The following is a 115343-nucleotide window of genomic DNA, read 5'->3' as shown; positions in this document are numbered from 1 at the left end:
TATGCCGATATGCAGACCGGGATCTTCAAAATTTATAGCTATACTTTGCCGCTCAATAATATGGTTAATGTTATTCAATTACACATTTTTAAATGGTCCTTTATTCAGGTTGAGCTTAAATATTTCCTGTGTTATCCTGAAATTTTTTGTCTTCCCGCAATTTTGGGGCGATGCGCTTGCTACAGCATGTGTGATATCAACAAAATCGCCTAAAACGAACGGACTGATCAAAACATCCTTTTCTTGCTTAGTAATTACATTATTGCCCTGTATGAGCTGCCATTCTGATTTGCTTATGGTAGCATCGAGCGATACCAGCTTCAACGAAATGATCAGTGCGTTTGTACCTACACTGCTTGTAAGCTCCATAGTAAAATCAGCATTGGCAAAAATTACAGTGATGGCAACACCTTTTTGTTTATTGTTAATGGTATAAGAAACATTGAATGTGGTGGTTTGTGTAATATTCATAGCAGATGGATGGATGATCAGCTTGCCATCCATTATACCTCCATCATTTTTTATTATGGTAATGGATGCGCCATCGGGTATATTGCTTTCGAGCGATTGTTCTTTTACATCACTGCAAACGCTTAATTTCCTTGTTTCTGTTTCAAGGCTGATCACTTCTTCAAATTCAGACGGGCAGCCACTGTTGGATACCCTGAGCCGCAAAGTATGTGGTAAAGTTTGCAGTTTAAATGTGAGCGGGTCAGGATCTTTTTTGTCAGAGAATGGTTCATCATCTAAAAACCAGTTGTAGGAAGACTGATCTGTTGTACCTGAGGATTCGTTTTTAATTTCCACACGTATAATACCATCACCGATTTTTTTGGTTGTTGTAAATGTAGCAGCAGGCGTTGCCGTTACCTGCACCGTAACTGATGCCGTTTTTTGGCCAACAGTATATTTTATTACGTATGATCCGGCGGCTAATCCTGCAGGAACAAATACAAAAGTGCCATCTGCTGCTCTCTTAACGCCTTCACCCTCAATTGTGCCTCCGGCAGGTGTTGCAGTTATAGCAAATGCTGTTTGGTCTGAATTGCAAAAACTATCTTTTGCAATGCGCAGCACCGGTGTCTGATCTTCCTGAACGGGCGGAGGTGTAATGATATAGGCTATCGGCGGACAATCGCTGCAACAGATATATGGTATATAAAAATCCGCGATAACCATTCCATCAGTAAGCGTAAATGCTGTTCTTTGCGGCGGTAGTTTAATAATGGCTTCCAAAGCGTTTCTGCTGGCTTCCGGCAGGTCTTTACATTCCTCGAGATATTTGCCCAATACATCATTCATGCGGATATACAGCTCCGGTTCTTTGAATTGTATAGCAGTATGCAATTCTTCCGTTTTTGTTTCCAGCTCATCCACGTTCTGCGTTGATTGCAGCAAGCCCGGAAATTGCCGCAGCAGGATGGATCGCAGCTCTTTGTTGATCAATATTGAACGTACATCAAATAACTGCCTTTTTCTTTCTTCGTGATAAACCAGTATAAAAGTACCTCCTTTAGGAACTCCCGCTTTATGCTCTACGCCGCCATGCCTGCTGAAATAATAACTGAAATTTTTTGCAAGCCTGTATTGCGCTGTTCTCCGCAGGTATTCATTTTTTAATGCTTCAAGCTGCTCAGTAATGCAGGTGTTTAAAAATATTTGAGGATTTATATTTATGCGTAAAAGCCGTACGGAAACATTTTCGATAGCTGTCTCGTATCTTTCATAAGCAGTTTTGAAAGCAGTAATATTGAGATCGGCCAATTCATTGTTCATTAACAGAATGAACATACTTTCAATACTATCTATCAATTCAAAAAAGCCGTTGCGCAGGTAGGTTCCCAAAATTGTTGTACTCACTGCAACAGGGTTTTTGAACTGCCCGTTATTTTTTTGTATGATGTTGATATATGCTGCTCCGATAGTATCTTTTGCAGGCTTGCATAACCTTGATATTGTATCTCCCTTAACGTATGCTTTTGAAGCATGAAACTCGTTTACCAATATGGAAACAAAAGGATGTGATACTATTTCAGGATTAAGTACAAGACTGGTTTTTAAGATTTTTGTTTCTTCTTCCTCTTCTTCCGGCGTGATGGCTGAAACACGATTTGTATCAAGCGCTGCAGGCAGTGTAGCTGTACGTGCAGATACTGCATTTGCAGCTAATGTTACCGTTCCCGTAAATATGCTCAGTGGTTTATACTCGGTGCGGCCAACTTTGCAATATGCGTCATGCAGCTTACATACAAACTCAGCGATTAAAACCCTGTAATCTGATTCAAGATCCTGGATGATGCATTTCGGTTCTTCCCCACGCACCAGTGCACCAATATAATCCGCGCTCAGCGCAACCACCTCAAAAGGAAGATTTTTATCCTGCTGCTCCTGCTTTACAACAGCAATCGCTTCATTTATATTTTTACCGATATGCCCTTCTATTCTGAAAAAATTATATGGCTCAATATCGTAAAGCAAAGGATTGAGCACCGGGAAAGCGCTGCTGTATTCCGAAGCATTATAACTGAGGTTGCGCGATTCTTCGCCACTGCCTGTTTTTTTATAGCTCCAGCAACGATATAGCTCTTGTTCAGTTGTAGCTACATCATAGTAATATGGAATACATCTGTCAGATAACGGCGCTTTTCCATAACGGCTCGGCGTAATCCTGACCTGGCGTTTTTCAAACGGAAACATGTTATCTATGGAAAATTGTGTGAGCAGCAGTTTTAATCTTGTAAAAAGTAACTGAACTTCGCCCAGTTTATTTTTCTGATCATTGAACAATGGAGAATAAATGAAATATTGCCGGTAAGCAGAACGATTTCCCGATGTTGCTCCATTAGCTTCTCCCAACATAATATGCAAAGGGAATTTCATTTCATTCATACAACATTCGGTATGTACAAACTGAGCCTTCCTTACAAATTCATAATACGCTTTTATTATATCGTCGAGATAGTCATAGAAATATTGTATCAATAACGGGTAGTTTTTCAATATATCATCCCGCAGCGCCAGCAATGCTTCATATGCGGTATCGAAAACAGCAGTATTCTCATTGCCAGTAAGATATTGATACCGGCTTACACTTTTCTTCAGCGCATTTGCTATATCTGCCAGCGTTTGCTGATCTGCAAGATCCCTGAATGCAATCAGCACATCGGAAGCTGTAGTAATTTTTTGAACAGGTACATTATATCTCTTTAATAAGGGTTGCTCATTAACAGCGTTATTTATAATTACATCCCCATTAATTTTAATGATCTTATCAAGGATATTTTTATCTACCAGCAATGCCTTAATATCAAAATCTATCCGGCTACCCTTGTCGTTGCAATCATTGGTATCACAATTTTTCAGGCTAAGTTCCTCTGCTTCCAGGAATAACACAACGGCATACCGGTTTAAAAAATCAGCCGGCATCTGTGATAATGCTATAACATCCCCGCCGTCTTCATTTTCCACTGCTTCCTTTTCTACCAGCCGTAATAAGCCCTGGTTATACTGCTGATCATAAAAAGGTAAAGGATTAGCTTCTTTTTCATCACACTGCTGTATAAATTGCAGATCATTAGGACGAACAGGAGGTGTATATGAAGTATAGTGTGTATAATTTTTTTGGCAAAGCAATAACATAAATCCCTGGGAAGTAAGGGCGCAACCTTTACTGATTATTATTTCAGATGATGAAGAACCGGGAAGAATCTCCAGCCCGCACACAATTCCACTGCCAATAAGCTTCATCCTTGTTAACCTGTCCTCCTGGTCTAAGTAATTGAACACATTATTCAGGTGATCATTAGTAAGCACCTGGTCTGCTTCAAATATCGGATAGGTGTTTATAATTGACATAATTACTGATTTTTAAATGTTCCTAAAACAGTTTTTCCAAGCACTACGGTGTTACTGCCTTCTTTGCTTTCATCGCAATCGTGCAGCGTAGCAACGGGATATTCACTATGTAACCGGCTTAATATTTCAACCATGGCATCATTGGCAGCCCTGAATATATTTACGGTATTTCTGTCTTTGGTATAGTCTGCCAGTGTTTCAATCCATTTTTTATACCTGATTTCAAATTCCCGCATAAGGTCATTATTCAGCCAGCATACTTTCAGCATAATATGCGCAGGCGCTTCTTCCTGTATTTTATTTTCAAAATATTCCCTGAAAGTCATGTTATCAAAATGCTCCGGCCAGTAAGGCAAAACCACGGAAGCGCAGAAGCTGTATGGATCAATTTCGCAAATGCATTCACCTTTATGAAGACATACCTGCATTAAAGCAAATTGATTGTCTCTCGGCCTCAGTAAAATATGCTCAATAAGATGTAAGCCTGCAGGATCGTTGCATGGCGCTGTAAATGCAGCCACAAAAGAATTTATTATATCGTCAGACTGGTTTGCTTCAATGGTATTTTCTTTCGTTTCCATTAGTGCTTCATCGCCGTTAAGCAGGCTTATTTTTTTTGCAGCCTCATCATACCTGTAATTATCTTTTTCTTTTCCTGCTTCTACAACCAGCAACACAGCTTCTGTTGCTTTGGCTTTTGTATCGTAAGGGTTGCTGTTATACATGCTTATTCCTTCCGGGTTAGTTATCTTAAATACGTGAAAGCATTTAAGTTTTTCTTCTCCGTTTTCGGTTACAGATACTTCTTCGCAAATGATTTCTATATTTTTTATGCAATACAAAAACCGCCTGGTTTCATCAGATATACCGGCAACTGCGCATGTCTTTTTTTCTAATCCTGATATATTATGCGCATCCCACAAGGCTGTGGTATCGATGGTGAATGTATCATCATCTTTTAAAGGAAAATAATTAAATGCTTTTCCTCTCTGGCTGCTGATCTCCGGGTAATTTTTCAGTAGCCAGATCTTAGCCTGGGAAAGTTCCTGGAATGAAATTTTTTCCTCTGACAGGTTTTCATAGTTTATCCTGTACATCATCAATGCATATTCATTAAATGATTCGGAAAACCTTGCTAACAGGTGATCTAAAAACCGGCTCCGCCTGTCCTGGAAAAGCAATTTATGCTCATATAAATCCTGCCATTTATTCTTTATTGCAATAGTTGAATCAGCATTATCAATAGCATCTTTTAACTGTATGGTTGATCCGCTTTTTACATATACGGGATCAATATCTTTAATGTCAGCTAAAAACTGCGCATAATAAGTATGTGTTATATCGTTGAGAGAAAATAAATACGGCGCATGGGTGAGCTGTGCAAAAAAATCAGCTAATAATTGTTCATAAAACATCAGGTAAGCCTTAAGTTGCTTTTGTGCGGCTTTTCTTTCCTCTGTGGCAGTAGAAGGTAATCCGGCTTCGCTTATACCATAAGTTTGTGGAAAATCATATTGTGCCGGCCAATAGGAAAGCGTATCTCTTTTATTGCCCTGCGGAACAGGTATATCCTGTTGAAGCCCGTTTAATTTATTTTTTGCATGTTGGGCATGCAGGAGCAGAACAGTGTCGCGCACTTCATCGTATCGTGCCAGGAATGGAAACTGGTTTTTGAATAGCAGGATTTTGGATTTTTCCTTTGCCAGCACAGGCTTATGCAAAGGAGCTATGTGCATGCACCACGTAAGCCCTGTTTCACCAGGTACGGCTTTGCCGTTTGCATCGTACTTTGTCATTACAAAATTCCTGATGGCGAGTACGCCTTCTATATCCATCAGCAGGTTAACAATATCTGATGTGTGAATAACAGAACGCAATTGAGTTTGATCTAATTGAATTGTATCAATAAAACCATGTTGTAATACGGGACCGTTAAATATACTGTCAACAGCTATTTTTTTATCCAGCAGTTCTTTCAGGGAATAAAAATCAACAGAAGGGTTGAGATATTGCTCAATAAGAAAAAATATTTCGGACTGCACTTTTTCAATATCAATTCCTGGCTTTACATCCACATCAAAGCAAAAGCTTACTTCTTCCGATGCAACAGTATCAATGCTTATATAATCCTCGCAAAGATTCCTTGTTTCATACAGCCGTTTAGCAGCTGTATGTATAATATGTATGGTTTTAGTTATTTTGGCAATGTAACTACTGAATACATCATGCAAAAAACCGGCGCTGTTTATTACTAAATTAATGTCTGCGGTGGTGAGCGTTCTGCCTGCAGGTTTTTTTGCAACTGTAATAATGAAATCTGTTGCAGAGCTATCATCCAGCATAAGCTCGCATTTCCATTGTCCTCCTGTTTCCGTTACGGTTGCCGAACTGATATGATCCGTGATCTTATCTGCAGCCTTTTCCGCAAAGGCCAGATCAGCATCAAACCAGGGTGGAAGTTCAGCGGTTAACATAAATGCACCGGGTTCATAATTGTTGATGGCCGGATTAGGCAACATAATATCACCCGTATTCAAATCCCCATAGTTATCATCCTGTTCCAGGTCTAATAATACTTTGTATAAACCGGAAATAAAAAGCGGTGTATCTGCAGGAGTATATGTGAGTTTATCATTAATAAAGTCGGCATAAACAGGCACTTCGTTTACCGGCAGCAGGTTACCCGCAGCATTTGTTTGCGTATCATCTGCAATCATCCATGCATTGTGAATGCCATCTATATCAATCAATAGTTTCCTGTAATCATTAATGGTGAGCGGGTTATTGGTTAGTATTTCTTTTGCAGTATATATTGCCTGCAGGTTATATGGTAATCCTGTTGTTTCGGGGGAGAGCAGATCTTTCATATCGAAACCACAGCGGTAGCCTAATTCTGTAATGGCGTAGCAAAGCACTTCAAGAATGGTTATACCGGGATCATGTGTGTTGTAATCTGTCCACAGATCGTGCGCAAGGTCTTCTATATGTTTCAAGCCTTCCTGCCGCAGCAACTCATAATCCTGCGATGCAGGACGACTTGTATTTTTTGATATGGTAATTTCTTCTGCCATCAGCAATCGCAGGTAGCGGGTGATTGAATAATATGTTTTACGCCGGTTTGTTCATCGTAATATGATACAAGGAGTGATCGTGAAGTAGTGCCTTCTGCTACTTCAATATCTTTCTTTTCTTCTGTATGCACTGATCCGTTACGACTGATCACCTGGTTCATTTTAAAACAGGTAACATAGTCCACATAAGTACGTTCCTCTATAAAATTCAGGATGGCGGATTTTCTTATTTTTCCGCCAAATGAAATTTCTGCCTGGGAATCGTATGCCCAGGGACAAAGAAACTTTTCAATTTCATCGTTCAGTAATTGTATATAAAATGACTCGTCAAGATTGTCGTAGAATTTAACTTTGAAGTCTACCTGTATTTCTTCAAACGCCGGATTTTTTACATGCAGTTTTACAAAAGGAGTAATAATAGTGATAAGATAATCATTGATATTCTGCAATAATCCTATGGGAGTATAAGGGCGTAAAGGATTAATATTTGTTTTATTTTTTTGATCGGGTATGGTAATTATTGTTACGTGACCGGGATAATTTTCACAAAAAACTTCCGCTGTTCCTTTAAAATAGAAACCGGAATGATTTAAACACCTTGTTTTGAATATTTGAGGAAAGGCTTCAAGAATAATATGTTCATAATCCCATATGGTAATAGCTCTTTGCTTATGCCTTAGTCTTTCGCTGACCCTGGTATAAAAATGATCATCCGTTTCTTTTATTCTGCCATCAAAAGAATCAAAAGGCTGGTTGATTGTTTTAATGGCAGCATCACTGTTTACCAGCTTTGCAATAGAAGAGGTCGGTCTTGTTTCTCTGAATTCAATTTGTTTTGTCTCATCCTGCAATAATGTTACACGGGCAGCCTGCGCCTGTATCATGATCATTTTGCATACTGCATCGCAATTGGCACCTGCTGTAGTCTTAATATAAAAGAATCCTTTTTTAAATAAGGTGATATCGGCGTTGATGTCACTGGGCAATGTAATGATTACAATACCGGATTGTGTAAAATGCTTTGTGTAATCTATAATGAACTTTTTGTCGAAAGATTTCCAGTTATTTTGTCCCGATAAATAGAACCATTTAAGCTGCTCCGGTTTTTTTAAAGGATTAGAGCTGCCATCTGCAACCTGGAATAGTACATTTATCACCAGGTTAGGCGCAGCATTATCCAGGCCTATAAACAATTCACCGGAGTGTATCGTGTTTTTTAGCAATGTTATCTTTTCGCCCGGCTCTGTATTGTTATCTGTACTGATCAATCGCGGGTGAACTTCTGCAAATCCAAATGGCGTTATGTGGTAAAAAAGATGGTTGTTAACACTGTCACTATCTGTAAATGATATAGTGGCGGTTGCAGCATAATCTATAGAAAAATTGTTCAGGAAAATTTCTGCAGGAACAGGGGGTTTGCTGGTAGAAAATGTTACTTTATTAGCGTTCTCCGTAAGTGTAATACTGTTTAATTGGTTCTGTATTTTTGTCATGTGTGAAGACAAAGAATATGCGCTGCTCTGCAATTGCAATCGTAAAAATCCCTCTTTAGTATTCGCATTTAATATTTCATTGGCTGTAAAATCCTGCTTTGCTTTAATAAAAGAGCCCGGAACTGCAAAGGATAACCTGTTAAGCGTGGAAACAGGATAAGCGGTATTCCAGTTAGATTGTCTTAAGTATCTCGCATTTGATAAGGAGGGCTGTGTTTCCCCGGGCCCGTTTTTAATTTCCCATTCCGTATTAAAATCAATCCAGTTCAGCTCTTTCTGAAATATTTCTTTGCTGCCTATATAAAAGGATGCAGCATTATCCGGAAAATCTCCGAACGGTTTAAAAGGTTTTGCAGCGTCAAGCGTGCCTGTATCGTTCGACAATGCCAGGTCTTTTACTCCATTAACAGTAACACTTATAGTAACGGATTGAATTTTTTTACCGGCTATGAACTGGTAGGGCAGGTTATTGTCTGCATCCTGCTGCAATATACATTGCACTACAGGCAGACCGGCGGCAAAATTTTCTTTGTGAACCGTTTCTGTATATGGAATAACAGGCGGATCATCAGGAGATAATCTCAGCGTGAATAAAAATGTATTGACCGATCCGGAAGTGCCTGCTAAAAACAAATCGATCCCGGGTATTTCATGCCAGCCTTTTTCAGCAGTAAGCCTGCCTTTAAACCAATGAAAAGGAGTTTTGAGATTGGGGGTTAAGCCATCAAGCTTTTCACTCAAACGGACAGCTATAATAATAGTCCGTGCGCCTTCTTTCAGGAATAAAAGATTGGAGGCAATAGCAAAACCAGGTTGCGCAATTTTTGATTTATTGATATCTCCGAAAGTAAACCAGCTCTTATCAATTGCTTTTATATCGCTTCCCTGTCCGTCTTCAGATGCGGCCACAGGCGACGCTATAAGATTACCGGATACCGGGTGAATTTGCTGGGATTGTATGCTATTTACAGTTGCTGTATTAACTACTATATCATCAGTGAGCACATATGTTATTTCTTTTCCTGTACTGTCTTTCCCTCCTTTGAATAGCGTATTTTTTTGAACAAGGTGCTTAATTATATTTTTTTGCAACCCGAATACAATATGCGCGGCATCCGGAACAGCAGATTTATTTGCCAAAAGCAATGTATCCTTATAATAAAAATCAAGATGTCTTTTGGTATAGATGTTGAGTTGATCCTGCGCGTGCCTGAACAATTTTATAAAACTGATGAACAGCGCATAATGAGGTGTGTGAGCGGGAAAATTATCTAAGGTTTGTTCAAACAGTTGCGCTGCTGCGGTTATGATTTCACTAATACCCTTCCATAGTATATCAATTTGTGCATTGAAAATATTGTGATTGATAATATGAACAATATTATCTTTCACAATGGGAAATGAAGGCAATGTTATAATGGGATCAACTGACGGCGTTCCCCAATCAGCACTTAACGCAGTGATATCAAAATCATTGGCGTTGAAAACTACAAAAGGCGCATCGCTGTCTAATACCGGAGAACTGTTGTCAATCCATCCATTGCTTTTAAAATCATTAAATAGTGTATATAAATTTAAAAAAGCAGATTGCATTTTTAGCGTGATTGCGTTTTTAAACGTGGTGCTGAAATCCAGGCTGCCGGGAATAAGCTTATACTGGTTATCAATAATTTTAACCAGCGAAAAAATACAGTCAAAAAGAAACCGGAAATCTATTTTTACATTTGCCTCAGTTTCAGCCAAACTGATTTTTTTGTATAACAATTTTTTGTAGTCAGCAATCGCCCTGATATCTGTTTTGATCAATACCGCGAGGGTTACGCTGATGTCCATTTTCATCAATGCCTCCCAGTTGCCATCAGGTGTATTATCAGGCTTATAATAATTAAGATATGCGGCATACCGTTGCGCAAACAACAGCAGGTCTGCGGTATCCCGTTCGTCTGGCTGCGCATAGCTTGCAGATAAGGCTTGCAGAACCCGATTAAGGTTACTTGTGCCTTCCCTTTGCAATATATTTTTTTCAGTACATGGCATTGCTATAAATTATTATCCATTCTGCGTTATTTAATTTCCGTTCCTTCATTTTTATAAAAAGGATATACGAAATTGTATCTTGAGTTTGTAGAGCGTACTGTATATTCTATTGATAAAATAATTCTTCCCTCAAGCGTGCCACTATCATCCAGTTCAATTTTGTTTACTTCTATACGCGGCTCATGATACAGGATTGCCGTTGATACAAGATCTTTGATATACGTTTTCAGAGTAGTAGTAAGGGGCTCAAATAATAATTCATCAAGATTGCAGCCATAGTCCGGGCGCATTATTCTTTCTCCGGGGCGCGTTGATAATAAAATCTCCAGGCTGCTTTGTACGTCAGCTTCATTGCTTAACATGCCAACCTGTTTTTCAACCTTATTGAAAACAGGAGGAAAGCCCCAGCCACTGCCTAAAAATGATTGTATTGTGCTCATAATTTAATCGCCTATTAAAACTGTAAAACATCCTGCTATAATTGTTCCCCCATGGGCGGTACTGTCGCCTGCTCTTGCAGCAGGAACGCCGCCGATCAATACTGTTGCAGAGCCTTTAATAATAACATCCGGAGGCCCGGTACATATACACAAATCACCCATTCTTGCCGCAGGCAACCCGCCGATTAAGACAGTGGGGCAACCCGCCGGCATAACAGGGCCGCCAACATGTGGGGTTGTTCCATTCACCATCGGGCATATATGCATATCCGTTACTCTTGCTGCAAAACCCATGTGCTTATTTTTTAATTTATTTTTACCAATGAGCCCTTAACTTCTGTTATTCCTCCACCTTTTACCGCCATTGTTCCTCCTGATTCTACAGTCATTGATGCATCTGCTTTCATGGAAACCTGCGGCGCGGACAGTGCAATTGATTTAGCTGCTTTTAACGTGAGATCTTTAGCTGATTCTATTGTGATACCGCCTGCATCCATAATAATTTTATTACCGTTATTGTCTTTAACGGTAATGGATCCGCTATCATCATCTAATGTTACTGTTCTGTTGCCTGGCGTTGCTATCGTTATGCTTTTTTTCTCATCATTAAATATCATTTTCATCGCGGAGCGGGAAACATAACCTTTTTCGTGATTGACATCTTTAGGTTCAATAGGAGCTGGTTTATTACTGCTGTGCAGCATACCGATTATAACAGGGTTATGCGGGTCGTCATTCAGAAACCCTACCAATACTTCATCATCAATCTCAGGCCTGAAAAATGTACCCCTGTTATTACCTGCATCTAACGTGGCAATCCTTGCATACAATCCTTCACCTGAAGCATCAATTAATGGCAGCCTTACTTTAACGCGGTACTGGTTATCGGGATCTTCAATTTTTGTGACTACGCCTGCATGCAACCCCTGTATGGCAGATAACTGCCCTGTGGATGAAGCAGGATGATCAGGGCGGATATTTTCAGTAAAGAAATTTTCATCCCAGCCAAGGGCTGCCTCTGTTGTCCAGCAGCCATCAGCATATTCATGTTGAATGGTGGACACAAAATGCTTACCGTTGAATTTATTACCAATACCAGTAATGTTCACGAAACTGCCGGGCAATGCCTGTGCGGAACCCAGGTATTTTACGCGCCCTTTAACAGGTGTAAGTGCAGTCTTAAGCATTTTGGAATCTGAAATTGCCTGCAGGTTTTCCTGTTTCAGGTATGGAGCTGTCAGAATGATCTTTTTGTTGAATACTGAAGCGATATCCGTAAGACTCTGGCGAATGGTTTCTCCATTATCTGAAGATTGCTCTTCGTCCGGAGACGGGTTTTTTTCTGCTTCAACGCCGGTTGGATATTCACCTTCTGCTTTTATTACTTGTTGATTGCTGTAATCCCAGACATTGATCTCAACGCCTGAAGAAGATGAGCGTGCATCCATATCAACCTGCAGTTCCAGTATATCTTTTCCATGGGTAAGAAAAAGAACAGGAGGCTCTGACAGATCAATTTGTTTGATGGTCATATTGTCATTGTGGAGTAAGCACATCGATTTGTTTATATCAATGCGGCTAATCAGGAAATCCCAGTCTGTTACATTAGCCTGAACCAGCGATAAATAATCCTCCGGTATACCGGCAGAGCCTGCTGCATTGCTTCCTGCCATTTGCCTTTCTGCCACAGGAAAACTATTGTCCTGCATTAGTGTATCTATGATGTCATCGTCAGAAGTATTTTCGTGTATCCGGTTACTGTTGGTTATCGTCATTTTCACTCTCTTATCCCTGCATTCAATATTCATCTCGCAGCAGTGATTGTTTACTTTGTGTGAATTGGCGATGATTATGCCTTTAAAAACCATTTCATTTTTACTATGATAGCCAAGATGTATCTCGATTTCTTTCTTAGGCGCAAATGTGCCGGAATCACCTGCCCGGAATGTTTCTTCATCTGCCGAACCATCCCTTATGACAAGAGATGCGGAAGGAAGTTTGTTCACTGCTTCCTGTATATTGATGCTGATTATTTCATATACGCCGGAAACCGGGGCGCCATCAATTTTAACTTCGTAGGTCACCAGGTCTGTTTCCGTAACAGGTAATAAAACTTTTGATATTATTTCATCCGGCATATTGATCTATTTTATAGGAGGAAATAAAAGAGCAGTGCCCGTTTTTATTTTCCTGAAAGCATCTAATTTGTTAAAGGAAGCTACATCTATATAATACTGTTGATCCTTGTACATATCCCTGGTCAACAATGAAATTTTATCACTCTGTTTAACTATACGGCTATGTGTAATATCAGGGCTCATCCTGTTTTCCATTGCCAGCCGGAGGTTCTCTTCAATAGATCCTTTAAAGCTGCATTTGGCAACTGCCCTTAATGGTGTTCCGTCGGGAGAAAACAATTTGAATTCGATATCCATTGATGTGAGGATACCTTTAAATAATAATGTGCCCCAATGTATTTTTAAATAATAAGGACGATGAATATCTCCTTTGTAGTATAGTACCTGGTTTCTGAAAAGATCCAATTGATCTGCCACCGGCACAATAGAAGGAATTGCGCCCTGTATAATACCTGTGCCATCAAATAAAAAATCAAAATTGAATTCCTGCGGCGGCATTTTGTTGAACTTGAGTGAAACGCCGGATGTGCCGGGCGCCTGTGTATCACAGAATTCAATTTTATACCTGTAGGTATATGTTTCAGGATTAATAAGTGCAAAAAAAGGAGGCGCGGCAATGCTGGTGATTGCATAGTCTGCCGTTTTATATGGCACTATATATAATTTTTCTAATTGTCCTGCAGGCATATACTATCGTTCATTTTTTTGCTGAAGTGTACGCAGTACTTTATCTGTTACTTCTTTCGTGATCTCCTTTTTCAGCCGGTTTATTTCTTCCTGGCTTAACGTTGTATCAGCAGATGGAGCAGTGTCAGTGCTTATTGTAGCTTTAATCAGTAGTTCTTTTATTTCTATTGGCATACTATTCAATTTATGTAGTTAGCATCGTAAAATACTGGTATGTTAGTGTAATGGATTCAATGGCAATTGAATTTTCTTCCGCATTAAAATCTGAAATTGACCATTTCCTCGGAACAGCATTTATTACATGCCATGATTGAACGGGTTCATGCTGTTCATTGAGCAGGGATATTGTGATATTAACAGGTAAGAAAGTAAAATTTTCCATAGCATCTTTACACCATTTTACAATTGCTGAGCCGGATATTTTTCCCCGTTTCAATGTAATGTCGGTATACCTTGCGCGTTTAGGAAGCTGCCATGTAAACCTGTTTTGACCACCTTCGGTAAATGATTCCATTTCCATTTCTACCTCCAGCCCGCTCACTTCGCGAAAGCTGAATTGGCCGGGCAGCTTATCAAATGAAACTGAAAAGTGAAATCCTGTTAATGGATATTGCGCCATTATTATTCATTTTGAATAGTTAGTCCTTCGTGTGCCAGTTCAAGTGTTTCAATAGCCACTTCATTTCCATCTGCTTTAAGATCGGTAGATTGTACTTTAACCGGCCATGCATTTTTTACTTTCCATACAACAACAGGTTCGTGGCTTTCATTCAGCAAGGAAATGGTAACATTCCTTCTTTCAATAGTGTTGAGTGCTACTGTATTCCACCAGTTGTAAAAATCATTATCGCCCTGGAAGGTGCCGCGCTTTAATGTTATGTTGGAGAATTTTTGCATCCCGGGCATTTTGATCTTATGATATTCCGGGCTTGAACCTTCACGGTACTCAATTACATCTGTTGAAACTTCTAAACCTGTTACTTCAGTAAAGCCTATCCTGGAGCCACCCCAGTCTACCTGGAAATGAAATTTTGAAATCGGGTATTGCGCCATAACAATATTTTTTTAAGTGATAAAATATATAGTGCCGTTTATGATTCCTGCATTTTATGAGAAAAACGGAGTATGATAAACTCTGCAGGGCGTACTGCGGCCATTCCTATTTCCACGATCATTTTTCCGTTTAAAATATCTTCCGCCGTCATTGTTTTACCGAGCCCTACATTAACAAAGAATGCGTGTTCCGGTTTGGCGCCTGCTAATGCACCCTGCCGCCATAAAACGGTAAGATAATTTTCTATCATTGCCCTCACCTTGGTCCAGGTATTGGCATCATTGGGCTCAAATACAAAAACAGCGGTTGCTTTTTTAACTGATTCTTCTACCATAATAAAAAGCCTGCGTACAGAAATATATCGCCACTCGCTGCTGTTGCCTTCTAATGTACGTGCTCCCCACACAAGTATGCCTTTGCCGGTAAATGAACGGATAACATTTATTGATTTGCCGGTAGCAGGATTATCATTCATGTCATCTTGTTTGGCATTGTCTATTTTAACGGTAGGTTCAATTACTGAAGTAAGACTTACGTTGGCAGGAGCTTTCCACACACCACGTTGCCCGTCAACCGAAGCATACACGCCTGCAATTGTTGCTGAAGGCGGAAGTGTGAAGTATTGCTCACCAATTGCCTGCTTTATGGCATTATACATACCATTGTATTTTTCTTTAATGGTTTTCGCGGGAGATCCAACTGAATCGGAAAGCAGCTGGGTATTGAGCTCGCCGCCGGATTGGGTGAGCCTTATTTTTGTGTCATCAAACCCGGGAGTAAGCGAAGTTTTTAAAAAAGGAAAATAGCTGGCGCCGTAATTAAGAAAATTATTGCCTACCTGGTCGCGGTGGTCAGATACAATATCATCAGAATATTCATCGCCGCTTAAAACATCAAGTATGGAAAACCTGTCCTGCAGATCATTACATTGTTTTAACATTGCCTGCACTACTGTTGTATATCCTGTTTCATTCAGCAGCATAGCCTCAGGAATTACGAGCAGTGTAGGCTCATCTTCTGCTTCTACTGCTTTTAAACCGCCTAATAATCCCAATGGTGTTGTATCGTCTCCTTCATCTACAGTTTCAGCATAATCGCCGACAGAAACAATATAACATTTGCTGCCGCCATTGGCAAAGAACATTTTAATGTGATGGTATAATGTATGTTCAAGAGGGGGAACAAAAACAGCGGTGATCTCAGGTAAACTGGCATTGGTAACAGTTACAGCAATTTCAGCTTCTTCACCTTTTCCGAATTGTGTGATATAATCAAGCAGTGAAAATATTTTTACAGGCTTAAAGCGCTGGGTAGTTGCATCAGAAAATTCAGTATAGCCGATAAAAGCGGGAATAGCAGTTTCTACCTGGGCCACAATTGGCGGCAGTAATGAAATTTCATTAACATATACACCCGGCGTTTTTAATGCAGTTTCATTTATTTGTGCCATGTTGTTGTGTTTTATTTTAAAGTCAATTATTTTTTTATAAAGCGCAGGGCGAATGAAGGGCTCTTCAATCCTGCCGTATCAAAAAGTTTATAATCATTAGCAGGCGCATTGCCTGTTATATCTATTACGCCAAAGCATTTTTCATCTGAAGCGATCATGCCTACAGCCTGCAGGTCAGCATCCTGTGCGCCGGCAGCATTTTTAGTGATATGTTTAATGCCCGCATCTACTGTATTATTCATGTTTGTAAATAAATATACCTGCCCGCTGCCCGCAGCAATAACCTGCGTTCTGTGTAAAAAATCTGTGTTTTTTTGTATGATGAGCCGTATATGTATATCAGCGGGAATAGTTTTGTATGGCTTGTTTCCCTGAACCCTTATAAAGCAATTAATCATATTGCCACTATAATTATAAGTGATATCATACCTGAGAAATAATTTTTTTGTTTTCTTATCGGCATATATATTCAGTGCATTATCTATAGTACTTCCTGCCGCACCTGTATTTTCATAAGCCTCGTGCATCAGCCTTACTGAAAAGAGTTTTATATACGTGGTTTGTATGGTTTCAATTACCGTTGCCATAGTCAGGATTTTAAATAATAATCACTTCTTATATCTGTGATCATTGGTCCGCCTTCGCGTGATGCGTTGTCAATAGTCACCATCCGCATACGATACGCGGCAGACGGATGATACCTGCCACCTAACATCGACCAAAGCTGGTATAGTTGTTCAAGGTTAAAGCTCAGCATTTCGAAAATGAGCTTTTCAATACCTGCATCACTCAGTTCTGTTTCGGTTGTACTGTCAAAAACATTTTGTTTCTGAAAAAAACTGATCACCTGCTCTATTTCTTCAAGCGAACGTTCATACCCGGTTTCGTGCCTTACCGATGTGAAGAGTATGGTAATGTTCAGATGGATAGCGGGATTTTTTTTATTGATACCTGTTTCTGTCCTTATATAATTATGCGGATCCCTGGATATCCTGTTCTCTTCAATATTTATTAAAGAAATAATTACGTGATCGTTGGCATGACCAGCTCCGCCATCCGCAACAATTTCTCCTATGTTGCCGGTTTCTGAGGTAACACCGGCTGAATTAAGCCTCGACTTAATAAAATTTATAGCCTGCAAGATCATAATCAGCATTTACTTCCCCGGTAATTAAACCAGGGTGTTTCAGATCATGTTTTCTGTTTTGTAAAATCAAAAAGATATTGAAACGGTATGTAAAACCGTTACCACAAGGGAATATGGGATTAGACTAATCAAACACAGTATAGGTAGAGTAGGTACGAACCGGAAGGTCTAAATAATACATTGAGATTAATGTGGTACAGCAGGCAGATAATAATATATTGGAATAATAATCTGGCTACAATGTAGTTATTATATTTATAAAATGGAAGCATTCATGAAGCTTTTTTATTAAATTCGGAAAACTTAACCCTTACAGTTATGAAGACATTATCCAAAACCTGGTTTGCAGAAGGATACATTGATTTCGAACTGAAAAAGTATACACTGCTGGCTTATCTGCAGCAGATACATACAGAGTTTACGCAAAACAAATTGTATCCCCAGCTTTCTGACATAATTTTTCATTACAATAATATGCTCCATTTTAAGTATAGCAAGCAATTAATGCAGGAGCAGTTCCCCAAAAAATTCACACATATTGATGTAGACAAGCTACAGATACTATATGAAAAAATTGTGGATGATGATGAAATGATGAAAGAACTGGAAGATATTATTCAATATGCCATACAAAACATGAGCGCTACCATAAAAGATGGAGCAGAAATTTACGAGTTTGTAGAAGAGAAGCTGAATATTTTACCGGTTGGTATAGTGCCGTTGGAAAACAGGGAAGGCTATTTTTTTCTTTGTGATGGAAAATACAGTGATACCAGGGTATACTATTACCGCCTGAGCATTTTTGAAAAGCATGATGAGAAATACCGCAGCATTAAAACTTCTTTTGTTGCAGAATGGCAACGCAATTTTGTGAACACCTATGAAAATATAAAAACCGAACTTATCCGTAATAAAACTGAATTACCCAATCCGGCAGTATATAGTATAGAAACGGATTTGAGTTACCCGCTGGAAGAAACACTTTTGCCGATTGCAAAAAGGAGTTTGGTGAAATATATTACGGAAAATGCAGCAGCGTAAAACAATAGGCAAAGCCCGGACTGCAGGGATTTCGCTTTTAAGTTGAATAGTTATACACTTTGTATTAGTGCTGGCAGTAAAATACAAACACTCTCCCTCGTCCTTTCGAATACCCAACCTGTGTCAGGAAAAATATAAGGATGACATTTGCTTTCTTTCTACAAACAGTTGTCCACTATGCGGCAGGATGCCGGTTACAGCTTACAAGTTCCCGGCTTACCGGTTGCAATATTCACTGGTTATTTCACAGAGGTACACGAAGGCTACACAAAGAGCCACAAAGCATAATAAAACACTCTGTGTAACTTTGTGTATCCTTCGTGGCTCTTTGTGTAACAAACCCATTCCCGCCGGGCAGACACCGGAATTCGTGGCAGGAAATATATCAGGGGTTATTTAAAAATAACTTCGGGCATGCCCAATACGCAGAATGGAACACAGATAAAACGGATATGGCGGATATTTACGGAATGTATCGGTGTTTATCAGTATCATCAGTGTATTCCGTGTGCTATTCTATAAAAAGTATTTGTTGTAATGCTAAATCATTATACACACGGCGCAACGCAGGAAACCTGATTTTCAATTCATACGTAATGATGTCATTATAAACGAGCAACACGTATTTTATTTTATCTTCCCGAGGGCGGGATCGAAATGACGATGCCCGCAACCTTTTTTCTAAAAGCGAAATCCCTGGCCCGGACTGTACTTTTCCGGGGAATAATATTATATTAGTTAAATAGTAAAACGTGTATTTCTGACTGCTGATAGCCGACAGCTGGAAGCTGAAAGCCCATTCCTCCCTACCGTTCTGAAAAAGCCGGTAATTTCCAGTGATATTTCAGTGCCAGTAAACGCACTGTAAGGCAAACAATAAACCCTGCAGGCATTATCCAATCATCGGGCAGGTTTAAATAGTGACCGGCAATTACGGTAATTGCTCCCAACAGCGCCGCCGCGGCGTAAATTTCTCTTTCAAAAATTACAGGAATTCGGTTTAGAAATATATCACGAATTACGCCGCCGCCTACTGCGGTGATAATGCCCAGCAAAACCGCTATCTCATTGTTATGACCGTAATCCAATGTTTTATCAACGCCCGAAACCGCGAAGAGCGATAATCCAAATGCATCAAACAATATTACCGGACGGTGAAGCAATTTCATTAATGGAGTTAAGCCAATGGCTATAATAGTAGCAATGGTTGATACCAGTAAATAACGCCAATCTGATAAACCGGCAGGAGGGATTGCGCCAATACACAAATCCCTGATGATGCCACCACCACAAGCCACTGTAAATGCAACTACCAAAATACCAAATACGTCAAGTCCTTTTTGTTTGGCCGCTACAGCTCCGCTGATTGCAAAAGCAAATGTACCGGCAAGGTCAATAAACGTATAAAGAGAATATAATTTATCCATAATGCAACTTATGGAAACAACTGAACAATCTGCAAACTTTTGTTGCACCTTTGCCGTGGTTCGTGTCACGAATCACTTTCTTTTGCTTAAACCAAATGCAATTGCCGACTTTTAAAATGATTACAAACAGGAAATTAAAAACCCTGACTATAATTAGTCATGGGTTTATCATAGTTGGGGCCGGGCATGGAATAGTATGTCTTTTCATCTTTGAAATATTTTCGCTCATCAACATAACAAAAGAAAATTTGAACTTTTCATTTAATACTGGCGAGAACCATTTTTCTGTAATTGGATTAACAATTTTATGGGGACAGGCATCTTTAATATTTTCTATTCTAAACCGTAATAAAAAACTGAAGAATGGATTTCAGATAGTCGGGCTTTGTCTGCTTTGGCTAAGTATTGTTTATTTCATTTACGATATAACTAAAGATCATTATACCCATATTGCATTAATCACTGTTGTTCCATTTGCAACTTGTACGATCATAACTTTTGCAGGAAAATTATTAATGAAAATATACAGGAAAATACTCGATACCTGATAATAAATAGAATTTGAATTAGGGAGAAACTTTGTGTTCCTGTCCCTTTGTGGTTCAATAACAGCTATTTTCTTAAAATCCTTAATGAATCTTCCTTGTCCAAAGCCAACTGGTCTTTTAAGGCATCAAGTCCATCAAATTTTAATTCAGGCCGGAGATAGGCTTTTATATATACTTTTATAGGTTCGCCATAAATATCATCAGTAAAGTCAAAAATATTTACCTCAATCGTTCTTGTTTTGCTATCATCTATTGTCGGGCGTGTACCAATGCTCATCATTCCGCCGTATCTTTTGCCTTTAACTTCCACTTCAACAGTATATATGCCAAAGCCCGGAATTAATTTCTCCGGATCTGATGGCTGTATATTCGCCGTAGGATAGCCCAGTGTTCTCCCCAGCTTGTTACCATCAACCACAGTGCCTTCAAAAAAATAATCATAACCCAGTAAAGCATTGGCGGTGGCAATATCACCTCCGGCAATTGCTTTTCTTATACGTGTTGAGCTTACCGCGGTTTCAAGCAATACTTTTTCAGGTATTTCCTTTACTTCAAAGCCGCAACGTGCCGAAAATGCCTCCAGCATAAGATAATTACCTTCCCGGTTTTTACCAAAACGGTGGTCATAACCGATGATAACCGTCCGGGGATGTAATCTTCCCTGTAAAAAAACAGTAATATATTCGGAAGCAGGCTGCTCTGCAAACGTTTTTGTAAATGGCACTATTACCAGGTGATCAATTCCCTCAGCTGCGAGTAAAGCAGCTTTTTCTTCCGGGGTGTTCAACAGTTCTATAGTAGCACCCGGATTAACTATCTTGCGTGGATGCGGGGAAAAAGTAACGATAACTGTTTCACCGTTAATGTGTTTGGCTTCTTCTTTTAGTTGTTTGATGATTTGCTTATGACCTGTATGAACGCCGTCAAAAGTGCCGATAGTAACAACAGCATTGCGAAAAAGAGGTAGAGCCGATATGTCTGGATGTATCTGCAGAGCTTTATTCACATTTCTTGGGGCTGCAAAACTAATGGAAATTGATATTTGAACCGCGAATAATTACTTTTGCAGCGGTTTAAAAAAATACCATGAGCTTATACAACGAAAGAGGGGTTTCCGCGCAGAAAGAAGACGTACATACCGCCATCAAAAAATTAGATGCAGGCTTGTATCCTAAAGCATTCTGTAAAATGTACCCGGATTTTCTGGGGGCAGATGAAAATTTTGTAAACATTATGCATGCCGATGGTGCAGGCACCAAAAGTATTCTTGCCTACCTGTACTGGAAAGAAACCGGGGATATATCTGTTTGGAAAGGTATAGCGCATGATGCCATCATCATGAATCTCGATGATTTGCTTTGTGTAGGGGTATATGATAACCTTGTTTTCAATTCTACCATAGACAGGAATAAAAAGCTGATACCCGGTGAAGTGCTGGAGCAGGTGATCAATGGTTCGCAGGAATTATTTGACCAGCTTAAAACCCTTGGTGTAAATATTCATTACCTCGGCGGCGAAACTGCTGATGTAGGCGATGTGGTTAGAACCATTGCCGTAAATGGAACCATGACATCCCGCTGGCCTAAAGAAAAGATCATTACCAATGAAAAAATACAGGCTGGTGATGTGATTGTTGGTTTTGCGAGTTTTGGTAAATGCGTTTATGAAAATGAATACAACAGCGGGCTTGGCAGCAATGGACTGACCAGCGCCAGGCACGATGTGCTGAATAAGTATTATGCGGGAAAATATCCTGAAACATTTGAGCCGACACTAAGCGACCGGATTGTATATATAGGTGAACACAAATTAACCGATGAAATAACCGCAGATGGCAGCAAGACCACCATCGGAAAATTGCTGTTATCACCTACACGCACTTATGCGCCTGTGTTAAAAGTATTGCTCGAAAATAATTTTGATGATCTGCACGGGCTTATTCATTGCAGCGGTGGCGGTCAAACAAAATGTTTGAAGTATATACCTGACAATGTAAAGGTTATTAAAGATAACCTGTTTGAACCTCCTGTTATCTTTAATATTATACAAAAAGCCAGCAAGGCGGATAACAGGGAAATGTACCAGGTATTTAATATGGGTTGCAGGATTGAAGTATATACCACAGAAAAAGCAGCAGCTGATATTATTAAAGCTGCTCAACAATTTGGAGTGGAGGCGCAGGTAATAGGAAGGGTAGAAACTGCTCAAAACAAATCTTTGGAGATCCGGCTGGAAAAAGAAACACTGGCATTCTAAAATTCGTGTATTAGTGGTATCTCTTGCTTATTTTTGTTCCGGTGCCATTTATTTTATTAATATTACTTTTGTCAACTGCCATAAATAAAGCGTATGCCTCAGTTTAAGCAAAGACAATTCCTGGATTTTGAAAAACCTGTTAAAGAATTATTTGAGCAACTGGCTCAGATAAAGGAAATAGCGGAGAAAAATCCTACAGTAGATTATACAAGCTCTATCCAGCAACTGGAGCAATCACTGCTGGAAAGAAGAAAAGAAATAACAAAACATCTTACCCCCTGGCAACAGGTACAGTTAAGCCGCCATCCCGACAGGCCATATACTAATGCCTATATTAAAAGAATGCTTACCGATTATATTGAATTTTTTGGTGATAGAAATGTAAGAGATGATAAGGCTATTGTAGGTGGATTTGGTTTGCTGGACGGGGAAACCGTAATGATCATTGGTCACCAGAAAGGAATCAATACAAAAATGCGCCAGTTGCGTAATTTTGGTATGGCTAATCCTGAAGGTTACAGAAAAGCGCTACGGTTAATGAGGCTGGCAGAAAAATTTAACAAGCCGGTCATTACATTTATAGATACCCCGGGTGCATTTCCTGGTGCTGAGGCCGAAGAAAGAGGACAGGGAGAGGCCATTGCGAGAAATATATATGAAATGATGCGGTTGAAAGTGCCTGTTATATGTGTGATAATAGGCGAAGGCGCAAGCGGCGGTGCATTGGGTATTGGTGTGGGTGATAAAGTGCTGATGCTGCAGAATACCTGGTATACGGTAATTTCACCGGAAAACTGCAGTTCTATTTTATGGAGAAGCTGGGAGAAGAAAGAAGTAGCTGCCGAGCAGCTAAAGCTTACCTCAACTGACATGAAAAGTTTTGGACTGGTAGATGAAGTAGTGGAAGAGCCTTATGGCGGCGCACACTGGAATTACGAAGAAGCCGCAGAGTCTTTAAAGCAGGTATTAGTGAGATTGCTAAAAGAGCTGAAGAAAATTCCCGCGGAAGAAAGGATAAATAACAGGATTAATAAGTATAGCAAAATGGGCTTTTGGGAAGAGGTAGAGGAATAAGCTGTCAGGTATCAGGTATCAGTTGTCAGGTATCAGCAGTACTCACAACCTGTAACTTGCAACCCACAACCTAAAGTCAACAGCCGATAGTTGAAAGCTATGCCCTGAAAGCTGATAGCTGACAACTGAAAGCTAATAGCTGACTGCTGAAAGCTAATAGCCAAATATCATTTGATCACAACATACAAAAATGTCATTAAGAGCACAACTAAGCGGAACAGGTGTAGCGATTGTTACTCCATTTAAAGCAGATTACAGTGTTGATTACCCGGCGCTGGAAAGGGTAATTGATTTTATCATCAGCAATGGTGTTGAATATATTGTAACGCTGGGCACAACAGGCGAAGCTCCAACCATCAGTAAGGAAGAGAAGCTTAAGATCATAGAATTTACATATGAAAAAGTAAACAATCGTGTGCCAGTGGTAGTTGGTATTGGTGGTAATAATACTGTTGAAACCATACACGATCTTGAAACATACCCGCTTAAGTATGCAACCGCTGTGCTGAGCGTAAGCCCGTATTACAGCAAGCCTTCGCAGGAGGGTTTATATATGCACTATAAAGCTTTGGCAGAAACATCGCCCAAACCAATATTATTATATAATGTTCCCGGAAGAACCGGCAGAAACCTCACTGCCGAAACAACTTTGCGTTTAGCTGAACTACCCAATATAGCCGGCATAAAAGAAGCCGCAGGAGATATGATGCAATGTATGCAGGTATTGAAATACCGCCCTGAGCATTTTTTAGTATCCAGCGGTGATGATGCGCTTGGCTTTTCACAAATTGCCTGTGGTATGGATGGTGTGATAAGCGTGATTGCCAACTGCATGCCCAGGCAATACTCGGATATGGTTCGTTTTGCGCTGGCCGGTAAACTAAAAGAGGCAATTGCTATAAATGATAGTTTGCTGGATGTATACGAGATGCTTTTTGTGGAAAATAATCCTGCCGGTGTAAAGTCATTTTTAGCACATCTGGGGTTAATTGAAAATGTACTGCGCCTGCCTGTGGTACCTGTAAGCAATAAACTGCACGAAAAAATAGGTAACTACCTGCATGAAAATGTAATGGCTTAAGAGAAGTGTGAGGTTTAAGGTATAGGTATTCGGATATTTGAATGTGCCCGGATTTTCCGGCTTATAACTATTGACTGTTGACAGGCTATGCGGAATAATCACCTTAGACTGTTTGAAAATAATAATTATGTGGGCGTAGCAGGCAACCCTTTTCAGCGCCGGATTTCTTCCCAAATACCATTTAATTATAACACTGCACAAGGGTTGTTATATATAGTCAATCTCCACTATACTTCGGAGATTTTTTAAAAGTGCAAAATCATATATTCTCTTTAAGCTCTTTTTAAGGTTGTTTGTCTCAAATTACAGCGGTATACTCAAATTATTATGGGATGACTATCGCTGAATTCAAACGCCAGTCAAACGAGGAGCAGGCTGATACATTAAGAAGATATGGTGTATTCCTGGCGGAACGCATTTGCTGGCACAGCCGGATTTATTTATATGCACTGTCTTCAGTGTATATAGAGCTTTTTCACGACCTGGATGAACTGGAATATTCTCCGATAAGAATACTGCGTGTTTTTGAAGATCCTTCAGAGCTGGATGCCTACCTGGATGAAATAGATATTTCAGGATTGATCCTGGCATCATGATAAGCAATGCCTGTAATCATCATTATTCCGGGGCAACTATCTCATCATTAAACAGCTTTTCTCTTTTCTCTCAGGTGAAGCGCTTTAAAATAGATTATAGGAAAAACAAGCAAAGTAAAAATAGTTGCGGTTACCAGCCCCCCGATAATTACTATAGCAAGCGGTTTCTGGCTTTCAGAGCCTATTCCCGTGCTCATTGCAGCGGGAAGTAATCCTATAGCAGCCATTAATGCTGTCATTACCACAGGCCTGGTTCTTATTTTTACGGCATTTATTATGGCAATAGTTAAATCTTTTTCTGCTTTAACCTGTTTATGAAATTCTGATATCAGTATAACACCGTTCTGCACACAAATCCCGAACAACGCTATGAAACCTACACCCGCGGAGATGCCAAAATTCATCCCGGTGATGTGCAATGCCAGTATGCCGCCGATCAATGCAAAAGGTACATTAATCAGAACATAGCCGGCATCTTTTACGTTATTGAACATGATAAAGAGCAGGATGAAAATAATAACCAGGCTGATCGGCACAACCTGCGATAACCGTTCACTGGCACGTACCTGGTTTTCAAATTCACCTGTCCAGCCAATGCGGTATCCTGTTCCTAATTTTACATGCTCGTTTACATTTTGTTGTGCCTCAGCAATAGTACTGCCGAGGTCGCGTTCCCTAACTGAAAATTTTACACCAATAAACCGTTTGGTATTATCTCGGTATATAAAGGCCGGCCCGGTAACCTGTTTAATGCTTGCGATTTCTTTTAGCGGAATCCTGTTACCATTAATAGCAGGTATCATCAACCTTAAAATATCTTCTTCATTTTTCCTGTAGTTTTTATCATACCTTATGCTGATATCAAATTTCTTGTCTCCTTCATATTTCTGTGTTGCGGTTTTTCCGCCAATAGCCATTTCAATTACGGCCTGCGCTTCAGCTTTTGTAATGCCATTGATCGCCATTTTTTCTTCATCAAGCAGTATGCTTATTTCCGGCTGGCCTATATTCCTGAGTATGCCTACATCTTTTATGCCGGGCACATGTTGTATCTGTTCTATTACCTGGTTGGCATACTGATCCAGCTTATCAAGATCATCACCATATATTTTTACCGCGTTGGAAGCATTCATTCCTGCTACTGCTTCAGCCACATTATCAATGATAGGTTGAGAGTAATTATAGTTAATACCCTGGTAATTTTTTAATTGCCTGTCCATTTCTTCCACCAGGTCATCCAGTGAAATTTTTCGCTCCCATTTTTCTTTAGGCCTGAGATTTACCTGCATCTGTACATAGTAAAATCCACTGGGGTCAGTTCCGTCATTGCTGCGTCCTGTTTGAGAAAGCACCCCGTTTACTTCCGGAAATTTCATCAATTCTTTTCTCAACACACTTACCATATCCACCGTTTGCGGCAATGAATAGCTCATCGGCATTTTTGCTTCAACCCATAATGCGCCTTCGTTTAGCTGGGGCAGAAATTCTGTTCCCAGCCAGCGGGTAGATATTATGGTAACAATGAACGCGGCTACTGCTATTAATATGGTGAGTTTTTTTCTCGCAAACGTCCATCCAAAGGCTTTATGAACAAGCCTGTTTACAAAGTGCGTAAAAAAGTTTTCTTTTTCCCGTACATTTTTTTTGAGCAGTATTGAGCACAATACAGGCACAAGCGTTAGTGTAAATATCAGTGCACCCAGGAGGGCAAATCCTAATGTCCAGGCCAGGGGAGAAAACATTTTCCCTTCTACTTTTTCAAACGAAAAAATCGGCAACAGGGCAGAGATGATGATGAGTTTGGAAAAGAATATGGCTTTCCCCATTTGTACACCTGTGGTTCTGATCAATCCCAGCTTTGCCAACCGGTTAAATCTTTCCATACCAACCTTGTGTGCTTTATGATCAAGCGCTACAAATATGCCTTCAACCATTACAACCGCTCCGTCTATTATGATCCCAAAGTCAATTGCGCCGAGGGAAAGCAGGTTCGCGCTCATCCCTTTTAGTTTGAGCATAAGAAATGAGAACAATAATGCGAGAGGAATAACAATGGCTACAATAAGCGTGGTGCGCCAGTCGGCCATGAACAGGAATACGATCACGGTAACAAGGATGATACCTTCTGCCAGGTTATGCATTACCGTTTTGGTACAATATTCCATCAGGTTATCGCGGTCATAAAATGTTTCCATTTTTACATCAGACGGTAAAATATGGGTATTCAGCTCATTGATCTTTTCCTTTACAAGCTTGAGTACTTCGCCGGGATTTTCTCCCTTGCGCATAACAATAATGCCTTCCACAACATCATCGTTATCATTTAAACCAACCTGTCCCACTCTTGGTTTGCTTGCTTCATTTACAATAGCCACATCTTTTACCAGCAGCGGATTTCCATTAAAAATATCCACGATGGTATTTTCTATGTCTTTTATATTATCCAGCAAACCTATACCGCGCACAACATATGCCTGGCCGTTCTTTTCAATAACGTCCCCGCCAACATTCAGGTTCGATTTACCTATAGCTTCGTACAGCTCCAGTGGCGTTAAATCATATTGTTGGAGCTTTACAGGGTTTACGGATATTTCATAGATCTTTTCCTGGCCGCCAAATGCAACTACGTCAGCAACGCCCGGCACCCGCCTGAGCTCCCTGTCAATGGTCCAGTTTTGAATGGTCAGTAAATCTCTTGTATCTCTTACTTCACTTTTCAGTACATAACGGAATATTTCTCCGGTAGGGCCATAAGGCGGCTGCACATCCGGATCAATTCCTTCCGGCAGCGATACATTGCGCAACTGGTTGTTCACCTGCTGCCTCGCAAAAAAATCTTCAACATCATCTTCAAAAATTATTTTAATAACAGATAACCCAAACATTGTTATGCTGCGCACATTAGTTTTGCGTTGCACACTGTTCATAGCAATTTCGATGGGGGTAGTTACAAATCTTTCTACTTCCTCGGCGCTTCTGCCATTCCATTCTGTTACAATAATAATCTGGGTATTGGTTACATCAGGAAAAGCCTCAATCGGAATTTTGAGGAAGCTGAACAATCCTGCAATCACAATAATCCCTACCCAGAAAAAGGTGAAGAATTTATTTTTCAGGGAAAAAGAAATAGTGCCTTTTATAAACTTATTCATAGGTATTTAATCATTTAAAGCATCATAAATCAGCATCCCGTTCCTCGAAATAACGGTTTCCCCTTCTGTTAATCCACTCTGGATATAAGTGGTATCACCCAGTTGCCGGTAAGGTTCAACACGTCTTGTTTCCAGGTTATGCCTGTCTTTAAATATCATTACCCAGTACTTACTTTTGTCAAAGATTACTGCTGAAGATGGTACAGCGATCATACTGTCTTTTTCAGCATAGCGAACGCTGACTGTGCAGTTCATATCCGGCTTTAGTTGAAAATCATTATTGGGAATACGAACCCTGAATTTCATTGACCTTGTGTTGGCATCAATAACATTGTAAATTTTTTCAATTCTTCCTTTGTAGGTTATTTCCGGGAAAGCGAGCGTATTTACATCGGCTTCGTAGTTTTCTTTTATCTGGGAGATATTGCTTTCATTAACATATGCTACCGCCCATATTTCATTGGTGTTTGCAATAGAGAATAATGGTTCGTGCTCTTCAGAAAGCAGTAGTTCATTGATATTTATTTTTTTGGTGATCACAAATCCGTTGATAGGTGCAACTACGGGAAAGACAGACCCTTTTTTAAATTTATATATGCTGTAAATTTCTTTCAGTCTGGCAAGATTCGCCTTTGCCTTATTAAGTTCCGCCTCCGCAACTTTTACATCTTTTTCGGTATTCAGCTTTCCTGCGAAAAGATCGTTTTCTACCTGTAATTTTTTTTCAGATACAGCTACTTCGTTTATAGCATCCTGCCGCTGTTGCTCATAATTGGCAACCTCACTGCTTTGAATGGTTGCCAGCACCTCTCCCTGTTTCACATAATCGCCCAGTCCCACGTTGATGGAGGTTACAAGGCCACCTACCACAGAAAATACCTGCGCTGTTTTATTGTTGTCTGCTTCAAGTTTTCCAAAGAGCCGGATCTCGTTTTTCAGTTCTTTTGAGGCCGCGTGGGAAAACGCACATTTTGCCAGCATGGTATCACTCAATGAAAAAGCTGTACCAGTTTCATTTACCTGTTTGTTTTTGCAACTGCTTATTAAAAAAGCAGCGCAGACTAATATATACCTGGCACAGTTTGTTATAGTTTTCATTGTTAAAAGATGTCTTTTCCGGTTAAAAGATTAAGCTGCTCACCTGAAATAACCAATTGTGTTTTTATCCTGGATAATTCTGTGAGTACATCATTATATGCTTCAAAAAAATCAATAAACTCTATGATAGATACATTCCCCTTTTGGAAATTATCCGTCATGCCTCTTACAGTAATTTCAAAATCTTCATTATAAAGTGTATATGCTTTGCGGTATTCGGCAATGGTTTCTGTATAAACCAGGAAAGCGTTCTGAACATCGGCCGCAATTTCATGCTGCAGCGCCATTACATTATATTCTGCTTCCTTTATTTTAAATTGAGATGATCTGATATTTCCCTGGTTTTTATTCCATAAAGGCAGGGGAACGGAAACACCGGCATTTACCTGGTTGTTAAAAGCGCCGCTTCGCTGATCATAGGAGCTGAAAAGATTGATATCAGGAATACCGAGCCGTTTCTGGTAATGGAAGTTTTGTTCAGCCAGCAGTTTGTTATGCTTCATGATCAATACCTCCGGCTGATGCTGTAATGCCGCTTCTTGTATTTCCTGTAATGACTTTAGTTTAATGTAATTTTCTATTTCTTCTTCTGAGAAAATAAAGTGCACTATGGAAGAGGTTTGCAGCAATGCCTGCAGGCTGCCTTGTGCTTCAAAAAAATCTTTCAGTAATTCTGCCCGGTCATTATTTAATTTCATGTAGGCGCCCTTCAAACGTACTACATCTTTTAATGGTACATTTCCTTTGTCAGCCTGCACCTGGTAAGCAGTGAGCAATGTATTCAGTAATGCTAACTGGCTGTTGTATCTTTCGAGGAGCAATTGTTTTTGCCCGATGGTAAATAAGTCTTTGTGCAGGCGGAATTTGAGCTGACGTGCTAATTGCTCAAACTCAAGCTCAGCAATTTTTGCATTGGTTTTTGCCATTTCGATTTCCGACTTTTTTTTGCCGCCAAGCAATATGAGCTGCTCTACCTGCAATAGCTTTTGACCGGAACCTCCTATATGAAGTACCTTGTTGTTCTCCGGGTCATAGGCGTTTACCTCTGCTGTGAACACAGGGTTTGGATATAATCTTGCCTGGATTACTCCTGCCCTCGAGGCTTCAATATTCATTGATGCAGCTACGAGATAAAAATTATTAATAAGGTAGATGCTGTCGGCCTGCTGAAGATTTATGTTGAGTGTATCCTGTTGTGCTCTTGCTGCAAGGGAAACCAGCAACAAAAGCAGGGTGGTGATTTTTAAAAAATGCATTATTTACCTGCTTGCAATTGCCGGCAAAGGTTGTAACAGCAGGCTTAAAAACTTCTTAAACTCAATAAAAATCAGCTTAAAGGAAGTGTGATGGTAAAAATATTGGAAGTGTTATTGCGTGATTTATAAGTTACCGTTCCATTATGCAGGGCAATAATTTTATGAACCAAAACCAGTCCTAAACCAAATCCTCTTTTTCTCTTGCTGTTTTCTCCCCTCACAAAATGCTGAAAGAGGTATTGGTGTTCTTTTTCGGTAATAATATCTCCCCTGTTTTCAATACTTATCTGTATGGCGTTTTCAGCATTGGTGAATTTTATGCCGGCCTTATTATCATTGCTGTATGCAACAGCATTCTGCATCAGGTTAACAAATGCAGACCTGAGCAATCCCGCATTTGCGGGAAGTGTTAATTCATGTTCTTTCTCGGCTTCATATTCAATGGAAAAAAGAAAATCATGGTGTATATGCTGCAGTTCATCTGCCACATCAAAAATCATTTCGTCTATACGTATATGATCCTGTTTTGATACAGTGCCTGATTCTGCTTTTGCAATTTCCAGTAATGCATTGATGATCCCACCCAGGTTTTTGGTGTCTTCTTTCTGAATGCTGATCGCTGATTTTATTTTAACGGGATCAGTTTCATTTTCTATACGTTCAAAATTTGACACTAAAACAGCAATAGGCGTTTTTAATTCATGAGATATATGGTGAATAGCATGTTTCTGAAAAGAATACACCTCGTTCATTCGCTGCATCAGTTTGTTAAACTGCCGGGCGAGGATGCTGACTTCATTTTTTGAACTGTTAACATATATGGGTTCATATTTGGCGTCAAAGTTGTAATGGCTGATCTTTTGTGTAACAGCGGCTAAAGGTTGTGTTATTTTGCCGGACAGAAAAAAAGATACAAGTATTATTATGATAGAAATAACCATGAAAGTAATAAAAAGAATAAACCTGAGGTAGCGAAGCTTTGCGTAGCCAAAGCTATCAAAAGCCTTGCTGAGCCCGTAATATACACGCCCGTTCGATTCAATATAGACACCTACCACATCGTATAACCCGTCCTTTGTTTCAATCCACCTGTTGCCGGCATTCAGGCTTGAGAGAAGTGCTGTTGAAAAGGGAACAGGAGTATCGTCAAGGCTTGAATAAATCAGCTCTTTCTTGTCATTGAATAAAAGCAGTTTTTCATCAAAAAGACTGTTGATCGTAAGCCTGTCGATCTCTTCTACCAGCTCATTGTCTGTTTGTTTTATTCGGGCAAGGAGTTGCAATGTTGAGCTGATCTTTTCCTTTTGCCGCATCTGGAACTCTTCCTCCCTGTTGTATGCATAAAGAAAATAGATCAGTAAAAAGGCAAACCCCGTGATCAATAAAATGGTTACTGAAAAATAAATGGTTATTTTATTCCTGATTTTCATCTATTCAAAGTAATACCCATACCCGGTTTTGGTTTTAATATTTTGTTTTCCGAATGGCTTATCAATTTTATTCCGGAGAAAGTTGATATATACTTCTATGGTGTTGGTATTCACATCCAGATGCGTTCCCCAGATCTCTTTTATTAATTCTTTTTTTGAAACCAGTTCCCCTTTTTTTGAAACCAGTTTCATTAAAACCTGGAACTCCCTTGGTGTTAACGGAATTTCCTGTCCCTGCCGGATTACTTTTTTGTTGTGCGGGGTAATGGTAATATCATCAGCACTGATCAGCGCTTTATGCTCATCATTAGTGCCTGTTCTTTTGGTTAATGCATGAATACGCAATAATAATTCACGCATGTAGAAAGGTTTGGTCAAATAATCATCAGCCCCGCAATTAAACCCCTGTACCTTATCATCCAGCTCGGAAAAAGCGGTGAGCATAATAACAGGCGTACTGCTGTTGTACTCCCTGAAGGTTTTACATATTTCAAACCCGTTTTTCCCGGGTAGGCTGATATCAAGAATGATACAGTCAAACTGCTCTTTGCGCAAAATTTTTTCAGCAAGAAAACCATCATATACAGCCGTAACAACAGACGATTCTGCCTGTAAAGCTTCGCTGATATTCTGGTTTAATGTCCTGTCGTCTTCTATTAGGAGCACTTTCATGGTGCAAATGTATAAGATCAGTGTTATTGTTGTTTGGGGAGCAGGAAAGTCAAGTTAAATATTATCTGGTAGAATTTAAAAATGTATTGCCTGAAATATAACAGGAAAATAGATTTGGGATTATCTCAGATATTAAGAGAGCGGGCAGCTAAAAAAAGAAGGATTCCGGCTAATACAACGCTCGCAAAAGCGATAGCTTTGATAAAAGAGAGAAAATAAAGTTGTTGGCCTACCTGGATTCGAACCAAGACAAACAGAACCAAAATCTGTCGTACTACCATTATACTATAGGCCAATACCTGCTATAAAAGCGGTCGCAAAAATAGTTACTTGGCTGGTTTAAACCAAATTTGATTGTTATAATACCTTAACGAGGTAATAATTTTTTTTCCCCTTTTGTATCAATACATAGGTATTGTGTAAAAGGTCTGCAGCATTGATTTTACGGCCTATATCGCTTATTTTTTCCCTGTTTATACTTATGCCGCCGCTTTGCACCATTTTTCTGGCTTCGCCTTTGCTCGGAAAAGTGCCGGTTTCAGCAAGAAAAGAAACTATATCTATTCCTTCACTTATTTTTGTTTTAGGATAATCAAACTTTATCACTCCTTCCATATTTTCAAGATCATCGGCGCTTAATGTTTCAACCGACGCGGATTGCTGTGAAAATAATTTTTCAGTGGTTTCTACTGCTTCTTTTAATCCATCTTCACCATGTACAAAAACAGTTACCTCTTTTGCCAGTATTTTTTGCAATTGCCTTGCACCGGGGTTCTGGTTGTGTTGCTCAATAAGACTGGTAATTGTTTCAGGCGTTAAAAACGTGAATATTTTAATCCATCTTTCTGCATCTTTATCTGAAGCATTCAACCAAAACTGGTAAAACTGGTAAGGGCTGGTTCTTTCAGCATTCAGCCATACATTTCCTTTTTCTGTTTTTCCAAACTTGCCACCATCTGCTTTGGTAATTAGCGGGCAGGTAAATGCGAACGCCTCACCATTGGCTTTTCTTCTTATCAATTCTGTTCCTGTAGTAATATTACCCCATTGATCACTTCCACCCATTTGAAGCTTGCATTGTTTGTGCGTGTATAACCAATAGTAATCGTAGCCCTGCATCAACTGGTAAGCAAATTCTGTGTAACTAATGCCGGTATCACCTTCTATGCGTTTCTTCACACTGTCTTTCGCCATCATGTAATTAACAGTGATGTGTTTTCCTGCATCACGCAAAAACTCAATAAAACCTATTTTGCTGAACCAATCGTAGTTATTTACCAGTTCAGCGCCATTAGGTTTTGAAGTATCAAAATCAAGATGTTTTTCCAATTGCTTTTTAATGCCGGCTACATTGATCTTCAGTTGCTCTTCACTCAAAAGGTTCCTTTCTTCACTTTTTCCGCTGGGGTCACCAATCATACCGGTGGCGCCACCAATAAGTGCAATGGGTTTATGCCCGTTTTTTTGCAGATGAACAAGTAATATAATAGGCACAAGGCTTCCTATATGCAGGCTGTCCGCTGTAGGGTCAAAACCGATATATCCGGTGGTTAATTCCTTTTGTAACTGTTCTTCTGTGCCTGGCATAATATCCTGCAGCATGCCACGCCATTTTAGCTCTTCTATCAGCGTCATTTTATCAATTTTGCGCAAAAGTAAGGTTAGTTTGCCAAGGGAGTTTAAAAAGACAATATTTTAAGGGAGATGGCGTTCTAAAGTCTTGAATTTTAATGTTCTGCTAAAAAAATACCTGAGTATATTTGTAATAGATTGCTGCTCAGGCAACTGCCGGGGCGGGCAGAAATTTGCTTACAGGAAAATTGATTTGATGAAACACTTTTTGTTGAGTATTGCTATCATTAGCCTGTTGGCAATTGCAGATAATGCGAATGCCCAGTTCAGAAAATATTCCAACGAATTCTTAAATATAGGCGCTGGCGCAAGAGGTTTGGGGATGGGTGGCGCCCAGGTTGCTTCTACCAGCGATGGTAATGCCGGTTACTGGAATCCGGCTGGTCTCACCAATATTAAAGATTACCCTGTTGTAAATTTTATGCATGCCGAATATTTTTCAGGCATAGGTAAATATGATTATGGCAGCGTAGCAATACCATTAAGCGACAAGAAACGCACCATTGCGCTTTCTTTATTACGGTTTGGGGTAGACGATATTCCTAATACCCTTTATTTAGTGGAGCCCGATGGTTCTATTAACTACAATAATATCCGTTCATTTTCATCAGCAGATTACGCCTTTCTTTTTTCGTACGCGCAAACCTTAAAACAAAAAGGTAGCAGGCTTATCAGTTTTGGCGCAAACGCAAAAGTAATATACCGCAATGTAGGAACTTTTGCCAAGGCCTGGGGCTTTGGGCTGGATGCGGGCATACAGATGCAGGATAAAAGATGGAAGCTGGGAATTGCAGCAAGAGACATCACTACCACCTTTAATGCGTGGAGCTTTACTTTTACGGATGAAGAGAAAGAAGTACTGTATCTCACTAATAATGAAATTCCGGTAAAATCAACGGAGCTTACCGCACCCAGGCTTATATTAGGCGGTGCTTATGATTTTAAGCTTGGAAAAAATTTTAACCTTCTGGCAGAAGCAAATTTCGATCTCACTTTTGATGGCAAACGCAATGTGGTAATAAGTGCAGACCCTGTAAGTGTAGATCCCAGGGTAGGTGTTGAATTGGGTTACAAGAATTTGATTTTTGTCCGTGGCGGTATTTACAATTTTCAAAAAGCATTATATGATGGCGATACGCTCAATCAGAAAAAAGTTTGGATATACCAGCCAAGTCTCGGCGCAGGCTTTAAGCTGAAGCATCTCGCCATTGATTACGCGTTTACAAATTTGGCCAATCAGTCAAACCCGCTATATACCCATATATTTTCCATACGTGTTGATTTAGTGAAAACAGATAAAAAGAAAACCGGAAAAAAATAGCCCCATGAAAAAATTATTACTCATTATATGCATACTTACCTGTTATATAGCCAGGGCGCAGTATAACAATGAGTGGATTGATTATAATAAAACCTATTATAAATTTCCGGTTGGTAAAAATGCGCTTAATCGTATTTCGCAGTCCGTTTTGCAATCTATAGGATTAGCAAATACGCCTGCAGAGCAATTCCAATTATGGAGAAACGGCGTGCAGGTGCCTGTATATACATCCGTTGCTTCAGGTACTTTAGGAGGTTCGGATTATATAGAGTTTTGGGGAGAAATGAATGATGGTAAAACTGATGCCGGCTTATACCCCAATATTAATTTTCAGTTGTGTGATAAATGGAGTCTTGAAACCGATACCGCCTCTTATTTTCTTACCGTAAATCCTTCAGGTAATAATTTAAGATTGACTGATGAAGTAAACAATGTTGCAGCTAACGTATTGCCTGCTGAACAGTATTTTATGCATACAGAGGGTCAGTATTTTAAGAACAAAATTAATTCAGGGTGGGCGCAGATTGTTACCGAATATGTATATTCTTCCATATACGACAGAGGGGAAGGATATACAAGCAGGGATATTTTACCCTCAACCCCTTTGAATGAAACAATGGCTAACTTATATCCGTACATCAGTGGCCCCAATGCTACCTTTACGATAACCGCAGCAGGTAATGCTGCCAATAACAGGAATATAGTTGCTAAAGTAAATGGTACTACCCTGGTAGATGTAGCTATGGATGCGTTTTATGATCAGCGGCAACAGGTTAGTTTTCCTGCCAGCTCGCTAAACAGTGGCTCCGCTAATGTAGCTATTTCAAATACTTCTGCAAATCCTAACGACAGGATGGTGGTTGGAAAGTATGAAATAACCTATCCACGCCAATTCAATTTTGGTAGTAATACAAATTTCCTTTTTGAGCTTTCTGCAAATGCAAGCGGAAACTATTTACGAATAAATTTTAATTACGGATCTACGGCGCCAATACTGTACGATTTAACTAATCATAAAAGATATACAGGAGTAATTGATGAACCCGGCATAGTTAAGTTTGCACTTTTACCATCAAATCAAAAAAGAAAACTGGTATTGATTAGCCGGGCAGGCAGCAATATAGTGATGACTACCGGTTTACAGGCAAGAAATTTTGTTGACTATTCCCAGGCGGCTAACCAGGGGAATTACCTCATTATCAGTAATTCACTATTATATTCCGGGGCCAATGGAAATCCTGTAGAAGCCTACCGGCTTTACAGAAGTTCTGCAGCGGGCGGAAGTTACGATAGCAGGATTTATGATATTGATCAGTTGACAGATCAGTTTGCATTCGGAATCAAACGTCATCCGTTTGCGATAAAGAAATTTTTAAAATATGCACGGTCTGTTTTTTCAACAACACCCTCTTACGTTTTTTTAATTGGTAAAGGGGTTTCATATGTGCAGGCAAAGAGCAATGAAAGCAATGCATTGCTTGATAAGTTGAATCTTGTGCCGCCATATGGCTATCCGGCATCCGATAATTTATATGCGTCAAATGATAATGAAACGCTTGGTCTGATACCAATAGGCAGGTTATCTGTTGTAAGCACAAATGAGGTAGAGATCTACCTGAATAAGGTAAAAGAATATGAAGCTGTAGGAGTAAATGCCCCTCAAACAGTAGATGGGAGGGCATGGATGAAAAATATTGTGCATGCTATTGGGGGGGGAAGTGCTGACCTGAGTAAAGAGATTGGTGGCTATATGAATAGTTTAAAGCATATTATTGAGGACACATTGTATGGCGGTAATGTTGAAAGCTTCAGTAAAACATCTGCTGTTGCTACCCAGTTAACTGCTGAGCAGTTAGGGCAGCTTTTTGCCGAAGGAATTGGTATTGTTAATTATTTTGGTCATTCGTCTTCTTCTACAACTGAATTCAATATCGATGATCCATATGCTTATCAGAACAAGGAGAAGTATCCCTTATTTCTTGTTAATGGATGCCTGGCAGGTGATATTTTTAATTTCGAATCAGGGCGTTTATCGACAATCAATACATTGTCAGAAAAATATTTGCTTGCCAATCAAAGAGGAGCAATAGGGTTTGTTGCCAGTACCCATTTTGGAATTGTGAGCTATTTAAATATCTATTTAAATGGGTTGTATAAGGCCATGTCGGGGAAAAAATACGGTGCATCTTTAGGTGAAACGCTTGAGGAATCTTTTCGGTACTTATTAAATGCGGCACCAGGTGATTATCTGGGAAGGTTACATGCAGAAGAGATTACCCTCAATGGCGATCCGGCTGTAAAGTTATATATGCCTAGTTTGCCGGATTATGCTGTAGAATCTTCATATATAGAAATCCCCTCACTTATATCTGCTACAGACAATAATTTTGATGTTCACATAACCTTATATAATCTTGGAAAGGCTCATTCTGATTCCGTTTCAATAATAGTAAAACGAGTGTTGCCCGGGGGGGAGACGATAACGGTTTTAAATAAAAAAATTGACGGAATAAGAGCTAAGGATAGCTTTACATTGACAGTACCTATTAATCCTGGTTTAGAAAAAGGTGAGAATAAACTGATCGTAAGTATTGATCCGGATAACATTATTGAGGAAATATCTGAAGTAAATAATACTGTCACAAAAGCATTTTATATTATTGAAGATGTAGCTGCCCCTGTTTACCCGGGAAATTTTTCCATTATAAAAAACCCCAATCAACTTCTATACGCATCTACGGCTTATCCATTAAGTCCGATGAAGTCATATGTAATGGAAATAGATACAACCGCTAAATTTAATTCCGTAGCAAAAGTATCAAGAACGGTTTCTTCTCCGGGAGGATTGCTGGAATTTAATCCTCAAATTGCTTATAAAGATAGTACTGTATATTACTGGCGTGTGTCACTTGTTCCATCAAATAATGAGGAATATCAATGGGCGGATCATTCATTTATGTATAAAGTTAATACGGAAGGATATAACCAGTCTCACTTTTATCAACATCAGGAATCAACGCTCGATAGGATATATTTGGATAGCTCATCCCACAACTGGAACTATACTATTAATAATAACGACGTATATATACGGAATTGTATTTATCAATCAGGTTGCCAGAGTGATGGAGATTTTGTAGTTTCTCTTAATAATAACTCCAAGATTGCGAGTGCTTGTGTAGGTAGTTCGCTGGTATTTAATGTTATTGACAGTGCAACATTCAAACCCTGGAAAAATGTAAGTGACAATGGAAGTAACTTATATTTATATGGCAGTGCAAGTGCTAATTGCGGCGCAAGCAGGAATTATAATTTTGAGTTTAAATATCTTACTGCTGCCGATAGAAAAAAGATGATGGATTTTATGGATGTCATTCCGGACGGCGCTTATGTAATTGTAAGAAGTTTTGATTACAATGACCCTAATTCGTTTTCTAGTACATGGAAGGGTGATACTGCCTTATATGGCCATAATAATTCTTTGTATCATAAACTTAAGGAGGCAGGGTTTGAAGGGATTGATTCCGTAAATCAAAAAAAGGCATGGATATTTGTTTTTCAAAAAGGAAATAAAACAAGATTTACTCCTTTGTACAGGGTAGCTACAACATTTAGTGAAAAAATATATATTGAGACTACCTTTAAAACGCCTGATAGTGTCGGGTATATAACTTCGCCCAAATTTGGACCAGCTAAACAGTGGGAAAAAGTAATCTGGAGCGGGCATTCTGTTGATGCCCAAAATAAGGATTTTGCATCTGTAGAAATAATTGGTATTGATTTGGCGGGTACAGAAACTTCTATAAAAATACTTGATAAGGATACTAGGGAATATGATATATCTTCTTTGAATGTTGCTCAATACCCGTATTTAAAATTGAAAATGCGTAATGCAGATTCTACGTTTCTTACCCCTTTTCAATTAGATTACTGGCGAATACTTTACAAGCCGGTACCTGAAGGCGCAATATTGCCCAGTGTATATTTTAATATAAAAGATACATTGCAGGAAGGTGAAATCATTAAATTCAATATTGCCTTTAAAAATATCAGCGATGTACCCTTTGATAGTTTGCTGACCCATATCAGCTTAATTGATAAGAATAATGCTACTCACTTCCTCGACTCGTCGCGTCGTAAAGCGGTAATTGTTAATGATTCAGTTAGAATTGAATATGAAGTTGACAGTAAAAATTATCCGGGAACCAATACTATAAGAATTGAATTTAATCCCGGTAATGATCAGCCGGAGCAATATCTGCTGAATAACTTCCTGTATAAGTCATTTTATGTTGTGCCGGATAATTTAAATCCTTTATTGGATGTAACTTTTGATGGGGTTCATATTCTTAATAATGATATAGTGGCTGCCAAACCACATATATTAATAAAGCTAGAGGATGAAAATAATTACATGCTTTTAGACGACACTTCCCTTGCGAAAGTCCAGGTTCGTTACCCGGATAACTCATTGAAAACATTTTCGTTTAATAGTGATACGCTCAAATTTACTCCTGCTACAGCTACCGGGCAGGGTTCTGGAGATAACACTGCGACTATTGATTTTAATCCGGCGTTTTTTGCCGATGGAGATTACCAGTTAATTGTTTCTGCCAAAGATAAAAGCGGTAACAGCGCCGGTCAGTCCGCATATACTGTAAGCTTCAAGATCATTAATAAACCAATGATCTCAAACATGTTTAATTATCCCAATCCGTTTACTACTTCAACGGCGTTTGTGTTTACCTTAACCGGGAGCGAAGTACCTCAAAATTTGAGGATACAAATTTTAACCATTACCGGAAAAATTGTAAAAGAAATCACTATGCAGGAGCTTGGCCCAATTCGTATAGGACGCAATATAACTGAATACAAATGGAATGGTACCGATCAATACGGGCAGAAGTTGGCAAACGGGGTTTATCTTTACAGGGTTATTACGAATCTTAATGGTAAATCTCTTGAAAAGTATAAAACGGATGGCGATAATACCGATCAGTACTTTAATAAGGGATATGGAAAGATGTATTTGATGAAATAGCTCAAACTTCTTGTTGTATTTGGCTTCTTTTTTTTCTAAATTGAAAATAAGGAAATAAAAATAGATAGTACAATTATGGAGATTGTAGCTTCAATAATTAAATCCTTTTTGTAATAATATATTCTAAGCTTATTATTACCTGTATTTAATTAAAGGATAAATAAATGAATAAGCTAAAATACAACCTGCTTGTTTTTTTAGTATTTGGGCTCATCGGTTTTTTACTTTATTATCCAATCCTGGATAATAATTTCCTGTCAGATGATTATGATTCTTTATACAGGGTATGCATTCAACAAACCATTATTGTTAAAGAGTTTTTCCGGCCTCTTATAGATATTTCTTTCAAGTTTAATTATCTTTTAGGAGGCTTTGACAGTTCAGGTTATTATATATTGAATTTGGTCATACATATAGCCAATGTATTTATTGTATATAAGATAGCCAATGTATTTAAACCCGAAAACGACAAGCACGATTTGCTCAGTTGGCTCTCAGCGTTTTTGTTTTTGATATATCCTTTTCATAATGAAGCTGTGGTATGGCTTACAGGCAGATTAGCCTCCATTGCTTGCTTTTTTGCACTGCTTTGCATATATGTATGGTTGGGTAATTCAACGCGTGTAGTAAAAGCTGCTTTGAGTATTACTTTTTACTTTACCGGTTTATTAGCCTACGAATCAATAGTATTACTTCCACTTGTTATTTTCATATTAACCTGGAATAAAACAAATAACAGAAAGAATACTTTCCTGTTTCTGGGTATTTCCTTTTTGGTAACGGTAGGGTATCTCCTGTTACGTTCATATGTTTCCGGTAATGTATATGGAGATTATGGAGCAAGAATGATGGATGTGGATTTTTTAAGTATTATCATCAAAGCAGCTAAAACTATGGGTAGGTTTTTTCTGCCGCCTTCAGAAAACTCAAACCTGCTCATCTTTACTTTTGTTGCTATTGTGGTTGCGCTGATTGTTTTGAGTTTCAGGTTATATAAAATGTATAGTATGGCTGCACTCACCCCTTTTATAAAATTAATAATGGCTTTAGTGGTAGCGTCATCAATCCCATTATTATTTGGCATCAGTACCCGTACAGGTGAAAGTGACAGACTGTTGTATTTTCCATCGGTTTTTTTATGTATGATTTTTGCCATGTTGATACAGCTTTTGATAAAAACGATAAGCGGAAAAGTTGTTGCTGTTACAATGCTGAGTATTTATTTTATAACATGTTTGTTGCAGAATAATAAAAATTGGGAAAAAGCATCATTAATATCTGGTAAGGTTTTGGGATATGTGAAGGAAGCAAATCGTAAAAATGTTGTTTTTATAAATCTGCCAGACGAAATAGAAGGAGCATTTGTTTTTAGAAACGGGTTTACTAAAGCTATGGTGCTAAATAATATTGATACCGGGAAAATATGGGTAAATAACATGTTGACAAGACTTGAGTATCTCGAATTAAAAGAAGTTATTCACCCGTTAACCGGGACAGGCGCATTCGTGCTGCCTCCTGTAACAAAAATTTCTTTTATAGGAAACGATTCTGTGCAGGTAGAGAATATATCAAATCTTGAAAAGCGTGTTTTTCCCAAAGAGAATACTACTATTCTTTATTGGAATACAGTTGATATGATTCGCTTGTTTTAGATTGTTGTAATATTGTTATGATGTTTCAAAAGTCAGATTACATAATAAGGGGATACAACTTTCTGCATAACCGTTTATTTCCCCGCCGCAAAAAGTTATCATCTTTGATGATATATGCTACTGATGTTTGCGATTCTGGCTGTAAACATTGTTTGATCTGGGCCAAACGACCTACTCAGTATTTACCTTTTGAACGTATTGTTTCATTAATGAAAAGCAAATGCATTAATAGCAATACTTCTGTTGGTTTGGAAGGAGGTGAGTTCTTACTGCATCCGGAAGCATTTAAAATATTAGATTGGTTTAGCAGAAACCATAAAAATTTTGATATTTTTTCTAATTGTCTTAAGCCAGATACGTTAATAAAAGCGGTACAGGATTTTAAACCCAAACGACTTTATATTTCGTTAGATGGAGACGAAGAGACATACTTGTATATGCGTGGCAAGGATGGGCATAATAGTGTGATAAAAGTAATAGAAACACTAAAAGATACTGTGCCCATATTTGTAATGTTCACTTTATCGCCTTATAACGACTTTGAGGACTTAAAATATGTAGCAGAGCTTTGTAAAAAGTATAATGTTTTTTTACGCGTAGGCATTTATAATAATATCCCTTTTTTTGATACTATAGACGATGCTGTTTCTTCTGTTTTTGGTCAATTAAAAAATAAAGAGCTACTTACTTTCAGGAAGGCCAAAGCGTTGCAGCAACATAAAGATGAAATGGCTGTGAAGGAAAAAATGCAGATAAAGAATCCGGCTGCTGCCATCCCCCTGGTTGTAAAAGAATTTGCAGAGAATTACGATTATATTAAACTGTATGATAAATGGGTGCAGGGTAAGTTAAGACTTGGGTGTAATAGTATTTTAGATAGCGCTATTGTTTTGCCGGACGGAAGTGTGCCAATTTGTCAACACCTTAGTTTAAAACTTGGTAATATTTACAATGCCGATCTGGACAGTATTTTTAATTCAGAACAAAATACCCATACGCAGTTATACCATTCAAAACACTGTAATCAATGCTGGGTAAGTTATCACCGAAAATATGATGTTATTCTATACCGTACTTTTGAAAAGTATTTTGGCAGAAGGGCTACTTCTAAAATGCTTGGTTATTATAAGTGGGATAGTGATGATAAATTAAAGTATAATAATGTTGTAAAATGAACATTACTGTTGCAGGGTATGTAAAATTTTATAAAGGTCAGTAAGCCCTTTCAAGTCGTTAGCATCCCATACATTGTTCTCCGATTCTGCTAAAAGAATAAACGTTTCTAATTCTTTGTAAAAACCCTGTAATACCAGGGTATTCATTTCTTTAACCGGCATAACGAGATTGCCGGTGGAAAAATATTCTTTTATGGTTTCAGGCTGGCTCAAAACCCTTTCTGTTGGTAAATTTAAAAAACGGGCAGGCTTTTTTGTTCCTTTAACACTTACCGGGTACTGCGCAGTAATAATTTCTTCGCTGCAACTAATAGTAAGAACATCAGAGGGATTGTTCCAGGAGAAATGAGTCGACATTTCAATAAGTGCTGTGATGCCATTATCATGTACTGCATGAATTTGTACTGTAAGTCCGCCTTCATATTCCTGTTTACTAAAAGAGGCTATGGTAAACCGACCAAAAAGGAATGAACAATAATCAAGTGCATGAATGAAAAGTTCTGTGTATGGATTTCCATTGGGATATGTGCCCAATAGGAATTTGTATGTATAACTTTTTGCCGACTTTATTTTTTTGAATATATATTTATTACCAGCCCAGTATCTGCGTTGCAATCCTACCTTGCAAATATTCAAATCTGTGATCTTTAACAAAGTTTCCAGTTCTTCCGGTGTTTGACATGGTGGCTTTTCAACGAATATTTTCTTACCGGCTTTTGCCAGCATGGATACAATACCGAAATGAGTTTGCGGATCGCTGCAAACGAATACGGCTTCAACCTCAGCGTCATTTAATAGGTAATGGATATTATTGGTGAAAATGCAGCCTGGAAAATTCTTTTTGAGTGCCGAATATTCTTTCCCGGAATTGGTACAAATATATTTGAGCGTAATATTAAAATGACTCAACACAGGGTATAAGTTTGACAAGCCATGTATTCCGGCTCCAATAAAGGCATACTTTTTTTTTGTGCTGAATAATGGGTTATTCAACATTTTTCTTTTTCTGAGTGAGTTATATTTTTTTACCAGTGAGTTTAGCATCCTGAGCTTTGTGTCTCAACTTTAATGGAACAATTTCCGAAAATTTTCTTTTGTTTTTAAGAAAATAAGGGATCAAAATTGTATTTCTGTAAACACCAAAGCAATTTTTAAGCCCCTTTGTTTTAGGAAGACTTTTTGAAAGTACAAAAAGCAACCAATATACATAAGCAAATTGTGCTTTAAACATAGCGTTACTAATACCCGGTTTGCCGCTAAAAAGGAAGTAGATACATCCTCCTAAATCCAGGAAAACTCTTAATGGAATTATATAAAGTAATTGAATAAGAGGGAGGTTCCTGCTAAGCAGAATATAATTATTCCGGAAAGTTAAAAATGTTTTCAAATGATTTTCCCATGATAAACTTCCTCCTCCTATATGGTAAACTTCAGATTGAGGACATACGTAAATTTTATATCCGGCATTTTGAGCACGCCAGCATAAATCTATGTCTTCCTGGTGCATATAGTAATAATCGTAAAACCCTCCAATGTTTTTATATACAGCTTCTTTCAAAAACATACAGGCGCCGGTTGCCCAAAAAATTTTTTCTGTATCATTATATTGAGATTTGTCTTTTTCTATTGTAAGTAATACACGCCCTCTTGAAAAAGGAAGCCCAATCTGATCAATCCAACCCCCACATGCCCCAGCATACTCAAATTTATCTCTTGCATCAAGCGAAAGAAGCTTAGGCTGGCATATTCCTATTTTGGGATCAGCCTCCATTAATTTAATAACCGGTTCTATAAAAGAAGGTGTAACTTCTATGTCTGAATTTACGAGCAGGAAATAATCCGCTTCTATTTGCGATAAACAAAGGTTATACCCACTTGCATAGCCTTTATTGGAAAACATTCGGATAATATGTACTTCCGGGAAATGTTTTTCAAGCACTTCAACTGAATCATCAGTAGAGTTGTTGTCAATAACATAAATCTGTTTATTCTGGTATGTTGTATTCAGAACAGAAGGTAGAAATCTTTTTAGATATCCACTGGTATTCCAATTAAGAATAAGTATGGCTATTTTAGGTTGTGATAAAAGATTGCTCAACGAAATTGTCTTTAGTCATTATCTTTTGCATTGCCTGCAGTATATATAAATAGAGACACAATATCAGAAAAAAAAGGTTATGAATATCACCACATGCTAAGACGATTGATACAATTGTAAATTGCCCCGCATATTATAGTATATATCTGCTATTAGGCTTGTCTTTATAGGCAGGAGATAGTATGCGTTTGCAGAGGTATTATTACACATTAAACCTGAAATGCATAATATCCCCGTCTTCCACTACATAATCTTTTCCCTGCACGGCGAGTTTTCCTGCATCGCGGCAGGCAGCTTCTGATTTGTAATGAATAAAATCAGCGTACTTTATAACTTCAGCGCGGATAAAGCCTTTTTCAAAATCACTGTGTATTACACCGGCAGCCTGGGGGGCAAGCATGCCTTTGGTAATCGTCCAGGCACGCACTTCCTGAACGCCAGCGGTAAAATAAGTATATAAATGCAGCAGGCGATAGGTAGATTGAATAAGTCTTGCCACACCGCTTTCCTTTAGGCCCATATCTTCCAGGAACATCTGCCGGTCTTCATAACTATCCATTACGGCTATTTCACTTTCAATAGCGGCGCTTATCAGTAATATTTCAGCGTCTTCATCTTTTACCAGCTCCCTTACTGCTTCCGTATGCTTATTACCGGATACTACACTTTTTTCATCCACATTACATACATAAATAACCGGTTTTATGGTAAGCAGGAAAAGATCAGCAAAAAACTTCTCCTTGTCTTCTTTGCTTACTGCAAACGATCTGGCGTTTTTGCCCTGTTCTAAATGTTTCTTCAACTCCTGCAATATCTCCAGTCCTCTTATCTGCTCTTTATCACCGCTGGTACGGGTAGATTTCTCTGACTTACTGATCTTTTTCTCCACACTGTCAAGATCTTTCAACTGCAGTTCTGTGTCAATGATTTCTTTATCCCTTACCGGGTTCACGTTTCCGTCAACATGTATCACATTATCGTCATCAAAGCAGCGCAACACATGAATGATGGCATCTGTGGCGCGTATATTTCCCAAAAACTGGTTACCCAATCCCTCACCTTTGCTGGCGCCTTTTACAAGCCCGGCTATATCTACAATTTCCACGGTTGTAGGCACTACCTTATTCGGTTTAACCAGCTTTTCCAGTTCAATCAGCCTGTCATCGGGCACGGTTATTACGCCCACATTGGGCTCAATGGTACAGAATGGAAAATTGGCAGCCTGCGCCTTGGCGCTGCTGAGCGCATTGAATAAAGTTGATTTTCCTACATTGGGCAACCCCACAATACCTGCTTGTAATGCCATAATAATTCCTTTAAGGGTAATTTTTGAGGCGGCAAAGGTAACATTACACAACAGATTTAAAAAACAATGCGGAAACATTTTGTGCGTTTACCTTTTAGCAATTAACTTCAACTATGACATTGACTTATATATGGCTGGCATTTTTTCTGCTGGCATTCGCCGTTGCCTTTATTAAATGGGCGTTTTTAGGTGATCAGCAGATATTGCCGGCTTTAGTGGAAGGTATTTTCAAAGCCGCCAATGATGGTTTCGATATTTCGCTTAAGCTGGTAGGGGTAATGGCTTTATTCCTGGGTTTTATGAGTATAGGGGAGAAGGCAGGCGCTATCCGTTTTTTGTCAAGAATTGTAAGTCCTTTCTTTTCAAAATTATTTCCTGATATCCCTAAGAATCATCCGGCTACGGGGCAGATGATGATGAACTTTTCTGCTAATCTTTTAGGATTGGATAATGCCGCAACTCCATTCGGTATAAAAGCGATGCAGAGTCTGCAGGAGCTTAATCCTAATAAAGATACTGCCAGTAATGCGCAGATCATGTTTATGGCTTTGCACGCCAGCGGGCTTACTTTAATACCGGTAAGCATCATTGCTATGAGAGCTTCTATGAAAATTCCGGCAGCTAACCCAACAGATATTTTTGTGCCCTGCATGATCGTAACGTTTGTAGCAACGCTGGCAGCCCTGACTATCATGTCGTTCAAACAAAAAATAAATTTGCTGCAGCCGGTATTACTGGGCTGGATACTTGGCTTGTCTGCGCTGATTGGTTTGCTGGTCTGGTATCTGACTACACTTGATAAGGAAGGCCTGAAATTGTTCTCCAATACTTTAAGCAGCGGGTTGATTTTACTGATCTTTCTATTGTTTCTCCTCGGTGGCTTACGCAAAAAAGTGAATATGTTTGAAGCTTTTGTTGATGGTGCAAAGGGCGGCTTTGAAGTAGCTATCCGTATTATTCCATACTTAATTGCTATGTTGATTGCTATTAGTGTGCTGCGCAATTCCGGGGTGTTTACCTATCTTATAGATGGATTGAGGTACCTGTTGGGGCTAACAGGCATGAATACAGATTTTGTTGAAGCCTTGCCTACCGCTTTAATGAAACCTTTAAGTGGCGCCGGCGCAAGAGGTATGATGGTAACAGCCATGGAAACTTATGGTACTGATTCTTTTATCGGAAGATTGTCGTGCATTTTCCAGGGAACAAGCGATACTACTTTTTATGTGATCGCTGTTTATTTCGGCGCTGTTTCGGTTAAGAATACCCGTTATGCTATTCCGGCTATGCTGCTGGCAGACATGGTAGGGATTATTACGGCTATATTTGTGGGGTATTTATTCTTTCATTAATGAGATAAGGAATCAAATTGTTCAGGCTTTACTTTTACAATTTTATTATCTTTTAATATAACCAATTCAGATTTTCTTTGCTTTTTGAATTCAATCAATTGTTGAAAGGATTTTCTTAACCCTAAAAAGATTTTATTGTGAAGCTCTTTCTGTTTATCTATGGGATTCATAATAATGTGTTAGTATGTCAAATTTTTTGTTATCAATAATAATTGTTAATCCATCGAATAATTTTTGAACAATCCACTCAGGGGTTCCACTCGAGTTATCAAAGATTATTAGTCCATCTACCATAGTCCAGTATATACTAAACAAGTTATTAATTCCTCTTTTATATCGTCTCTCAATTACTTCACGGTCAATATTATGTCCGCCATCTGTAACTCTCATTTTAACGCGTTCTACTGCTAATTCAATATTTTGTAGCCAAAAGAAAAGTAAAGTTACAGTGTATCCCTTTTTCTTGGCATCGTTAATTTTATTTTTATAGCTTCTTGTCGAAAGCGTTGTTTCAAACGCAAGGTCTCATTATTATTAAGCAATTGATCTATTCTTTGCAACATTATTCTCCCTGCTTCAAATGCAACTTTTTCAGGCTGAAACGGCGATAATCCCTTTGCTATTTCGTCTGCATTTACAAACTCTTTACAATTCAGCATCTCGGGCAGAATTGTAAAAGATGCAGTTGTTTTTCCTGCTCCGTTGCAGCCCGCAATAATGTAAAGGTTTTTGTCAATCACATTGCGAATGTATTAAATATTTGCGGGCCGCTGAACTCCTGTGGTGCAGGTTTAATTCAGATTAACCTGCCTGTCTTTCGCGTATTTAACACTGTATCCAAAGCGTATTTTCCTGGTTTCTCCAGGCGCAAGTTTAAGTTGCCAGCTTAATACACCGGTTTCTTTGTTTACTGAAGCGCCGCTATCTTCTGTGAGTGCTGCTTCTATATCTTTATTGGTAGATAAAGGGTACTGATCTTTCAGGGTAATCTCCACCGCGTCTTTCTTATTGTTCTTAACGGTAATTTCATAAGTAATCTTTTGAAGCTTATTACTGCCCAAAAATTTTACGCTGCTATAGTCTGCCAGCTTTTCCTTTTTTACTACAACCCGTTTATCTCTGCCAAGTGTTAGGTTTAATGTATCAAGCGTAGCATTGGGATCAATAAAAGATTTGCCTACATACGTGCCTTCAAAAATAATATTAGCGTCGCCGGGTACAAGGTTTAACTTTTCCCACTCCGCAATATCTGCCAGCAGGTAAGCATCTTTATCAAGCCTGGGAACAGCATAGAATTTATAATTGGCATCAACAGCATATTCTTTCAGTACTGCTGTTTGCGCTTTACCATTAGTAGGTACATCAAAAGGAATATCTATGTCGAAAGTCACATTCAACTCATTATCGCTTACGGTTACATAGTCTCCCAGGCCTTCTTTTAAAGTAATTATTACAGCTCCTCCGGAAGCTCTTGATCCATATAAGGAAGTTGCGGCATCAGCCTTCAAAACTTCCATCTTTTTAATGGCTATTGTATTGATTTTTGAAAATTCCTGTTTTGTCATCTCTGCACCGTTTACAATATATACCGGCGCTTTTTCTTCCAATGTTCTGTCTGTGTTGCTGTTTGTGCCATAACCAACCACCACCACTTCATCTAAATTGCTCATACTATTTATACCACGGATCTTTACACCCGCAGCTTTTCCTGCGAGTGATTGCTCTAAAATAGTTACCGGGTTAATATAGGCAAGAAACCATGTATTCAATACCGGCGCGTTACCCCACTGGTTGGGTATGGAAGTTGAAAGTGAAAGTTTTACCTTTTTCCAGTCAATACCTGTTGTCTGGCTGATTTTTGATTTGTACACTACTTTTAACGGGCTTTTAATATCGTCTATACGGATATCGTAATAGGGAGTCCAATACGCGTTGGGAGTGATATAAGATACCACGAAATCATATTTGCCACTAACGGCTACGGATAGTTGTAAACTTATCCTTCCTTCATTTTTGGTATTCTTCTTTTCTTCTTCAGCTACCTGGTTGTTTATTTTGATGAGAAGGTCCCTCCGTTTTTTTTGCTTTTCCTGCTGCTGCTTCAGTTCTTCCTGCAGTTCATTTGATTTGCTTTTATAATAATCCATCAATTTCATTAATTCAGCTACGCTCAATCCTGTTTGAGCGCCTTTAATATCCTTATTGGTTTTTAGTACGTCAAGAAGTTCGTTAATCGTAGTTACCTGTACCTTTATTTTTTCAATTTCATCAGTTATGTGTTCCGCTGAATCTTTCAATTGCCGGATCCTTTGATTGTCGGCTGGTGCTACCATATAATTATTGGAAAATTCAACGCCCATCAGCGTAACAGCCGCAGTGCAATTGACCTGTATGCTGTTAATATCTATGGTATTGCTGATACCCTCAATGATAAGTTCGGTTGAACCCTGTGTTAGCTGGGCGCTGGCATTGTGCAGCATTTCTGCCCCATTCCGGTAAACGGTAACTGTTTTAAGAGATGAGGAAATTTTAAGCGGTTCTTCAGTTGCAACAGCAAAACCGGCAATTAAAAGAAAGGCTGCCAAGCAGCTTGTTTTTGTATACATAAAAAGGCTTTCCACACCAGATGCGGAAAGCCTTTGAATTACATAAACTGCTGATAGCCCATAGCTGACAGCCCCCAGCCCCTAATCAAATATCTTATTCATCCTGTCAATAACCACTTTTAATCTATCCTTGCCGCCGCCGGGTACTTCGGCAGAAGCCCAGCCATTATACCCGATTTTTTGCAGCGCATCAATAATCACCGGCCAATTATTATCTCCTTCCATTAATTCCACATCAAATCCTTTCCATAATCCTTCTTCGTTCATCTTTTTCCGGCTATATTCTTTTACATCAAGCTTCATGATGCGCTTGTTCAAAATTTCTATCCACTGCTCCGGCCAGCCGTATCTCAAAATATTACCTATATCAAAATACCAGCCAACAAGCGGGTGGTTTATCTCGTCAACATATCTTGCTGCTTCAAGCGGGCTGATCAAAAAATTATTCCATACATTTTCAATGGCTATTTTAATTCCTGTTTTTTCGGCATGAGGGATCAGCTTTCTGATCTGCTCCTGCGTGTGCTTATAGGCATCTGCATAACTTATCTTATCATTCACCACACCCGCAACCAGCAGTACTGTTGTGCCGCCATACATTTTACAATCGTTCAATGACTGAATAACGGTATTAAAACATTTGTCTCGTACGGCAGGATCCGGAGAGGAGAGGGGTGATTTCCAGTGTTCGGAGTTAACCACACCCGGTATCAGTAATCCTGTTCTATCTCTTGCGGCTAAAATTTCTTTATGATCATAATTATGAGGTGAGCTGAATTCCACACCATCATAACCCAACTCTTTCAGCATTTTAAATTTGTCCATAATGGACATTTCGCCCTTGACCATTTCAATCTTCAAACTTTTTTTAATTTTTGGTTTGAAGGAGTTTCCCTGATGCAATGCTGTTGCCGGAAAACCAATAGTGGCGCCTGCAGCAATAAGACTGCTGTTTTTGATAAATGTTCTTCTTTGCATAAGGTTATTTAAATGGAGTGATGCCGGGTTTAGCTACTTCTGTTACAGGAATGGCAAGATCAAATGTATAGCCGTCAGTAGATGGTCCTAGTATTTCTTTGCTGTTCATTGCTTCATCCCATGTTATTTTTTTGCCGGTATAAGCTACCATTCTTCCCATTATGGCAATCATGGAGCTTAATGCTACATCTTCTCCCTGGCTAATGGTATTACCCTTACGTATAGCCGCAAACAGTTCGTTGTGTTCTGTCTGGTACATATCATTATTCTGGCCATTGTAAGTCCATTGTTTTTTGCCTGTGTCTATCCGGTGAATATTAGCCGCACAATCAACCAGGGCTCTGCCTTTTGTTCCCCATGATTCTACCGCATAACTTCTCTCGCATCCCTCCTGCTGGCGCGACATATGAAAGCCTTTGGCTCCATTGGCAAATTCATATGTTATTGCAAAGTGATCAAAAATATTACCGTTCTTTTCACCTATTCTTACCTGTCTTCCCCCTGTGCCTACTGCACTTATGGGTAACTGGTTACCAAAAGCCCAACTCATCATATCTATACTGTGTACAGCCTGTTCTACTATATGATCGCCAGACAGCCAGTTGAACAGTGGCCAGTTGCGTAACTGCCACTCAGCATTATCTAACCTGGGAGCTTCAAATTGATATGTGCGGTATGTATCTCCGGTGTTATACGTATTGTATACAGTCAGTACATCGCCGATTGCTCCATCATTAATTTTTCCGAATGCGGCTCTTTTGGGCTCATGAAAACGCCAGCAAAAACCGGAAACAATACTTATATTTTTGGCTTTGGCTTTTTTGGCGGCTTCCAGTACTCTTTTTATTCCCGCGGCATCAACTGCTACAGGCTTTTCACAAAAAATATGTTTACCTGCTTCAACAGCAGCTTCAAGATGCAAAGGGCGAAACGCAGGCGTAGTGGCAAGTATCACTACATCAACACCAGAATCCAGCACTTTTTTATAGGCATCAAAACCAATGTACTGATGCTCGGGGCTTACATTAGCTTTATCGCCATGTATTTCTTTAAGATTGGTTAAAGATTTTTGCATCCTGTCCGGAAAAAGGTCAGCCATTGCATGAAGCACAACATTCGGGTCGGCATTTAATGCCTGGTTTGCAGCGCCGGATCCCCTGCCTCCACAGCCAATTAAACCTACTTTTAAAGTATCGGCATTTATATTTTTTGAAATAGCTTTTGCCTGGATAATGTTAAATGGCAGGGCACTGGCGGTTACTGCCATTCCCGAAAGTTTAAGAAAAGTTCTTCTCTTCTGATTGCTCATGGCTTACAATTATTTTTAGGTGAAACGCAATATAAAATTTTATTCGGGAATATGCGTCCTGTATCTGGACCTTATAGATTAAACAGAAGAAGTATTAACACATGGCGCTATATTAATATACTGATGCTGCGGGAACGGCATCAGCATGTGCAAACGATTGAGTATATCCCTGTTTTGCAGAAAATAGTTCTGTTGTTTTTTGCTGTTGTTGTAAAGATTGGTAAAGCCCGAGCCGCGACCATCCATTGCCAGGATTGCGCCTGATATCGTCCCTGTAAATTTTTTCTGCTTTAGCCGGTTGCTGTATTTGCAATAACAATGCACCAAGATACTGCCGGGCAGGAAGCATCCATATTTTAGGTTCAGTATACAATAAACCATCTTCTGCCTTTATCGCCAGCTCTAATGCTTTTATTGCCGCCGGGTATTTTTTTTGTTCAGAAAATATTGCTGCTGCCAGAATATGTTCAGCAATTGAGGCACATTCAAAAGGACTGCTCATATATGGAGTGAATGGAATACGAAGTATGGTATCATTTTTTTCATGCTTTAGCTGTTCAAGGCATTTAACAGCATCAGGAATATTTTTTGATCTTGCGTAAGCCATTCCTCTTGCAAAATCCCTGATAATTTTTGCATAGGTCCAATCATTGGCAATATATGTACTGTCACTCAGGATGTTTTGCCATTTTCCTGATCGTACCATTGGAAAATACGGGAACATATAAAGGTATTGCTGGTAGGTATTTCGTGCATCAGGATTTACATGGCTGCGGCACTCCATTGCTTTTTCCATTGCTATGGTATACATTCCGCCACTCAGCGCACAATAAGCGCTTACCGCATCATAATGGGGAACATGTACAGATTGAATTAATCCCTTTGTAAGATTACTATATTGTACAACACTGCTGTCAGCTTTTTGATTTACATCCACTCCTTCCATATAATACCCGCTTCGTTCATATTCATGGCTTGCCATATGAACCATATGTGCAACTGACGGGAATAGTTTTTTTAGTGAATCAGCATTTTGCAATGCCACGCCGGGCTGATGTGAAGCTTCTGTAAGATGAATGAAATAATGCAGTGCAGCGGGATGATGCGGATCGTCATTCATTATGTTCCTGGTATATTGAATAAGTTCCATAGTCCAGGGTTTAGGTTCGCCGTTATTGTACCAAAAATCCCATGGATGGATCAGCATCATTGCATCGGTATATAAAGCTTTTATATCATTATCATCGTTGTAGCGGCTGATCAATTGTTTTAATGCGGCAGCATAAGCAATATTATGTGCTTTTCTATCTTTATCATCAATGTCAGATTTATCGTAGCGCCTGTTCATCGCGGCTACCAGGTCTTTTTCCCTGGCTGAAGCCGTTGAAACATATTTATTCATGAGGCTGATAATGCCGAAAATGTTTTTATCCATTATATACTGGTGACCAAAATTGTAAGGTGGCCCTTTGGCCAAAGCCTGTCCCCAGTAAGCCATGGCGCAACTGCTGTCAAACCTGGCTGCCTCTTTAAAGGAAGCCATAGCTTCACGCGGATGATAGCTGTAATACATTGTCAGCCCCTGGTCAAAATATACCTGGGCACTGTCGCTGTTGGTAGTTATTGTATAAAAATGATTTCCCCAACCCGGAAGAAGCGTGATGTATTTGCCATTTTCGTCAGGGAGTATCACATTGTAGTTTGCAGGTCCGCAACTTATACCCGGTATATCTGATTGAACAGTTGCAATAATATAATGGTTATCGAAATATCTTTTTTGTACGATTACTGTGAAAACCAGGGCAACAGGTAAAAAAATGAATAACCATTTTTTCATAGCGCTGTTTTTCTTAAATATAGTTTTTTTAGAGGAGATTTTCTATGGAAATGAGCAGTCTCCTGTTTAGGCTAGTTTATGGCAGTCCTTTGCTATATCTTTTTTATTTTACCAATTCACCTTTAAGCCGTAATAGTTCTGTTTCAGAAAGCTTGGTATTGTAGCGTGCGGCAATCAGGCGGTCATAAGCATCTTCAAGGCTTTTTTGCGCTTCGCGTAATTCGAGAAAGGTAGATACCCCGAGCTTAAAACGTTCGAGTGCGATGGAAACATTTTCTTTGGCGAGTTGAATGTTTTCTTCTTCCAGCTTTAATAAACTTACCTGGTATTGATAATTGTAAAAGCCTGCTTTAACCAGCACATCAACTGCGTTTTTTTGTTGTTTTAATGCTATTTCCTGGTAGGTAACATCCAGTTGTGCCTGTTTGATGTTGCGGTTAACATTCATGTAATTAAGTATAGGCACAGAAGCTGTAAAACCAAAATTAAAACCTTTGTTACTGCTGAAAATAGCAGCATAAGGGTTTATGTTATTGTAGTTATTGTTTTGCGTGAAATTGTATGCGGATCCAAAAGAAATAATAGGCCAGCGTGTAGCCTTTACTTCTTTAAGCATTATCCTGGAAATATCAACGTTTTTAAGTGCCAGTAAAATTGCCGGGCTGGTAGATTGAATATTATTCTGGATGTTTTCAATGGTCATATCGTCTTTTATGGGAATACTATCCGAAACTTCAAACGACTCAGGTAATTGCATACCTGTTAATTGATTGAGTTGCTCTTTCGATTGCGCCATAATTGATTGTTGTTGCAGCCGTGTCGCTTTTTGAGCATTAAGGTCAACTTTGGCCTGCAATAATTCCGGCTTGGTGCCTAAGCCCACTGATAATTTTCTGTCTGCTAATTTTACTCTTTCTTCGTTAATAGACATTTGCTCATCAATAGCCTTTAATTGTTGTTTTTGGCGAACGATGATATAATAAGCGTTAATAACAGCAGCCGTTGAATTTATTACCTGGTTTTTTAAGTTGATCTGACCGAGGGCGAATAGCTCATTGATCCTGTCTCTGGTGGCAAACATTTTTAACCCGTCAAATAAAACAAGGTTTAAATTAATTGCAGCACTAAGATTTCTGGCTCTGATGCCTTTGCCTTCTACCTCAGGTCTTCCATCAAATTCCTGTTTCTGTGCAGATGTAGTTTGCGTTCTCCCGAGCGTACCGTTCACTGTCGGCAAAAAGCCTCCGAAAATATATTTCTTGTCTATAGCGGCAGCCGCAGAATCATTTTCTGCCAGTAAAATATCATAATTGTTTTTTAAGGTAGCCGCAATTGCTTCTTCCAGTGTGATCATTTGCTGCGACCTTGCAACACCTGTGCAAAAAACAAAAACTATAATAAAGCTGAAAATTCTTTTTCCACTCATAAAGGTCATGCTCTTTTTTCTTCCGTGAAATATTCGTCAATATGGCTTTCATGTTTTCTTGCAGAAAGAAAACTATACATGGCCGGAATTACAAACAATGTTAGTACCAGCGAAAAAATAATACCACCCACAATTACAATACCCAAAGGTATACGGCTGGTTGATGCTGCGCCGATAGACATCGCAATTGGTAAAGCACCCAGGGCCATGGCAAGGCTTGTCATTAAAATTGGGCGTAACCTCGCTACTGCCGCTTCCACAACCGCCTGCCCTTTTGATAATCCGGCAATTTGTTTCTGATTGGCAAATTCCACTATCAGGATACCATTTTTTGTTACAAGGCCGATCAGCATGATCATACCTATCTGTGAAAATATATTAAGTGTTTGGCCAAATATCCATAATGATAATACAGCCCCGGCAATAGCAAGGGGAACGGTAAACATAATGATGAAAGGATCAATAAAACTTTCAAATTGCGCGGCAAGCACCAAAAATATCAGCAGCAATGCAAGCACAAAAGCGAACATCGTATTACCAGAGCTTTCTGCAAAATCTCTTGAAGAACCTGATAGGGAGGTGGCAAAAGTATCATCAAGCATTTTATCAGCAATACCCTGCATTGCCTGTATACCTTCTCCCAATGTTCTGCCTTCTGCAAGTCCTGCGGAAATAGTAGCCGATTTATAGCGGTTAAAATGATATATAGTTGGAGGTGTAGTACTTTCCTCTATAGATACAAGATTGTCGAGCGAAATACTTTCATTGCGGCTGTTGCGCACATATATATTGCGGAGATCGGTTGGGTTATTCCTGTCGTCGCGTGGCACCTGGCCGATTACCTGGTATTGCTTTCCATCTTTTGTAAAATAGCCAAGCCTCCTGTTACTATATGCTAATTGCAAAGCCTCAGAAACTGCATCAATACTTACGCCAAGTGCACTGGCTTTTATGCGGTCAACCGTTACCGATAGTTCGGGTTTATTAAATTTCAGATCAATATCCACGCCCTGGAACACAGGGTTTTTATTAGCCTCTTCCAAAAATTTGGGCAACATTTCCGTGAGCTTGTCAAAATTGTTATTTTGTATCACAAACTGCACAGGCAAACCTCCTCTGCGATTAACCGAAATAGTTTGCTCCTGTATGGCAAAAGCCCTTCCTTCAGAAAATTTAGGCAGATTTCTGTTCACCATATCAACGATCTGTTGTTGCGATTTTGTGCGCTGATTGGGATCAACCAGCATCACGCGAACAAAACCTGTATTTACGGAACCTGCACCCGAAAAGCCCGGAGCCGTTACTGTAAGCGCAGATTTCAACCCCTGCACAGAATCCATTACAAACCCGGTGAGCTTATCTATAAATTGATCTGTATACTCAAAAGAAGAACCTTCCGGCATAGTAACCTGCAGCCTGAACTGGTTTCTGTCTTCCATCGGAGCAAGCTCAGATTTAAGATCTTTGCCTATGCCCCAGATTATACCACCGCAAATTGCAATAACAACAAGCGCCAGCCATTTAAATTTCATAAAAGTTGCGAGCAAACGGTGGTAGCCGTTTTCCATTCCCCTGAAAAATGGTTCTGTTTTACGGTAAAACCATCCATGTTTGTGAACGGTTTTGGTCATTTTTACATTCAGCACCGGTGTAATAGTAAGCGATACAAAAGCTGAAACCAATACTGCGCCTGCTACTACTATACCAAACTCACGGAAAAGCCTTCCCACAAAGCCCTGTAAAAAGATGATGGGTAAAAATATTACTGCCAGGGTGATAGAAGTGGCGATTACCGCGAAGTATATTTCTTTTGAGCCTTGAAGCGCTGCCTGCCATTTGTTCATGCCCTGTTCCATCTTTTTATAGATGTTTTCCGTTACTACTATACCGTCATCCACCACAAGCCCTGTAGCAAGTACAATACCTAACAGGCTAAGTACATTTATCGTAAACCCTGACAGGTACATTATGAAAAAAGCGGCAATCAGCGAAACCGGGATATCTATTAATGGACGTATTGCTATAATCCAGTCGCGGAAGAACAGATAAATGATGAGTATAACCAGTACAACGGCAATGATCAGGGTTTCTTCTACCTCAGTAATTGAACGCTTGATAAATACGGTTTGATCCAGCGCTATATCCAGTTTGATATCATCGGGGATTTCTTTTTTGAGTTGCTCAAACCGTTTGTAAAATTCATCTGCAATGGCAACATAATTAGACCCGGGTTGAGGTATCAGGGCCAGCGCAATCATCGGCACTCCATTCAGCTTTAATACGGTTTCTTCATTCTCGGGGCCGAGCACCGCTTCGCCAACGTCTTTTAAACGTACTATGCTGGTACCGGTGCTTCTTATAATAATATTATTAAATTCTTCTTCTGTTGTAAGTCTGCCAAAAGTTCGTACGGTGAGTTCAGTATTGTCTCCGGCTATTTTACCTGAGGGTAATTCTATGTTTTCCCTGTTGAGTGCCGTTTGTACATCGTTGAATGTAAGCCCGTATGAATTTAGTTTGGATGGGTCAAACCATATACGCATCGCGTATTTCTTTTCTCCCCATATTTGTAAGCCACTTACCCCTGGTATAGTCTGTAACCTTTCCTGCAGCACATTTGTGGCATATTCTGTTATCTGCAACTGGTTCCGGGTATTGCTTTGAACCGTCATGGAAATAATGGCATCTGAGCTGGCATCAGCTTTAGTAACCACGGGGGGCGCATCAAGATCTTTTGGCAAATTTCGTTGTGCCTGAGATGCTTTGTCGCGAACATCATTGGCCGCAGTTTCAAGATCAACACCCAAATCAAATTCTACGGTAATATTGCTGGTGCCCTGGCTGCTTGAAGAGGTAAGGTTCTTAATACCTGGTACGCCATTGATAGATTTCTCCAGCGGCTCGGTTATCTGCGATTCAATAATATCAGCATTGGCGCCCGCATAGCTGGTGCGCACATTAATGATGGGAGGATCAATGGCAGGATAGTCTCTTACCCCCAGGAATGTAAAACCTATTATTCCAAACACTACAATTAAAATGCTTGAAACGGTAGCCAGTACCGGCCTTCTCAAACTCAATTCCGAAATATTCATTATTTTACTTTACTGAGTTGTACCTGGGAATTTGGTTTAACAGCCATTAATCCGCTGATAAGCACGGTATCCCCTAAACTAACGCCAGTGAGCACCTGCACATAAGCTGAATCCCTGATACCGGTGGTTACCTGCACAAAACTGGGCGCTCCTCCTTTGTATACTATTACCTGCTTGCCCCGCGAAAGAGGTATTACCGCCTGGGTAGGAATGATGATCGCATTGTCATTTTTATCCAGATCAAGGTCAACCTTTGCAAAAGCGCCAGGCACCAGAGCCGCATCATTGCCTTTTACTATTCCTTTTACTGTAAGGCTTCTTGTATTTGCGTCAATAAAATATTCTGTTGCAAGTACAGTGGATGAAAATTTTTTTTCAACGCCATCAATGCTAAACGATATTTGCTTGCCGGGCTTAAAAAGATTACTGTATTTTTCAGGAACGGTAAATTCCAGTTTCAGTTGATTTACCTGGCGTATGGTAGCGATAATATCAGTAGGTGAAACATAGGCTCCCAGGCTCACGTTCCTTAAACCTATTCTTCCATCATAAGGAGCTCTTATTTCAGTTTTACCGATGTTGACCTTTACCAATTGTATATCAGCTTTATTATTGTTTACCTGCAACTGGCTCAGGTCTACCTCCTGCTGGCTGATACCCTGAATTTTCAATAACTCATTATAACGTTCAAGCGTTTTTTCATTAATGGCTAACTGCACTTCCAGTTTTTTTAACTGCGCCTGCAGGTCATCATCAAAAAGTTTAACAAGTAAGGTACCCCTTCTTACAAAACTGCCTTCCTGGAAATTAATGCTTACAACACGTCCTGATATTTCCGGACGGATATCAGTTCCTTCTGCAGGTGCAAGGGAACCTGCCACCTGTATATCTTCACTGATAGGGCGTGCTTTTACAACATATGCATCGGCTTGTACAGGGCGATTTCTGGATGGGGCGGGTTGGGTTGTTGCGGGCTTCTCTTCTTTTTTTTGAGAGCAGGCAAACAAACAGGCAATACTAATAAGTAATGGTAAATATAACTTTCTCATCAACTGCGAAACTAATACAATTTGCAGATGAAAAGCCTGTTTAAATGGGTTTAGTGTAGGTTAATTAATGTTAAAGCCTCACCCTCCTTCCCCCTCTCCGTGCAACGGAGAGGGAGCGGTGCAGCAGAATAATCCCAAATTTTTTGTTCTTCCACATCATCTACAAAATATATCCGGGCAAATGTTTCCCAATTTGCACATTTTCATATGCTCATATTTCCACACTCTCCAAACATTCTCAGCCTCCCCACCTCGCATTCCATCAGCATGCTCTGAACTTAGGCACCCCTCTCCACTCCGTGGAGAGGGGTCGGGGGTGAGGGACTACTCCGTCCGAAGTGCCTTCACCGGGTTAGCCTGAGCGGTTTTTAAACATTGCATTATAATAAATGTAAACGCCCCGCCAAATACAAACAGCATTACAAACAAATAGGTGTCTATATGCTGTGGCATACGATATGCGAAATTCTGCAGCCAGTAATTGGTAGCATAATACGCCAGTGGCCATGCTATAATATTTGCAATTAATATGAGCCATGCGTAATCTTTAAGAAAAAGCGTTATTATATTTTTGACCGAAGCACCGAGAACCTTTCGTACAGCTATCTCTTTATTTCTCTTAACTAGCGTAAAGGCCACAACGCCAAAAATGCCCATAAATACAATGATGAGGTTAAGTACGGTTGCTGTTTGTGTTGCTTTTTTTAACTGCAATTCAGATTGATACAGCTTCTGAAATTTTTCGTCCATAAAAAAATATTCGAAAGGGGCGCCGGGAGACAATGCTGCCCATTTTTCTTTTATGTCGTCAATTGTTTTATGTATATCAGAGGAGTTGAGCTTAATAGTAAGAAAACGATACGACAGCATATCTTTTGTATGCATAAAAGCCAGCGGGTCAATTTTTTCATGAAGGCTTGAGTAGTTAAAATCCTTTACCACACCTGCTACGGTGAATATGGCATTGTTAAATGAAAGAACTTTTACCTGCTGCCCCGGCGCTTTTAATATATCAATTCCCAGTGCTTTGGCGGCAGATTCGTTCAATACAATTTGTGCAGGTATATGCCCATTCTTGCCATCGTTAAAAAAATTTCCGGATAAAAGCTGCAATCCGAATGTTTTAGCATAATGTTCGTCAGCCGAAGTTGTGGCTATAAAATACGGCTGACCTGAAGATGCGCCAACCGGCATCATGCCTATTGTATTTGGTGGTTTTCTATCAGGTATTTCAAATGCAATACTCGCATCATGCACACCTTTCAAAGTAAGTAATCCATTTCTTATGGTTTCCATTTTAGCTACGCCTGCAGAATCCCATTGCTTTGGAAAAGCAGTGGCTACCAGCAACTGCTCTTTATTATATCCCAGGTCTTTTTTGAAAAAATAAGTAACCTGGTCAGATACATTTAACGCACTGATGAATATTACAATAGCCAGTGTGAACTGAACAATAAGCAAGGCTTTGCGTAAAGTAAGTCCACCCTTTGCAGCGTCTATCTTGCCTTTAACTGCATTTATGGTATCAGCAGCGCTAAGAACAAATGCAGGATATATGCCGGCAATAAAGCCTACGATAATAACCAGTGTTGTTAACAATAATATTCTGTAATTGTCAAATTTCCATACCGGCGATAAAGGTGTATTTAGCATGGATGAAAAATATGGGCGCAACAATTCATATAATATGAAAGAGAATAAAGCGGACAGGAAAGTAAGTAATAATGATTCTGTGAGATGTTGTATGATCAGTTGCTTTCTCTCCCCGCCAAATACTTTCCTCAGCCCTATCTCCTTAATGCGGTATGAAGAGGTGCCGATATTAATATTAATGAAGTTGATCACTGCCATCGCTATAATAAATATTACCACCAGTGATAGTGTGAATATCATTTTCTGAACCGCGCCATTATTTGATTTTATGTAATAATCTTTTACAGCAGCGAGTTCTACCGTGAGAGTTTTATTAATGTCTGCAGAAGCATATTTGGCAAGCACTTGTTTTATTGGCTCAGTAAGATCTTTTGGCTGCACGCCTTTTTGTAATTCAATCGCGCCTATTTCGTATATCTGCGCCCAATTATCTGCCGGATCACCGCCGGGATAATACCGGTTTCCAACGGTTGGCACGAAAACACTATATTCATCACCCAGAATATCAAGTACTGAATTATAGGGCTTATTTTTTAAGACTGCGGAAACAGTATAAACCTGCTTTTCATTATTAACGCCCTGTACGCTGAGTATTTGTCCAACAGCATCTTTCCGTCCAAAGAGTTTCAGTGCAAAGGATTCTGTAATTATAGCCGAACTGTTATTGGTGAAAGGCTGCTGTGGATTGCCATATAATAATGCCAATCCATACATGTTCACGAAACTGGTATCACCAATAGCTATATTTTCTTTAAAGTAATTATCTCCTGCTGAAACCACATTGGTAACCGGGTTATACCTGTAATAATCAGCAACAAGGCCGGGATATTCCTTTCGCAGCGTTTGCGCTAATGGTCCCAATGTAGTAATATCCAACCCCATCTCTTTTACCTTCCAGTTGCTCTTAATAATATATTGCTGCTCAACATTGCGGATATCAATATTTACCTGCTTTTCATGAAGGATATATTCACCAATAAGCATGGCGAATGTAATGCCTATGCCCAGGCATAAAATATTAATGATGGAAAACAGCTTGTGTTTTGTAAGATGTCTTACCGCAATTTTGAAATAATTCTTTAGCATAAATGAGACTGGATATTATCTTGGAAAATATTATTTCAGGTAAAGAGATATTCTTCCGCTACCGGCGCTTACATTTACCGGTATCCCACCTCCGTTTAATGTGCCTACCATTTTATCACTATCCTGTTTTCCGCTGAAATTATTTATCCTGTCTGTTGAAATTTTATTACCGTGCAAATCAAGATCAACACCTTTATCACCGGGCATATTTAAAGTAATATTGCCACCTGAATTTTCTATCTTGGCATATTTGCCAAACGCTTTTATTTCTACATTGATATTACCGCCGCTGGTGGCTGTTTCAAAGCTGCACGACAATTGTTTAAGATCAATGCTGCCGCCGGAAGTTTTCGCAAGTAAATCCCCCTGTATATTATCACCGTTCAGTGAGCCGCCGCTTGTTCCGATATTTATTTTTCCATCAAGATTTTGAAACCGTACTGATCCTCCTGAAGTATGGAGTGTAAGTGTACCTTTTGAATCTGCGGCCGTAATGCTTCCGCCACTGGTTGACATATCTATATTTCCTTCGGCATTTTTCAGTGAAATACTTCCACCCGATGTTTTTCCGTATATATTTCCGCTTACGGTACTTACCTGCAGGCTGCCGCCACTTGTAGCAAAATCCTGTGTGCCTGTAACATTTTCTATAGCAATGCTTCCTCCGCTTGTAGAAAGTTTGCTGTCAATTTTATTGCCGGTATAAATTTTAAAGGATATACTTAATCCTTTTTTCCAGTTGGTGATCTTGTTTTTTTGTTTTGCCACAGCAACCAGTTCATTATTTTTTATATCAATGTCAAGCGTATAATTTTCATTAAGCCTTTGCTGAAGTTCTTCTTTACTGAGCTTATCATTGCTATTGCCGGCATGTACATATACTTCAATTCTTGGATCAGAACTATTACCTGTTAGGCTGATAGAGCCGCCTGAAGTTTCAGCGCGTACATTTTTCAATGCCTGGTTACCAAGAGATTTTGTAATAAAAGGCTCTTTACCAGATTGTGCGTTTACGCCAAGGGAGGCTATAGCTAGTGCTAACAACAAGTGTATTTTTTTCATATTTATATTTATTAAAGTGTTTGACTTAAAGCTTTCCTCTTCCTTTCCGTAGAAATAGAGAAGTATTACATAATAAACCCAGTCTATATTATCTACCACAGCAGCCACAAAATATATCCAGGCAAAGCGTTCAAATATTCGCTCTCATTTTCGTATTCACAACCGCCCGCTCTCTACATTTTATCAACCTGTTTTGAACCAGGCACCCCACGGAGTGGAGAGGGGTAGGGGGTGAGGAATTACTCCGACCGTAACGCCTTCACCGGGCTAGCAATCGCTGCCTGTATAGCACGGATACAAACAGTGCATAAAGCAATAATAACAGCTATAGCGCCTGCTGATATCAATACCCATCCCTGTACATGTATGCGATAGGGAAAATCCTGCAGCCATTTATGCATTGCCCACCATGCCACCGGTATAGCTATTATTATAGCTATACCTATCAGTTTTAAAAAATCTGAGGATAACATCGCGACAATTCCCGGAATAGTAGCGCCCAGCACTTTGCGAATACCTATTTCCTTGGTACGTTGGGCAGCGGTAAATGTTACAAGCCCGAATAATCCAAGGCAGGCGATAGCAACAGCCAGAATAGCGAAGATCAGAGCGATTTCGCCTTGTTTTTCTTCCGCCTTATATTGCTTTGCAAAATTCTGATCAAGAAAATGATAGGTGGCCTGGTTGGTTTTATCAAAGCGGTTATACACAGCCGTTATATATGCCAGGCCTTCTGCTGTATTACCTTTGGCAATCTTTACATATAAATTATCTTCTGTTTGTGGGGCAGGCGGCATAACCATTACAAGCGGCTCAATGGTATGTTGTAATGAATAAGTATGGAAATCTTTGATTACACCCACTATTGTTCTCTCAATAGTTGTTCCATCACTATCAATAGAAAACTGCAATCTCTTGCCGGTTGCATCTTTCCATCCTAATTTTTTCATCAGGGTTTCATTGATCAGCGCCGATCCATATTTATCTGATGGATTTGCTGCAGAAAAATTCCTTCCCTGTAAAAGTTTAACATCCATAGTCGGGATAAAATCAGCATCAATCATTAATTCCTGGGCAAGTGTTGTTGCTGTTGAAAATCCTCCACCTTCTTTTTCAAACCGGTAACCCATGCCGCCAAGGTCATTATTGCCAATAGGATTACCAGCGGCGGCAGCACCCTCTATCACCGGGTTCTGAAGTAATTGATTTTTTATAGCAGCAATTTGTGTACGTACATTCCTGTCGTCAATATGAAAAGTCAATACCTGGTCTTTATTAAAACCAAGATTAGTTGTTTTTACATAACTTAATTGCTGGTAAATAATAATGGACGCAGCTATCATTATTACTGTTATAACAAATTGTAATACTACCAACGACTTCCTGAACAAAACATTCCCCGACATATTTCCCATCTGTCCTTTTAATGCTGGAATTGTTTTAAAACGGGAAAGAAGAAAGGAAGGATATATACCGCTTATCGTACCTGTTAATATTGAAAAACCAATAAGACTGATAACTGTAACATATATTCCAAAATGGTTTACAGATAAATTTTTTTCGGTGAGATTATTGAAAAACGGCAGTAAAAGTTGCACAAGCAGCGCGGCAATAACAGCAGATATGCATGTAATCAGAATCGCCTCAGCCATAAACATTCCTGCTATATGCTTCTTTTCTGAACCTATAACTTTACGAACGCCAATTTCCTTTAGCCGCGTGGAAGACCGTGCTGTAGAAAGGTTCATATAATTGATGATGGCGATGAGCAATATGAGCGCGGCGATAGCCATAAATATATATACCCGTTTGATATTGCCATTTGAACTAAGCTCAAACTCAAGGTCAGAATGCAGGTGGATAGAAGTAAGTGGTTGCAATTCCATCTTGTAATCATCCACCTTCATTATTTTCTGTATGGTTTCTTTTGCAAATGCCGGAAGTTTTGATTGCAGTAATTTGTAATCAGCTTCTTTTTTCAACAGCAGGTAAGTATATATGCTGAAGTTTTGCCAGTTGTCAGCGCCATAATCAGCAGGCATTGCGCGAACTGCACTAAACCGCAGATGCGAATTTCCAGGTATATCTTTTATTATACCGGTAACAACAGCGGGAAATTTTCCATCGAAAATGATGGTTTGATTATAACCTTTTTCCGCAGTGCCAAAAATTTTGTTTGCAAGGCTTTCTGTAATTACAATTGATTCGGGTGAGCTTAACCCTGTAGCAGCGCTGCCATATAAAAAATGGTATGTAAATATTTTCAGTAAGGATTTGTCTGCAAAAAAGATATCCTCCTGTTTAATCTTCTTTTCATTATATGTAATAATGCCTCCTCCTTCAAGATCTATTCTTGCTGCATCTTCAATTTCCGGGAACCTGCTTTTAAGCGCAGCAGCAAAGGGGGGAGAAGTATTTGCCTGCTTAATTTCGTTATTGTTCCATCTTGCCTGTTGTGTAACGCGCACAATCCTTTCGGCATTTACATTAAACCTGTCATAGCTCCACTCATCACCAATATACAACGTGATCAGCCAGAAAGCAGCAAGCCCCATCGCTAACCCGGTGATATTTATAATTGAATAAATTTTATGGCGTGTTATATTCCGCCAGGCGGTTTTAATATAGTTTCTGAGCATGTTGGAGGTGCAAATTTTTATTTGCTGTAAAAAGAGCCCAATGCGTATGCCAATATACAATCATCTGATTTGTAGTAATTTAAAAGAAAAAGCAGGGGTGCAACTGTCCGTTATCGAACATATGATGTGCGCAGGAGAACACAATTGTGCAGATAGCGGAAGTTATAATTTGCCAGGTAAGCTATGTTAGGGATAGATTATTCTGGTATAAAAGAAAATTTGCTTCTGAAAGCATCAGGCATAATTCTTCTATGTAATAGCTGTTGAGTTACTGCGGCTGAGTATAGGTGGATAATAATTCCTTGTCTTCAATGCATCTGAATTTATGCATAAAATTATAACTGATATACCTTGTTTCTTCAACATACATCTCATCCAGCCTGTAAAGAATGTATTTAAAGAATTCACTTTGTTTTTCACCAATGTATACGGCTTTTTCCCAGATAAGCTCCATCTGTTGCAATTCGTTCAGAAGTATAAAATGTGTAGGGTTCATATTTGTTAAAATACATAAAATTCCCGTTCACAGATTAACTTTTTATTCACATCTGCACATTTTTTTATTTAATGACAGGTTGGGAGAAATATGGAAGTAGTTTATTATGATAAGGGCTGTATTGAGGTGTAAAATTTAGAAAAGCGGCGATATCTCATTTTCTTTTTTTATTGTTTGTATAAAAAAGCCCGGATTGAAAAATCCAGGCGACCTACCTTATCCTGTGAAATTAAAAATGTTTATATTGAATACTGTTATAATATAGTAATAACGTTTGCTAAAAGTAGAAATACTTTGCATTACACTCTCTCACCCAAATGAGTGATTTTACCGGAATTTCGGTAAAAATTAATCCAGATCTGTGTTATTGATTAGCTGAAATACTATCTGCTGCAGCCTTTGCTTCATTTTTGGCTTTTTTTCTGAAGAAACCGCGTAATAGAAAGTTATGCTGCAATGCTTCAAGATCTTCATCCAGTTTTTTGCTGCCGCTGTTAAGGTTTTTAATGGTAGATTTTAAATTATCGGCAGTTTTTTTATCGCGAAGCAATACGCTTATTACATTACTGCTGTCGTTTAATGCGCGGGATGCGTCTTTAATATTATCACTTAAGGCAACAATAGCATCTGACGCCATATGAATCTGGCGGGAGGTTTCTCTTAAATTGGGAATAATAGTAGTATCACTGACAAGATCTGATGCAAGCGTACCTGGTGTTTGAAGCCTGGTGCTGTATGCTGCAATACTTTCCGTAAGTTTTTCGCTGTTGTTAGCCGCCCGTTTCAAAATTGCAATTACACTGTTCAACTCGTTATACATGGTGCGCTCATTCAATAATGCAGTTAATGTACCCTGCCCGTCTATCAATTGCTTGCTCACTGTTTTAATATTACGTGTAATATCAGCCAGGTTATCATTGCTTTCCTGCAATGTGGCAAACATTTCATCATTGCTGGTTGTCTTTTCCACCGCAAGATTTTCGTCTCCTTTTATTGCCGGTACTTTTTGTGTTCCGCCGTATATAACAATAATTTTATTGCCTATCAAACCATCTGTACTGATTTTTGCTTTTGCATCTGCACGAATAAATTCACGTGCTTTTTCTTCTATATGAAGTGTAACTTTTACCTGAGAACTATTATAGAATTCTATTTTCTTTACTATACCGATTTTTACCCCCGAGAACCAGATATTATTTCCCTGCTGTAAACCACTTACATCATCAAAAACAGCATATACGTTTACGGATTTTACAAAAGTTTTCTGTTGCCCGCCAAGCGTGAATATGCCTGCAATAAATATAGCCATGCCAATGGTCACAAATATTCCTGTAATAACCGCTTTCCTGTTTTTTTGCGCTTCCATTATTCTATAAAATTATATTCGTAAAAACTGTTTATTCTTTCATCTTTGGTAGAAAATACTTCTTCAAAGCTTCCTGTTTGTGCAAAACTTCCATCCAGTAAAACCGCTACCCTGTCTCCAGTAGCTTTAGCGCAGGTGAGATCGTGCGTAATAATGATGGAAGAAGTATTATATCTTTCCTGCACTTCATTAATAAGACTATTTATCTCAACACTTGTAACCGGGTCAAGCCCGGCGGTTGGTTCATCATATAACATAATAGACGGCCGCATAATAAGCGTTCGCGCTATGCCTATTCTCTTACGTTGCCCGCCTGATAATTCTGAAGGATACTGATTAACGGTTTGCTTTAACCCAACGGCATCCAGTGCCTCTTCTACATCTGTATTTATTTCCGCTCTTGTAAGATTTCTTGAGTTACGCAATAGTGGAAATTCAAGATTCTCTCTTACCGTCATACTGTCGTATAATGCGCTGTTCTGAAATGAAAAACCAATCTTCAGCCTTAATTGTAATAAGGCCTTATCATTAAGTTCTGCCACGTTCTGATCCAATACCATAACAGTACCGCTATCAGGTTTTAGTAATCCAACTATAATTTTTATTAATACTGATTTACCGGTTCCTGATCTTCCCAGTACTACAACATTCTCTCCGCGGTACACATCAAGATTTACTCCTTTCAATACAGTGTTTGTACCAAAGGATTTATACAGATCCCTGATCACAATATCAGCATGCTGCTGCTCTGTGTTATTATATCGCCTCTTTTTATGCATAATACATTACCTGAACCAGTTTGTAATTTGAACAGCTATGATCTCCTCAATAAAAACAACAAACATTGCAGTTACTACTGCAAAATTGGCAGCACGTCCAACACCCTGTGTACCCTGCGTTGCATTGTATCCCTGGTAGCATCCAATAATACCGATGCTGAATCCAAAAACAATGGTTTTTATCAGGGAAGAAAAAAAATCAAGAAAGGATATTTTTTCCAAAGCTTTTATAAAGAAAGCTGTAAAGCTTGTGTCTTCATTAACAAGAATATTCAGATACGCCCCTATCATGCTGATGAATGCCATATAAAACATTAATACCGGCAGCATAAAGCTTGTGGCCAACACGCGGCTTACTACAAGAAATTTAAAAGGATTTGTTGCCGAAACTTCCATCGCGTCAATTTGTTCTGTTACCCGCATAGAGCCTAATTCAGCGCCGATATTGGAGCCAACTTTTCCGGCAGCTATAAGCGCTGTAACCAGTGGCGCCAGGGCTCTGAATATAGCAATGGCAACAAGTGATGGTAGCCATGATGTTGCACCAAATTCTGCCAACGATGGGCGGGACTGTTTTGTAAACACTATTCCTACCACGAAGCTTGTTACAGATATCAGTGGCAAAGATTTCCAGCCTACCATATAACATTGGCGAACGATTTCTCTCCATTCATAAGGCGGTCCCAGTTCCCTGAAAAACCTCCCTATAAAATTCATAATTGCATATACACCGCTGAAAAAGCCATCAAGTTTTTTGGAAATTATGTACGTACGTTGGTTTGTCTTCATAAATGGTTACCTGCTTTAAGTCTAAAAGTGTTCCGTAAATTTTAAAACAGGTATTTATTAAAACAGGGAATTTTTTTTCCCATATTATAATGCAATATTAATATTTTGTGCTGGTAAGTCTGGTTGCTTTGCGGCTCAAATTGGCTAACGTTTTTACATAGTATTCATTTAACGGCTAAAGTTTAATTATAGGGAAGTGTCATAAATTTTAAGTCTTTTTAATTGAGTATAGTTACAGCCTGGTTTTATGGATGATTAATGGAAGCAAGCTCATTTGGTGAAGATAAATCAGGCAATCCCCCTTTTTTAGCGATGTATGCACATTATAAAACAATTACCTGCGCAAATCAAAAAGGAATAAAAGTTATGGACAAGATAAGCTCCTGATTATTTTTTAACTGCACTTACAAGCCTTACATGAATTTTCGGATGCTTAAGTGCTGCATGTAGCTATTATTCCGCTTAACAGCGCTTTAAAATATAGCTCGTTTAAGCAGGTTAAATAACAGCGGAAAAATTATTAGTATAAACAGCTTTCACTCTATGAAATCAGTTAAAATATTTTGAGTAATACGCTATGCTTTTTCTTTAGAAAATAAACTTGTTGTAAATCGTTTCAGCACATTTAATTTTTTTCCAAGTCCCATAAATTTACCTGCGCCAAATTGAAGTGCCGCGCCGGCGGCTTTTTTTGCTATACCACCTTTGCCCAGCATCATTCTTCCTCCAACAAAACCTAAACCCAGGTTAAGGACTGTAGAAAGCAGCGTTGATTTAAGTCCGGGTGTATCATTAAAATCAGAAAGGGTGTTTTTTAATATATTGCCCGGGGTAATTTTTTTGTAGGTAGCATGAAAACGCTCTTTCAGGTTATCTTCCATTAAATGTGTTTGCTCCTCAAGCAGTGCTATTCTTGCCCTGATATCTCCCGCTGTTTTTTTTTCGCTCATTTTAAAATCTTATTTATAATAACATTGTATAGAGGCGTTTGAATGATTTGTTTACGAAAGGCATAAACAATAATCCCCAGCAGAATATAAAAACCGGCGACAATAAAAAATCCATAATGCAGTTCTCCTAACCATTTGCCTATAAGCAAGGCCACAGCAATATTAAGTAAGGTTAATGCTATAATAGCTATAAAAACCAATATTAATTGTGTTGCAATGGACGCAGTTGCTTCAGTAGTTCTGTCAGCAACCTTCAATTTCCATAATTCTGCCTTTGCCTCTATGTATTTGCCTGTATCACCAAGCAGATCTTCTATGCTTTCGGAAATGGTTTCTTCTCTCATCTGTTCTTTTTAAGTTGTCGCCGGTTTAATTAATTTTAATTTAGCTTACAGAGTTTTTAACCTGGTTGAATTTAGCAGCACCAGTTTCTGCCAGATCTTCTGCGTCATGTTTCGCCTTGCGGTATTTATCTTTCACGGTGTCAACAAAATCATTGAAGGAATGCTTAAGGCTATCACCTGCATCACCTGCGCTTTTCTTTATTTTGTTACGCGTTTCAGAACCTTTGTCAGGAGCGAATAATATACCTGCGATTGCTCCAATAGCTGCTCCGGCTAATAAGCCCAATAACACTTTTGAATCTACTTTCATAATGATTGATTTTAATTGTCAATAGATTAGTTTATCAAATTTACTTTAATACTATATACATTATCCTGCCAAAAATCAGGTTGAATGAATAAGTGTTTGTTAATATAAATTACCCGGGCAGTTTATGCTTGGCCTTGAGAAATTAATTCCACGCTATGGGTAATATAGCCCGTATACTGCCTTTTTTCTATTTAAAATTACGCCTTTTATAGGAATGGCACTGTTTTTACATATAACATAGAAACGGGTAGTTTAGTTTAGGGGTTTTATATAGCAGACCGGGCCAAAAAAGCCCGGTCTGCCTTTTGATACTTACAAGGAAGGAATATTATTACCCGTTTTCTTAATTCCGCAGGGCAGAATCTCTCCAAAGGATATAATAGGGTTTGGGGATAGGGAAAGCAAGTGGATCGTTGTAATAGTTGCTACAGACAAATGTGTTTTATTTTTGAAAGAAAATTTGTATATGTTGAGCGGGTGTATTGCATTATTATAAAACGATAAGCTCAATAAAATAGCCGCCCCATATGGAGCGGCCCTTTCAAAAGTGGATATTGTATTTTATTTTTTTCCGGTATAGATTTCACTGTCTTTATTACCACCAGCCATCAGGTAAGCGATAAGATCTCTCAGTTCATCACTGTTTAACCGGTTAATCATACCGGGCAACATGGGAGAAACATCAGATACACGTGTACGTTCAACATCTTTCTTTGCAATGCTTCTTACTATTTGTGGGGCAAAAGGATTTTGTGAGATAGAATAATTCTCATTATCCTGGTTTACAATTCTACCTGTAACCGAACTGCCATCCTTAAGGAAAAATACAGTAGAACCATATTGATCAGAAATGGTTTTGTTGGGCTCAATAATAGCTTCCAGCATATCTTTTGGCGAAAAGCGTGTACCCAGTTGTGTTAGATCCGGACCTGCAACACCACCTTCACCTTTCATAGTATGACAGGAAATACATAGTGAAGCCGCAAACATTGCTTTACCATTTTCAAAGTTGCGGTTATTAATACCACTATCTATCACAGCTACGGCATCTTCCATTTTCCATCTTCTGCCCGGACCTTTCGGTTGAGGAGCATCATCTGCCATCTGAAAACCACTTCTGTTGGAAATTGAATCACCGGAAATAGTATTCAAATGTGCGAAATCAGCCTTGGGTGCATTGGCTAAAGCCGTTTTTCTGGTGTTGTTAATAAAGCCTCTGAAGCTGTGACCCCCTTTATAACTGAAGGCTGTATAGAACCATCCAAAATATTTATCTCTCAATTCCGGCGTCCAGCCATTTTTTGCCTGGCTTAATACAATTGCATAATAGGTTTGCTGGAATGGAGGAACTTTCGACAACATACCGGCAATATCCATTCCGTATTGCGGATTACGCATGATTAAGTCTGATGAGTTGGTCAATGTTTTTTGATCATCAGCATCATCTTTTGCAGTGGCCAGTAAACTCATTGTTTTATCTACTGCCTTAGGTGCATCAATATATACCAGTAGTTTGCTCAGGCTCCTGTTGAGATTATTGGTTTTAGCAGGATAATGCGCATCAAAATATGCTGCGATCCTTGCTGTCATTGCTGCATCTGGTTTTCCCATGCGCAGCAGCACTAATTCAAATGCACGCAATAAATCCAGTTGCTGAGATTCGGAAAGCGCCGCATAATCAATAGTGGTTAATGCTGCTATCAATTGATTCTTTACAGCAGGTTTGCCTTGTCTTGCCAGAGCGATAGCACCCTGGGTTAAAGCAACAGGGTCTTTTTCCTGCAAGACTTTTTCCTGCCATTCATTTACCGGTTGATGTTCTACCGCAATGCGTGCAGCAAACCTGATGAACTGGTCACTGCTTTTTAGTTGTGGCCATGCCACCGCAAGTGCATCAGCTTTAGGTGCACCATGGTAGGCTTCCAGCTGCCTGCGTATTTTTTGTTCTTCGCTTAAGGCAGGAGCGGTTAATGGGCTGTTGTCTTCTTTGTTATCTTTATAATATACCCTGTACAGGTCAGATTCAAGTCTGCGGCCTCCTGTCATAAAATACAAAGCGCCGTCAGGTCCTATTACGCCATCTGTTAAAGGCAACGGCGCACCGGAAATAAATTCTTCTCCTTTTGCTTTATATGATGAACCATCACGCTCCAGGTGAATAGCGTAAATGATACCAAAGCTCCAGTCGAAGGCAAAAATTGCTTTGCGGTATTTTTCAGGAAAACGGGCGTCAAGCCCTGAAACAACATTGGTAGGAGAACCCTGACCGATATTGAGAATTGCGGGCAGATTATCCGGAAAATAAGGAGCCCATTTATCAGTGCCCTGTCGCCAGCCAAATTCGCTGCCGTTTGTTACATGGCATATACGTGTTGGCCTGTACCAGGGAGTACCAAAATCCCATTCCATATCAGAATCATATGTAAACAAATCACCGTATTCGTTAAACGCTATATCATAGGGATTGCGGAACCCGGAGCTTATCAATTCCCATTTTGAACCGGTAGAGTCAACATGTGCAACCCATCCGCCGTGTGTATTTACCACATCATCGTGCCCGTTAGGGTCTTTTACCAGCGGGAATAAATTATCAATCTGCCAGTTAGAAGGGCCGGATCCGGCATAGTTATCCATTTGAGGAATTTTGGTGAAATTTCCTGCAACTACATAAAGCGATTGTTTGTCAGGAGACAAGATAATACTATGAGGTCCATGCTCACCTTCACCCTCTAAAGCTTTTAGTAAGGTTACTTTATCAAACTGATCATCGCCATCGGTATCCTGGAGGCGGTATAAACCACTTCCTTTGGAAAATTTATCATCACTGCGATGGTTGATCATTACATACAAACTATTAAATGCATACAATAAACCATGAGCATATCCCATGCTGACAGCAGCAGTATCTTTTGCAATAATTAGCTTTTCAACTTTGGGAGGAGTTGTATCACCTATCGGCGCCAGTTGCATGCGGTATAAAGTACCATACTGGTCAGATGCGATCAGCCTGCCTTTATCATCAAACGTCATAGCTACCCATGAGCCATCTCCGTTTTCAGAAGGTCCAAATAAATGCTCAGCATGAAACCCTGTAGGTAATTTCAGTTTGTCAATTTTGGGATTTGCATTTTGAGCACCATCTTTTTTTTCTGTTCCTGGGCCTTTGCATGAGAACATCACGAAAAGTGCCATTAAAGAAAGCAAAGACAGCTTCAGGGAATAATTGTTTACTTGCATAAGTGGAAAATTGATTTGCGTATAAATTTATTATTTATTGAAGTTGAATATGAATAAGCTGATTGCATTTTATTGGGTTGCATAAAAGGCCTGAGAAAAACATTGTTGCTAAATACCTTACATAACGAAAATATGCTTTGCTGAAATACACAATAGCAGAAGATGACCCAAACTGAAACAGGAATACAAGAATATACTTTTTTAATCATGGCAAGTCATTCAAGTCGATTATTGTGTGCAACAATTCTGTGGAACTGAATACAATTGCAACAGAGGCTGTAAGCTAAATATTACATTTAAAACAGGCGTCCTGCACTATCCTGTAAATGTAATGGTTTAATATAGATGTACCATTCCTCTTGTACAAACTTTACAATTGATAATTTATATAAATGAAATGCTTATGGGAATGCAGCGTTATTAACCGTATGTTTTATTTAGCTTCTTCTACAAATGTTTTGAACCGCTCAATGGTTTGTTCAGATTCAGCCAGGTGGGTAATGCCTTCCCGCTGAATAATATTCATTGCTTTATCATATGTGCCGTCACTTCGCGATCCTGCAGGATCTCTCCTGCATTTTAAATAATATACCGGTAAAGCGGTAAGTTCAACCCGTGATTTTATGGATTCATTGTCGGCAACCTTTATTGCTTCGTTAAAGATCTGTACAGATGTATTTACAAACTCATCAGTAAAAATTGCATCGGTAGGTCTTAGCCCAATTTTGATATGCTGTTGTGGCGTAATCAAACTTTGTGCAAGAGTAAAATATTGTTTTATTAACCTGCCGGAGTGCCCATAATAACCATACATAAAATCATCAATAACATCGCCGGTATTAGTATCGGGATTCCATAAAAGTTTTGCGATAAGATAGGCTTTTAATTCAGAAAATTCTCCGCCGCGACTTTGATATGCTGCCTGCTCCATAATGCCGATACATTTGTTTTCTTTAAATGTTTTGATATTGGACTGCAGCACTGCAAAATTTGGATATGGCATAATGTAATGAGCAAAATTTACTACATAATCCCATATATACAGTTGAGGAGAGATGGTTGCCCATTTCTGCATATCATCTAAAAACGATGTATTTCTTTCGCATGATTTCAGATCATGTGCTACACAGGCTTCTATCGGGCATAACCTTACTACAACATTCTTACGTGGCTTTATGTTCAGCGGTGGTTTGCGGGTATATTGGTAAGCAAGCGTACCAATATACTTACCGGGATATTCCTTTTCTACCGCTTCGGCTACCTGGTTTACAAACCATATCATCAGGCCTGATTCGGCTTCTTCTTTTTTTACGATAGCCTGGCATTTATCGCATTCGCAGGCATTGTAATAATCATTCTGCGATACATCATAGATCATGTATTCTGGATTCTGCCGTATTTTTTGTTTGATGCGCTCAGTTATTATGCGCAGCACGTTTTTATTGCTGAGGCATAATTGTGCCAATTGGTGATGATCGTTTTTAATTATTTCAAAAGTTCTTTTCCCATTGATCAGGCTGTAGTATTCAGGATGCCTGTCAAAAAACTCAGCAGGTGGCATCAACGGGTAGAAGGTATGCACAGCCCAAAAAGCTTCAACTCCTCCCGGCTGTTTCACATAATTCATTCTTCCGTTCATTTTATTTCTTGCCGCCCATATAGGGTCAAATGCTTCAAAATAAAAATCATTACGAACCTGTATACCGGGAGCGCTTTTGTAATTGTATTGCCCAAAAACAAGTTTTTCTTTTTTAGGAATAACAGTTACACGTGGCGTATACCAGCGGCAGCCGAATTCATTTTCCAGGAAGGAAAATACGCCATACATGGTGCCTCTTTGTTTTCCGCCGTATATAAAAATGTCCTTGCCTTTACTGAAATATTGAAATGATTCATCGTTTTCGGCAGGCATTTCGGTGCCTGTTGTTGAGATGATATCCTGGTAACCGATTACAATTTTTGGTCCGGCATAATCTGCATTTCTTTGCACAGGGAGATACTCTCCGCTTATTTCGTACAGCCAATGCTGCAGTTCTTCCGCAGCCCATGTTTCAGATTCAGAAGCGGTGGGGCTTAATATTATTCTGTAAGCGGCAGGTTCAGCATCTTTTTGAAAAGATGATTGATCTGCAAACAGGAGTTGGGTGCTGCAAAAGAGAAGGAAGATGAGTGTTGAAGAAATATATTTCATATACAAGTGCTTTAAGTACATGAAATATAGAGTGGATTATTGGTAATTAATACCGGGTGAAGTGTAAATTTTCCGGGAGTACCCAGCTATATATACATTAATAGGGTTCCGAACCTTCCAAAGGTTCGGAACCACTGTTAATTTTTCGACAATGAAACAAGTCATACACCAGGAAAATGCTTATTTATTTCTCATTGTCTTCAATGCGTTTGTCCATTTTATTAATTCAGCAATCATGGTATTTGCTGATTTATCAAGCGCTTCATCGCTTATGAATTTTTCATCCTCATTAATATGCTTTGTAAAGAAGGGGATAGCAACGCTTTCTGTAAGCGGCATCATTCTGAGGGTGGTTATTACCTGCTTCAGCATTTGTGCAGACCTGGTGCCGGCAGATAAGCCTCCGTAACTAATAATACCAACCGGTTTATATGCCCATTCTTCAAACAAATAATCCAGCGCATTTTTTAATGTGGCAGGAAAACCATAATTATATTCAGGTGTAACAAAAATGAAAGCATCTGTACTGTCAATGGTTTTACTCCATTGTATGGTATGCTCTTTAGTATATTTTCTTAACCTCGGGTGATGTGGCTCATCCAGGAATGGAAGATTTATCTCTTTCAGATCAAGGTGCTCAACCTGTACAGCGTCATATTGTTTCAATAATTCCAGTATCCAGTGCGATATAGCAGGGCCTTTTCGGGAAGGTCTTGTACTTGCAGTAATTACTTTCAGTTGTATCATCTTTTATTTTTTATAATCTTCGTGAATAAGGATATTCCATTCAGGGTGTTTCTTTAAATAAACCAGCACATACGGGCATAAAGGAATAATTTTTACATTATTTTCTTTAGCATAATTGAATGTTTTTTCAACAATAGCTGCGGCTACTCCTTTGCCTTCCAGTATTTGAGGTACTTCTGTATGCAGCAAAGCCAGTGCTCCGGGTAATTGCCTGTATTCAATAATAGATGTAGCACCGTCAACTACCATTTCAAAACGGTTTTCCCTGGTATTGTTGATGAGTGGCAAAGAAATGAATTGTTCGTTCATTGTTTAATAATTTAAAATTCCGAAAATTCCTTTTTTATAATCTTCTATTGCCTGGTTAACCTCTTCGGCGGTGTTCATCACAAAATTATCTTTAGCGGCAACAGGTTCATTAATAGGTTCTGCAGAAAGAAATAATAATCTTGCATCTTCCTTCGCGTGTACAATAACTTCTTCATTGTTTTTTTCAAAAACAATAAGGTTATGTGCTGCTATAGTTTCGTTATTAATACAAATGCTGCCGCTTATTATATATATCAGTGTCCAGTAACCGGGAGTAGCCGAAAACTGCACACGGTTACCTGCCTGTATTGTTCCGTTAATTAAAATAACAGGCGTAAAGCTTTTTAATGGCCCGGTATTGCCATCATATTCACCACTGATAAGATAGAATGAAGCCCCTTGCTGCACAAGCACCCGGGGCAATGAAGATTGCCTTGCGGATTGATATGCCGGCTCATCCCACTTATGACTGGCCGGCACATTGATCCACAATTGTATAAATTCCTGCACACCGCCTTCTTTCAGTATTTTATCTGTAGGCCCTTCGCTATGCAATAATCCCTTTCCGGCAAACATCCATTGCACATCGCCGGCATATACGGTTTCGTCATGCCCGGCATTATCCTTATGATAACCTTCTCCCTGCAACATTATAGTAACAGGTGCAAAGCCCCTATGCGGATGTGGATGTATACGTTGCTTAGCGCCTGGCGGAATTGTTCCCGGCAACTTGTGATGCAGTACAATAAATGGATTTGCAAACCTGAAATCCTTATGAGGCAAAGGCTGCAGCACTACTTCTTCTTTGGTTATGTTTTTTTCTCTACCCGCCAGTATATAGTCTATATTCTTTTGCATAGTGTATGTTTTTAAAAGCAGCGTAACGGTTGCAAGTTACAGGTTTCAGGTTGCAGGTCCATCGACAGCTGATAGCTGACTGTCGACACCCCAAAGCCCATCACACCAAGACCCCGAATTTCCCTGCCTGGTATTCATTAATGCTTTCTATAATCTCTTCCTGTGTATTCATTACAAAAGGTCCATAGCTTGCTATGGGTTCATTCAATGATTCTCCGCTCAATACTAATATTACTGCATCTCCTGTAGCTCTTATAATAACCTGCTCGCCTTCATTTTTAAATAATAAAAAGCTGTGTTCCGGAGCTGCTTCATCATTTACAACCGCGCTGCCGTTTACCATTAATAAAGCGGTATTGTATACTGCCGGTAAGTCAATCTTTACCTCTCCTTCTTTGTTCAGTTTTATATCATATACATTCAGCGGAGAGTAAGTAGTTGCAGCGCCTTTTGTTCCATTAAATACTCCTGCAATAACGTTAACTTCTCCTGCATTACCAGGCAATTGAACTTTAGCTATATTATCTTTTGTAAGCGATTGGTAATGCGGCTTTGTTAATTTATCTTTTTTAGGAAGATTTACCCACAACTGCACCATCTCAAATACCCCACCTTTTTTAGAAAAATTTTCTTCGTGGTATTCTTTGTGCAGGATACCCGAGCCTGCCGTCATCCATTGTACATCACCCGGGTTAATTACACCGCTGTTGCCGGCGCTATCATGGTGCGCAACACTGCCTTTGTAAGCAATGGTTACTGTTTCAAATCCCTTATGTGGATGTACATCCACGCCGCGTATATGATCTGACGCGCCAAAGTCGTAGGCCGCGTTAAAATCAAGCATCAGGAAAGGGCTCATTCTTTGCTGTGCTATACCTGCAGCCGGAATATAATTGTATACCCTGAAACCGTCACCAACCATTCCTGGCCTTAAGGGCTTTTTTATTATTGCTTCAATTTGCTTTTTCATATCGTTGATTTTAATAAAATGTTTTAAAATAATTCACTATTCACTGTTGCCCATTGCCTATTCTTCCACTCTTATATTAAACCTTGCATCAGTCAGCGCATCGTCAATAAATGAAAAATTGTTTTTCATTTTATGATATAATGTGTTTGTGATGATCGTCCTAATATCGGCACTGCTGTCAAATACTATAATATTCACATTTTCATCATGCAGGTTCAATATTTTCATCAGCTTGCGTTTACCTGTAGTATCAATGTCACCGCTTACAAAAACAATATCAATGCCATTTTGCTGAAATTTTTCTATAGCGTTTTCAATGCTGCCGGTAATATGCAATGCAACATCTTTTCTGTTCACTCCTTTCCCGATATTTTCTAATATTGAAGTGTTGAATGATACCAGCATAATGTTTGTTTTCATATCGCTCCTTTTTTTTAACACACAAAACTACTACGACAGAAAACCAAAGTAAATAATGTATGTTAAGCCGGATGCTTAATGTAGATTAAGAAAACAGGTTAAGCGGTTTTGTTTTTAAGCATTTTGCTTAAAAATTCGGGTGTAACACCAATATAGGAAGCCACATATTTTTGAGGTAATTGCTCAATAAGAGAAGGGTATTTTGAACAAAACGCATAATATCTTTCAGCAGCCGGCAGGCTTAGAGTTCCGATGAGTCTTTCCTGGTAATTGATAACGGAATTTTCAGCCAGTATTCTGAAAAAACGTTCTAACACAGGTATCTGTGTGTAAAGTTGGTCAAGATCTTCTCTTCGTATCCATAATATTTCGGTGTCTTCAATTGCATCAATGAACAATGTGGCGGGTTGCCGGGTTTTATAGCTCTTCATATCTCCGGCCCACCAGCCGGGTGGAGCAAATTGTATGATATGCTCTACGCCATTTCTATCCATAGAGTATACTTTCAGGAGGCCTTTGATTACAAAAGCGGTTCCCTTGCTTATGTCTCCTTCCTGCAACAAAAACTGTTTTTTCCTTAACTTTCTTAATGTAACTGCTTTGAGAAAATATTGCTCCTCGTCTGGCGACAAGGATATGTGCATAGCGATATGTTTGAGTAAAAGCTCGTGCATGGCAGTACGTAAAGATAATGGTGAAAGCGTAAATAATTAAAGATTTGAGATTTGAAATTTAATGGTAAGCGTGTTTTGATTTTATTGCCGGCATTAAAGGGGGGCTTGTAATTACTCATACGCTTACTTTCATAATAATCCCGCCTCAATTGTTTAATAAACACCAGGTCGTTTTGAGTGAGGAAGTCATCTCAATTTTTGAAATCCGTAAAAATTTCTACGCCATCATCTCTTTCTCGATTAACCCGCCTATTTCCTTGGTGGCGACAGTAGTTTCTCCGGAAACATATTTCCATTGGAGATCCATATCTGAGTCTAACTCAAAAGTTATCTGTTTTTGTTTGCCATCAGGAAATTCTAACGAAAATACGATCTGGTCGGACGAGCTTACTTTTAGTTTTTCTTCTTTATAATGGATGATAAATGCTTTTTTAGCTGAAGTTGTTTTTGATTCCATAATTATATTTTATCTGCAGGTGTGTTATCTGCTGCTTCCTGTAATAAATATTGTTGAGCCCGTTCCATTGCTAAAGTAAACGTTGGTAAAACATTCGCCTTGCCTATGGCAAACAGTAATCTTGATTTTTGTAATTCAGTCAATACCTGCCCTTCTGTTACTCCGGATAAAATCAGTTTTGTTTTCCTTTGTTTGGTTTGATGCAAAACATCTCTTAGTGTTTTTATACCTGTAGCATCAATCATCGGCACCTGCCGCATACGTATGATGAGAACTTTAGGAGGTGTTTCCAGTATCCGCATCGCTTCTTTAAATTTATAGGCGGCAGCAAAAAACATTGGTCCTGTAATTTCAAATACCTGTACATGTTTGGGTATGGTAAAGTTTTCAATATCCTCTTTACTTTTCACCTGCTCTCCATCATCAATGGCTTTTGTAAAAACATTCACCCCGCTGAACTGTACCATTTTTCGCATAAATAAAAAAGCTGCCAGCACCATTCCTATTTCAATGGCTACAGTTAAATCAATAAATACCGTTAGTAAAAATGTAACCAGTAATACAGCGGCATCACTTTTTGGACCTTTTAAGATTGAAACAAAGCTTTCCCACTCGCTCATATTATACGCTACAACCATCAATATACCGGCTAATGATGCTAAAGGTATCAATGCTACCCATTTGCCTACAAAAAGCATGATCACCAAAAGCGTTAATGCATGAATAATACCGGCAACAGGTGTACGTCCGCCATTTTTGATATTGGTGGCAGTTCTGGCAATAGCGCCTGTTGCAGGAATGCCTCCGAAAAGCGCTGAAAATATATTTGCTGTTCCCTGCCCAACCAGTTCCATGTTTGAGCGGTGATTTCCACCGATCATACCATCTGCAACTACAGCGGATAATAAGGATTCTATGCCTGCCAGTAAAGCAATGGTAAATGCCGGTTGTATCATCGCTTTTACAGTAGCAAAATCAAGGTGAGGTATTACCGGATTCGGCAGTGAAGAAGGGATGTCGCCGAATTTGCTGCCAATGGTTTCAACCGGCAGGTGAAACAATTGTACCGCAACAGTACTGAGTAAAATAGCAAACAACGAACCTGGAATAACTCTTGTAACTTTTGGTGAAAACAATATAATAATAACGGTTGCTGCTGCAATTATCACTGCATATATATTCAAGCTGCCAAAATGCATAAAATAGCTTTCCCATTTTTCAACAAACTCAGCGGGCACAGTACCCATCTGCAATCCAAAAAAATCTTTTATCTGCGATGAAAAAATAAGAAGCGCTATACCACTGGTAAAACCCACAATTAAAGGGTGTGGTATGAATTTAATAACGGAACCGAGCTTTGCAAATCCCATTATAATAAGCATTACGCCTGCAATAAGTGTAGCGATGATCAAACCATTAACGCCGTACTGCTGCACAATGCCAAATACAATTACGATGAATGCGCCGGTTGGTCCTCCAATTTGTACGCGGCTGCCTCCAAGCGCGGAAATAATAAAGCCGGCTATTACAGCCGTATATAATCCTTTTTCGGGTGTAACGCCACTTGCTATCGCAAACGCGATAGCAAGTGGCAACGCTACAATGCCCACAATGACCCCTGCCATCGCATCTTTCCGGAATTGACCGGCGGTATAACCTTTTAATGTATCAAGTAATTTGGGCTTAAGCATCGGAAAAAAATTCTACAATAAAAATCAGACGACAAATCGTTCGTTGGGCTTACCGACTTAAAGGAAGTATATATGAATACTTCCTTTGCCGGAATGTTACGCTTTCAAGAGGTCAGGGTTAGGTCATTAATCAACTTCGTAATTAAGGTTTTATCCAGAACTTTAATAAGCCATTCAAAGCACCGCCCACTTCACAAAAATCGCTGGGTATTTCATCTTCCATACTATGGTAAGTGCAAAGCCTTGTTCCACTAACGGTATCGGAAAGTTGCCTGCACAGGTAGCGGCTGTAATAATGGTATAGTTCTCCCGAGTAATCAATGCTGTCATCAATTTTGTCGGTGTCTACAAGGTTTTCATAAAACGAATTATAGAAATAGAAATGATCAAAATCTTTAAACGACAATTGTGTGAAATTACCGTGTATAAAATCTACATTATCAAGTCCGAGAATATTAGCGGCACTTTCTGCATACTGAATAAGGTTTTTCCGTTGCTCTACCCCGTAAAACATTGCATTGGGTTTAAAGTATGCAGCTCCCAGGCAAAACTTTCCAACTCCACTGCCTATATCCAGTACGCTTACATTGTCATCTGCTGCAAGAAAGCCGGCAGCCATTTTTGCAATGTTCAGCGGAGTCCAATGGCGGCGTGCAAGTGTTTGAATATATTCCGGATATAATCCATTAAACCTGGTGTCAGAGGTAAACCATATATCCGGTGATTCTTTTTTGTATGTATAAAGCATAAAAACAGCGGGAACCTGATGTTATATTACAATGTGCAAAGGTATCGGGGATATAAACGCAGAACAGTAAACTTTATCACTTTTGCTAAGGTTATATGCTTTAAACGGTATTTTTGTATGAATGAGTATTAAGGGCATATTTCCAATAGATAAATGGGATTTTAAGAGTGAATCCGTTCTTGCAAATTTGCCGGGACAGGAATATGGATTGCTTATCGCCAACAGAACTGAAAAGTTGTACAGGAAAGGAGAAGTTATTTTTAAAGAAGGTACATTTCCTGATGGTATTTTTTTTATCGTATCGGGCAAAGTAAAAAAGTATAAACTTGACCCGGAGGGAAAGGAATATATCATTTATGTTGCCAATACCGGTGAGTTGATAGGCTATCATGCTATTCTTGCAGAAGACCGTTACCCCGATTCTGCGGCTGCATTGGAAGAGAGTACGATTGCTTTTATACCGCGGCAAAATTTTTTGGAAGCGGTAAGGCAGTCTGAAATTCTTAATAAGCGATTGCTGAAAACACTGAGTCACGAATTTGCCGTGCTGGCAAACAGTCTTTCTTTATTTGCGCAAAAGTCGGTGAGGGAGCGATTGGCACTTCAGCTAATTGTAATGCGTGAAAAATACAAGGTGAATTTTAAGCCAGGAATGGCTGTGGAAATTAATATGAGCAGGGATGACCTGGCGAATCTTGTTGGTACAGCAAGGGAAAATGTGGTGCGGCTGTTATCTGAATTTAAAGAGAAGGGTATAGTTGAAACCAAAGGCAGAAAGATTATAGTGCAGGATGTAACCAGGCTGATTGAGATAGCGGATTATAAGTAGAGTGTATGCCAGGCACAAAAGGCTTTACAGATACAGAATGAAGAAAAACTGTTATTGGTTAAGTGTAGTGAGCCCGCAGAAAAGTCGCGAAGGCAAATTGTGCCGGTAGATGGGCGAAAGCGTATTTTAAAATTTTGAGCTACAGGGCAGGAAGAATATGGAGATGCAGGAAGATTTTTTGCTGATTTTGCTTCCCCATCTACCGGAAGTTAGCCTGTATGCACATCTTTATTATTCAGGCTGCATCCTTCACCCCAAACGCTCTTCACGGAGTGGGGAAGGCCAAAATTCCCGGCAATTTTGGAAAGCGGTAAGAGCGACAGGCTGCTTATTGGGTTATTAATCCAATATGCCGGCCAGCTCCAAACTTTTCTTTTTCAATTTTCTTATTTCTATATCTTCAATAATAGCGTCGGGTGCAAGAATGAGCGATACATTATTTTCCTTCCACCAGGTGTTTTCTTTCAGTTCTTTAAAACGCAGTACACCCACCAGGTACTTTCTTTCGCCGGCATGCCATTCTTCAATCCATTCAAATTTTTCGCGGGGAATATTTTTCAGATCATCAAAGCTTACATAAGTGCGAACGTAAAAATCGTCTGTAAGCTGAAGCGGCTTGTGATGATATAGCTTTTTATATTCGTAGCGGTAATCATAGCGTAATGCGGAAATATCACTCAATACTGCGGATGCGGTAGGAAAACTTCCTGCGCCTTTGCCATAAAAAAATTGTTTATCAGCAAAAGAGCTTTCAATTACTACTCCATTAAATTCATTCTTTACAAATGCCAGTGGGTCATCATGCGTTACAAACTGGGGTAATACAAAAGCCGCCACTTTCCCGTTGTTGAGCTTTTTTGCCTGGGCTACTAATTTTATTTCGTGACTTTTTTCTTTGGCAACAGCAGCATCACTCAGTTTTATGTTTTGAATACCATTGAAAACAATATTTTCCGGTTTTTCTACTATACCATAAGCATGTGTAAGGAGGAATGTCCATTTATTCAGCGCATCCCAGCCATCAACATCTAAAGAAGGATCTGCTTCCGCGAAGCCCAATTGCTGGGCAAGTATCAATGCCTGTTTAAAGTCAAGTTTATCTTCAAACATCTTGGTGAGAATAAAATTCGTTGATCCGTTAACGATAGCGCGGATGGAATGGAGCAGATCATTGTCGTAATATTCTTCAAGATTCCTGATAACGGGTATGGAAGCACAGGCGGCAGATTCACACAGGAATGGCTGGTTGTATTTTTTCTGCAGATCCAGTATATCGGGCAAATGCTCAGCGATCATTTTTTTACTGGCGCTCACTACTGCTTTGCCATTCTTCAAGGCTGTTGACACAATTTCAAATGCAGGCTCGGATTCATTGATTACTTCTACGATCACATTTATTTCCGGATCATTCAGCAGGCTGAAACGATCTGTGGTGAATAAGCTTTCCGGTGCATTTCTTTTTTTACCTGCATGTTTTATACAAACCTTCTTAATAGTAGCTTGCAATGATGGTGTTTGTTCAAGCACTTTATATAAACCTTCACCCACCACTCCAAAACCAAATAGCCCGATTGTTAATTGCTTATGTGCATCCATTATATTATCGATTTATAATTTTTAAATAACTCAAAACATCTTCACGGATAAAATGCCGCAATGCCTGTTCAATCTTTTCATATTCCAGCAAAAAACCATCATGTCCATACAGCGATTCTATCAATTGATATATAGCGCCAGGTATACCATCAGCAATCCTGACCTGTTCCTCCGGTGGAAAAAGCAAATCACTTGTTATTCCTATTACCAATGTTTTAGCGGTAATACGGCGTAATGCCTCTTCAACGGAGCCTCTGCCTCTGCCAAGATCATGCGCATCCATACCCTGCCCCAGGCGGTAATAGCTGAATGCATTGAAACGGTTAGCTAATTTTTCTCCCTGGTAACGCTGGTAACTTTCAGCGGCTTCGCCACCAAAATTATGTGATACCGGCCAGGCTGTTTTCTTGTCACGCGGTTGCGTAAGATTATAGGTGTTGTAATTCCTGTAACTTAACAATGCAACACTCCTGGCAGCTTTCATGCCATTAATGCCTGCTTCCTGTGTATTGGTTTGCCATGTGGCATCAGTTTCAATACACATGCGTTGCGATGCATTGAGTGCAATACCCCATGGTGAATGCTGCGCATTGGTAGCGAGCGCCACAATGTGATCAAATAATTGCGGCTCCTCAACTGCCCACTCTAGTAATTGTTGCCCGCCCATTGAACCTCCTATACCAATATCTATCTTTTCAATACCAAGAAAATCTTTTAAAGGTTTATAGGCTCTTACCATATCTCTGGTGGTAAACAGCGGAAAACTATGATACCATCTTTCGCCTGTTTGCGGATTAATTTCCAGCGGTCCAATGCTTCCGTAACAACTGCCCGGCATGTTCACACAAATAATAAAGTATTTAGCCGGATCAAAAAACCTGCCTTCGCCTACCAGCCCGGGCCACCAGTCAGCAGGATTACTGTTAGCGGTAAGCGCATGAAAAACCCATACTACATTATCCTTTCTGGCATTCAGCTTTCCTAACGTGGTATAAGCCAAATGATACCCGGGTAATACAGTGCCGTTCTCCAGCGTAAATGGTTGTTTATATTCAAAAATCTCTGTCGCCATGCATTATGCTTCGTTTAAGGATTTGGTGCTTTCAGGTTTGAGGTTTATAGTTTGAAGTTTATAGTTTGGACCATAAACTTCAAACCATAAACTATAAATCACTAACTTTTCACTTGCGCAAACGCCTGTTCAAAATCAGCTTTAATATCATCAATGTGTTCAATGCCTACGCTTATTCTTACAAGGTTTGGTTCAACACCTGCCGCTTTTTGCTCTGCTTCACTTAACTGCTCATGTGTTGTAGATGCAGGATGAATGGCAAGCGTTTTGGCGTCGCCTACATTAGCAAGATGACTTACCAGCTTGAGTGAATCAATGAACTTACGCCCTGCTTCTTTTCCTCCTTTAATGCCAAAATTCAGAACGCCACCGGCGCCTTTAGGAAGATATTTTTTTGCCAGTTTATAATATGGGCTGCTTTCTAAACCCGGGTACCATACAAATTCAACCTGCGGATGAGCTTCCAGCCATTGGGCTAAAGCCAATGTATTAGAAACATGCCTTTCCATTCTGAGAGACAGGGTTTCAACGCCCTGCAGGTTCAGGAATGAATTGAAAGGACTTTGGCAGGCGCCTAAATCCCGTAATCCTTCCACTCTTGCGCGGATAGCAAACGCGATATTGGGCAAGCCCAGCGGGTTACCTTCGCCAAATACCTGCCAGAAATTTAAGCCATGATATCCTTCGCTTGGCTCGCTGAATTGCGGGAACTTACCGTTACCCCAGTTATAGTTTCCGCCGTCTACAATAATGCCTCCAATAGAAGTACCGTGTCCGCCAATCCATTTTGTTGTAGCCTGTACAACAACATTAGCACCATGTTTAATGGGTTGCACCAGGTATCCGCCTGCACCAAAAGTGTTATCAACAATTAAAGGGAGATCGTGTTTTTTAGCTATTGCTGAAATTTTTTCAAAATCCGGTATGCTGAGCTTCGGGTTGCCTATAGATTCTACGTAGATAGCTTTGGTTTTGCTGTCAATATTTTTTTCAATACTGGCCACATCGTCTATATCTACAAATTTAACGTCAATGCCTAAACGCTTAAATGCTACTTTAAACTGGTTATAGGTACCACCATATAAATGGGTAGATGCTATAAAATTGTCGCCTGCCTGCAAAATATTATGAATTGCCAATAGCTGTGCTGCCTGTCCGGAAGAAGTTGCCAGCGCAGCTACGCCACCTTCCAGTGCCGCAATTCTTTTTTCAAATACGTCGGTGGTGGGGTTCATGATACGGGTGTAAATATTCCCGAATGCTTTTAGCCCGAATAAATTAGCAGCGTGTTCCGTATTATCAAAAGCGTAAGACGTGGTTTGATAAATTGGTACTGCTCTTGATTTGGTTGTTGGATCAATTTCTTGTCCGGCATGCAATTGCAAAGTTTCGAAGTGATAGTTGCTCATTGAGAAACAATTTTTAATAGTTGAATAATACGTGATAAAGTGGTTGATGCAAAAACTGGATTAAAGGCTCACCTTCAGGGTGCGCAGGAATAGATTATATGCCTTACGGCATACAACAACAATAACAGGCGCGTAAGAATGCGTTGTAATTAAATTTGTTATTGTTATTAATTGATACCATTGCCTGGTTCTTGGAAATAGCCTATAAATTTAATAGACTTACTATTAATTACCCAATTTTTATTTGTTAATTATTAGCTCACCTCATTATACGTATGGAAATCAGTTTAGTAGTTATAATGTTGTGTTCGCTTTGATGTAAACTGTTTTTTGCGTTCCGGTTTTGGCAGAACATTGTTAAACAATATGTTTTATCAAACACACCTATCAGAAACTTTGTTGTGCGGAGGAATTTAATATGCGGGCCGGGCATAAAAAAACTCTTCCAACAGGTCATCGGAAGAGCTTAATATATCATTGAAGTGGTATAATATCAGCTGGTCTTCTGACTTATCTGTCACGCCTCAGCGTGATGGAGTTGGCACCTTTCCCCATACCGCATTGTGCGGCACGGAACAGGTTGTCAAGGCTTCATTGGGCCAGTCCCTCAGCCTTTCTTGATAAGCGATTTTTAAAGAACTGGCGCAAAGGTAAATGCAAATCTTCTAAAAACTCAAAAAAATATTAGGACAAAGAGAAAAAATAAAATTATAGTCATTATCTTTGTCCACCAGTTTAGTAGGGTATAAAAATTCGCTTTGATGGGGAATTGAGCTTCCTGGTATCAGCTTTCAGCTATTAAAGCAAGCAAATACCTGGTGGCTGGTAGCTGAAGGCTAATAGCTTACAGCTAAGGAACTACCCATCAATTAAGTGTACTATGACTCAGACGGATCCACAAAGCGAAATTCAGCAGATTTCACAATTAGCACAAAGTGCTGACATTGCTCAGAATCTTCGTGATATAGCTGCGCAATATCCAGGCCAGGTGATTTTTTCTACCAGCTTCAGCTGGGAAGACCAGGCGATCTCTCATATTATATTCAGTGAAAATCTCGATATACAGGTTTTTACTTTAGACACCGGTCGTATGTTTCCGGAAACCTATTCTACCTGGAGCCGCACACTGGAAAAATACAATCATCCCATCACTGCGTATTATCCCGATGCGCTTTCCTTACAAAAATTTATTGCAGAAAAAGGGCCTAACAGTTTTTATGAATCTGTGGAAAACCGCAAACAATGTTGCCATATACGCAAGGTTGAACCTTTACAAAGAGCATTAAATGGAAAGAAGGTATGGATCACAGGGATACGCGCAGAGCATTCACCTAATCGGCATGATATGACGCAGGTAGAATGGGATGGCTCAAATAACGTGGTGAAGTATCACCCCATTTTGCATTGGACAACAGATGAAACGATTGCTTTCATCAATACAAATAATATTCCTTACAATCCTTTACATGATAAAGGTTTTGTAAGTATAGGCTGCGCTCCCTGCACAAGAGCCATTCGCCCCGGTGAAGATTTCAGAGCCGGCAGATGGTGGTGGGAAGATGCATCGAAGAAGGAATGCGGGTTGCATGTGCATGCAGAAGTTAAAAGTTAATTGTTTACAGTTTATAGTTTGTGGTTTACGAAACCATAAACCACAAACTTCAAATTATTTAATACATGAGCGTACATCATCTTGATTATTTAGACGAGCTGGAGTCGGAAGCGATTCATATTTTTCGTGAAGTAGCCGGGCAGTTTGAGAAACCTGCATTGTTATTCAGCGGCGGAAAGGATTCTATAGTATTGGTGCATCTTGCATTGAAGGCTTTTCGCCCCGGTAAATTCCCCTTTCCATTAGTGCATATTGATACGGGACACAATTTCCCGGAAGCACTCGATTTCAGGGATCAGCTTGCTGAAAAAATTGGAGAGAAACTGGTGGTAAGAAAAGTGGAAGATACCATCAAGGCAAAAAAACTCACTGAGCAAAAAGGAAAATTTGCAAGCCGTAACCAACTGCAGACATATACGCTGCTTGATACTATTGAAGAGTTTGGTTTTGATGCATGCATCGGTGGCGCAAGAAGAGATGAAGAAAAGGCCAGGGCGAAAGAAAGAATATTTTCTGTGAGAGATGAGTTCGGCCAGTGGGATCCTAAAAAACAACGCCCTGAATTATGGAATACTTATAATGGTAAGATAAACAAGGGAGAGAATGTGCGTGTGTTCCCTATCAGCAACTGGACAGAGCTTGATGTATGGAACTATATACGCCGCGAAAAGATTGAACTGCCTTCCATATACTTCGCTCATGAAAGACAGGTGCTGGAATATGAAGGTCAGTTTGTAGCGATTTCTGAATTCATCCGCATTGATGAAACAGATATTATCATTAATAAAAAAGTGCGTTACCGCACAGTGGGCGACATGACCTGTACTGCCGCTGTTGCTTCTGATGCCTCTACTATTGATGATATCATCAGCGAGATCATTGCTACCAAAACAAGCGAACGCGGCGAAACAAGAATTGATGATAAAGTATCTGAAGCAGCAATGGAGGACAGGAAGAAGAATGGGTATTTCTAAATATAGGTATCGGCGATCAGCTTTCAGCGGTCAGCCAGCTGACACCTGATAGCTGATCGCTGACATCTGACAGCCAAACAACAAACATTAAACCACCAACTATTCAATGGACATATTAAGATTTATAACCGCAGGCAGTGTTGATGATGGCAAGAGTACACTTATTGGCCGTTTATTATACGATAGTAAAAGTATAATGATAGACCAGCTGGAGGCGATTGAAAAGCAAACCAGGAACCGTGAAGACGGCGAGATTGATCTGGCATTGCTTACAGATGGTTTGCGTGCTGAAAGAGAGCAGGGTATTACTATAGATGTAGCATATAAATATTTTACTACACCTAAACGCAAGTTTATTATTGCCGATGCACCGGGGCATATACAGTATACACGCAACATGGTTACCGGCGCTTCAAACTCTGATCTTATTATCATATTGATTGATGCGCGTAACGGCGTGGTGGAACAAACACGCAGGCATTCTATCATTGCTTCCCTGCTGAATATGCCGCAGGTGATTGTTGCTGTAAACAAAATGGACCTGGTTGATTATTCACAGGATGTGTATAATAATATAGTGATTGAATATGCCGACCTGGCAAAAGCATTAGGTCTTGAAGATGTTACCTATATTCCTATCAGCGCTTTAAATGGCGATAATATTGTTGAAAAGTCTGAAGTGTTTTCCTGGTACGAAGGATCTTCATTATTACAGCTGCTGGAAGATGTAGAGGTTGAAAAGGCGATTGATCTTGCACATGCCAGGTTCCCTGTACAATATGTAATTCGTCCTCAAACAGAAGCGTTGCATGATTACCGTGGATACGCGGGTAAGATCATCAGCGGTATTTATAAAAAGGGAGACAAGGTAACAGTTTTACCGTCAGGTTTAACGTCAACCATTCAGAAAATTGAAACAGATGGCGGTAAAGAAGCAGAAGAAGCTTTTGCACCGCAGGCTGTTGTATTACATCTTGAAGATGATGTTGATATCAGCCGTGGTGATGTTATCGTGCTACATAAAGATGTGCCTCAAACTTCGCAGGAGCTTGAAGTATTGTTGTGCTGGATGGATAGCAAACCATTGGTATCCGGCAACAAATATTTATTGCAGATCAATAGTACAAGAGTAAGAAGCGTAGTGAAAGACATTGAATACAGGCTGGATGTTAATTCGCTTGAAAGAAAATATTCACCCGACCAGGTCGGATTAAATGATATAGTAAAAGCAACCATTAAAACAGCGCAACCTGTTGTGTTTGATAGTTACAAATCATTAAGGGCAAACGGCGGGGCAGTATTAATTGATGAAACAAGTAATGTAACCGTGGGGGCGTGTATGATACAGTGAGTTGGAAGTCTGATTGTATAAAGTGTATTGTTTTTAGTTTATAGTTGAAAAACCTGGATTATGTGAGTATTGAAATGTGAAACAGTAAACCTCAAACCACAAACAAAATATTGGCACAAAATAAATTCATACAACAGTTAGCAGAGCGAAAGAAGAAAACTTTCCTTGCCTTCCCTGACAGGGAACTGGCAAAATTGTTTATTGATGATTTATTTGCACTGCTTTTTTTGCCGGCTACATTGCGCCAGCAAAATACCTATGAGCTGGAAAAAGCTTTTGAATCATTGAAGAGTCATTTATCAACATTGGTATATGAAGTATTGCGCGATGGTAAGGCTGCACAAAAAGCCACAGATGTTTTTTTTGAAAATCTTCCTGACATTTATAATACTTTACTGAAAGACGCAGAAGCCATTTTGAAATTTGATCCTGCAGCAGAATCAGTAGAAGAAGTGATTGTTGCTTATCCCGGATTTTTCGCGATAGCAGTATACAGGTTCTCTAACCAGTTGTGGAAACAGGAGATAGGTATTTTACCAAGATTGCTAACTGAATATGCGCATAGCAAAACCGGTGTTGATATTCATCCCGGCGCTACTATAGGTGAATCATTTTTTATAGACCACGGAACCGGAATTGTGATTGGAGAAACAACTGTAATTGGAAAAAACGTAAAAATATACCAGGGTGTTACCATCGGCGCGTTGAGTGTTTCACGTGAGAAAGCAACCGGTAAAAGACATCCGACTATTGAAGATAATGTGATCATTTATTCCGGCGCTACTATATTGGGTGGTGAAACCATCATTGGTAAAAACAGCGTGATTGGCGGTAATGTATGGATTACAGAAGCGGTGCCAGCCAATGTTCGCGTTGAACACAAAAGTGATATCATTCAAAAAGAAAAAAAGGCGGCTTTATAATATGCTGTTTAAAAGATATAATGGCAATACCAACTAACATACAGGGAAAAGTGATACTGGCAGCTGCCGGTCCGGGTGATCCTGATCTTATAACAGTGAAGGCTACACGCTGGCTGCAGCAGGCTGATGTGGTATTAACAGACAGGCTGGTGAGCAACGATATTCTCACATCGTATGTAAATCCATCTGCGGAAATCATATACGTGGGCAAACAATGCCGTAAGGGGAATTCAACTCCCCAGGAAATCATTAACGCATTAATGTGCACGCATGCCCTCGCCGGTAAGCTGGTGGTACGGTTAAAAGGCGGAGATGTTTCTGTGTTCTCCAATATACTGGACGAACTGCAAGTGTTGAAAGAAAGCAATATTGCTTACGAAATAGTGCCCGGCGTTACTTCGGCGCTTGGCGCTGCGGCTTATGCAGGCATGCCATTAACAGCCCGTGGTTATTCAACAGCGGTAAGGTTGATGACCTATTATAAAAGTGATATTGTGCCGGATGATTACTGGAAGGAGCTGGCTTCCACAAAAGATACGCTGGTATTTTACATGTCTGCCGAAACAGTGGAAGGTATAGTAACTAAATTAATACGCAACGGTGTTAGTAACGATACTTTTATAGCTGTGATTGAGCAGGCAACCACGCCATTACAGCAGGTGCATGCAGTGAATATTTACGACTTTGAAAAAATACAGGATATACATTTTCTTTCTCCGTCATTGGTAGTGGTTGGCAGGGTAGCAGCCTTGCATCATGAGTTTGCATGGCTCAAGAACAGTGAAGAAAGGAAGCATTATTTTAAACCTGTAGCTACTATTCAGAACAATTCAAACAACAATAAGAAGGCCCATGTTAGCAGAGCATAAGTTAAAAGCTTTCCAGGAACTGGTAACGCAGTCATCCCGCGAGGAACTGATTTGGATGAACGGATTTTTGGCTGGACTGGTTTCCGCTGAAAATGGCGTTGGTGCTGCCGGCGCCGGTGTAACTGCTGTTGCACAACCTGCTGCACCAAAAGTGAATAAAATATCTATCCTGTTTGGAACGGAAACAGGTAACTCCAAAAAAGTTGCTACCGAATTTGCCGCGCAGGCAAAAAAGCAGGGCGTAAATGTTAAGCTTACTTCGCTTGATCAATACCGCGTAAATGACCTGGCTAAAGAAGAATATACTTTTTTAGTGATCAGCACACAGGGGGATGGCGAACCACCGGCCACCGCGAAAAAATTCTACGATCATATTCACCAGCAGAATATAGCGCTCGATAAAATGAAGTTCAGCGTGCTGGCGCTTGGTGATACATCGTACCCGCTTTTTTGTAAGGCAGGTGAAGATGTGGATACACAATTGGCTAAATTAGGCGCTAAACGTGTGGCACCTTTACAGAAATGCGATACCGATTATGCTACAGATGCCGCGGCATGGTTTGCCAATGTAATGAAGGTGCTGAGCGACCAGGGGGGGAATACTGTAACAACTTCATCTGCTGTCGCAAAGCCTAAGGGTAAAAAGAATTATACCGGTACCATCATTACCAATCTGAACCTTAACGACAGGGGATCAGGTAAACAAACGCATCATATAGAAATAGGGGTAGAAGATGAAGTGCATTATGAGCCAGGCGATTCTATCGGGCTTATTCCGCATAATAAAAAAGAAACAGTTGATACGATCATTGCACTTACCGGTGCTGATGCTGATACTGTAATAGAGTTCAGGAAAGAAAGATATACCATAGCTGAAGCGCTGACAAGAAAAATAAATATTATTCATTTACCTGAAAGAGTGGTAAAGCAATATGCGTCGGTAATACAACAGGAAATTCCTGATACAAGAATTGACCTGCTTGACCTGTTAAGGATTTATCCTGTAAAAGACGCGGGTCAGTTTGAACAGGTATTGCAGGTAATGGAACCTATTGCGCCACGTTTGTATTCTATCTCATCTTCTCCTGAAGCGCATAGCGGTGAAGTGCATATTACGGTAGCAAGAGATAAATTCATCATCAACGGTGAAGAAAAATACGGGTTCTGTTCTGATTTTCTTACGCATCTTGATGTTGACTCAAATATTGATTTTTATGTTCACAAAAACAACCAGTTTAAATTACCGGCTGCAGATAAGGATGTGATCATGATCGGACCAGGAACAGGTATAGCTCCCTTCCGTTCTTTCATAGCACAAAGAGATGCTGTTGGCGCTTCTGGCCGTAACTGGTTATTTTTTGGAGATCAGAAATTCACCACAGACTTCTTGTATCAAACCGAAATACAGAACTGGGTTGATACAAGTGTGCTTACAAGAGTAAATCTTGCTTTTTCGAGAGACCAGAAATCAAAAATATATGTGCAGCATAAAATGCTGGAACAGGCAGATGAATTGTGGCAATGGATTGACAATGGCGCATATATTTATATCTGTGGCGCTAAAGCTCCTATGAGCACTGATGTTGAAAATACATTATTGCAGATCATAGAACGCTATAGCGGAAAGTCAATAGGCGAAGCCATTGCCTATTTTGATAAGATGAAAGAAGAAGGAAGATATTTACTGGATGTGTATTAAGGAAAGGAGTCAGCAATCAGCTTTCAGCTGTCAGCAATTAGTGCTCATAGGGTACTGCCGATTGCAAAATTTTAAATATCAAATAACAAATTTCAAATATCCAATTTCAAATAACGTATGTCTGAAAAAAACAACCTTTCATCTACGGAGCATATTAAAATGAAAAGCGACGGGCTGAGGGGCACTTTAAAAGAAAGTTTAAAAGATGAAATAACCGGTGCTATCCGCGAAGATGATCGTGCATTGGTAAAATTTCATGGAATGTACCAGCAGGATGATCGTGACAGAAGAGAAGAGAGAAGCGCTAAAAAATTGGAATGGCTGTATTCGTTTATGATCAGACTTCGCATACCGGGTGGTTTTATTACAGCCGAACAGTGGGAAGCATTGCATCATATTACCGGGGCTCACTCAACAGGAGTTATTAAAATTACTACACGCCAAACGGTACAATTGCACGGTATTCTTAAATCGCATGCAAAGCCAACCATACAGGCATTCAATACAGCTAAATTAGATTCCATTTCAGCCTGTGGAGATGTAAACAGAAATGTAATATGTGCAGCGCATCCAAAATTTTCTTCGCTGCACGAAGAAATATTTGCATATTCTGATAAGCTTAGTCAATTGGCAAAGCCTAAAACAAAAGCTTATTATGAAGTATGGTTAGATGAAAAGCCACTTGCTGATAAAACAGAAGAGGCAGATCCATTATACCAGGATAGATACCTGCCCCGTAAATTTAAAATAGGAATAGCTATACCTCCTACCAATGATGTAGATGTTTTTGCCAATGATTGCGGGTTGATAGCCATTGAAGAAAACGGAAAGCTGGCTGGTTTTAATATTGCTGCTGGTGGAGGCATGGGTGCCACGCACGGTAATGCGGCAACTTACCCAAGGCTGGCAACTGTACTCGGTTTTGTGCCTGCAGGCGAAAAGGTATTTAAGGCAGTATACGAAATGATAACCGTGCAACGTGATTATGGCAACCGCAGCGATAGAAAATTATCGCGCCTTAAATATACGCTCGATAATATGGGGGTTGAAGCGTTTAAAGCAGAGCTTGAAAAACGTTGCGGATTTACATTGGAACCTGAGCGCCCTTATAAATTTACAGGACGTACAGATTTTTATGGCTGGCATAAAAATCATGAGGGTAAATGGTACTATACAGCGTTTATTGAAAATGGTCGTGTACACGATGATGAGACCTTACCATTAAAAACAGCATTTCTCGAAATAGCTTTATTGCGCAAAACTAATTTCAGGTTTACCTGTAACCAGAACCTGATTATTGCAGATGTAAGCGAAAAGGATAAAGCAGAAATACATGCCATCCTTGATAAGTATGGTATTATTAAAGAAACAGAGCTGGCAACGCCATTGCGTAAAGAATCTATTGCTTGTGTAGCATACAATACATGTCCGTTGGCACTTGCAGAGGCTCAGCGTTATTTACCAACATTGCTTGGTAAAATGGAACCCCTTATGCACAAGTACGGATTGGATGATGACAATATCAGCGTCCGTATGACAGGTTGCCCCAATGGTTGTGCAAGACCTTATGCTGCTGAAATAGCTTTTATCGGCACATCTTACGGCCGGTATAACCTGCAGATAGGGGGAGATAGAGAAGGGACAAGGCTGAATAGACTTTATAAAGAAAGCTTAGACGAAAGCGGAATACTTACAGAACTAGACAGCTTATTAAACGTATATAGTAAAGATCGCCAGACAAAAGAAACTTTTGGCGATTTTGTAATGAGGGCAGGATTGGTGAAATAATTAATTGGAAAATTGGAAAATGTGAAAACAGTGAGCCTGATTAAACTGATAAACGAAAGCTAATAGCTAAAAGCAACATGGCAGAAACAACAATCATAAAAGAAACAAATCAACTCTTCCCGGTTTTTTTAAAACTGGAGCAATTAAGGTTGTTGATTATCGGAGGTGGCAATGTTGGCGCAGAAAAGTTGACTGCGGTGTTGACGAATTCTCCTGCTACACGAATAAAAATTGTGGCGTTGCAGGTAAATAATGTTGTTCGTGCTATAGCAGAGCGCCATGATAACATTATAGTAGTGGAAGAAGCTTATGCTGCAAAGCACCTGGATAATATAGATATTGTTATTGTTGCTGTGAATGAGAAATCATTAGGTGCGCAAATTAAAGCAGATGCGCAAAAACGAGGATTACTGGTAAATGTGGCTGATACCCCTGAGCTGTGCGACTTCTATTTAGGTTCTATTGTAAAGAAAGGTAATCTTAAAGTAGCGGTTTCTACCAATGGCAAATCGCCAACCATTGCCAAAAGAATAAAAGAAACATTGAATGAAGTATTACCAGACGAATTAGATGAAGTGCTGGATAATATGGAAGCGATACGAAAAAAAATGAACGGCAACTTCGCAAAGAAGGTTCAGGAGTTAAATCATATTACCAAATCACTTTCGTTGCAGGAAAACGTTGAAGAAAAAAATAAAGGAGAAAGGCATTGGCGACGTATAGCGACCTGGTGTTTGTTTGCTTTTTTCTTCATGTTTGTTGGATATTTTATTTTGTCATATCTGCCACTCAACAGTCTTGTTGATAATATTAAAACAGGTATTTCAGGTTTAGATAGTAAGTTTTATTGGTTAATATTAGCTGGTTTTTTTGCGCAATTAGTAGATGGTGCATTAGGGATGGGATATGGCGTGGTATCAACAACAGTATTAATGTCGCTTGGTGTTAATCTTTCTGCTATCAGCGGCAGCATACATACTGCCGAAATGTTTTCGAGTGGTGCTTCTGGTTATAGCCATTATAAGTTTGGTAACGTAAATAAAAAGCTATTCAAAGCATTATTGATACCGGGAATTATTGGAGCCGTTGTTGGTGCTTACCTGCTTTCACGGTTTGGCGATCAATATGCAAATTATATTCGTCCCCTGATTGCCAGCTATACTATGCTGTTGGGTATACGCATATTGATTATCGCATTTCGTAAAGGACAAAAAAAGCCGCAGAAGGTAAAAAGAGTTGGCTGGCTTGCAGGCGCCGGCGGCTTTTTAGATTCTTTTGGGGGTGGTGGTTGGGGACCATTGGTTACCAGCACGCTTATTTCAAAAGGACGCAGCCCGCGGTTTGTAATAGGTTCTGTAAGCATAACCGAATTTTTTGTTACACTCGCCAGTGCACTTACTTTTTTTGCTATGATTGGTGTAAGCCACTGGCAGGTTATTCTCGGCCTTATTATAGGCGGCTTGATTGGTGCACCTATTGCAGCTCGTCTTGTAGGTAAACTCCCCATGAAGACGATGTTTATAGCTGTAGGAGTGATGGTGGTAATATGGAGTTTAAGAATTTTGTTGAAAGCGGTGGGAGTGTTTTGAGATGCTTTGTATTTCCTAAGCGAAATTTTTAAACTTCGCTTTTTATATGTTCTCATAGAGCAAGGGGGAATTGGCTGCTATTCACTATGTAAAAAGTGCAATAGTTTTTAGGGTCAAATTATGTGACAGACTATCAGAAATATTCCAGCACTTTTATTGAGTTTGTGAGAATGAAGGAGTTTAATGCATTCGAACTGACAATTAATGATTTTAATGCATTAAATGTTTTTAAGCAAATAATATCGATGTTTTTTTCAATTAATGATGATGATTTTCGAAGAATAATCGAGACTCAGCAGAATTTGTACTTGATCCAGGTTCGAATAATTTTCCTGATAGGTTTCGTGTATTTAATTACTTAAATACTGAGGGGCAGTTTAGAAATCTACCAATAATGACTTTAGTTACGTTGTCATCTGAAAATACAATTTTAGGTTCAGAGTTGGCCTTTCCTCCGTTAGTTCATGTTCTGACCATTGATTTTAAAATTTATCGACTTCCAACTTATTTGCCGTTTCTTTTAGATTATAGAGACAGAGAAACAATTAATAAAAATATACATTAATTATTTTGACAACCTATTTCTCAACGAATATCAATGCTCCAATACCTCTGTTCTCCGAAGGCTCTGTCTTCTGGTTAACCCAAATAACAAACCTATTCATCGTCGGAAAGCTCAACAGCGTTACTGTAGTACAAGCGAGCGTGGCAACCGCAGCTTAATAGCAGTAATGCAGCTAAGCGCACACATAGGATTTCCCTTTTTTTGTGCATCAAAAAATAATACCATAAGCAATTCAGGTGCTATCTTTAATAAATAACTGAAAACGATACGCTATGTCCGGAACATTTTCAAAGATCAAAAGCACATTTAATCTTTTAAAGAGTATAGATTTTGATCAGTTGGCAAAACTTTCACAAAAGGTAGATCTTCAAAAAGTAATGGAAGGATTTTCAAAGCTGGATGATAATCAACTGAAGATGCTGATGAAGATGATGGATGGTGGTGAAAGAAAGAAAAAAGAACTGCCTGAAATAAATGGTGATTTTTATGAGCTGCATCTGCGCCTGAGCGATGAAGACAAAGCATTGCAGTTACGGGTGCGTGAATTTATGGAGAAAGAGATTAAACCTGTAGTTAATAATTATTGGCTGCACGATGATTTCCCTTTTGAAGTGATACCCAAATTTGCTGAGCTGGGTTTATGTGGAGTAACTTATAAAGGTTACGGTTGTCCAGGAAAATCCTTTTTGATGGAGGGCATTATTGCTATGGAAATGGGTAGGATAGATGCGTCTATCGCTACCTTTTTTGGCGTGCAAAGCGGGCTGGCAATGGGGTCAATATACCTGTGTGGCTCTGAGGAGCAAAAACAGGAATGGCTGCCTGCCATGCATGAACTGAAAAAGATTGGTGCATTTGGATTAACAGAACCGGAAGTAGGCTCAGGCGCTGCAGGAGGACTAACTACTACGGTTAAACGAACTGAAAACGGCTGGGTACTGAACGGGCAAAAGAAATGGATTGGCAATGCTACTTTCGCTGATTTGATTATTATATGGGCAAGGGATGTAGATAATGGAGAAGTAAAAGGGTTTATTGTAAGGAAAGATACACCCGGCATGATGGTTGAAAAGATAAAAGGCAAGATGGCATTGCGCATTGTGCAGAACGGCTTGATAACACTTACCGATTGTGTAGTGCAGGAAAGCGACAGACTGCCCGGCGCTAATTCATTTAAGGATACGGCTAAAATATTGCAGATGACCCGTGCCGGTGTAGCCTGGATGGCAGTTGGCTGTGCCAGGGGCGCTTATGAAAACGCGTTGGATTATACACGCAAACGTAAACAGTTTGGTAAACCAATTGCTGCATTCCAGCTTATTCAAAATCATTTGGTGGAAATGTTGTCGAATCTTACCGCTATGCAATCAATGGTATACCGCCTGTCTGAACTGCAGGATGAAGGCTTGCTGAAAGATGAACATGCCTCGCTGGCGAAAGTATTTTGTTCACTGCGTACCCGTGATATTGTGAGCAGGGCGAGAGAAGTAATGGGAGGCAACGGTATATTGCTTGATCATAATGTTGCACGTTTTGTAGCAGACGCGGAAGCGATATATTCTTATGAAGGAACAAAGGAAATTAATTCGCTGATTGTGGGCCGGGCTATTACGGGTTTTAGCGCGTTTGTTTAGAGAGAAATATTTCCAATGATTTAGCTCAGGTAGATTTTATCGTATAGTTTAAAACTATATTGTTATAGAATGAATCAATTTTAATTATATGTTTATTGTCATAAGTTTGTCACGAAAATTGGCCGCGTGTTTGATCCAATGCTAAATACCATTTAGCAACAAATATGTAAATGCATCTTATATAAATATTTAACCAGATAAATTTTTAAAAATGGCAAATGATTCAAACGACATCAGCAAATGCCCGTTTCATAATGGGAGCATGAAGAGTAATGTTGGTGGTGGCGGTACCAAAAACAATGATTGGTGGCCAAAGCAATTAAAAGTAAACATCCTGCGTCAGCATTCATCTTTATCAAACCCTATGGATAAAGATTTTAATTATGCGGAAGCATTTAAAAGTCTTGACCTTGAAGCGGTAAAAAAAGATTTGCATGCGCTCATGACAGATTCCCAGCCCTGGTGGCCGGCAGATTTTGGTCACTATGGAGGTTTATTTATTCGTATGGCCTGGCATAGTGCCGGCACGTATCGTGTGGGTGATGGCCGTGGTGGCGCAGGACAGGGATTGCAGCGCTTTGCTCCGCTGAACAGTTGGCCCGATAATGTGAGCCTTGATAAAGCACGCCGCCTGCTTTGGCCTATCAAACAGAAATACGGCAATAAAATTTCCTGGGCTGACCTCCTTATACTCACAGGCAATGTAGCGCTCGAATCAATGGGCTTTAAAACCTTTGGTTTTGCAGGCGGTCGTGAAGACGCATGGGAATCTGATGAGCTTGTATACTGGGGCGACGAGAAAACCTGGCTGGGTGGTGATGTACGTTATGCGAAAGGTTCTGAAGGAGTGGTAGAAAATCATGGAGTGCTGGTATCTGACGATGATCCCGATGGTAAAATACATTCACGCAATCTGGAAAAACCACTTGCCGCCGTGCAGATGGGATTAATATATGTGAACCCTGAAGGTCCGGACGGAAACCCGGACCCTGTTGCCGCAGCAAAAGATATCCGCGATACTTTTGGCCGTATGGCGATGAATGATGAAGAAACTGTTGCCCTCATAGCCGGTGGCCACAGCTTTGGTAAAACACATGGCGCCGCTCCTGCGGATCATGTGGGTAAGGAGCCTGAAGCCGCTGATCTTGAACTGCAGGGTTTGGGATGGAAAAGCAGCTATCAGTCAGGGGTAGGCGCTGATGCTATTACAAGTGGGCTTGAAGTGATATGGACTACAACCCCGACAAAATGGAGCAATAACTTTTTTGAGAACCTGTTTGGTTTTGAGTGGGAGCTTACCAAAAGCCCTGCCGGTGCGCATCAATGGGTAGCAAAAGATGCGGATAATATTATTCCTGACGCCTTTGATGCAAGCAAAAAGCATAAGCCTACTATGCTCACCACTGATCTTTCTTTAAGGATGGACCCGGGATTCGAAAAAATTTCAAGACGGTTTCTTGAAAATCCTGATCAGTTTGCTGATGCGTTTGCACGTGCATGGTTTAAATTAACACATCGCGATATGGGACCGCGTACCCGCTACCTGGGAGCTGATGTGCCTGAAGAAATATTGATCTGGCAGGATCCTATTCCGGCGGTTGATCATAAACTGGTTGATGCGCTTGATACCGCTGCGCTGAAATCTAAAATTTTAGCGTCCGGGTTAACTGTTTCCCAGTTGGTTTCTACAGCATGGGCTTCTGCTTCTACTTTCCGTGGCTCTGATAAACGCGGTGGCGCTAATGGAGCACGCATACGCCTGGCCCCTCAAAAGCAATGGATGGTAAATAACCCTGTTCAGCTTAATAAAGTGCTGAATGTATTGGAAGGTATTCAGGCAGCATTTAATGGCGCACAAAAGGATGGCAAAAAAGTTTCATTGGCAGATTTAATAGTATTGGGTGGTTGCGCCGCTGTTGAAAAGGCTGCGAAAGATGCAGGCAGCAATATTGCTGTACCATTCACGCCCGGACGTATGGATGCCTTGCAGGAGCAAACTGATGTGGAATCTATTGGTCATCTTGAGCCTTTTGCAGATGGTTTCCGCAACTATCGCAAAGCAAAGTCGCCCGTATTAACCGAAGAACTATTGATAGATAAAGCCCAGTTATTAACACTTACAGCTCCCGAACTAACGGTGCTGATAGGTGGTATGCGCGTACTAAATACCAACTATGATGGCTCTTCTCATGGTGTATTTACCGAACGCCCGGGGCAACTTACCAATGATTTTTTTGTGAACCTGCTTGATATGAAAACTGCATGGAAGGCGGTAGCTGAAGACAGGGAATTATACCAGGGTTTTGATCGCAGTACCGGCGATGTGAAATGGACTGCTACCCGTGCTGACCTGGTTTTTGGTTCTAACGCGGAATTGAGAGCAATAACAGAAGTGTACGGCAGCGCTGATGGAAAAGAAAAATTTTTGAAGGATTTTGTTGCGGCATGGAACAAGGTAATGAACCTTGACAGATTTGATTTAGCTTAACACGCATTACATGAGGAAAGACCGGTGGGCGCCCTTTTGCGGGCGCCCTTCTTTCTTATTACTCAATAATCGTAATTGCTTCGTATCTTTGCGCTCAAATTTTAAGCAATGCCATTAATGCAATTACACCGCACTCATAATGATTATGGGTTTTTTGCTGCAGATGCAGGAGGTAATACACTTTCTATTGATATTCCGGTTGAACAGGGGGGAGATGGTAAAGGGTTTCGCCCTATGCAATTGTTACTTGCCGGTTTGGGCGGTTGCAGTGCGGTGGATGTAGTTAGCATTTTAAAAAAGCAGAAGCAGGACATTAAGGGCTTTTCCATAAATGTTGATGGAGAAAGGGAGCAGGGTAAAGAACCTTCTCTGTGGACTGATGTGGAAATTACTTTTGACCTGACAGGTGAAATAGAACCTGCCAAAGCTGTGCGTGCAGTAGAATTATCAATGAATAAATATTGCTCTGTGGCGGAAACCCTGCGCAGAGCCGGTGCAAAATTAATATGGAAAGTTGTGGTTAACGGAACGCCTGTTGATTTATAATTTGCCACGCAATTATTATTTATAACAAGAGCAGCAAACAAATTTATTTTTGAGCATGAGTTTACATCCTAATACGCAGGCTGTGCGTATACAAAGTCCGCGTACGGATGAAATGGAGCACAGCACACCTTTATTTTTAACATCGAGTTTTTGTTTTGAGAATGCTGAGGAAATGCGGGCGGCTTTTGCAGAAGAGAATGATAATAATATTTACAGCCGCTTCAGCAACCCTACGGTGCAGGAGTTTATTGATAAAATGTGCATGTTAGAAGGTGCAGAAGCCGGTTTTGCCACTGCTTCAGGCATGAGCGCTATATTCGGAACTTTTATGGCTTTTTTAAGTGCCGGTGATCACCTGCTGAGCTGCAGTTCTGTATTTGGCTCTACACATACTATTGTTACCAAATATTTACATCGCTGGAAAATTGAATACAGTTATGCTGATATTAAAATGCCGGAAACCTGGGAGGCCCTGATCAGACCTAACACTAAAATGATTTATGTGGAAACACCCACCAACCCGGGGCTGGATATAGTGGATATGGAGTGGCTTGGTGCTTTGGCTAAAAAGCATAATGTAATGCTGGTGGTTGATAATTGCTTCGCCACACCTGTTTTGCAAAAACCGGTTGATTATGGTGCAGATCTTGTATTGCATTCTGCTACCAAGTGGCTTGACGGGCAGGGCAGGGTATTAGGTGGTATAGTAGTTGGCAAAAAAGAATTAATACGTGATCTGTATTTGTTCTGCAGAAATACAGGCCCTTCTTTATCACCATTTAATGCGTGGGTGTTAACAAAAAGCCTTGAAACGCTTGACGTACGTATACAGCGTCATTGTGATAACGCAGAGGCATTGGTAAAAGCATTGGATGGCCATCCAAAATTGAACTGGATAAAATACCCTACACATCCATCACACCCGATGTACAATATTGCCAAAAAGCAGATGACGAGAGGCGGAGGACTGGTTACTTTTGATTTGAAAGGTGGTATAGAGAGCGGCAAGAAATTTATGGATGCCCTGCAAATGCTTTCACTCACTTCTAACCTGGGCGACAGCCGCAGTATCGCTTCTCATCCTGCATCAACAACGCATTCAAAATTAAGCAGGGAAGAGCAGGCGTCTGTAAGTATTACGCCGGGTCTTATACGAATTTCTGTTGGACTTGAATATGCAGGTGATATAATTGCAGATATTGTTCAGGCGCTGGAGAAGTGTTGACGTTTTTTTTAACCAGTATATTTAGCATTTATAATATACCGCTATCAAAAATACTAATATAAAAATTTATTAACTTTGTTTTCAAAGTTAAAGCTATGCGTACTTTGAAATTAGTTTTTCACCTCAGTGATAATGATTTGAAGAAGCAATTATCTATAGCAACCGGCAAGCCTGAGTTTAACAGATGGCAGATTTTATATCTGGTACAAGTAGGAAAGATAACGTCAGCAGCAACAATAGCACCATTGGTTAATTTATCTACACAAAGTGTTTATAAGATAGTGGAAGGCTACAATAAATCAGGCATTTCCAGTGTGAACTGTAAACCACGTGGTGGTCGCCATCGTTTTTTATTAAGTACCGAACAGGAAACACATTTATTACAAAGTATTGAACAAAAGGCAGCTAAAGGATTAATAAAAACAGCAGAAGATATAAGATCTTTGGTCGAAAGTAAAGTTGGTAAAAAGGTATCGGATGATTATTTATGGGATTTACTAAAACGCAATGGATGGAAAAAGAAAATGCCTCGTCCTTACCATCCCAAAAGAGATGTTGCATCCCAACAGGAGTTTAAAAAAAACTCCCCCAGCGTTTGGCTTCCCTTCAATGGTCAGTAGAACAAGCTGCTCCAATCAAACCTATTGTTGTTTTCTTTGAAGATGAAGGTCGCTTTGGAAGAATAAGCAGGGAAATGTATTGTTGGGTAAGAAAAGATATGATACCCGCTGTTGCCAGGCAAATGGTACGGGAATATATTTATGCCTTCAGTGCAATAGCGCCACAAACAGGAGATTGCTTTTCCCTAATAGCCCCTCATTGTAATACAGACACAATGAACTGTTTTTTAACTCAATTGTCTGTTCAATACGCCGGCTATAGAATAGTGCTCCTGTTGGACAAAGCCGGTTGGCATATCAGTAAAAACCTTCTCCTGCCAGGCAATATCTTACTGCTACATCTACCACCTTATTCGCCGGAACTTAACCCGGTAGAATTACTTTGGCGGGAGACCAGAAGAAAATTCTTCCATAACAAAATCTTTAATTCCCTTGATCAGGTAGAAGATACATTAGCAACCGCACTCGCTTATTATCATCAACATACAACAGCCGTTAAACAACTTACTAATGCTTATTCCTATTTTAGTAAAATTGATGCCGGTTAATTATTAAATATATTCTACCTGTTAAAGGGATATTCATTTATCCAGTTAAACCCCCTGTTCATAAGCAGGAAGTCTTTTGTGTCCTTCCTTGTCATGAATATAGAAACAGAATCTTTCTGAATCATTCCTTTGAAGTTGAGTTTGTTTGAGCCCGGTGTATCATAATAAAGTGTATACTTCAAAGCAGTATCGGCTTTTGGGATAAAGTCAATTTTTTTTGAAATAGTATCCTGTATTATTGTAAACATGCTTGTCCTGTCTGTCATATCCTGCAAACGGGCAAATCCTTCCCACTCTATAAGGAATTCTTTCCATCTTATTGTGTCTGTAATTAAAGGGGGTAATGTGTCGTTGTTTATAACAAACGTATCTACATTGTACAAACCATAGAGCTTGGGTTTGGGAGCAGTGTCCCCATATTTTTTCTCCATTTGTTTTGCCTCGTAAATACCAAAAATGATTGTGTAGCCAATCAGCAATGTTTTTAATGATGCTTTCGCGATATGCATCCATTTTTTAGAAAAAACCGGTGCTTTGATTGGAGGAAGAGAAACTGGATTGTCTGTTAAAAAAAATCTTAATAAGCGCGTTGCATCATTTGATAATAAGAACAATGTCATAATAAACAACATGGATGATACTATCTTAACCGGCACATCATAAAAATAATTTACCGCCATCACATTTGCAGTAGTGCATAAGGTAATGACAGCGCCAAGTGTCATTGTTCTTCTGAACAGCAATAGCAGCGCCGCAATTTCGGCAAAGCCCATAAACAGGTTATAACCTTTGGAAAAACCAAGAAATGTCCATGCTAATCCCATAGGAGATGAGTCGCCGTAAGGCTGGGTAAGACGATATAAGTCTGGTGCAGGAAATTGCATTTTAATTACTTTCCAAAGCCCGTAGTTAAATAACATTAAAGCAACATAGTAACGTACCGCGGTAGTTAACCAGTAATAGAGTGTTTGATAGCTTTTTCTTTTCCTGTCCAACAGAGACCATATAACAGTTCCGGCAAAAGCAGAGCATGCAATTGTAAAAACAACTACGTAGTCATATGTTGTGTCACCGCTTCCGTTAGTAAATTCAGTAATGTCGTATGAAAGATGGAGTACGTGTTTTCCAATCCATGGAATAAGTTTTTGCAATAGTTCAGCAGGGTAATGCATAACAATTTCCCAAAAAGGAAAAGTGCCATTGTTTTGAATGACCATGAAAAGGATAAAAAAAATGAATATGAACCGGAAACTTATTTTCTTTAAGGGAGACCAGTACCGGTTACTTTGTAGATATTCCATCTTTTATTAAGGTTTGATACTTGCTGAATATTACAGAACATACTATGTTCAAAACATAGTATTGTTCGGGGTAATGGCGTATTGGTGCCAGGGGGAGGATTAAGCAGGCTGATCAAAAGATTGGTTATACTGATAGTATGGTTAAATATATGAAATACAGCCAGAAAAACAAGCAGGTTGAAGTAATTATGGATGAATAATGAGGAATATAAAAGTCAATAAATTTACCAGCAAAACCACGCCATAAATAAGGTTTGTTCTGCCACTTATCAGCGATAACATTACAATAAATACAGACAACCCTAACAGGATTATTGATTTATTGTCCAGCCCCAAAATGATTTTCATATCATATATGCTGCTTACTGTAGCTACGGCAGGTATGGTTAAACCAATGCTTGCAAGGGCCGATCCAAGCGCAAGATTTATACTGGTTTGCAGCTTGTTCTTCCTCGCAGCATTAATTGCCGCTATAGCCTCAGGCAATAATATTACCGCTGCTATAATAACCCCTACCAATGCTTTAGGTAAATTATAGCTGACTACAATATCTTCAATGGTTGGAGAAAGTTCTTTAGCGAGCAATACTACAATAATCAGGCTCAACAGTAAAAGAACAAGGCTGAAGATCATTTCCCTGTTGGTTATCATTGTTGCATGAGCCTCATCATTATCTCCTGAAAGAAAATAATCTCTGTGCCTTTTTGTTTGTGCCAATAAAAAGAATGCATAAATAATAAGGCATGCTACTGATACCAGTATAAGCTGTGATGTTGAATAATATGGGCCTGCCACACTTGATGTATACGAAGGGAAAACCATGGTAAGTACCACGATGGAAACAAGCGAGACCAATGCAATAGTTACTGAATGTTTTGAAAAGCTTTGTTCATGAAATTTCAGAGATCCTATAAAAAGGCAGAGACCGATTATGCCATTCAAAATAAGCATAGTGGCTGAGAAAACGGTATCCCTGGCTAATGATGCTGCTTCTTTGCCGCCGGCTACCATCAATGATATAATAATGGAAACCTCGATAATGGTTACCGCAACAGCGAGAATGATAGTGCCAAAAGGCTCACCAACTTTATGCGCTATAATTTCAGAATGATGAACAGCAGCCATTACGCTCAAAATCAGCAGTAATCCTGCAATAACCTGTATTATGCCGTTATTGGGGATAACACCCGAAAAATATAACAACCAGGTAATTACAGGAATAATGGTAGTCCATTGCAGTAGATTTTTTTTCATCAATTAATGTATTAGCTGCTGGTTAATGTTTTGCATCAGATGTTGTAGATCATGTTCGTTCAATATTAAATCACCTTCATGTTCTCAGCATCCCATGTTATTATTTTTTTTTCAAAATAGCTATCGTTACATGCAAGACATGGCGCTGCTGCACGAAAGCCAAATGTAGCGTCTTCGTATACTGAACTATCTGTTCTGATAGCATTGAAGAAATTTGCAAAATGCAACACATGCTCATCTTCACCATCAGGGGCTTTATAGCTAACATCAGGTTTTACAGGGCGTTGTTTATCTTCCCTGGAATACTTTTTATCGTAAGCATCTAATAAATTTTGCTGCATTGCCTGTGGATATGTATTCAGCGCATCCCAACCTCCAATACCGGGTGCTTTTGACAATATGTTATGCTGAACCGTTAAGCCACGGCTGAGTTCCATCACACCTTCATCTCCAATAATACGGGTAACGGAGCTTTCGCCTTTACCACTGCAAAAATTTACCCTTAATGTTAGCTGAAATGCGGGGTGTTCTTTTGTATCGGGATAATCCAGTATAGCCGTCATTACATCAGGTACGTCTCTGCCATCTTTCCAATATGCTGTTTGCCCCGATGCAAAAATTTTACCAGGACCCCTGGAACCTGTTATCATATGTACACGGGTAATGAGATGAACGAACAGATCACCGGCAACGCCTGTTCCAAAATCTTTATAATTTCTCCACCAGAAAAATTTTTTCGCATCAAAAGGTTCCTTTGGCATTGAAGCGATATACCTGTCCCAGTCAATCGTTTCAGTTGATATATCAGTGGGCATGGTATATTGCCATGCGCCTAATGCGCTGTGCCTGTCGTTGGATGCTTCAATACAATTGATCTTTCCTATTTCACCGGAGCGGTATAACGCTCTTGCCTTTGTAAATACTGAGCCGCTTATACTCTGGCTGCCGATCTGCATGATCTTTTTTGTTTGCTGCTGTACATTAATAACCGGCAGTCCTTCTTCTATTTTGTGAACCATTGGCTTTTCGCAGTATACATGCTTGCCCTTGTTCATGGCGTCTTTTGCTATACGTGCATGCCAGTGATCGCCTGTTGCGATAATTACCGCATCAATATCTTTTTTTTCTAAAATTTCCCGATAATCGCGGGTTGTGTAAATATGCCTGCCGTATTTTTCTTTTACACGTTCAAGACGTCCGGTATATAAATCACAGGCCGCCGCCAGTTCAACACCCGGAATTTTCAAAGCGGTGTCTGTGTCGCTGTTGCCCATAATGCCCATACCTATAGTAGCAATGCGGAGTTTGTCGTTTGGACCAATGATTTTTTGTTCCGGAAGAATGATTGCATCATTTTCTTTAAAAGCCATAATTGAGCCTGCTGATAATGCAAGCCCTGAGGATCCAAGTTGTTGTAAAAATTTTCTGCGCGATGATCCGGCCATAATAGTAAAGATTTGATAGACAAAGTTTATTAATCGGCTATAAGTTAGATAATTTGTGCGAAAGAAGGATACTTATTCCTGTCTTCGGCTGCATTTCAGGCTCACATTCCGGATAATGTATTGTCATTAATATTCAATCTTATTGTCTTGATAACCTATCGTAACTAACAACACTAACCCTGTTATCTTCAACTTAATATTCATTTAATTTAAAAGCAGGTAAGAGGTTTTACGGTAATAAAATAATAAGGTAGGGCTTATGACGCTGGTTTGTTATGAAGATAATAGGATTAGCAGTGCTCAATATAATTGCTCATCATCGTTATACATGATTGCCCAAATTAGGTCGGATTATTAGCTATCTGGCCATCTCTCACCTGTGAAAATTATATATATACCTTCATCATTTAACCACGAAGTACGTTAAGCCTTTACCACATTGAATCATTTCTTTGTGCCTCTTTGTGTAAACCCTTTGCGTATTTTGTGACTAAAATCTACATGTAATTACAGAAAGATTAAAACAGTGAAATCACAGAATTTATCTTCGTGCTTTGCTGCAATGCGGTTTTGTTAATTATATATACCTTCATTGTTTACCTGCGAAGTCCACTAAATCTTTACCACGTAGAATCGTTTCTTTGTGCCTCTTTGTGTAAACCCTTTGTGTATTTTGTGACTAAAATCTACATGTAATTACAGAAAGATTAAAACAGTGAAATCACAGAATTTATCTTCGTGCTTTGCTGCAATGCGGCTTTGCTAATTTGAATTGCAATCATTACATTCTTTCAAAGGTTTGGGCAACCCGTGCCGATACCTGGCTATTACCTAATAAAATCAGACCGTGCTGCAGTTAATTTTTCCTCGCTATTCTCCTCTTTTTCCCCCAACACTTCTTAATTTTAACGCTTCAAAAAATCAATCAGCATCATGAAGAAAAATTTTTTACTGCTTGTGTTTTCGTTTGTATATGTAATCAGCAATGCGCAAAATGATAGTATTATCATAAGTGCAATACAAAAAGAAGGCACTGAAAATTCCCAGTTAGAGAAACTTGCTCATGAATTATTAGATAAGATTGGACCCCGCCTCGTAGGCTCTCCTAAAATGCAGCAGGCGCATGATTGGGTGGTATCAACATATAGCGGATGGGGCATTTCAGCCAAAAATGAAAAATGGGGTGAATGGCGCGGATGGGAAAGAGGCATCACACATATTGATATGATGGCGCCCTGGGTAAAATCTCTTGAAGGAACACAACTTGCATGGTGCCCTTCTACAGGCGGGAAGGCAGTAACAGCCGATGTAATTATTTTACCTGATGTAACAGACTCAGTTGCTTTTGCAAAATGGCTTCCTGCGGCAAAAGGAAAATTCATTATGATATCTATGAACCAGCCTACAGGACGCCCTGATTATAACTGGGAAGAATTTGGCAAGGCAGCGTCTGTAGAGAAAATGAAAAAAAATCGTGACTCGCTCACCTCAGCCTGGGCAGACAGGATTAAGAAAACGGGATATACTACCCAGGCATTGCCTGAAGCATTGGAGAAAGCAGGCGCTGCGGGTATATTAACATCGTATTGGTCAAGAGGTTTTGGTGTGAGCAAAATATTCGGCGCCAGAACGAAAAAAATTCCGACTGTAGATATAGCGCTTGAAGATTATGGTTTATTATACAGGCTGATTGAATCGGGAAGTAAACCAAGGATTAGTATTCAAACTGATTCAAAAGAAAAAGGAATTGTACCTACTTATAATACTATTGGCGAAATTAAAGGCAGCGAAAAACCAAATGAATATGTAATGCTTTCTGCGCATCTTGATTCATGGGATGGCGGTACGGGCGCTACCGATAATGGCACAGGCACATTAGTGATGCTTGAAGCAATGCGCATCTTAAAGAAAATATATCCCAATCCTAAAAGAACAATACTGGTGGGTCACTGGGGTAGTGAAGAACAAGGGTTAAATGGTTCGGGAGCATTTGTGGAAGATCATCCTGATATAGTGAGTAACCTGCAGGCATTATTTAACCAGGATAATGGAACAGGCAGGGTCACCAATATTTCCGGTATGGGTTTTTTACATTCATATGAGTATATCAGCAGGTGGCTTTCCAAAGTGCCTTCCAGTATTAAAGATGATATTCAAACCTCATTTCCCGGTATGCCCGGTGGTGGTGGATCAGATTTTGCGTCTTTTGTAATTGCAGGCGCGCCTGGTTTTTCTTTGAGCTCACTGAGTTGGTCTTATGGCACTTACACATGGCATACCAACCGTGATACTTATGATAAAATAGTTTTTGATGATGTAAGAAGCAATGCTATTCTCACTGCTATTTTAGTATACATGGCTTGCGAAGATCCGCAGCGTACATCAAGAGAAAGAATTGTAATGCCTGTAAATTCCAAAGGTGAGCAATCAAAATGGCCAACAAAAAGAACACCTAACCGCAGGGGAGGATTGGATTAGCCCATAGCTGTCAGCTATGGGCTATCGGCTGACAGCTATATTAATATACATCAGCGCTATTAAGCAATCTGTACTTAATTTTTCTTGCTGCATTATACTGAAATATTTGTTGTAGTACAAAGAGTGCTTACCTGTTGGCAGGCAAGCAATGTAACTTAGGTTGATGCAGCTGGGTCTATAATAAAATAAATAATAAAATATATACTTATCACTTCAAATAAATTTGCTTCCTTTTGCTAACTTCTTTCCTTCGCGTGCAAACAAAAATGATTTTACGAATATTTGTCCATTTCAATTCTCAAAAAGCCCTATATTCATTCCTGATTTTTCATAAAGCTTCATATATCCATAACTGTTATTGAATGAAATCACTGACGCTCTTTGCTGCTATCTTAATTATCTTCTCTGCGTGCAACCCCAAACATAAAGACATTGGCAAAATAAATCACCTGAAATTGGTTGCAGGTGATGACGGTAAAACCATATCGCTGTATAAAGAAGGTTTTGATGGACCAGTATTAATACAACACGCAGAAAATGATTTCCGCCCTTATATCCATCCCATAGTTGCACCGGATGGAAAAGGTGTATTAACAGAGTTCAGCCCGGGGCATCATAAACATCAGACAGGATTATACTGGGGATTTACAAAAGTGAATGAGCGTGATTATTTTCATCATCCCGCAGATGGCTACTGGAAAAAAGTTTCCGCGGATATTATTCAGCAGGATGGCGAAGAAGTAAAATGGCAAACCGTATATGATATGCTGGATGAAAAAGGCTATGCAATTATGCGGCAAACGCAAAACTGGGCGATGGCACAGGATAGTGGTAAATATTTTTTAACGCTGGAATGGAAAGGAGAGGCAAAA

The 115343-nt window shown here is 39.5% G+C and carries 89 protein-coding genes, 1 tRNA gene and 1 riboswitch (2 of these 91 cut by a window edge); of the genes, 27 read left to right on the top strand and 63 right to left on the bottom strand.

Going from position 1 to position 115343, the window contains the following annotated elements:
* The 14 genes in view from DC498_RS00670 to DC498_RS00610 are tightly spaced (at most 38 nt apart) and all read right to left on the bottom strand, a layout consistent with a single transcriptional unit that may run on beyond the window.
* Nucleotides 1–78, bottom strand: partial view of a contractile injection system tape measure protein gene (locus DC498_RS00670; protein WP_116872195.1) — the start only. The gene continues 1128 nt to the left of window position 1, outside the view; 78 of the gene's 1206 nt are visible here — the first part of the coding sequence; the start codon lies at nt 76–78; its stop codon lies beyond the left edge, outside the window.
* Nucleotides 79–3855 (bottom strand): Ig-like domain-containing protein, encoded by a 3777-nt coding sequence (locus DC498_RS00665; protein ID WP_116872194.1) that lies wholly within the window; start codon nt 3853–3855, stop codon nt 79–81.
* Nucleotides 3856–3857: 2 nt separating this feature from the next.
* A complete protein-coding gene (locus DC498_RS00660) occupies nt 3858–6926 on the bottom strand; it encodes a hypothetical protein (protein WP_116872193.1) in 3069 nt (1022 codons plus the stop codon).
* Nucleotides 6926–10456: a hypothetical protein gene (locus tag DC498_RS00655; protein WP_116872192.1), complete on the bottom strand. Its 3531-nt coding sequence runs from the start codon at nt 10454–10456 to the stop codon at nt 6926–6928. The genes DC498_RS00660 and DC498_RS00655 overlap by 1 nt, the downstream gene beginning before the upstream one ends.
* Nucleotides 10457–10482: 26 nt before the next feature.
* A complete protein-coding gene (locus DC498_RS00650; protein ID WP_116872191.1) occupies nt 10483–10896 on the bottom strand; it encodes a GPW/gp25 family protein in 414 nt (137 codons plus the stop codon).
* Between the two features lie 3 nt (nt 10897–10899).
* Nucleotides 10900–11190 (bottom strand): PAAR domain-containing protein, encoded by a 291-nt coding sequence (locus tag DC498_RS00645; protein WP_116872190.1) that lies wholly within the window; start codon nt 11188–11190, stop codon nt 10900–10902.
* A gap of 11 nt (nt 11191–11201) precedes the next feature.
* Nucleotides 11202–13034 (bottom strand): type VI secretion system tip protein VgrG, encoded by a 1833-nt coding sequence (gene vgrG, locus DC498_RS00640; RefSeq protein WP_116872189.1) that lies wholly within the window; start codon nt 13032–13034, stop codon nt 11202–11204.
* A 6-nt stretch (nt 13035–13040) separates the two neighbouring features.
* Nucleotides 13041–13721 (bottom strand): CIS tube protein, encoded by a 681-nt coding sequence (locus DC498_RS00635; RefSeq protein ID WP_116872188.1) that lies wholly within the window; start codon nt 13719–13721, stop codon nt 13041–13043.
* 3 nt (nt 13722–13724) lie between these two features.
* Nucleotides 13725–13895: a DUF5908 family protein gene (locus DC498_RS26040; protein WP_165813708.1), complete on the bottom strand. Its 171-nt coding sequence runs from the start codon at nt 13893–13895 to the stop codon at nt 13725–13727.
* Nucleotides 13896–13905: 10 nt separating this feature from the next.
* A complete protein-coding gene (locus DC498_RS00630) occupies nt 13906–14340 on the bottom strand; it encodes a phage tail protein (RefSeq protein WP_116872187.1) in 435 nt (144 codons plus the stop codon).
* A gap of 2 nt (nt 14341–14342) precedes the next feature.
* Entirely contained in the window at nt 14343–14774 is a 432-nt protein-coding gene (locus DC498_RS00625; protein ID WP_116872186.1) for a phage tail protein, read from the bottom strand.
* A 38-nt stretch (nt 14775–14812) separates the two neighbouring features.
* On the bottom strand, nt 14813–16225 hold the full coding sequence (locus DC498_RS00620) for a phage tail sheath family protein (RefSeq protein WP_116872185.1): 1413 nt from the start codon (nt 16223–16225) through the stop codon (nt 14813–14815).
* A gap of 26 nt (nt 16226–16251) precedes the next feature.
* Nucleotides 16252–16812: a hypothetical protein gene (locus tag DC498_RS00615; protein ID WP_116872184.1), complete on the bottom strand. Its 561-nt coding sequence runs from the start codon at nt 16810–16812 to the stop codon at nt 16252–16254.
* Nucleotides 16813–16814: 2 nt separating this feature from the next.
* Nucleotides 16815–17372, bottom strand: a complete 558-nt coding sequence (locus DC498_RS00610; RefSeq protein ID WP_165813707.1) for a DUF4255 domain-containing protein — start codon at nt 17370–17372, stop codon at nt 16815–16817.
* Between the two features lie 318 nt (nt 17373–17690).
* Here DC498_RS00610 and DC498_RS00605 point away from each other — a divergent pair, with 318 nt between their 5' ends.
* Nucleotides 17691–18413 carry a hypothetical protein gene (locus tag DC498_RS00605; protein WP_116872182.1) on the top strand — a complete coding sequence of 241 codons (723 nt, stop codon included), beginning with the start codon at nt 17691–17693 and terminating at the stop codon, nt 18411–18413.
* 806 nt (nt 18414–19219) lie between these two features.
* Here the strand turns inward: DC498_RS00605 and DC498_RS00600 are convergent.
* Nucleotides 19220–19840, bottom strand: a complete 621-nt coding sequence (locus DC498_RS00600) for a trimeric intracellular cation channel family protein (protein WP_116872181.1) — start codon at nt 19838–19840, stop codon at nt 19220–19222.
* A 612-nt stretch (nt 19841–20452) separates the two neighbouring features.
* Nucleotides 20453–21394: a bifunctional riboflavin kinase/FAD synthetase gene (locus tag DC498_RS00590; protein ID WP_240627800.1), complete on the bottom strand. Its 942-nt coding sequence runs from the start codon at nt 21392–21394 to the stop codon at nt 20453–20455.
* Nucleotides 21395–21474: 80 nt separating this feature from the next.
* Here DC498_RS00590 and DC498_RS00585 point away from each other — a divergent pair, with 80 nt between their 5' ends.
* The 4 genes from DC498_RS00585 to DC498_RS00570 all read left to right on the top strand — a co-directional run bounded on the left by DC498_RS00585 (nt 21475) and on the right by DC498_RS00570 (nt 25395).
* Nucleotides 21475–22644: an AIR synthase related protein gene (locus tag DC498_RS00585; RefSeq protein WP_116872179.1), complete on the top strand. Its 1170-nt coding sequence runs from the start codon at nt 21475–21477 to the stop codon at nt 22642–22644.
* Nucleotides 22645–22737: 93 nt separating this feature from the next.
* Nucleotides 22738–23718, top strand: coding sequence for an acetyl-CoA carboxylase carboxyltransferase subunit alpha (locus DC498_RS00580; RefSeq protein ID WP_116872178.1), 981 nt, complete (start codon nt 22738–22740; stop codon nt 23716–23718).
* A gap of 190 nt (nt 23719–23908) precedes the next feature.
* Nucleotides 23909–24799, top strand: coding sequence for a 4-hydroxy-tetrahydrodipicolinate synthase (gene dapA / locus DC498_RS00575; RefSeq protein WP_116872177.1), 891 nt, complete (start codon nt 23909–23911; stop codon nt 24797–24799).
* 332 nt (nt 24800–25131) lie between these two features.
* Nucleotides 25132–25395: a hypothetical protein gene (locus DC498_RS00570; RefSeq protein ID WP_116872176.1), complete on the top strand. Its 264-nt coding sequence runs from the start codon at nt 25132–25134 to the stop codon at nt 25393–25395.
* A gap of 47 nt (nt 25396–25442) precedes the next feature.
* Here the strand turns inward: DC498_RS00570 and DC498_RS00565 are convergent, their stop codons facing one another.
* The 7 genes from DC498_RS00565 to tyrS all read right to left on the bottom strand — a co-directional run bounded on the left by DC498_RS00565 (nt 25443) and on the right by tyrS (nt 34638).
* The gene (locus DC498_RS00565) at nt 25443–28547 is read right to left on the bottom strand and encodes an efflux RND transporter permease subunit (protein ID WP_116872175.1); all 3105 of its coding nucleotides are present in this window, start codon (nt 28545–28547) and stop codon (nt 25443–25445) included.
* Nucleotides 28548–28553: 6 nt separating this feature from the next.
* Nucleotides 28554–29645, bottom strand: coding sequence for an efflux RND transporter periplasmic adaptor subunit (locus DC498_RS00560; RefSeq protein WP_116872174.1), 1092 nt, complete (start codon nt 29643–29645; stop codon nt 28554–28556).
* 2 nt (nt 29646–29647) lie between these two features.
* Complete coding sequence (locus DC498_RS00555) at nt 29648–30901, bottom strand: TolC family protein (RefSeq protein ID WP_116872173.1); 1254 nt, start codon at nt 30899–30901, stop codon at nt 29648–29650.
* A 71-nt stretch (nt 30902–30972) separates the two neighbouring features.
* The gene (locus DC498_RS00550; RefSeq protein WP_116872172.1) at nt 30973–32331 is read right to left on the bottom strand and encodes a sensor histidine kinase; all 1359 of its coding nucleotides are present in this window, start codon (nt 32329–32331) and stop codon (nt 30973–30975) included.
* Complete coding sequence (locus tag DC498_RS00545; RefSeq protein WP_116872171.1) at nt 32332–33003, bottom strand: response regulator transcription factor; 672 nt, start codon at nt 33001–33003, stop codon at nt 32332–32334.
* A 224-nt stretch (nt 33004–33227) separates the two neighbouring features.
* Nucleotides 33228–33298 (bottom strand) — tRNA-Gln (locus tag DC498_RS00540).
* Between the two features lie 62 nt (nt 33299–33360).
* Nucleotides 33361–34638, bottom strand: a complete 1278-nt coding sequence (tyrS, locus tag DC498_RS00535; RefSeq protein ID WP_116872170.1) for a tyrosine--tRNA ligase — start codon at nt 34636–34638, stop codon at nt 33361–33363.
* A 193-nt stretch (nt 34639–34831) separates the two neighbouring features.
* Here tyrS and DC498_RS00530 point away from each other — a divergent pair, with 193 nt between their 5' ends.
* The 4 genes from DC498_RS00530 to DC498_RS00515 all read left to right on the top strand — a co-directional run bounded on the left by DC498_RS00530 (nt 34832) and on the right by DC498_RS00515 (nt 43824).
* Entirely contained in the window at nt 34832–35956 is a 1125-nt protein-coding gene (locus DC498_RS00530; RefSeq protein ID WP_116872555.1) for a PorV/PorQ family protein, read from the top strand.
* Between the two features lie 4 nt (nt 35957–35960).
* Entirely contained in the window at nt 35961–40997 is a 5037-nt protein-coding gene (locus DC498_RS00525; protein WP_116872169.1) for a C25 family cysteine peptidase, read from the top strand.
* A gap of 164 nt (nt 40998–41161) precedes the next feature.
* Nucleotides 41162–42649 (top strand): hypothetical protein, encoded by a 1488-nt coding sequence (locus DC498_RS00520; protein WP_116872168.1) that lies wholly within the window; start codon nt 41162–41164, stop codon nt 42647–42649.
* Nucleotides 42650–42666: 17 nt separating this feature from the next.
* The gene (locus DC498_RS00515; protein ID WP_370443886.1) at nt 42667–43824 is read left to right on the top strand and encodes a radical SAM protein; all 1158 of its coding nucleotides are present in this window, start codon (nt 42667–42669) and stop codon (nt 43822–43824) included.
* Between the two features lie 3 nt (nt 43825–43827).
* On the opposite strand, the gene DC498_RS00510 is transcribed toward DC498_RS00515, so the two are convergent.
* The 3 genes from DC498_RS00510 to ychF all read right to left on the bottom strand — a co-directional run bounded on the left by DC498_RS00510 (nt 43828) and on the right by ychF (nt 47228).
* The gene (locus tag DC498_RS00510) at nt 43828–44868 is read right to left on the bottom strand and encodes a Gfo/Idh/MocA family protein (RefSeq protein ID WP_116872166.1); all 1041 of its coding nucleotides are present in this window, start codon (nt 44866–44868) and stop codon (nt 43828–43830) included.
* Nucleotides 44840–45922, bottom strand: coding sequence for a glycosyltransferase family 2 protein (locus DC498_RS00505; protein ID WP_165813706.1), 1083 nt, complete (start codon nt 45920–45922; stop codon nt 44840–44842). The genes DC498_RS00510 and DC498_RS00505 overlap by 29 nt, the downstream gene beginning before the upstream one ends.
* A gap of 202 nt (nt 45923–46124) precedes the next feature.
* The gene (ychF, locus tag DC498_RS00500) at nt 46125–47228 is read right to left on the bottom strand and encodes a redox-regulated ATPase YchF (RefSeq protein ID WP_116872164.1); all 1104 of its coding nucleotides are present in this window, start codon (nt 47226–47228) and stop codon (nt 46125–46127) included.
* Between the two features lie 113 nt (nt 47229–47341).
* Here ychF and DC498_RS00495 point away from each other — a divergent pair, with 113 nt between their 5' ends.
* Nucleotides 47342–48580 (top strand): nucleoside recognition domain-containing protein, encoded by a 1239-nt coding sequence (locus tag DC498_RS00495; RefSeq protein ID WP_116872163.1) that lies wholly within the window; start codon nt 47342–47344, stop codon nt 48578–48580.
* Here DC498_RS00495 and DC498_RS26035 read toward each other — a convergent pair.
* From DC498_RS26035 to DC498_RS00345, 31 genes are all read right to left on the bottom strand, one after another.
* Complete coding sequence (locus tag DC498_RS26035; RefSeq protein WP_165813705.1) at nt 48577–48750, bottom strand: hypothetical protein; 174 nt, start codon at nt 48748–48750, stop codon at nt 48577–48579. The genes DC498_RS00495 and DC498_RS26035 overlap by 4 nt on opposite strands.
* A complete protein-coding gene (locus DC498_RS26700; RefSeq protein WP_370443890.1) occupies nt 48734–49057 on the bottom strand; it encodes a hypothetical protein in 324 nt (107 codons plus the stop codon). Before DC498_RS26700 ends, DC498_RS26035 begins: the two co-directional genes overlap by 17 nt.
* Entirely contained in the window at nt 49024–49239 is a 216-nt protein-coding gene (locus DC498_RS26345) for a hypothetical protein (RefSeq protein ID WP_206197489.1), read from the bottom strand. Before DC498_RS26345 ends, DC498_RS26700 begins: the two co-directional genes overlap by 34 nt.
* Nucleotides 49240–49371: 132 nt before the next feature.
* The gene (locus DC498_RS00485) at nt 49372–51165 is read right to left on the bottom strand and encodes a DUF4139 domain-containing protein (protein WP_165813704.1); all 1794 of its coding nucleotides are present in this window, start codon (nt 51163–51165) and stop codon (nt 49372–49374) included.
* Nucleotides 51166–51267: 102 nt separating this feature from the next.
* Nucleotides 51268–52164, bottom strand: coding sequence for a sugar phosphate isomerase/epimerase family protein (locus DC498_RS00480; protein ID WP_116872161.1), 897 nt, complete (start codon nt 52162–52164; stop codon nt 51268–51270).
* Nucleotides 52165–52168: 4 nt separating this feature from the next.
* A complete protein-coding gene (locus DC498_RS00475; protein WP_116872160.1) occupies nt 52169–53473 on the bottom strand; it encodes a Gfo/Idh/MocA family protein in 1305 nt (434 codons plus the stop codon).
* 112 nt (nt 53474–53585) lie between these two features.
* Nucleotides 53586–55310: a tetratricopeptide repeat protein gene (locus DC498_RS00470; RefSeq protein ID WP_116872159.1), complete on the bottom strand. Its 1725-nt coding sequence runs from the start codon at nt 55308–55310 to the stop codon at nt 53586–53588.
* 103 nt (nt 55311–55413) lie between these two features.
* The gene (locus DC498_RS00465; protein ID WP_165813703.1) at nt 55414–56736 is read right to left on the bottom strand and encodes a TolC family protein; all 1323 of its coding nucleotides are present in this window, start codon (nt 56734–56736) and stop codon (nt 55414–55416) included.
* Nucleotides 56737–56741: 5 nt separating this feature from the next.
* Nucleotides 56742–59831, bottom strand: a complete 3090-nt coding sequence (locus DC498_RS00460; RefSeq protein ID WP_116872157.1) for an efflux RND transporter permease subunit — start codon at nt 59829–59831, stop codon at nt 56742–56744.
* The gene (locus tag DC498_RS00455; protein WP_116872156.1) at nt 59831–60880 is read right to left on the bottom strand and encodes an efflux RND transporter periplasmic adaptor subunit; all 1050 of its coding nucleotides are present in this window, start codon (nt 60878–60880) and stop codon (nt 59831–59833) included. The genes DC498_RS00460 and DC498_RS00455 overlap by 1 nt, the downstream gene beginning before the upstream one ends.
* A gap of 324 nt (nt 60881–61204) precedes the next feature.
* Complete coding sequence (locus DC498_RS00450) at nt 61205–63619, bottom strand: ABC transporter permease (RefSeq protein ID WP_116872155.1); 2415 nt, start codon at nt 63617–63619, stop codon at nt 61205–61207.
* A gap of 30 nt (nt 63620–63649) precedes the next feature.
* Nucleotides 63650–64681 (bottom strand): DUF4097 family beta strand repeat-containing protein, encoded by a 1032-nt coding sequence (locus DC498_RS00445; RefSeq protein ID WP_116872554.1) that lies wholly within the window; start codon nt 64679–64681, stop codon nt 63650–63652.
* 239 nt (nt 64682–64920) lie between these two features.
* Entirely contained in the window at nt 64921–67320 is a 2400-nt protein-coding gene (locus DC498_RS00440; protein WP_116872154.1) for an ABC transporter permease, read from the bottom strand.
* 268 nt (nt 67321–67588) lie between these two features.
* Complete coding sequence (locus DC498_RS00430; protein ID WP_116872152.1) at nt 67589–67816, bottom strand: hypothetical protein; 228 nt, start codon at nt 67814–67816, stop codon at nt 67589–67591.
* A 364-nt stretch (nt 67817–68180) separates the two neighbouring features.
* On the bottom strand, nt 68181–69182 hold the full coding sequence (locus tag DC498_RS00425) for an MlaD family protein (RefSeq protein ID WP_116872151.1): 1002 nt from the start codon (nt 69180–69182) through the stop codon (nt 68181–68183).
* Complete coding sequence (locus tag DC498_RS00420; RefSeq protein WP_116872150.1) at nt 69182–69961, bottom strand: ABC transporter ATP-binding protein; 780 nt, start codon at nt 69959–69961, stop codon at nt 69182–69184. Before DC498_RS00420 ends, DC498_RS00425 begins: the two co-directional genes overlap by 1 nt.
* 6 nt (nt 69962–69967) lie before the next feature.
* Nucleotides 69968–70750 carry an MlaE family ABC transporter permease gene (locus DC498_RS00415; protein WP_116872149.1) on the bottom strand — a complete coding sequence of 261 codons (783 nt, stop codon included), beginning with the start codon at nt 70748–70750 and terminating at the stop codon, nt 69968–69970.
* Nucleotides 70751–71325: 575 nt separating this feature from the next.
* On the bottom strand, nt 71326–71700 hold the full coding sequence (locus DC498_RS00410) for a hypothetical protein (protein WP_116872148.1): 375 nt from the start codon (nt 71698–71700) through the stop codon (nt 71326–71328).
* The gene (locus DC498_RS00405) at nt 71697–72044 is read right to left on the bottom strand and encodes a phage holin family protein (protein WP_116872147.1); all 348 of its coding nucleotides are present in this window, start codon (nt 72042–72044) and stop codon (nt 71697–71699) included. The genes DC498_RS00410 and DC498_RS00405 overlap by 4 nt, the downstream gene beginning before the upstream one ends.
* A gap of 40 nt (nt 72045–72084) precedes the next feature.
* Nucleotides 72085–72354, bottom strand: coding sequence for a YtxH domain-containing protein (locus tag DC498_RS00400; RefSeq protein WP_116872146.1), 270 nt, complete (start codon nt 72352–72354; stop codon nt 72085–72087).
* Nucleotides 72355–72915: 561 nt separating this feature from the next.
* A complete protein-coding gene (locus tag DC498_RS00395) occupies nt 72916–75591 on the bottom strand; it encodes a c-type cytochrome (RefSeq protein WP_116872145.1) in 2676 nt (891 codons plus the stop codon).
* A gap of 433 nt (nt 75592–76024) precedes the next feature.
* Nucleotides 76025–77782, bottom strand: coding sequence for a DUF4838 domain-containing protein (locus tag DC498_RS00390; RefSeq protein WP_165813702.1), 1758 nt, complete (start codon nt 77780–77782; stop codon nt 76025–76027).
* Nucleotides 77783–77962: 180 nt separating this feature from the next.
* Nucleotides 77963–78529 carry an NADPH-dependent FMN reductase gene (locus tag DC498_RS00385; protein WP_116872143.1) on the bottom strand — a complete coding sequence of 189 codons (567 nt, stop codon included), beginning with the start codon at nt 78527–78529 and terminating at the stop codon, nt 77963–77965.
* A gap of 3 nt (nt 78530–78532) precedes the next feature.
* Nucleotides 78533–78838: a GNAT family N-acetyltransferase gene (locus DC498_RS00380; protein ID WP_116872142.1), complete on the bottom strand. Its 306-nt coding sequence runs from the start codon at nt 78836–78838 to the stop codon at nt 78533–78535.
* A gap of 3 nt (nt 78839–78841) precedes the next feature.
* Nucleotides 78842–79696, bottom strand: a complete 855-nt coding sequence (locus DC498_RS00375; protein ID WP_116872141.1) for a pirin family protein — start codon at nt 79694–79696, stop codon at nt 78842–78844.
* A 100-nt stretch (nt 79697–79796) separates the two neighbouring features.
* Nucleotides 79797–80666: a pirin family protein gene (locus DC498_RS00370; protein ID WP_116872140.1), complete on the bottom strand. Its 870-nt coding sequence runs from the start codon at nt 80664–80666 to the stop codon at nt 79797–79799.
* 57 nt (nt 80667–80723) lie between these two features.
* Nucleotides 80724–81086, bottom strand: coding sequence for a hypothetical protein (locus DC498_RS00365; RefSeq protein WP_133176720.1), 363 nt, complete (start codon nt 81084–81086; stop codon nt 80724–80726).
* Nucleotides 81087–81184: 98 nt separating this feature from the next.
* Nucleotides 81185–81730, bottom strand: a complete 546-nt coding sequence (locus DC498_RS00360) for a Crp/Fnr family transcriptional regulator (protein ID WP_240627798.1) — start codon at nt 81728–81730, stop codon at nt 81185–81187.
* Nucleotides 81731–81977: 247 nt separating this feature from the next.
* Complete coding sequence (locus DC498_RS00355; RefSeq protein WP_116872137.1) at nt 81978–82217, bottom strand: hypothetical protein; 240 nt, start codon at nt 82215–82217, stop codon at nt 81978–81980.
* A gap of 2 nt (nt 82218–82219) precedes the next feature.
* Entirely contained in the window at nt 82220–83908 is a 1689-nt protein-coding gene (locus DC498_RS00350; RefSeq protein ID WP_116872136.1) for a SulP family inorganic anion transporter, read from the bottom strand.
* A 142-nt stretch (nt 83909–84050) separates the two neighbouring features.
* Entirely contained in the window at nt 84051–84656 is a 606-nt protein-coding gene (locus DC498_RS00345) for a methyltransferase domain-containing protein (protein ID WP_116872135.1), read from the bottom strand.
* Nucleotides 84657–84777: 121 nt separating this feature from the next.
* On the opposite strand from DC498_RS00345, the gene DC498_RS00340 reads away from it, so the two are divergent.
* Complete coding sequence (locus DC498_RS00340) at nt 84778–85485, top strand: Crp/Fnr family transcriptional regulator (protein ID WP_116872134.1); 708 nt, start codon at nt 84778–84780, stop codon at nt 85483–85485.
* A gap of 339 nt (nt 85486–85824) precedes the next feature.
* Here the strand turns inward: DC498_RS00340 and DC498_RS00330 are convergent, their stop codons facing one another.
* The 3 genes from DC498_RS00330 to DC498_RS00320 form a co-directional block, all read right to left on the bottom strand.
* Entirely contained in the window at nt 85825–87081 is a 1257-nt protein-coding gene (locus DC498_RS00330; protein WP_116872132.1) for a homoserine dehydrogenase, read from the bottom strand.
* A gap of 4 nt (nt 87082–87085) precedes the next feature.
* Nucleotides 87086–88153 (bottom strand): homoserine O-acetyltransferase family protein, encoded by a 1068-nt coding sequence (locus DC498_RS00325; protein ID WP_116872131.1) that lies wholly within the window; start codon nt 88151–88153, stop codon nt 87086–87088.
* Between the two features lie 101 nt (nt 88154–88254).
* Nucleotides 88255–89562 (bottom strand): O-acetylhomoserine aminocarboxypropyltransferase/cysteine synthase family protein, encoded by a 1308-nt coding sequence (locus DC498_RS00320; protein WP_116872130.1) that lies wholly within the window; start codon nt 89560–89562, stop codon nt 88255–88257.
* Between the two features lie 507 nt (nt 89563–90069).
* Nucleotides 90070–90189: riboswitch (SAM riboswitch) on the bottom strand.
* Nucleotides 90190–90442: 253 nt separating this feature from the next.
* Here DC498_RS00320 and DC498_RS00315 point away from each other — a divergent pair.
* The 14 genes from DC498_RS00315 to DC498_RS00245 all read left to right on the top strand — a co-directional run bounded on the left by DC498_RS00315 (nt 90443) and on the right by DC498_RS00245 (nt 107993).
* The gene (locus DC498_RS00315; protein WP_116872129.1) at nt 90443–91174 is read left to right on the top strand and encodes a phosphoadenylyl-sulfate reductase; all 732 of its coding nucleotides are present in this window, start codon (nt 90443–90445) and stop codon (nt 91172–91174) included.
* 65 nt (nt 91175–91239) lie between these two features.
* Nucleotides 91240–92148: a sulfate adenylyltransferase subunit CysD gene (gene cysD / locus DC498_RS00310; protein WP_116872128.1), complete on the top strand. Its 909-nt coding sequence runs from the start codon at nt 91240–91242 to the stop codon at nt 92146–92148.
* Between the two features lie 106 nt (nt 92149–92254).
* On the top strand, nt 92255–93499 hold the full coding sequence (locus DC498_RS00305) for a sulfate adenylyltransferase subunit 1 (protein WP_116872127.1): 1245 nt from the start codon (nt 92255–92257) through the stop codon (nt 93497–93499).
* Nucleotides 93500–93609: 110 nt separating this feature from the next.
* Nucleotides 93610–94422: a serine O-acetyltransferase EpsC gene (epsC, locus tag DC498_RS00300; RefSeq protein WP_116872126.1), complete on the top strand. Its 813-nt coding sequence runs from the start codon at nt 93610–93612 to the stop codon at nt 94420–94422.
* Between the two features lie 20 nt (nt 94423–94442).
* Nucleotides 94443–95291: a uroporphyrinogen-III C-methyltransferase gene (cobA, locus tag DC498_RS00295; protein ID WP_116872125.1), complete on the top strand. Its 849-nt coding sequence runs from the start codon at nt 94443–94445 to the stop codon at nt 95289–95291.
* The gene (locus DC498_RS00290; protein WP_116872124.1) at nt 95275–96990 is read left to right on the top strand and encodes a diflavin oxidoreductase; all 1716 of its coding nucleotides are present in this window, start codon (nt 95275–95277) and stop codon (nt 96988–96990) included. Before cobA ends, DC498_RS00290 begins: the two co-directional genes overlap by 17 nt.
* Nucleotides 96991–97107: 117 nt before the next feature.
* A complete protein-coding gene (locus DC498_RS00285; RefSeq protein WP_116872123.1) occupies nt 97108–98778 on the top strand; it encodes an NADPH-dependent assimilatory sulfite reductase hemoprotein subunit in 1671 nt (556 codons plus the stop codon).
* A 77-nt stretch (nt 98779–98855) separates the two neighbouring features.
* Complete coding sequence (locus DC498_RS00280; protein ID WP_116872122.1) at nt 98856–100367, top strand: TSUP family transporter; 1512 nt, start codon at nt 98856–98858, stop codon at nt 100365–100367.
* Nucleotides 100368–101204: 837 nt separating this feature from the next.
* A complete protein-coding gene (locus tag DC498_RS00270) occupies nt 101205–102566 on the top strand; it encodes an acyl-CoA dehydrogenase family protein (protein ID WP_116872120.1) in 1362 nt (453 codons plus the stop codon).
* Nucleotides 102567–102777: 211 nt separating this feature from the next.
* Nucleotides 102778–105054 carry a catalase/peroxidase HPI gene (katG, locus tag DC498_RS00265; RefSeq protein ID WP_116872119.1) on the top strand — a complete coding sequence of 759 codons (2277 nt, stop codon included), beginning with the start codon at nt 102778–102780 and terminating at the stop codon, nt 105052–105054.
* A gap of 108 nt (nt 105055–105162) precedes the next feature.
* The gene (locus DC498_RS00260) at nt 105163–105600 is read left to right on the top strand and encodes an OsmC family protein (protein WP_116872118.1); all 438 of its coding nucleotides are present in this window, start codon (nt 105163–105165) and stop codon (nt 105598–105600) included.
* Nucleotides 105601–105655: 55 nt separating this feature from the next.
* Nucleotides 105656–106825, top strand: coding sequence for a trans-sulfuration enzyme family protein (locus DC498_RS00255; RefSeq protein ID WP_116872117.1), 1170 nt, complete (start codon nt 105656–105658; stop codon nt 106823–106825).
* Nucleotides 106826–106920: 95 nt separating this feature from the next.
* On the top strand, nt 106921–107445 hold the full coding sequence (locus DC498_RS00250) for a winged helix-turn-helix domain-containing protein (protein WP_116872116.1): 525 nt from the start codon (nt 106921–106923) through the stop codon (nt 107443–107445).
* Nucleotides 107421–107993 carry an IS630 family transposase gene (locus DC498_RS00245; RefSeq protein WP_116872115.1) on the top strand — a complete coding sequence of 191 codons (573 nt, stop codon included), beginning with the start codon at nt 107421–107423 and terminating at the stop codon, nt 107991–107993. The genes DC498_RS00250 and DC498_RS00245 overlap by 25 nt, the downstream gene beginning before the upstream one ends.
* A 14-nt stretch (nt 107994–108007) precedes the next feature.
* On the opposite strand, the gene DC498_RS00240 is transcribed toward DC498_RS00245, so the two are convergent.
* From DC498_RS00240 to DC498_RS00230, 3 genes are all read right to left on the bottom strand, one after another.
* Nucleotides 108008–109294 (bottom strand): hypothetical protein, encoded by a 1287-nt coding sequence (locus DC498_RS00240; RefSeq protein WP_133176719.1) that lies wholly within the window; start codon nt 109292–109294, stop codon nt 108008–108010.
* Nucleotides 109295–109480: 186 nt separating this feature from the next.
* The gene (locus DC498_RS00235) at nt 109481–110548 is read right to left on the bottom strand and encodes a calcium:proton antiporter (RefSeq protein WP_116872113.1); all 1068 of its coding nucleotides are present in this window, start codon (nt 110546–110548) and stop codon (nt 109481–109483) included.
* Between the two features lie 65 nt (nt 110549–110613).
* Nucleotides 110614–111993 carry a Gfo/Idh/MocA family protein gene (locus tag DC498_RS00230; protein ID WP_116872112.1) on the bottom strand — a complete coding sequence of 460 codons (1380 nt, stop codon included), beginning with the start codon at nt 111991–111993 and terminating at the stop codon, nt 110614–110616.
* 933 nt (nt 111994–112926) lie between these two features.
* Between DC498_RS00230 and DC498_RS00225 the strand changes: the two genes are divergently transcribed.
* Together DC498_RS00225 and DC498_RS00220 are read left to right on the top strand one after the other, a co-directional pair.
* A complete protein-coding gene (locus tag DC498_RS00225; protein WP_116872111.1) occupies nt 112927–114471 on the top strand; it encodes a M20/M25/M40 family metallo-hydrolase in 1545 nt (514 codons plus the stop codon).
* A 362-nt stretch (nt 114472–114833) separates the two neighbouring features.
* On the top strand, nt 114834–115343 hold the beginning of the coding sequence (locus DC498_RS00220) for a PVC-type heme-binding CxxCH protein (RefSeq protein WP_116872110.1). It continues 3285 nt past the right edge of the window; 510 of the gene's 3795 nt are visible here — the first part of the coding sequence; it begins with the start codon at nt 114834–114836; the stop codon falls past the right edge of the window.

It is taken from the genome of Terrimonas sp., assembly GCF_003075435.1.
Taxonomy (GTDB): domain Bacteria; phylum Bacteroidota; class Bacteroidia; order Chitinophagales; family Chitinophagaceae; genus Agriterribacter.
This window is presented reverse-complemented; position numbering and strand designations above follow the sequence as displayed.

Coding starts and splice junctions, on each gene's coding strand:
- DC498_RS00665 (WP_116872194.1), bottom strand. CDS start 3,855: ATGTCAATTATAAACACCTATCCGATATTTGAAGCAGACCAGGTGCTT.
- DC498_RS00660 (WP_116872193.1), bottom strand. CDS start 6,926: ATGGCAGAAGAAATTACCATATCAAAAAATACAAGTCGTCCTGCATCG.
- DC498_RS00655 (WP_116872192.1), bottom strand. CDS start 10,456: ATGCCATGTACTGAAAAAAATATATTGCAAAGGGAAGGCACAAGTAAC.
- DC498_RS00650 (WP_116872191.1), bottom strand. CDS start 10,896: ATGAGCACAATACAATCATTTTTAGGCAGTGGCTGGGGCTTTCCTCCT.
- DC498_RS00645 (WP_116872190.1), bottom strand. CDS start 11,190: ATGGGTTTTGCAGCAAGAGTAACGGATATGCATATATGCCCGATGGTG.
- vgrG (WP_116872189.1), bottom strand. CDS start 13,034: ATGCCGGATGAAATAATATCAAAAGTTTTATTACCTGTTACGGAAACA.
- DC498_RS00635 (WP_116872188.1), bottom strand. CDS start 13,721: ATGCCTGCAGGACAATTAGAAAAATTATATATAGTGCCATATAAAACG.
- DC498_RS26040 (WP_165813708.1), bottom strand. CDS start 13,895: ATGCCAATAGAAATAAAAGAACTACTGATTAAAGCTACAATAAGCACT.
- DC498_RS00630 (WP_116872187.1), bottom strand. CDS start 14,340: ATGGCGCAATATCCATTAACAGGATTTCACTTTTCAGTTTCATTTGAT.
- DC498_RS00625 (WP_116872186.1), bottom strand. CDS start 14,774: ATGGCGCAATACCCGATTTCAAAATTTCATTTCCAGGTAGACTGGGGT.
- DC498_RS00620 (WP_116872185.1), bottom strand. CDS start 16,225: ATGGCACAAATAAATGAAACTGCATTAAAAACGCCGGGTGTATATGTT.
- DC498_RS00615 (WP_116872184.1), bottom strand. CDS start 16,812: ATGGCAACGGTAATTGAAACCATACAAACCACGTATATAAAACTCTTT.
- DC498_RS00610 (WP_165813707.1), bottom strand. CDS start 17,372: ATGATCTTGCAGGCTATAAATTTTATTAAGTCGAGGCTTAATTCAGCC.
- DC498_RS00605 (WP_116872182.1), top strand. CDS start 17,691: ATGAAGACATTATCCAAAACCTGGTTTGCAGAAGGATACATTGATTTC.
- DC498_RS00600 (WP_116872181.1), bottom strand. CDS start 19,840: ATGGATAAATTATATTCTCTTTATACGTTTATTGACCTTGCCGGTACA.
- DC498_RS00585 (WP_116872179.1), top strand. CDS start 21,475: ATGAGCTTATACAACGAAAGAGGGGTTTCCGCGCAGAAAGAAGACGTA.
- DC498_RS00580 (WP_116872178.1), top strand. CDS start 22,738: ATGCCTCAGTTTAAGCAAAGACAATTCCTGGATTTTGAAAAACCTGTT.
- dapA (WP_116872177.1), top strand. CDS start 23,909: ATGTCATTAAGAGCACAACTAAGCGGAACAGGTGTAGCGATTGTTACT.
- DC498_RS00570 (WP_116872176.1), top strand. CDS start 25,132: ATGACTATCGCTGAATTCAAACGCCAGTCAAACGAGGAGCAGGCTGAT.
- DC498_RS00565 (WP_116872175.1), bottom strand. CDS start 28,547: ATGAATAAGTTTATAAAAGGCACTATTTCTTTTTCCCTGAAAAATAAA.
- DC498_RS00560 (WP_116872174.1), bottom strand. CDS start 29,645: ATGAAAACTATAACAAACTGTGCCAGGTATATATTAGTCTGCGCTGCT.
- DC498_RS00555 (WP_116872173.1), bottom strand. CDS start 30,901: ATGCATTTTTTAAAAATCACCACCCTGCTTTTGTTGCTGGTTTCCCTT.
- DC498_RS00550 (WP_116872172.1), bottom strand. CDS start 32,331: ATGAAAATCAGGAATAAAATAACCATTTATTTTTCAGTAACCATTTTA.
- DC498_RS00545 (WP_116872171.1), bottom strand. CDS start 33,003: ATGAAAGTGCTCCTAATAGAAGACGACAGGACATTAAACCAGAATATC.
- tyrS (WP_116872170.1), bottom strand. CDS start 34,638: ATGACGCTGATAGAAGAGCTAAAATGGCGTGGCATGCTGCAGGATATT.
- DC498_RS00530 (WP_116872555.1), top strand. CDS start 34,832: ATGAAACACTTTTTGTTGAGTATTGCTATCATTAGCCTGTTGGCAATT.
- DC498_RS00525 (WP_116872169.1), top strand. CDS start 35,961: ATGAAAAAATTATTACTCATTATATGCATACTTACCTGTTATATAGCC.
- DC498_RS00520 (WP_116872168.1), top strand. CDS start 41,162: ATGAATAAGCTAAAATACAACCTGCTTGTTTTTTTAGTATTTGGGCTC.
- DC498_RS00515 (WP_370443886.1), top strand. CDS start 42,667: ATGATGTTTCAAAAGTCAGATTACATAATAAGGGGATACAACTTTCTG.
- DC498_RS00510 (WP_116872166.1), bottom strand. CDS start 44,868: ATGCTAAACTCACTGGTAAAAAAATATAACTCACTCAGAAAAAGAAAA.
- ychF (WP_116872164.1), bottom strand. CDS start 47,228: ATGGCATTACAAGCAGGTATTGTGGGGTTGCCCAATGTAGGAAAATCA.
- DC498_RS00495 (WP_116872163.1), top strand. CDS start 47,342: ATGACATTGACTTATATATGGCTGGCATTTTTTCTGCTGGCATTCGCC.
- DC498_RS26035 (WP_165813705.1), bottom strand. CDS start 48,750: ATGAATCCCATAGATAAACAGAAAGAGCTTCACAATAAAATCTTTTTA.
- DC498_RS26345 (WP_206197489.1), bottom strand. CDS start 49,239: ATGCTGAATTGTAAAGAGTTTGTAAATGCAGACGAAATAGCAAAGGGA.
- DC498_RS00480 (WP_116872161.1), bottom strand. CDS start 52,164: ATGCAAAGAAGAACATTTATCAAAAACAGCAGTCTTATTGCTGCAGGC.
- DC498_RS00475 (WP_116872160.1), bottom strand. CDS start 53,473: ATGAGCAATCAGAAGAGAAGAACTTTTCTTAAACTTTCGGGAATGGCA.
- DC498_RS00470 (WP_116872159.1), bottom strand. CDS start 55,310: ATGAAAAAATGGTTATTCATTTTTTTACCTGTTGCCCTGGTTTTCACA.
- DC498_RS00465 (WP_165813703.1), bottom strand. CDS start 56,736: ATGAGTGGAAAAAGAATTTTCAGCTTTATTATAGTTTTTGTTTTTTGC.
- DC498_RS00460 (WP_116872157.1), bottom strand. CDS start 59,831: ATGAATATTTCGGAATTGAGTTTGAGAAGGCCGGTACTGGCTACCGTT.
- DC498_RS00455 (WP_116872156.1), bottom strand. CDS start 60,880: ATGAGAAAGTTATATTTACCATTACTTATTAGTATTGCCTGTTTGTTT.
- DC498_RS00450 (WP_116872155.1), bottom strand. CDS start 63,619: ATGCTAAAGAATTATTTCAAAATTGCGGTAAGACATCTTACAAAACAC.
- DC498_RS00445 (WP_116872554.1), bottom strand. CDS start 64,681: ATGAAAAAAATACACTTGTTGTTAGCACTAGCTATAGCCTCCCTTGGC.
- DC498_RS00440 (WP_116872154.1), bottom strand. CDS start 67,320: ATGCTCAGAAACTATATTAAAACCGCCTGGCGGAATATAACACGCCAT.
- DC498_RS00430 (WP_116872152.1), bottom strand. CDS start 67,816: ATGAACCCTACACATTTTATACTTCTGAACGAATTGCAACAGATGGAG.
- DC498_RS00425 (WP_116872151.1), bottom strand. CDS start 69,182: ATGGAAGCGCAAAAAAACAGGAAAGCGGTTATTACAGGAATATTTGTG.
- DC498_RS00420 (WP_116872150.1), bottom strand. CDS start 69,961: ATGCATAAAAAGAGGCGATATAATAACACAGAGCAGCAGCATGCTGAT.
- DC498_RS00415 (WP_116872149.1), bottom strand. CDS start 70,750: ATGAAGACAAACCAACGTACGTACATAATTTCCAAAAAACTTGATGGC.
- DC498_RS00410 (WP_116872148.1), bottom strand. CDS start 71,700: ATGAGCGAAAAAAAAACAGCGGGAGATATCAGGGCAAGAATAGCACTG.
- DC498_RS00405 (WP_116872147.1), bottom strand. CDS start 72,044: ATGAGAGAAGAAACCATTTCCGAAAGCATAGAAGATCTGCTTGGTGAT.
- DC498_RS00400 (WP_116872146.1), bottom strand. CDS start 72,354: ATGAAAGTAGATTCAAAAGTGTTATTGGGCTTATTAGCCGGAGCAGCT.
- DC498_RS00395 (WP_116872145.1), bottom strand. CDS start 75,591: ATGCAAGTAAACAATTATTCCCTGAAGCTGTCTTTGCTTTCTTTAATG.
- DC498_RS00390 (WP_165813702.1), bottom strand. CDS start 77,782: ATGAAATATATTTCTTCAACACTCATCTTCCTTCTCTTTTGCAGCACC.
- DC498_RS00385 (WP_116872143.1), bottom strand. CDS start 78,529: ATGATACAACTGAAAGTAATTACTGCAAGTACAAGACCTTCCCGAAAA.
- DC498_RS00380 (WP_116872142.1), bottom strand. CDS start 78,838: ATGAACGAACAATTCATTTCTTTGCCACTCATCAACAATACCAGGGAA.
- DC498_RS00375 (WP_116872141.1), bottom strand. CDS start 79,696: ATGCAAAAGAATATAGACTATATACTGGCGGGTAGAGAAAAAAACATA.
- DC498_RS00370 (WP_116872140.1), bottom strand. CDS start 80,666: ATGAAAAAGCAAATTGAAGCAATAATAAAAAAGCCCTTAAGGCCAGGA.
- DC498_RS00365 (WP_133176720.1), bottom strand. CDS start 81,086: ATGAAAACAAACATTATGCTGGTATCATTCAACACTTCAATATTAGAA.
- DC498_RS00360 (WP_240627798.1), bottom strand. CDS start 81,730: ATGCACATATCCTTGTCGCCAGACGAGGAGCAATATTTTCTCAAAGCA.
- DC498_RS00355 (WP_116872137.1), bottom strand. CDS start 82,217: ATGGAATCAAAAACAACTTCAGCTAAAAAAGCATTTATCATCCATTAT.
- DC498_RS00350 (WP_116872136.1), bottom strand. CDS start 83,908: ATGCTTAAGCCCAAATTACTTGATACATTAAAAGGTTATACCGCCGGT.
- DC498_RS00345 (WP_116872135.1), bottom strand. CDS start 84,656: ATGCTTTATACATACAAAAAAGAATCACCGGATATATGGTTTACCTCT.
- DC498_RS00340 (WP_116872134.1), top strand. CDS start 84,778: ATGAGTATTAAGGGCATATTTCCAATAGATAAATGGGATTTTAAGAGT.
- DC498_RS00330 (WP_116872132.1), bottom strand. CDS start 87,081: ATGGATGCACATAAGCAATTAACAATCGGGCTATTTGGTTTTGGAGTG.
- DC498_RS00325 (WP_116872131.1), bottom strand. CDS start 88,153: ATGGCGACAGAGATTTTTGAATATAAACAACCATTTACGCTGGAGAAC.
- DC498_RS00320 (WP_116872130.1), bottom strand. CDS start 89,562: ATGAGCAACTATCACTTCGAAACTTTGCAATTGCATGCCGGACAAGAA.
- DC498_RS00315 (WP_116872129.1), top strand. CDS start 90,443: ATGACTCAGACGGATCCACAAAGCGAAATTCAGCAGATTTCACAATTA.
- cysD (WP_116872128.1), top strand. CDS start 91,240: ATGAGCGTACATCATCTTGATTATTTAGACGAGCTGGAGTCGGAAGCG.
- DC498_RS00305 (WP_116872127.1), top strand. CDS start 92,255: ATGGACATATTAAGATTTATAACCGCAGGCAGTGTTGATGATGGCAAG.
- cobA (WP_116872125.1), top strand. CDS start 94,443: ATGGCAATACCAACTAACATACAGGGAAAAGTGATACTGGCAGCTGCC.
- DC498_RS00290 (WP_116872124.1), top strand. CDS start 95,275: ATGTTAGCAGAGCATAAGTTAAAAGCTTTCCAGGAACTGGTAACGCAG.
- DC498_RS00285 (WP_116872123.1), top strand. CDS start 97,108: ATGTCTGAAAAAAACAACCTTTCATCTACGGAGCATATTAAAATGAAA.
- DC498_RS00280 (WP_116872122.1), top strand. CDS start 98,856: ATGGCAGAAACAACAATCATAAAAGAAACAAATCAACTCTTCCCGGTT.
- DC498_RS00270 (WP_116872120.1), top strand. CDS start 101,205: ATGTCCGGAACATTTTCAAAGATCAAAAGCACATTTAATCTTTTAAAG.
- katG (WP_116872119.1), top strand. CDS start 102,778: ATGGCAAATGATTCAAACGACATCAGCAAATGCCCGTTTCATAATGGG.
- DC498_RS00260 (WP_116872118.1), top strand. CDS start 105,163: ATGCCATTAATGCAATTACACCGCACTCATAATGATTATGGGTTTTTT.
- DC498_RS00255 (WP_116872117.1), top strand. CDS start 105,656: ATGAGTTTACATCCTAATACGCAGGCTGTGCGTATACAAAGTCCGCGT.
- DC498_RS00250 (WP_116872116.1), top strand. CDS start 106,921: ATGCGTACTTTGAAATTAGTTTTTCACCTCAGTGATAATGATTTGAAG.
- DC498_RS00240 (WP_133176719.1), bottom strand. CDS start 109,294: ATGGAATATCTACAAAGTAACCGGTACTGGTCTCCCTTAAAGAAAATA.
- DC498_RS00235 (WP_116872113.1), bottom strand. CDS start 110,548: ATGAAAAAAAATCTACTGCAATGGACTACCATTATTCCTGTAATTACC.
- DC498_RS00230 (WP_116872112.1), bottom strand. CDS start 111,993: ATGGCCGGATCATCGCGCAGAAAATTTTTACAACAACTTGGATCCTCA.
- DC498_RS00225 (WP_116872111.1), top strand. CDS start 112,927: ATGAAGAAAAATTTTTTACTGCTTGTGTTTTCGTTTGTATATGTAATC.